Annotated in this window: 92 protein-coding genes, 1 tRNA gene and 1 riboswitch (2 of these 94 running past the window's edge); of the genes, 46 read left to right on the top strand and 47 right to left on the bottom strand. The window is 69.6% G+C overall.

The window, feature by feature from the left end:
• Positions 1-176 carry the end of a hypothetical protein gene (locus tag MFF21_RS10600; protein WP_238311115.1) on the top strand. It extends 259 nt beyond the left edge of the window, so only the last 176 of its 435 coding nucleotides appear in the window; the start codon falls outside the window, past its left edge; it ends in the stop codon at positions 174-176.
• Positions 177-414: 238 nt separating this feature from the next.
• The gene (locus MFF21_RS10595) at positions 415-969 is read left to right on the top strand and encodes a hypothetical protein (protein ID WP_238311114.1); all 555 of its coding nucleotides are present in this window, start codon (positions 415-417) and stop codon (positions 967-969) included.
• Between the two features lie 30 nt (positions 970-999).
• Here the strand turns inward: MFF21_RS10595 and MFF21_RS10590 are convergent, their stop codons facing one another.
• Positions 1,000-2,046, bottom strand: coding sequence for a polysaccharide deacetylase family protein (locus MFF21_RS10590; RefSeq protein WP_238311113.1), 1,047 nt, complete (start codon positions 2,044-2,046; stop codon positions 1,000-1,002).
• A gap of 169 nt (positions 2,047-2,215) precedes the next feature.
• Here MFF21_RS10590 and MFF21_RS10585 point away from each other — a divergent pair, with 169 nt between their 5' ends.
• Positions 2,216-3,430 (top strand): GNAT family N-acetyltransferase, encoded by a 1,215-nt coding sequence (locus tag MFF21_RS10585; protein ID WP_373324982.1) that lies wholly within the window; start codon positions 2,216-2,218, stop codon positions 3,428-3,430.
• 69 nt (positions 3,431-3,499) lie between these two features.
• Here MFF21_RS10585 and MFF21_RS10580 read toward each other — a convergent pair whose 3' ends face one another.
• Positions 3,500-5,953 carry a GumC family protein gene (locus tag MFF21_RS10580; protein WP_238311112.1) on the bottom strand — a complete coding sequence of 818 codons (2,454 nt, stop codon included), beginning with the start codon at positions 5,951-5,953 and terminating at the stop codon, positions 3,500-3,502.
• A gap of 197 nt (positions 5,954-6,150) precedes the next feature.
• Here MFF21_RS10580 and MFF21_RS10575 point away from each other — a divergent pair, with 197 nt between their 5' ends.
• From MFF21_RS10575 to MFF21_RS10565, 3 genes are all read left to right on the top strand, one after another.
• The gene (locus MFF21_RS10575; protein WP_238311111.1) at positions 6,151-6,735 is read left to right on the top strand and encodes a polysaccharide biosynthesis/export family protein; all 585 of its coding nucleotides are present in this window, start codon (positions 6,151-6,153) and stop codon (positions 6,733-6,735) included.
• 319 nt (positions 6,736-7,054) lie between these two features.
• Positions 7,055-8,278: a glycosyltransferase family 4 protein gene (locus MFF21_RS10570; RefSeq protein ID WP_238311248.1), complete on the top strand. Its 1,224-nt coding sequence runs from the start codon at positions 7,055-7,057 to the stop codon at positions 8,276-8,278.
• A 79-nt stretch (positions 8,279-8,357) separates the two neighbouring features.
• Positions 8,358-9,953, top strand: coding sequence for an undecaprenyl-phosphate glucose phosphotransferase (locus tag MFF21_RS10565; RefSeq protein ID WP_238311110.1), 1,596 nt, complete (start codon positions 8,358-8,360; stop codon positions 9,951-9,953).
• Positions 9,954-9,962: 9 nt separating this feature from the next.
• Here the strand turns inward: MFF21_RS10565 and MFF21_RS10560 are convergent, their stop codons facing one another.
• Positions 9,963-11,183, bottom strand: a complete 1,221-nt coding sequence (locus MFF21_RS10560) for a phosphopentomutase (RefSeq protein WP_238311109.1) — start codon at positions 11,181-11,183, stop codon at positions 9,963-9,965.
• A gap of 11 nt (positions 11,184-11,194) precedes the next feature.
• Positions 11,195-12,859: an ABC transporter ATP-binding protein gene (locus MFF21_RS10555; protein ID WP_238311108.1), complete on the bottom strand. Its 1,665-nt coding sequence runs from the start codon at positions 12,857-12,859 to the stop codon at positions 11,195-11,197.
• Positions 12,860-13,131: 272 nt separating this feature from the next.
• On the opposite strand from MFF21_RS10555, the gene MFF21_RS10550 reads away from it, so the two are divergent.
• The 4 genes from MFF21_RS10550 to MFF21_RS10535 all read left to right on the top strand — a co-directional run bounded on the left by MFF21_RS10550 (position 13,132) and on the right by MFF21_RS10535 (position 15,772).
• Entirely contained in the window at positions 13,132-13,338 is a 207-nt protein-coding gene (locus MFF21_RS10550) for a hypothetical protein (protein ID WP_238311107.1), read from the top strand.
• A gap of 300 nt (positions 13,339-13,638) precedes the next feature.
• A complete protein-coding gene (locus MFF21_RS10545; protein WP_238311106.1) occupies positions 13,639-15,012 on the top strand; it encodes a DUF8370 family protein in 1,374 nt (457 codons plus the stop codon).
• Positions 15,000-15,401, top strand: coding sequence for a hypothetical protein (locus tag MFF21_RS10540; protein WP_238311105.1), 402 nt, complete (start codon positions 15,000-15,002; stop codon positions 15,399-15,401). The genes MFF21_RS10545 and MFF21_RS10540 overlap by 13 nt, the downstream gene beginning before the upstream one ends.
• The gene (locus MFF21_RS10535; protein WP_238311104.1) at positions 15,401-15,772 is read left to right on the top strand and encodes a hypothetical protein; all 372 of its coding nucleotides are present in this window, start codon (positions 15,401-15,403) and stop codon (positions 15,770-15,772) included. Before MFF21_RS10540 ends, MFF21_RS10535 begins: the two co-directional genes overlap by 1 nt.
• Before the next feature lie 651 nt (positions 15,773-16,423).
• Here the strand turns inward: MFF21_RS10535 and glpX are convergent.
• Entirely contained in the window at positions 16,424-17,419 is a 996-nt protein-coding gene (gene glpX, locus MFF21_RS10530; protein WP_238311103.1) for a class II fructose-bisphosphatase, read from the bottom strand.
• A 230-nt stretch (positions 17,420-17,649) separates the two neighbouring features.
• Positions 17,650-18,972, bottom strand: coding sequence for a homoserine dehydrogenase (locus tag MFF21_RS10525; protein ID WP_238311102.1), 1,323 nt, complete (start codon positions 18,970-18,972; stop codon positions 17,650-17,652).
• A 398-nt stretch (positions 18,973-19,370) separates the two neighbouring features.
• On the opposite strand from MFF21_RS10525, the gene MFF21_RS10520 reads away from it, so the two are divergent.
• The gene (locus tag MFF21_RS10520; protein ID WP_238311101.1) at positions 19,371-20,228 is read left to right on the top strand and encodes a manganese catalase family protein; all 858 of its coding nucleotides are present in this window, start codon (positions 19,371-19,373) and stop codon (positions 20,226-20,228) included.
• Positions 20,229-20,282: 54 nt separating this feature from the next.
• Here MFF21_RS10520 and MFF21_RS10515 read toward each other — a convergent pair whose 3' ends face one another.
• On the bottom strand, positions 20,283-21,617 hold the full coding sequence (locus tag MFF21_RS10515; RefSeq protein WP_238311100.1) for a globin-coupled sensor protein: 1,335 nt from the start codon (positions 21,615-21,617) through the stop codon (positions 20,283-20,285).
• 177 nt (positions 21,618-21,794) lie between these two features.
• Positions 21,795-22,472, bottom strand: a complete 678-nt coding sequence (locus MFF21_RS10510; RefSeq protein WP_238311099.1) for a hypothetical protein — start codon at positions 22,470-22,472, stop codon at positions 21,795-21,797.
• A gap of 111 nt (positions 22,473-22,583) precedes the next feature.
• Here MFF21_RS10510 and xth point away from each other — a divergent pair, with 111 nt between their 5' ends.
• A complete protein-coding gene (xth, locus tag MFF21_RS10505; protein ID WP_238311098.1) occupies positions 22,584-23,378 on the top strand; it encodes an exodeoxyribonuclease III in 795 nt (264 codons plus the stop codon).
• Positions 23,379-23,415: 37 nt separating this feature from the next.
• Here the strand turns inward: xth and MFF21_RS10500 are convergent, their stop codons facing one another.
• Genes MFF21_RS10500 through MFF21_RS10490 form a run of 3 tightly spaced genes read right to left on the bottom strand, consistent with a single transcriptional unit; the run spans position 23,416 to position 26,563 of the window.
• Positions 23,416-24,705: a type III PLP-dependent enzyme gene (locus MFF21_RS10500; RefSeq protein WP_238311097.1), complete on the bottom strand. Its 1,290-nt coding sequence runs from the start codon at positions 24,703-24,705 to the stop codon at positions 23,416-23,418.
• Entirely contained in the window at positions 24,698-26,293 is a 1,596-nt protein-coding gene (locus MFF21_RS10495; RefSeq protein WP_238311096.1) for an AMP-binding protein, read from the bottom strand. Before MFF21_RS10495 ends, MFF21_RS10500 begins: the two co-directional genes overlap by 8 nt.
• A 6-nt stretch (positions 26,294-26,299) precedes the next feature.
• Entirely contained in the window at positions 26,300-26,563 is a 264-nt protein-coding gene (locus MFF21_RS10490; protein ID WP_238311095.1) for an acyl carrier protein, read from the bottom strand.
• A 400-nt stretch (positions 26,564-26,963) separates the two neighbouring features.
• Here MFF21_RS10490 and MFF21_RS10485 point away from each other — a divergent pair, with 400 nt between their 5' ends.
• Positions 26,964-27,548: a hypothetical protein gene (locus MFF21_RS10485; protein ID WP_238311094.1), complete on the top strand. Its 585-nt coding sequence runs from the start codon at positions 26,964-26,966 to the stop codon at positions 27,546-27,548.
• A gap of 4 nt (positions 27,549-27,552) precedes the next feature.
• On the opposite strand, the gene MFF21_RS10480 is transcribed toward MFF21_RS10485, so the two are convergent.
• Genes MFF21_RS10480 through MFF21_RS10470 form a run of 3 tightly spaced genes read right to left on the bottom strand, consistent with a single transcriptional unit; the run spans position 27,553 to position 34,252 of the window.
• Entirely contained in the window at positions 27,553-28,452 is a 900-nt protein-coding gene (locus tag MFF21_RS10480; RefSeq protein WP_238311093.1) for a transglutaminase family protein, read from the bottom strand.
• Positions 28,449-30,983, bottom strand: coding sequence for a circularly permuted type 2 ATP-grasp protein (locus tag MFF21_RS10475; RefSeq protein ID WP_238311092.1), 2,535 nt, complete (start codon positions 30,981-30,983; stop codon positions 28,449-28,451). Before MFF21_RS10475 ends, MFF21_RS10480 begins: the two co-directional genes overlap by 4 nt.
• Positions 30,980-34,252 (bottom strand): transglutaminase family protein, encoded by a 3,273-nt coding sequence (locus MFF21_RS10470; RefSeq protein ID WP_238311091.1) that lies wholly within the window; start codon positions 34,250-34,252, stop codon positions 30,980-30,982. The genes MFF21_RS10475 and MFF21_RS10470 overlap by 4 nt, the downstream gene beginning before the upstream one ends.
• Before the next feature lie 252 nt (positions 34,253-34,504).
• Between MFF21_RS10470 and MFF21_RS10465 the strand changes: the two genes are divergently transcribed.
• Entirely contained in the window at positions 34,505-35,674 is a 1,170-nt protein-coding gene (locus tag MFF21_RS10465) for a zinc-binding metallopeptidase family protein (RefSeq protein WP_238311090.1), read from the top strand.
• 15 nt (positions 35,675-35,689) lie between these two features.
• Here the strand turns inward: MFF21_RS10465 and MFF21_RS10460 are convergent, their stop codons facing one another.
• Entirely contained in the window at positions 35,690-36,394 is a 705-nt protein-coding gene (locus MFF21_RS10460) for a DUF2147 domain-containing protein (RefSeq protein WP_238311089.1), read from the bottom strand.
• Positions 36,395-36,637: 243 nt separating this feature from the next.
• A complete protein-coding gene (locus MFF21_RS10455; protein ID WP_238311088.1) occupies positions 36,638-36,847 on the bottom strand; it encodes a hypothetical protein in 210 nt (69 codons plus the stop codon).
• 446 nt (positions 36,848-37,293) lie between these two features.
• On the opposite strand from MFF21_RS10455, the gene MFF21_RS10450 reads away from it, so the two are divergent.
• Entirely contained in the window at positions 37,294-37,614 is a 321-nt protein-coding gene (locus MFF21_RS10450; RefSeq protein WP_238311087.1) for a hypothetical protein, read from the top strand.
• Positions 37,615-37,627: 13 nt separating this feature from the next.
• On the opposite strand, the gene MFF21_RS10445 is transcribed toward MFF21_RS10450, so the two are convergent.
• The gene (locus tag MFF21_RS10445; protein ID WP_238311086.1) at positions 37,628-38,620 is read right to left on the bottom strand and encodes a glucokinase; all 993 of its coding nucleotides are present in this window, start codon (positions 38,618-38,620) and stop codon (positions 37,628-37,630) included.
• Positions 38,621-38,902: 282 nt separating this feature from the next.
• On the opposite strand from MFF21_RS10445, the gene MFF21_RS10440 reads away from it, so the two are divergent.
• Positions 38,903-38,978: transfer RNA gene (locus MFF21_RS10440), tRNA-Glu, on the top strand.
• Positions 38,979-39,071: 93 nt separating this feature from the next.
• On the top strand, positions 39,072-40,838 hold the full coding sequence (locus tag MFF21_RS10435) for a site-specific integrase (RefSeq protein ID WP_238311085.1): 1,767 nt from the start codon (positions 39,072-39,074) through the stop codon (positions 40,836-40,838).
• A gap of 31 nt (positions 40,839-40,869) precedes the next feature.
• Here the strand turns inward: MFF21_RS10435 and MFF21_RS10430 are convergent, their stop codons facing one another.
• From MFF21_RS10430 to MFF21_RS10390, 9 genes are all read right to left on the bottom strand, one after another.
• Positions 40,870-41,565 carry a hypothetical protein gene (locus MFF21_RS10430; RefSeq protein ID WP_238311084.1) on the bottom strand — a complete coding sequence of 232 codons (696 nt, stop codon included), beginning with the start codon at positions 41,563-41,565 and terminating at the stop codon, positions 40,870-40,872.
• Positions 41,562-42,083, bottom strand: coding sequence for a hypothetical protein (locus MFF21_RS10425; RefSeq protein ID WP_238311083.1), 522 nt, complete (start codon positions 42,081-42,083; stop codon positions 41,562-41,564). The genes MFF21_RS10430 and MFF21_RS10425 overlap by 4 nt, the downstream gene beginning before the upstream one ends.
• Complete coding sequence (locus MFF21_RS10420; RefSeq protein ID WP_283206523.1) at positions 42,076-42,915, bottom strand: ParA family protein; 840 nt, start codon at positions 42,913-42,915, stop codon at positions 42,076-42,078. The genes MFF21_RS10425 and MFF21_RS10420 overlap by 8 nt, the downstream gene beginning before the upstream one ends.
• Before the next feature lie 296 nt (positions 42,916-43,211).
• On the bottom strand, positions 43,212-47,417 hold the full coding sequence (locus MFF21_RS10415; RefSeq protein WP_238311082.1) for a hypothetical protein: 4,206 nt from the start codon (positions 47,415-47,417) through the stop codon (positions 43,212-43,214).
• Positions 47,418-47,581: 164 nt separating this feature from the next.
• Complete coding sequence (locus tag MFF21_RS10410) at positions 47,582-47,857, bottom strand: hypothetical protein (protein ID WP_238311081.1); 276 nt, start codon at positions 47,855-47,857, stop codon at positions 47,582-47,584.
• 22 nt (positions 47,858-47,879) lie between these two features.
• On the bottom strand, positions 47,880-50,435 hold the full coding sequence (locus MFF21_RS10405; protein WP_238311080.1) for a hypothetical protein: 2,556 nt from the start codon (positions 50,433-50,435) through the stop codon (positions 47,880-47,882).
• 545 nt (positions 50,436-50,980) lie between these two features.
• The gene (locus tag MFF21_RS10400; protein ID WP_238311079.1) at positions 50,981-52,255 is read right to left on the bottom strand and encodes a hypothetical protein; all 1,275 of its coding nucleotides are present in this window, start codon (positions 52,253-52,255) and stop codon (positions 50,981-50,983) included.
• Positions 52,256-52,349: 94 nt separating this feature from the next.
• Positions 52,350-52,796 carry a hypothetical protein gene (locus tag MFF21_RS10395; protein ID WP_238311078.1) on the bottom strand — a complete coding sequence of 149 codons (447 nt, stop codon included), beginning with the start codon at positions 52,794-52,796 and terminating at the stop codon, positions 52,350-52,352.
• Positions 52,797-53,107: 311 nt separating this feature from the next.
• A complete protein-coding gene (locus MFF21_RS10390) occupies positions 53,108-53,842 on the bottom strand; it encodes a hypothetical protein (protein WP_238311077.1) in 735 nt (244 codons plus the stop codon).
• Between the two features lie 250 nt (positions 53,843-54,092).
• On the opposite strand from MFF21_RS10390, the gene MFF21_RS10385 reads away from it, so the two are divergent.
• Entirely contained in the window at positions 54,093-54,884 is a 792-nt protein-coding gene (locus tag MFF21_RS10385) for a DNA-directed RNA polymerase (RefSeq protein ID WP_238311076.1), read from the top strand.
• A 56-nt stretch (positions 54,885-54,940) separates the two neighbouring features.
• Positions 54,941-56,095 (top strand): hypothetical protein, encoded by a 1,155-nt coding sequence (locus MFF21_RS10380; RefSeq protein ID WP_238311075.1) that lies wholly within the window; start codon positions 54,941-54,943, stop codon positions 56,093-56,095.
• A 308-nt stretch (positions 56,096-56,403) separates the two neighbouring features.
• Here MFF21_RS10380 and MFF21_RS10375 read toward each other — a convergent pair whose 3' ends face one another.
• The 4 genes from MFF21_RS10375 to MFF21_RS10360 form a co-directional block, all read right to left on the bottom strand.
• Positions 56,404-57,579, bottom strand: a complete 1,176-nt coding sequence (locus MFF21_RS10375) for an AlbA family DNA-binding domain-containing protein (protein ID WP_238311074.1) — start codon at positions 57,577-57,579, stop codon at positions 56,404-56,406.
• A gap of 67 nt (positions 57,580-57,646) precedes the next feature.
• Positions 57,647-58,324, bottom strand: a complete 678-nt coding sequence (locus MFF21_RS10370) for a recombinase family protein (RefSeq protein WP_238311073.1) — start codon at positions 58,322-58,324, stop codon at positions 57,647-57,649.
• A gap of 827 nt (positions 58,325-59,151) precedes the next feature.
• Complete coding sequence (locus MFF21_RS10365; RefSeq protein ID WP_373324980.1) at positions 59,152-61,338, bottom strand: TonB-dependent siderophore receptor; 2,187 nt, start codon at positions 61,336-61,338, stop codon at positions 59,152-59,154.
• A 354-nt stretch (positions 61,339-61,692) separates the two neighbouring features.
• A complete protein-coding gene (locus tag MFF21_RS10360; protein WP_238311072.1) occupies positions 61,693-63,606 on the bottom strand; it encodes a potassium transporter Kup in 1,914 nt (637 codons plus the stop codon).
• A 392-nt stretch (positions 63,607-63,998) separates the two neighbouring features.
• On the opposite strand from MFF21_RS10360, the gene MFF21_RS10355 reads away from it, so the two are divergent.
• The 4 genes from MFF21_RS10355 (at position 63,999) to MFF21_RS10340 (ending at position 72,178) form a co-directional block, all read left to right on the top strand.
• On the top strand, positions 63,999-65,657 hold the full coding sequence (locus MFF21_RS10355) for a methyl-accepting chemotaxis protein (protein WP_238311071.1): 1,659 nt from the start codon (positions 63,999-64,001) through the stop codon (positions 65,655-65,657).
• 245 nt (positions 65,658-65,902) lie between these two features.
• Positions 65,903-67,153: an NHLP bacteriocin system secretion protein gene (locus MFF21_RS10350; protein ID WP_238311070.1), complete on the top strand. Its 1,251-nt coding sequence runs from the start codon at positions 65,903-65,905 to the stop codon at positions 67,151-67,153.
• On the top strand, positions 67,150-69,339 hold the full coding sequence (locus MFF21_RS10345; protein ID WP_238311069.1) for an NHLP family bacteriocin export ABC transporter peptidase/permease/ATPase subunit: 2,190 nt from the start codon (positions 67,150-67,152) through the stop codon (positions 69,337-69,339). The genes MFF21_RS10350 and MFF21_RS10345 overlap by 4 nt, the downstream gene beginning before the upstream one ends.
• Positions 69,329-72,178: an NHLP bacteriocin export ABC transporter permease/ATPase subunit gene (locus tag MFF21_RS10340; protein ID WP_238311068.1), complete on the top strand. Its 2,850-nt coding sequence runs from the start codon at positions 69,329-69,331 to the stop codon at positions 72,176-72,178. Before MFF21_RS10345 ends, MFF21_RS10340 begins: the two co-directional genes overlap by 11 nt.
• Positions 72,179-72,215: 37 nt before the next feature.
• Here the strand turns inward: MFF21_RS10340 and MFF21_RS10335 are convergent, their stop codons facing one another.
• From MFF21_RS10335 to MFF21_RS10325, 3 genes are all read right to left on the bottom strand, one after another.
• Entirely contained in the window at positions 72,216-72,560 is a 345-nt protein-coding gene (locus MFF21_RS10335; RefSeq protein WP_238311067.1) for a hypothetical protein, read from the bottom strand.
• A gap of 158 nt (positions 72,561-72,718) precedes the next feature.
• A complete protein-coding gene (locus MFF21_RS10330) occupies positions 72,719-73,651 on the bottom strand; it encodes a response regulator transcription factor (protein ID WP_238311066.1) in 933 nt (310 codons plus the stop codon).
• Positions 73,644-76,826 carry a hybrid sensor histidine kinase/response regulator gene (locus tag MFF21_RS10325; protein ID WP_238311245.1) on the bottom strand — a complete coding sequence of 1,061 codons (3,183 nt, stop codon included), beginning with the start codon at positions 76,824-76,826 and terminating at the stop codon, positions 73,644-73,646. Before MFF21_RS10325 ends, MFF21_RS10330 begins: the two co-directional genes overlap by 8 nt.
• Before the next feature lie 502 nt (positions 76,827-77,328).
• Here MFF21_RS10325 and urtA point away from each other — a divergent pair.
• From urtA to MFF21_RS10285, 8 genes are all read left to right on the top strand, one after another.
• Complete coding sequence (gene urtA, locus MFF21_RS10320) at positions 77,329-78,609, top strand: urea ABC transporter substrate-binding protein (RefSeq protein ID WP_238311065.1); 1,281 nt, start codon at positions 77,329-77,331, stop codon at positions 78,607-78,609.
• Between the two features lie 112 nt (positions 78,610-78,721).
• Positions 78,722-79,648, top strand: a complete 927-nt coding sequence (gene urtB, locus MFF21_RS10315) for an urea ABC transporter permease subunit UrtB (protein WP_238311064.1) — start codon at positions 78,722-78,724, stop codon at positions 79,646-79,648.
• A 14-nt stretch (positions 79,649-79,662) separates the two neighbouring features.
• Positions 79,663-80,832, top strand: coding sequence for an urea ABC transporter permease subunit UrtC (gene urtC / locus MFF21_RS10310; RefSeq protein WP_238311063.1), 1,170 nt, complete (start codon positions 79,663-79,665; stop codon positions 80,830-80,832).
• A gap of 7 nt (positions 80,833-80,839) precedes the next feature.
• Complete coding sequence (gene urtD, locus MFF21_RS10305; RefSeq protein WP_238311062.1) at positions 80,840-81,634, top strand: urea ABC transporter ATP-binding protein UrtD; 795 nt, start codon at positions 80,840-80,842, stop codon at positions 81,632-81,634.
• A 71-nt stretch (positions 81,635-81,705) separates the two neighbouring features.
• Positions 81,706-82,395 carry an urea ABC transporter ATP-binding subunit UrtE gene (gene urtE, locus MFF21_RS10300; RefSeq protein ID WP_238311244.1) on the top strand — a complete coding sequence of 230 codons (690 nt, stop codon included), beginning with the start codon at positions 81,706-81,708 and terminating at the stop codon, positions 82,393-82,395.
• A gap of 110 nt (positions 82,396-82,505) precedes the next feature.
• Complete coding sequence (fmdA, locus tag MFF21_RS10295; RefSeq protein ID WP_238311061.1) at positions 82,506-83,735, top strand: formamidase; 1,230 nt, start codon at positions 82,506-82,508, stop codon at positions 83,733-83,735.
• Between the two features lies 1 nt (position 83,736).
• Positions 83,737-84,054 carry an FmdB family zinc ribbon protein gene (locus MFF21_RS10290; protein ID WP_238311060.1) on the top strand — a complete coding sequence of 106 codons (318 nt, stop codon included), beginning with the start codon at positions 83,737-83,739 and terminating at the stop codon, positions 84,052-84,054.
• Positions 84,055-84,120: 66 nt separating this feature from the next.
• Positions 84,121-85,170, top strand: coding sequence for an aliphatic amidase (locus tag MFF21_RS10285; protein ID WP_238311059.1), 1,050 nt, complete (start codon positions 84,121-84,123; stop codon positions 85,168-85,170).
• 27 nt (positions 85,171-85,197) lie between these two features.
• Here the strand turns inward: MFF21_RS10285 and MFF21_RS10280 are convergent, their stop codons facing one another.
• From MFF21_RS10280 to MFF21_RS10255, 6 genes are all read right to left on the bottom strand, one after another.
• The gene (locus tag MFF21_RS10280; protein ID WP_238311058.1) at positions 85,198-85,545 is read right to left on the bottom strand and encodes a cupin domain-containing protein; all 348 of its coding nucleotides are present in this window, start codon (positions 85,543-85,545) and stop codon (positions 85,198-85,200) included.
• Between the two features lie 115 nt (positions 85,546-85,660).
• Positions 85,661-87,034 carry a type III glutamate--ammonia ligase gene (gene glnT / locus MFF21_RS10275; RefSeq protein WP_238311057.1) on the bottom strand — a complete coding sequence of 458 codons (1,374 nt, stop codon included), beginning with the start codon at positions 87,032-87,034 and terminating at the stop codon, positions 85,661-85,663.
• 2 nt (positions 87,035-87,036) lie between these two features.
• Positions 87,037-87,831, bottom strand: a complete 795-nt coding sequence (locus MFF21_RS10270) for a creatininase family protein (RefSeq protein WP_238311056.1) — start codon at positions 87,829-87,831, stop codon at positions 87,037-87,039.
• Positions 87,828-88,769 carry an ABC transporter ATP-binding protein gene (locus MFF21_RS10265; protein WP_238311055.1) on the bottom strand — a complete coding sequence of 314 codons (942 nt, stop codon included), beginning with the start codon at positions 88,767-88,769 and terminating at the stop codon, positions 87,828-87,830. The genes MFF21_RS10270 and MFF21_RS10265 overlap by 4 nt, the downstream gene beginning before the upstream one ends.
• Positions 88,766-89,866 (bottom strand): ABC transporter permease, encoded by a 1,101-nt coding sequence (locus MFF21_RS10260; RefSeq protein ID WP_238311054.1) that lies wholly within the window; start codon positions 89,864-89,866, stop codon positions 88,766-88,768. Before MFF21_RS10260 ends, MFF21_RS10265 begins: the two co-directional genes overlap by 4 nt.
• Before the next feature lie 7 nt (positions 89,867-89,873).
• Positions 89,874-90,887 carry an ABC transporter substrate-binding protein gene (locus MFF21_RS10255; RefSeq protein WP_308445660.1) on the bottom strand — a complete coding sequence of 338 codons (1,014 nt, stop codon included), beginning with the start codon at positions 90,885-90,887 and terminating at the stop codon, positions 89,874-89,876.
• Between the two features lie 105 nt (positions 90,888-90,992).
• Here MFF21_RS10255 and nikR point away from each other — a divergent pair, with 105 nt between their 5' ends.
• On the top strand, positions 90,993-91,496 hold the full coding sequence (gene nikR, locus MFF21_RS10250; RefSeq protein WP_238311052.1) for a nickel-responsive transcriptional regulator NikR: 504 nt from the start codon (positions 90,993-90,995) through the stop codon (positions 91,494-91,496).
• Between the two features lie 27 nt (positions 91,497-91,523).
• On the opposite strand, the gene MFF21_RS10245 is transcribed toward nikR, so the two are convergent.
• The 4 genes from MFF21_RS10245 to MFF21_RS10230 form a co-directional block, all read right to left on the bottom strand.
• Complete coding sequence (locus MFF21_RS10245) at positions 91,524-91,679, bottom strand: hypothetical protein (RefSeq protein ID WP_238311051.1); 156 nt, start codon at positions 91,677-91,679, stop codon at positions 91,524-91,526.
• A gap of 143 nt (positions 91,680-91,822) precedes the next feature.
• Positions 91,823-95,392, bottom strand: coding sequence for an urea carboxylase (gene uca, locus MFF21_RS10240; RefSeq protein ID WP_238311050.1), 3,570 nt, complete (start codon positions 95,390-95,392; stop codon positions 91,823-91,825).
• Positions 95,393-95,397: 5 nt separating this feature from the next.
• The gene (locus MFF21_RS10235) at positions 95,398-96,024 is read right to left on the bottom strand and encodes an urea amidolyase associated protein UAAP2 (RefSeq protein WP_238311049.1); all 627 of its coding nucleotides are present in this window, start codon (positions 96,022-96,024) and stop codon (positions 95,398-95,400) included.
• Between the two features lie 11 nt (positions 96,025-96,035).
• The gene (locus MFF21_RS10230) at positions 96,036-96,848 is read right to left on the bottom strand and encodes an urea amidolyase associated protein UAAP1 (RefSeq protein WP_238311048.1); all 813 of its coding nucleotides are present in this window, start codon (positions 96,846-96,848) and stop codon (positions 96,036-96,038) included.
• Between the two features lie 241 nt (positions 96,849-97,089).
• Positions 97,090-97,199: riboswitch (guanidine-I (ykkC/yxkD leader) on the bottom strand.
• A gap of 271 nt (positions 97,200-97,470) precedes the next feature.
• On the opposite strand from MFF21_RS10230, the gene MFF21_RS10225 reads away from it, so the two are divergent.
• The gene (locus MFF21_RS10225; protein WP_238311047.1) at positions 97,471-97,746 is read left to right on the top strand and encodes a DUF2312 domain-containing protein; all 276 of its coding nucleotides are present in this window, start codon (positions 97,471-97,473) and stop codon (positions 97,744-97,746) included.
• 69 nt (positions 97,747-97,815) lie between these two features.
• On the opposite strand, the gene MFF21_RS10220 is transcribed toward MFF21_RS10225, so the two are convergent.
• The 3 genes from MFF21_RS10220 to MFF21_RS10210 are packed head-to-tail and all read right to left on the bottom strand — an operon-like array spanning position 97,816 to position 100,409.
• Positions 97,816-98,880, bottom strand: a complete 1,065-nt coding sequence (locus tag MFF21_RS10220; protein ID WP_238311046.1) for a heme-dependent oxidative N-demethylase family protein — start codon at positions 98,878-98,880, stop codon at positions 97,816-97,818.
• A gap of 18 nt (positions 98,881-98,898) precedes the next feature.
• Positions 98,899-99,843, bottom strand: a complete 945-nt coding sequence (locus tag MFF21_RS10215; RefSeq protein WP_238311045.1) for a PDR/VanB family oxidoreductase — start codon at positions 99,841-99,843, stop codon at positions 98,899-98,901.
• Entirely contained in the window at positions 99,840-100,409 is a 570-nt protein-coding gene (locus MFF21_RS10210; RefSeq protein WP_238311044.1) for a dimethylamine monooxygenase subunit DmmA family protein, read from the bottom strand. The genes MFF21_RS10215 and MFF21_RS10210 overlap by 4 nt, the downstream gene beginning before the upstream one ends.
• Positions 100,410-101,208: 799 nt before the next feature.
• Between MFF21_RS10210 and MFF21_RS10205 the strand changes: the two genes are divergently transcribed.
• Entirely contained in the window at positions 101,209-102,954 is a 1,746-nt protein-coding gene (locus tag MFF21_RS10205; RefSeq protein ID WP_238311043.1) for a trimethylamine N-oxide permease, read from the top strand.
• 168 nt (positions 102,955-103,122) lie between these two features.
• Here the strand turns inward: MFF21_RS10205 and MFF21_RS10200 are convergent, their stop codons facing one another.
• A complete protein-coding gene (locus tag MFF21_RS10200) occupies positions 103,123-104,181 on the bottom strand; it encodes a helix-turn-helix transcriptional regulator (RefSeq protein WP_238311042.1) in 1,059 nt (352 codons plus the stop codon).
• 447 nt (positions 104,182-104,628) lie between these two features.
• Between MFF21_RS10200 and MFF21_RS10195 the strand changes: the two genes are divergently transcribed.
• The 12 genes from MFF21_RS10195 to MFF21_RS10140 form a co-directional block, all read left to right on the top strand.
• Positions 104,629-105,759, top strand: a complete 1,131-nt coding sequence (locus tag MFF21_RS10195) for an aminomethyl transferase family protein (RefSeq protein WP_238311041.1) — start codon at positions 104,629-104,631, stop codon at positions 105,757-105,759.
• 35 nt (positions 105,760-105,794) lie between these two features.
• Positions 105,795-107,150 (top strand): trimethylamine monooxygenase, encoded by a 1,356-nt coding sequence (locus MFF21_RS10190; protein ID WP_238311040.1) that lies wholly within the window; start codon positions 105,795-105,797, stop codon positions 107,148-107,150.
• A gap of 44 nt (positions 107,151-107,194) precedes the next feature.
• Positions 107,195-109,570, top strand: a complete 2,376-nt coding sequence (locus tag MFF21_RS10185; protein ID WP_283206522.1) for a trimethylamine N-oxide demethylase — start codon at positions 107,195-107,197, stop codon at positions 109,568-109,570.
• Positions 109,571-109,882: 312 nt separating this feature from the next.
• Positions 109,883-110,869, top strand: coding sequence for a TorF family putative porin (locus MFF21_RS10180; RefSeq protein WP_238311039.1), 987 nt, complete (start codon positions 109,883-109,885; stop codon positions 110,867-110,869).
• A gap of 196 nt (positions 110,870-111,065) precedes the next feature.
• The gene (locus MFF21_RS10175; protein ID WP_238311038.1) at positions 111,066-111,428 is read left to right on the top strand and encodes a hypothetical protein; all 363 of its coding nucleotides are present in this window, start codon (positions 111,066-111,068) and stop codon (positions 111,426-111,428) included.
• Between the two features lie 194 nt (positions 111,429-111,622).
• Complete coding sequence (locus tag MFF21_RS10170; protein WP_238311037.1) at positions 111,623-111,868, top strand: hypothetical protein; 246 nt, start codon at positions 111,623-111,625, stop codon at positions 111,866-111,868.
• Between the two features lie 306 nt (positions 111,869-112,174).
• Positions 112,175-112,468, top strand: coding sequence for a hypothetical protein (locus MFF21_RS10165; protein ID WP_238311036.1), 294 nt, complete (start codon positions 112,175-112,177; stop codon positions 112,466-112,468).
• Positions 112,469-112,471: 3 nt separating this feature from the next.
• Complete coding sequence (locus MFF21_RS10160; RefSeq protein ID WP_238311035.1) at positions 112,472-112,885, top strand: hypothetical protein; 414 nt, start codon at positions 112,472-112,474, stop codon at positions 112,883-112,885.
• Positions 112,886-112,952: 67 nt separating this feature from the next.
• On the top strand, positions 112,953-113,123 hold the full coding sequence (locus MFF21_RS10155) for a hypothetical protein (RefSeq protein WP_238311034.1): 171 nt from the start codon (positions 112,953-112,955) through the stop codon (positions 113,121-113,123).
• Positions 113,123-114,592 (top strand): APC family permease, encoded by a 1,470-nt coding sequence (locus MFF21_RS10150; RefSeq protein WP_238311033.1) that lies wholly within the window; start codon positions 113,123-113,125, stop codon positions 114,590-114,592. Before MFF21_RS10155 ends, MFF21_RS10150 begins: the two co-directional genes overlap by 1 nt.
• A 6-nt stretch (positions 114,593-114,598) precedes the next feature.
• A complete protein-coding gene (locus MFF21_RS10145; RefSeq protein ID WP_238311032.1) occupies positions 114,599-115,264 on the top strand; it encodes a hypothetical protein in 666 nt (221 codons plus the stop codon).
• Positions 115,245-115,343: the 5' end (the start) of a hypothetical protein gene (locus MFF21_RS10140; RefSeq protein ID WP_238311031.1), read on the top strand. Its footprint extends 189 nt past the window's final position; 99 of the gene's 288 nt are visible here — the first part of the coding sequence; its start codon is at positions 115,245-115,247; the stop codon falls past the right edge of the window. Before MFF21_RS10145 ends, MFF21_RS10140 begins: the two co-directional genes overlap by 20 nt.

The raw sequence follows: 115,343 nt of genomic DNA, 5'->3' as shown, positions 1-115,343 counted from the left end.
GATCCACCATCGCCGGCATCCCCGCGGTGGAGGAGCCGGTGATCGAGACCGGCCGGCGCGGCCGCCGGGGCCGTTACACCCGCCGCGGCGGGCGGCAGGTGGCGAGCTTCACCGTCGGGGGCGATGACGCCGCGGAGTCGGGTTCGGGCCGGCGCCGCTACCGCCGTCACCGCTGAGGGACGCCGCGCCGGGCCGCCGGCCCGACGCAATCGGGCCGGGTGAGATCCGCAAGGCGCCAATAAGAATTGCGTGCCGTGTCGCGCGACGAAAGTCATGGCCGCGATAAAGATCGTTCCATGACGCGGATCGTCAGAACAGCCGTTGACGTGAATCTTCGAAAAACCTAGCTCAAGGCCAAGCTTTGCCGCGGGGCGGACCGCCGCAGCGGCCGGCGCAGGCGCGAGGGCTGGGATCATGCGGATCGGGTGGGCAACGCTGTGCTGTCTCGCCATGCTGACGAGCGGCGCCGCGGCGGCGGCGGAGAAGCTGCCCTCCGGCGAGTATTTCGATTATTACGCCCAAGTGGACGATTGGGGCATTCGGCGCGTCGCATCGGACGAGGCGGGGCGCAAGGTCCTGTATTGCGAGGCGACCTGGGCCCGTGAGGGGGACTTCTACCTGTACCTCACCCTGGATGCCGGTCGGAAGCAGTTCTCCTACGGGATCCCGGTGCCCATTCCGAGCGGGCAGAAGCAGGCGACGATGCGCGTGTGGTTCGACGGCGACAAGGCGCATGCGGCGGCGGTGCAGGCCGCCTACGTCAACACCCCGATCAGCGGCGCGGGAGAGGACGGTTACCTGGTCGCCGTCGAGAACGGGGAGGCCTCGGCCACCCTCGCACGCCTCGCCAAGGCCCGGACGATCACGTTCGCCTATCCGTTCGAGGGCAGGACCCGCGTCGAGTCCTTCCCCTACAAGAGGGCGGCGAAAGCGCTCGGGAAGCTCGCCGATTGCGCGGACGGGCGCTGATCGTCCGTCACTCTGCCGCGGGGTTCCGCCCTAGCCGACATTCACCCGGCGGCCCCGGTTCCAGGCGAGGAAGGGCACGCCCGAGAGCAGGCTCGCGAGCGCGGCCTCGGTCTGGTGGAGGCCGTTGACCGAGACCCGCGGCAGGGCGTGGAGATGCCCGGCATGGGCGGCGAAGAGGTGGCCCGGTCGCGTCGTCACCGCCGTTTCGAAGCCGAGATCGCGGGCGAGGGCGAAGTCCCGCGGGCCGGCGGAGGTCGGATCGCCCACGGGGAACGAGAGGTGGCGCACCGGCCGGCCGAGTTCCGCCGCGATCCGGGCGCGGCTCTCCGCCATCTCCCGGCGGGCGGTCTCGGCCGGGTGCTTGGCGAGCATCGGATGGGTGAGCGTGTGCGCGCCGATGGTGAGTGCCGGATCGGCCGCGAGGCGGCGCAGTTCGTCCCAGCCGAGGCAGAGTTCGCGGGCGAGGGTTCCGGGCGCGAACCCCGCCTGCCGGCACAGATCGGCGATGGTGGCGCGCAGTTGTTCCTCCGGTCCCGCCCGCAGCAGGCGGTAGAGCGTGTCGAAGGCCCGCGTCTTCTCCGCGGCGTCCCGGGCCGGCAGGTCGAGGCCGGCGGCGCTCACCCGGTCGAGGGCGGCGACCGCCCGCTCCAGCTCGATCCACCAGAGCCGCCCGGTCCCGTCGGCGAAGCCCGTCGTCACGAACAGCGTCCAGGGGGCGCCGTGCCGGGCGAGCACGGGGGCGGCATGCACAACGTTGTCGCGGTAGCCGTCGTCGAAGGTCAGCACGGCGAAGGGCCGGTCGCTCCCCCCGGCCAGCCGGTCGGGCAAAGCGTCGAGGCCGATCAGGTCGAAGCCGCGGGCCTTCAGCTGCCCGAGCGTCCGGTCGAGGAAGCCGGGCGTGATCGCGAGCAGGGCGTTGGGCGCGAAGCCCCCCGGGGGCTCGGGGCGCACGTGGTGGAAGGTGAGGATCACCCCCCGGCCCTGCGCGGCGGGGGCGAGCCAGCGGTCGGCCCCGAGGGCGCGCACCGCGGCGAAGCCCGCGCGGAAGAGCCGGTGGCGGTGACGCGACGACAGCATGGCGATCCCGACTTCGATCCCGGCGCGAAGGCTTAAGCCTAGCGGGCAGGCGAAAAGCATTCGTTACCCATGCCCCGCGGAAGCCGCGGCGGGGCGGCTGCTATCAACCGCCGCTTCAGGGCCGGGCCGCTAGATCGCGGGGGGCGGGTGGGCGACCCGGAGGACGGCCATGACAGCACTCGCGACGCAACTCATGGGATCGACGACGATGCTGGAGCGCAGCGACCGCGATCTCGTGCCGGAGCTGCACCGGTCGCTCGCGAGCGTGGAGCCGGTCTGGCGCGCCCTGGAGGCGGAGGCCGCCCCCTTCGCCACCCCCTATCAGCGCTTCGACTGGGTCAGGGCCTTCGTCGAGACGGAGCTCGGCACCGATCCGCAGGCGCAGGCCGGGCGGCTGCGGGTGATCGTCCTGCGCGATGCCCGCGGGCGGGCGCGGGCGATCCTGCCGCTGACCGTCTCGCGCGCCCATGGGGTGAGCACCGCCCGCGTCGTCGGCGCCAAGCACGCCAATTTCCACATGCCGTTCTTCGCCTGCGCGGAGGCTGCCGCCCTCGTGCCGGAGAGCCTGACCGCGGCCCTGGTCGCCGCCGGCCGCGCGGGCGGCATCGACCTCTTCCTGCTCGACCACCAGCCGCGGGTGTTCGACGGCATGCCCAATCCCCTGAGCGCCGGCGGCCATCCCTGCCCCAGCGACGCCTATGGCATGCGCCTGGGCCCCGATGCGGAGGCGACGCTCAAGCGCGCCTTCAGCGGCGACGCCCGCAAGAAGCTGCGGGCCAAGGAGCGCAAGCTCGTCGAGGCGCATGGGCCGATCCTGCACCGGGTCGCGACGACGCAGGAGATGGTCGACCCCATCCTCGACGCCTTCTTCGCGCAGAAGGCGGCGCGCTTCGCCGCGATGGGGGTCCCCGATCCCTATGCCGACCCGGCGGCCCGCCGCTTCGTGCAGGCGGCGACCCGGATCGCGCCGGGGCGCGTCCCCGCGATCGAGGTCCATGCGCTGGTGGCCGAGGCCTCGGGACGGGTCTTCGCCACTTTCGGCGGGGCGGTGGACGCCCGGCGCTTCAGCGGCATCTGGACCTCGTTCGATCCCGATCCCGAGATTGGCCGGTCGAGCCCGGGCGACCTGCTTTTGTCCAAGCTGATCGGCCAGCAGACCGAGGCCGGGCGGCACGCCTTCGACCTCGGCGTGGGCGAGGCCCGCTACAAGGCCAATACCTGCGACGAGACCATCGAGCTCGTGGAGCGCATCATCCCGGTGACGCTCGCCGGCCGCGCCCATGCCTGGATCGCGCTCGGGCGGCTCGAGGCCCGGCGCCGGATCAAGCGCTCGCCCCGCCTGCTCGCCGCGGTGCAGCGCCTGCGCCGTCTCAGGACCCGCTGACGCCTCCTCGCGCTTGGCGCCCAGGAGCGAGGAGAGGCCGGCGGCCGCTGCGATCGTGCGGAAGCGGTCTCAGGCCGATCGGCGCAGGGGCAGTTCCTGCTGCGCCGTCGCCGGCTGGGAGCGGGACCGGCGCGGGGCCGGCGCCGGGATGTTGTCGCGGGCGACCAGGATCTGCCGGGCGCCGCTCTCCTCGGCGAGCCCGTAGAGGGCGACGAGGCCCGGATCGTCGGCGGCGGCGTTCGAGGCGATCACCACCGTGTCCATGCAGGCGGCCACCGCCGTGCAGAGGGCGTTTCCGGCCTGGGCGTCCGCGACGCGCAGGCGGCAGACCACCCAGTCATAGGCCTGGGCCAGGGCGTTGAAGCCGATGGCGAGGCCCTGCGGCTCCTCCACCAGCACCTGCGGGTCGAGGATGCCCCGCCCGACGACGTGGAGCCGCGAGCCGGGCAAGGCCTGGATGATGTCGCCGAACCCCGCCTCCCCCGCCACGAGATCGGTCAGGCCCGGCCGCCGCTTGCCCGCGGCCTTGCCCTCGAGATCGAGGGTCAGGGTGCTGCCGCGCTTCGCCAGGGTCCGGGACAGGACGTCGAACAGGCCGCCCTCCCGCTCCGGCTTGGTCTCGATCACGAGCAGGCAATGGCCGGCCTCGACGGCGACGCCGTCGAGGCGGGCGAGCAGGGCGTCGAGCTCGTAGGCGCTGTCCGGGGCGCTAACGTGCGGTTGTGTCTTGGCGGCGGGGGGGGGCTTGCGGGGCGGGGCCTGGGAGGTGGGCGGTGCGATCGGCAGCATCGCCGCCGCCGCCGCGACCGCCTGCGAGACGGCTTCGGAGCCTCGCGAAACGGCTTGGGAGACTTTTGCGACGGCTTCGGAGCCGGCTTCGGAGCCGTGCGAGGCGGTTTCGGCGCTGGCGGCGGTCTGCTCGGCCGCCGCGGGCATCGGTGCGAAGGCCGGCGCGAAGCCAGGGGAATCGGGCCGGCGCGTCGGCGGCAGCGGCTCCGGATAGGCCAGGCGCCCCCGGTCCGGGGCGGTCTCGTCCGCCTCCCAGGCCTCCAGATCGCTCTCCGTGAGCCGGCGCCGGCCGCCGCCGGGGCCGCCCGGCGTGGTCAGGAGATGGCGCGCCACCACGCCGCCCGCGGACAGCAGCAGGGCGAGCAGCGTCGCGAAGGCGAGGATCGGCAGCTTCTTGGGGAAGGAGGGCAGCTCCGGCACCACGGCGCGGGAGACGATGCGGGCATCGGCGGGGCTCGCATTCCCGGCGTCGCGCGCGGCGGCCTCGCGGTAGCGGGCGAGATAGGATTCGAGCTGCTCGCGCTGGACCTTGGCCTCGCGCTCCAGCGCCCGCAGCTCGACCTCGCTGCTGTTGCCCTGGGCGACCACCGTTTGCTGCCCGTCGACCGCCGCCTGCAGGCTCTCCACCCGGGCCCCGGCGATCTTGGCGTCGTTCTCCAGGGTGCGCACGATGCGCTCGGCCGCCGCCTTGATCTGCGTCTCGAGGTCGTCGAGCTGAGCCTTGAGTTCCTTGATGCGCGGATGGGCCGGCAGGAGCGTGCGCGATTCCAGGGCGAGCTGCGAGCGCAGGGTGATCCGGCTCTCGATGGTGCGCCGGATGAGCTCGTTGTTGGCCACGTCCGGGATCTCGAAGGCCCGGCCCTCCTTGATCATCTCCTTGAGCATCCTGACGCGGGCGCCGAGATCCGCCTTGATGGTGCGCGCCTGGGACAGCTGGCTCGACAGCTCGGAGAGCTGCTGGGCGCTGAGCGGCTGGGTGCCGGTGCTGCCGGCGCCGATCAGGCCATGGCTCGCCCGGTAGGATTCGACCCGCGCCTCGGCCTCGGCCACGCGCTTGCGCAGGGCCTCGACATTGGTGCCGAGCCAGGTCGAGGCGTAGCGGGCCGTGTCGACGGCGGCCGCTGCGAGGGAGGCGATGTAGACTTCGGCCACGGTGTTGGCGGCCTCGGCGGCGAGCGCCGCGTCCTTCGCCTTGAACTCGACGGCCAGGATGCGCGACTTGCCCACCGGATAGACCAGCAGGTGGTCGAGATAGGTGTCGAGGATGCGGTCCTCGGCCGCGCGCTCACTCGGGGCCGCGACGATGCCGAGCATCATCAGGAAGCTCTTGACCGGGCCCGGGCTGCTCGCCTCCGGATCGAATTCGGGATTGCCGACGAGCTTGAGCCGGCGGATCGCCTCGCGGGCGAGGTCGCGGGACATCACGACCTGCACCTGGCTCGCCACCGCCTGCTCGTCGATGGGCGTGTTCTGCTCGTTGCGCTCGGCGGCGTTGCGGGCGAAGGCCGGGTCGCGGCTCTCCAGGATCAGCTTGGCCTCGCCGGTATAGCGCGGCGACACCGTCTGCACGAACACGCCCGCCCCGAGGGCGACGGCCAGGGTGGGGACGGCGATGAAGGCCCAGCCCCGGCGCAGGACGCGGGCGAGCTGCGACAGGGCGAGCCCCTCGCCCTCCCCGCCTCGGGCGAAGGCGGGCGGCGTCGGATCGGTCGTCAGGTTGATCGAACGGGGCATGCCTGGATCTTCGACGCGGAGCGGGCAACCGGCCCGAGCAGACCGACCGGTTTGGGCCATTAGAGAGCGTTAAGGTTGACCGGCCGTTAAGGGGCGGAGGTCTCGGACGAGGCGCCCGATGCGCCGGAGCGGCCTCGGGTGAGGGTTCATTAACCATGAGCGCTTAGGTCTGGGCCCTAGACACCCTCTCCTCGGCGATGGCGATGCACAGGCGCGCTCTTCTCCTGGCCCTCACCTCGACCCTGGCGCTCGGCGGCTGCCTGCGTCCGAGCTTCCGCACGGACGAGCTGGACGCCACCGGAACCGGATCGATCGGCGCCCGCTACACCCTCGCCGCCGGCGACCGGCTGCGGGTGATCGTGTTCGGCCAGGACAATCTGTCCAACATCTACGCCGTCGATGGCGCCGGCCGCATCGCCATGCCGCTGATCGGCACGGTCGTCGTCGGCGGCCAGAGCACGGCCCAGGCGGCGCGGGCGATCGAGGCGAAGCTCGCGGCGGGTTTCGTGCGCGAGCCGCACGTTACGGTTGAGGTCGACGCCTACCGACCCTTCTACATACTGGGCGAGGTCACGACCTCCGGCCAGTACCCCTACGTCAACGGCATGACCGTCGAGACTGCGGTCGCGATCGCGCAGGGCTTCGGTCCCCGCGCCGCCCGCGACTATGCCGTGCTGACCCGTCCCGGCGCGGGGCCTGAGGGCCTCGTCAACGGTATCGTGCCGATGAGCTATCCCGTCCGCCCCGGCGACACCATCGTCATCAAGGAGCGCTTCTTCTAGGGCCAAGCTCACGGGCACTGAACCGGTTTCAGGTCGGCGCGGAGCGCTCCGGAGATCGGCGCAATTCGACGGCTGCCCTTAACGCAGCCGTCACCACGCGGGGCGAAACCAGCCCTGTCCGGCCCTCCTCTGGGGACGGTGCGACCTTGCGGCCGGTCCCCTTAACGGCTCGACCATCCTTGCCACCCAGGGTGGCTGGCGATCGAACGCCGCGATCCTGCACCGCCCCGTGAGGGGCCGGCTCAGAGATCCGCGCCGCGAACTTGCCGCCGGAGCCCTCCCCGTGGTCGCCAGTCTGAGCCCCCTCCCCGCCGCCCCGATCCATGCGGAGACTCTGTCCGGCAGCGGCGCCGCATCCGTCGAGCGTCATCGCATCCTGCACGTGTTCCGCGCGCCGGTGGGCGGCCTGTTCCGGCACGTGATGGACTTGGCTCGCTTGCAGGCGGAGGCCGGGCATGCTGTCGGCATCGTCTGCGATGCCTCGACGGGCGCCGAACGGGCGGCGCGCGCCCTCGACGAGCTCGGTCCCAGTCTCGCCCTCGGCGTGAAGCGGCTGCCGATGCGGCGCAATCCGCATGTCACCGACCTGCGAAACATGCTCGCGGTGGCGGCCCATGCCGAGGCTCTGGGCGCGACGGTGCTGCACGGCCACGGCGCCAAGGGCGGCGTCTATGCCCGGGCCTGCCCCGTCGAGCCCGGTACCCGCCCCCTGATCCGCGCCTACACGCCCCATGGCGGCAGCTACAATTACAAGCCGGGCACGCCCCTGCATAAGCTCTACATGGCCGCCGAAGGGCTGCTCGCCCGGCGCACCGACGTGTTCCTGTTCGAGAGCGAGTATGTGGCCGGGCGTCACCGCGCCTATGCCGGGGGACCCGCCCGGCTCACGCGGATCGTCCATAACGGCATCGCCGAGAGCGAGTTCGCCCCCGTCGAGCGCGCGGTCGAGCCGTACGACCTCGTCTATATCGGCGAGTTGCGCGAGGCGAAGGGCATTCCCTACCTCCTCGAGGCCGTGGCGTCCCTGCGGGCCGCCGGCCGCTCCCTCTCGCTCCTCCTGGTCGGATCCGGGCCGGACGCGGGGCTCCTCGCTGCCCAGGCGGAGCGCCTGGGGCTCGCCGACGCCGTGACCTTCGAGCCGCCCCAGCCGATCCGCCCCGTCCTGACGCGGGGCCGGGTGATGGTGGTGCCCTCGCTGGCCGAATCCCTGCCCTACGTCGTGCTGGAGGCGGCGGCCGCCTGTCAGCCGCTGGTGGCGACCCATGTCGGCGGTGTGCCGGAGATCTTCGCCGGCACCGACCATCCCCTCGTGCCCCCACGGGACTCCGCCGCGCTGGCGGTCGCCATCGATGCGATCCTGCGTCAGGCGCCGGAGGTTCGCGCCGCCGAGGCCGAGCGCCTGAGCGCTTCCGTCAGGACGCGCTTCTCGATGAAGCGGATGGGAGCGGACGTGCTCTCCGGTTACGCGGCGGCCTTCCAGGCCCGGGCCCGCGCCGTTGCCCTCCCGTCCGGGCACGCGGCCTTCGAGGCGGCGGGCCGTTAAGCGTTCCGAGAGCGACCGCTGCAATCATTGTGGTGCGGGGAGTGGGAATGAGCCCCGCCGGGTATTTTGGAAGACGGCCATGAGCGCCTTCGACGTCCGTGACCTCCTGAAAGTCGCCGGCGAGCCCGGTGCCGTCCGCGCCGATTCCGGCGTGGTGCCCCTTCCGAGGGGCGATGGGTTCGGGGAAGTCTTCTCGGAGGGGCGGGCGGGCTCCCCGCCTCCGAGCGCTGTTGCCCCCGCCGAGGCCCTGGCCCCCATGCCGAAGGGGCCCCTGCTCTCGTCCGTGGTGCTGGCCGGCATCGTGCGCGTGGCCGAACTCGCCCTCATCGCCGTGTTCGGCGCAGGCGTGAAGGTCCTCGTGCTCGGGGACGCGGTGCCGTTCGGGATAGGCTATCTCTCCGCGATCTTCGGGATCGCGCTCATCGCGGTCGGGCTGTTCCAGGCGGGCGGCCTCTACCGTCTCGGTGCTTTCCGCGGCTTCGCCAAGAGCGCGGTCAAGCTCGTCGCCGGCTGGACGCTGACCTTCCTGCTGGTCGCGGCCGCCCTGTTCCTCGCCAAGATCGCCGACCACTACTCCCGGATCTGGCTCGGCAGCTTCTATGTCTGCGGCCTCGCCCTGCTGCTCACGGGCCGGCTCGCCCTCGCCCTGTTCGTGACCGACCAGATGCGCCGGGGCCGCTTCGACCGCCGCACCGCCATCGTCGGCGGCGGCCCTGCGGCCGAGGAACTGATCCGTGCCCTCGACGCCTCGGAGGAGAGTGGCATCCGCATCGTGGGCGTGTTCGACGACCGCGGCGACAACCGTTCCTCGGATGTGGTCGCCGGATATCCCAAGCTCGGCAATGTCAGCGATCTCGTTGCCTATGCCCGCCGAGCCCGGCTCGACCTGATCGTCTTCACCCTGCCGATCTCGGCGGAGGCGCGCATCCTGCAGATGCTCGCCAAGCTCTGGGTGCTGCCGATCGACATCCGCCTCTCGGCGCATGCGACCAAGCTGCGCCTGCGTCCGCGGGCCTATTCCTATCTCGGTTCGGTGCCGCTCCTCGACGTGTTCGACAAGCCGCTGGCCGATTGGGACGTGATCGCCAAGACGGTGTTCGACCGCGTGGTCGGGCTCGCGATGCTGCTCGCGCTCTCCCCGATCATGATCGCGGTGGCGATCGCGGTGAAACTGACCTCGCGAGGGCCCGTGCTGTTCCGGCAGAAGCGCTACGGCTTCAACAACGAGCTGATCGAGGTCTTCAAGTTCCGCTCGATGTATGTCGACCAGGGCGACGCCACCGCCGCGAAGCTCGTCACCAAGGGCGACCCGCGGGTGACGCCGGTGGGGCGCTTCATCCGCAAGACCTCGCTCGACGAGTTGCCGCAGCTCTTCAACGTCATCAAGGGCAACCTGTCGCTGGTCGGTCCCCGGCCTCACGCCCTCCAGGCCAAGGCGGCCAACACCCTCTACGATCAGGTCGTGGACGGCTATTTCGCTCGCCACAAGGTCAAGCCCGGCATCACCGGCTGGGCGCAGATCAACGGATGGCGCGGCGAGACCGACACCTCGGAGAAGCTGCAGCGGCGCGTGGAGCACGACCTCTATTACATTGAGAACTGGTCGGTCGCCTTCGACCTCCAGATCCTGCTGACCACGCCCTTCGCGCTCTTCAAGACCGAGAACGCGTATTGAGGGAGCCGCTCACCACCAGGAGCGGCCCGCCGGCAGCGGCGGAATTCCCAGATGTGCCGCGACCGAGGCGCCGATATCGGCGAAGCTCTCCCGGCACCCGAGTGCGGCCGGGGCGAGGCCGGGGCCGAAGGCGAGGATCGGCACCTGCTCGCGGGTATGCTCGGTGCCGTGCCAGGTCGGGTCGTTGCCGTGATCGGCGGTGATCAGGCAGAGATCACCGTCCTGCAGGAGGGCGCGGATCTCCGGCACTCGGGCGTCGAAGGCCTCCAGGGCGGCGGCATAGCCCGGCACGTCGCGGCGATGGCCATACTCCGTGTCGAAATCCACGAGGTTGAGGAAGACGAGGCCGCCCTCCGGCAGGGCGGTGAAGGCGCCGAGCGCGGCGTCGAGACAGGCGGCGTTGCCCGCCGGCTTGATCTCCTGCCCGGTGGCGCGGTGGGCGAAGATGTCCCCGATCTTGCCGACGCTGACCACGGCCCTCCCCTCGGCGGCGAGCCGGTCGAGGAGCGTGTCGGCGGGGGGCGCGACGGAGAAGTCCTTCCGGTTCGCCGTGCGGCGGAAGCTCGCCCGGTCGCTGCCGAGGAAGGGCCGGGCGATGACGCGGCCGACGCGGTACGCGTCGCAGAGGTCCCGGGCGATGCGGCAGGTCTCGTAGAGGCGCGCGAGCCCGAAGGCGTCCTCGTGGGCGGCGATCTGGAAGACGCTGTCGGCGGAGGTGTAGCAGATCGGCTTGCCCGTCCGCAGGTGCTCCTCGCCGAAGGCCTCGATGACGGCGGTGCCCGCCGCGTGCCGGTCGCCCAGGATACCGGGCAAGCCGGCCTGTTCGACGAGGGCCGCCACCAGCTCGGGCGGGAAGGCGGGCTGTGTGTCGGGGAAATGGCCCCAATCCTCGCGCATCGGCAGACCGGTGATCTCCCAGTGGCCGGACGGCGTGTCCTTGCCGGCTGCGGTCTCGACCGCGTGGCCGTAGGCGCCCTGCACCGCGCCCGAGGGCGCGAGGCCCGGGGGGAGGCGGCCTGTGGCGCCCTCGCAGGCGAGGCCGAGGCCGAGGGCGGCCAAATTCGGCAGGCACAGGGGGCCGGCGCGCAGACCGGCCCGGTCGCCGCCGCCCACCGCGCAGCATTCGGCGATGTGGCCGACCGTGTCCGCGCCGGCATCGCCGTAGCGGGCGGCATCGGGGCCTCCGCCGATGCCGACGGAATCGAGGACGATCAAGAGAGCACGGGGCATCGTGACGGGTCTCAGGCCGGAAGCGGCTCGGCCTCGGCGAGGGCGTCCGCCTCCATCTCGAAGGCGGCGGCGAAGAGGGCACGGGTATACTCGGTCTTCGGCGCGGAAAAGATCTCCGCGGCCGGTCCTTCCTCGACGACCTTCCCGTTCTGCATCACCAGCACGTAGTTCGAGAGGGCGCGCACCACCTTCAGGTCGTGGCTGATGAAGAGATAGGCGAGGCCGCGCTCCCGCTGCAGGTCGCGCAGCAGGGTCACGATCTGGGCCTGCACCGAGCGGTCGAGCGCCGAGGTCGGCTCGTCGAGCACGACGAAGCGAGGCTCGAGCACGATGGCCCGGGCGATGGCGATGCGCTGGCGTTGGCCGCCGGAGAATTCGTGCGGGTAGCGATCCATGGCGGCCGGGTCGAGCCCCACATCCGTCAAGGCCTTGGCCACGGACGCCCGACGGGCGGCCTTGGAGCGCACCAGCCCCTGCACTTCGAGGCCCTCCGCGACGATGTCGCCCACGGACATGCGCGGCGACAGGGAGCCGTAGGGATCCTGGAAGACCACCTGCATGTGCCGGCGCAGGGGCCGCATGGCCCCGGGGCCGAGGGCCTCGATGGCCCGGCCGAGGAAGACGATCGGCCCTTCGCTGCGGGTCAGGCGCAGCAGGGCGAGGCCGAGGGTGGTCTTGCCCGAGCCGGATTCGCCGACGACCCCCACGGTCTCCCCCGCCCGCACCCGCAGGCTGACCCCGTCGACCGCCTTGACGTGGCCGGTCACCCGCCGGAGCAGCCCGGTCTTCAGGGGGAACCAGACCTTGATCGGCCCGGCCTCGACCAGCCGCTCGGCCGCCTCCGGCACCGGGTTGGCGCGGCCGGTGGGCTCGGAGGCGAGCAGGCGCTGCGTGTATTCGTGGCGCGGGTGGCCGAACACCTCGGCCACCGGGCCGGCCTCCACGATGCGCCCGCGCAGCATCACGCAGACATGGTCGGCGATGCGCCGGACGATGCCGAGATCGTGGGTGATGAACAGCATGGCCATGCCGAGCCGCTTCTGCAGGTCGGCGAGCAGCGCCAGGATCTGGGCCTGCACCGTCACGTCGAGGGCGGTGGTCGGCTCGTCGGCCACGAGCAGGTCGGGCTCGCAGGCGAGCGCCATGGCGATCATCACCCGCTGGCGCTGGCCGCCGGAGAGCTCGTGCGGATAGGCGCCGAGCCGCCGCTCGGCATCGCGGATGCCGACGAGGTCGAGCAGTTCGAGGATGCGGGCCCGGGCCTTGCGGCCGCTCAGGCCCCGATGCAGCGCCAGCACCTCGCCGATCTGCCGCTGGATCGTGTGCAGCGGGTTGAGCGAGGTCATGGGCTCCTGGAAGACCATGGTGATGTCGGCCCCGCGCACCTGCCGCAGGTCGCGTTCGGGCAGGCCGAGCAGGTCGCGGCCCTTGAACAGGATGCGCCCGCCCGGGTGATGCGCCGCCCCGTCGAGGAGCCGCAGGATCGAGAGGGCGGTGACCGACTTGCCGGAGCCGGATTCGCCCACCAGCGCCACGGTCTGCCCGGGCCGGATCGCGAAGCTGACCCGGTCGACGGCGAGGCTGTCGCCGCCGCGGGTGCGGAAGGCGACCGAAAGGTCCTCGACGGAGAGGAGGGCGTCGGCGCGCCCGGGCGCGGTGTCGGCGGAGATCGGCATCGCCCCCCTTATAGCGCGCCGCGGCCCGGGCGCGATGGGCTGCGCGGATCCGCCCGGCCGCAGCATCCCGATTCCGAAAACGCCGGCCGCCCCCTCCCGGCACGAGGCCCGCGTGGAGACGCCGGCGCGGCGGCTTTTCGAAATTCTCGAACGGTTCGATCGAATTTATTCCGCTGTTCCGGCGCGGGGGCGAGGCCCAGATACCGCTCATCGGATGACGGCCACGGCGACAGCCACCGGGCCGCACCACGACGACCAGAATGGAGCCCCTCATGACCCGCATCGCCTCCGCCGCCCTCGCCCTCTCGCTGGCCGCCGCCACCCCGGCCTTCGCCCAGAGCTACACCGCCCCGGCCGGCATCGCCGCCCAGGCCGCCGTCTCCGGCGGCACGGTCTCCGGCACCGCCGTCGCCCAGACCCAGCCGAGCCGCGACGTCACCGCCACCGGCACGGTCACCCACCGCCCGGCCCACCGCTAAGGCTCGGCACATCGCGCCCCGCGCGGGCGCACGACGAAAAATCCGGCCCCGCAGGACGTGGGGCCGGATTTTTTATGGGGTGAGGCGTGCCAGCGCGTCTAGTTTTGACCCCTTGCGGACATTCGACCTGCTTCCGCCGAACGTCTGGATCGGGTGGAAAGCCGAAGTTGGCGCCCGCCCCTCAAGCGGACGTTGAGCGGGGCCAGTCAAGCAGCTGTCGCACAGGTTCACAACCGATTGGGGAGAAATGCTTGCGGTCTGAGCATCTCGCGCCCCGCATGTGGTAGAATCGGCCCTAAGATGCTGATCAATCCACGCCTTACCGATCACTACGGGATCGCCACTCCGCAATCGACCTTGGATTTCGCGATCCCGTTTTTCAACGAGGACATCCCCCTCTACGTCGATCCGTTCCTGCTCTGGCGGTCACCGTCCCAACAGGATCAGGCACTCCACACGTCGCTGATCAACGCCTTCAATCACCTTGGCTATCTGACGAAGGCAGGGCGCCGCGAAGAAGCCCGAAGGGCCCTAATCATCTCGTCCGAGTGCGCTGAAGTCGGACTGGGGTCATCCGCGACCAGAACGGGGAAACGTATCGGACCAGCCAAAGCCGATGAAATATTAACGCTCTTCGAATCGATCCCACAGTACAACCAACGTGGCTTCCGCCACTTCGAAGAGCTCCAATTCTATGTCGATGGTATCTCTAAGGACCGCATCAGCGATTTCGCCTGCAGCTTCCTCAAATCATTCCTGATCGACTTTACTAGAGACCGTTGCCAGGAACTTGGGATTCCGCTTGTTTCACACGACGGGCTTCAGGTTTACAGCTACCGGGACCAGGAGTTCAGGACGGAGAACGGCGTTATGCTGCCATCCAACCCGGAAACCGGCATTCCGATCATGCTGGTTCCGAAACGATGGCTGCGGTTCGTCCCGTGGATATCATACGACGACTATTTCAAGAACCACTGTCCTCAGGATGATGTCGCGCACGCCGGCGAGAAGCTTGACAAAGTCAAAGTTCTGAACTTCAACCGTGAAAATTATGGGGTCATTGACGCCTATACCAAGGAGAAGGAGCGCACCTGCGATGACTGTACGTCCGATCCGCTGTTTACACAGATCCCGGTCTTATCAGCGCGGCGGAAGCTGGCGGACCTGAAAAAACTGCCAACCGGCAAGGGCGACGGCGCGGACCGGAAATACGAAGATGTGATGTGCCAGCTCCTTCCTTCAATGCTGTACCCACATCTCGACTTTGCCGCTGCCCAAAGCCGCACGGACAGCGGCGTAACGATCCGCGACCTAATTATGTACAATGGGCAGCAGGATCCGTTTCTGCGGGAAATATTCAACGACTATGGTAGCCGTCAGATCGTTTTCGAAATGAAGAATGTCGCCCAGGTTGAACGACAGCATATTGACCAGCTGAACCGATACCTCACAGACAGTCTGGGCAAATTCGGGGTTCTGGTGACACGCTCGCCTTTGAAAAAGGCTCGCATGGAGAGCACGGTGGATCTGTGGTCTGGCCAGCGTCGGAGCATTATCACGCTGACGGATGTCGATATCGAGCAGATGGTCGAAGTTTTTGAGAGTAAGCAGCGTGCGCCGCTTGATATATTGAAGCGATCTTATATAGAGTTTAGAAGAAAATGTCCGGGGTGAACATGTCGATAACACGCGAACGGATTGAGGCTCTTGAGAAGATCAGCGGTCAGATCGAGGGCCTGCATAGAGAAGTGACTGCGCTGGCGCGGAAGAGTCCGAACGACGCGGTCAATAAGTTCAAGCTTAAATTTCTGAACGGCGCATTGAGTGATGCCAATCTGGTTCTGGGGAATGCTTATAAACCTGTCGAAGGGTTCGAGCGTTTTGATGATGACGACCTGCCATCAAATAGTGATGTTACATTTATCCTAGCTCAATATCTAGAGGAACTTGAGCGATTAAGAGCTGACAATATCAAAATTGACATGGGAAGATGGGTTTATAATCTGCCGGGTAGCGAGAAAATAAGAACAGCTCCGCCCAAAAAGATAAGCGAGAAAAAATAATGCCAGCACACTTCTATACGACCAAGGATAAGGCGAATGGCTATGATGCTCTCATCGAGCCGTTCAACGGCCTCTTCAGGGAGCTGAAGGATCTCGGCAAAAAGAAACCTGACGCGGCCCTTAGTGCGGCCAAAGTCAAGATGTTGAATAGAATTCTCCAAGATGTCATCGAACTGCTGGATGGCGAGCAGGGGCACAAATATCTAGACCTGTTAGACGATGAGACGCTGCCGCAGTATAGCGATGCCGTGTTAGTGATGGCGCAATTTGAAGGGGCGCTCCAGGCATTCCATAGTCGATATCACGGGTTTCAGAGTGCTTATCACGAAAGTCGGTGGTTCATCCAAGATACTAAGGGCGCCAAAAAGTGAGGAACTGTCTCCGTATGTTAGGAACGCCCGACCCCTGATGGTCCGCAGCCGCGATGTCGGGCAATTTCAGGATTTCGCCCGCTGTGTGCTCAAGCGTGACGAAATCGGTTGCCGTAGGTCCGGTCTCGCGCCCCAATTAGCCTGTTCGCAACCGGACCTGCTGTAGTTCTGAGAAGGGTCGGGAGCGAGCGGAACGGCGATATCTGCTCCAAACCTGCGCCGCTCGGAAGCGGACCGGCAGAAAACCGCCCATTTCGGTCGTAGATCACCGTCCGCCGAACGAGCGGAAAGCGGACCTTCCGAGGGTCGGCGAAGGGTCGGGAGCGGCGGTTCAGCGCCTGTCGGGCCCAGGTCGGATCATGGCGCCTTCCTGACTCACGGCACCCAACATTCGAGCAACTGCCTTCCCCCTGAACAGACCTTCGCTGCCCTGGCAGGAGCTTCGCTCCGTTTGTCGTAACAGGGTGTCCCGCCAAGTCTCTGGCTTCTCTCCAAAGTCGGCACGCCGGCCGCCTCTTGGTTGGGGCCGACAGGAGGTGGACCAAGCCTTTCGCGAAAGCGCTTCGACTCGCCCGCGCGCTCACCGGCTTTCGTCCCTGGAAGGACGCTGCTCCGCCGCCGCCGCAGATTCCTGCGGCAGGCCGCGCCGCCCTACCCTTCCACCTCGTCCCGCAGGCGGTGCTCGCTGGCGATGCGGCGGACGGTGCCGGTGTTGGAGCGGTAGACCACGGTCTCGGTTTCGAGCCGGCCGGGGCGGAAGCGCACGCCGGCGAGCAGGGCGCCGTCGGTGACGCCGGTGGCGGCGACGATCACGTCGCCCCGGGCCATGTCGTGCATCTCGTATTTCTTGTTCGGGTCGGTGATGCCCATCTTGGCGGCGCGGGCGCGCTTGTCGGCGGAATCGAGGATCAGCCGGCCCTGCATCTGGCCGCCGATGCAGCGCAGAGCCCCGGCCGCGATCACGCCCTCGGGGGCGGCGCCGGAGCCCATATAGATGTCGACGCCGGTCTCGTCCGGCTTGGTGCAGTGGATGATCGCGGCGATGTCCCCGTCCGAGATCAGGCGGATGCCCGCCCCCGTCGCCCGCACCGCGGCGATCAGGTCGATGTGGCGCGGCCGGTCGAGGATGATCGCGGTGATCTGCGAGGGCTTCACGCCCTTGGCCTTGGCCAGCGCCGTGATGTTCTCCGCGGGGCTCGCGTCGAGATCGACCGTGCCGGGGGGATAGCCGGGGCCGATGGCGATCTTCTGCATGTAGACGTCGGGGGCCGCGAGCAGGCTGCCCTTCTCGGCGATCGCCATCACGGCGATGGCGCCCGGCATGTCCTTGGCGCAGAGGGTGGTGCCCTCCAGGGGGTCGACGGCGATGTCGACCTCGGGTCCCTCCCCCGTGCCCAGGGACTCGCCGATATAGAGCATCGGCGCCTCGTCGCGCTCGCCCTCGCCGATCACCACCGTGCCGGCGATGGGCAGCCGGCCGAGCTCGGCGCGCATGGCGTCGACGGCGGCCTGGTCGGCCTCCTTCTCCTTGCCCTGGCCGCGCAGGCGGGCGGCGGCGATGGCCGCCTGCTCGGTCACGCGCACCAGCTCCAGGGTCAGCCCGCGGGCCGTGCCGCCGCTGAAGATCCCGCTCTCGACCGCCGCCATCTCGTGTCCTTCCCTGGGCCAAGCCGCGGTTCTTCGCGCCGCGGATCCCCCGGTCTCACCGATCCTGAAGCCTTTTTCCAGGCGCGCGCCGCAGGGGCAGGATCCTGCGCGGCCCCGCGCGCCCCGGCCCGCGTCGAACGGCGTGCAGAATCAAGGGCCTGCAGCATGGGGGCGATGCCGTGGAAAAACCAGCATCCCCCGGGAGGGAAACGCCGGCCACGGCCCTCGCCTCACTCCCGCTCGATGCGGATGAGCTGGGGCGTCTCGGCCAGCAGCCCGTCGGCGGCGATGGCGTCGAGGGCGGCGCGGATGTTCCCCTCGGTCGCCGCGTAGGTGATCAGCACCAGGGGCACCGGCCGGCCGGAACGGCCATGCGGATCGCTCGAGGCGTCCTTCTCCAGGCGGCGCTGCACGATGCTCTCGATGGAGATCTCGCGCTCGGCCATGCGGGTGGCGACGCCGGCGGCCACGCCCCGGCGGTCATGCACCGTGAGGCGGACATAGTAGCCGCCCTCGTGGCGCTGCATCTCGACCCGGCGGGGCGGGGAGAGCCGGTCGACCGGCCGGCCGAAGACCGGGCGGTTCAGGCCGCTGGCCACGTCCGCGATGTCGGCGACGACGGCGGAGGCCGTGGCGTTGCCGCCGGCCCCGGGGCCGATCAGGGTCAGCTCGCCGACCGCGTCCGCATCGATGGTGACGGCGTTGGTCACGCCCATGACCTGGGCGATGGCGGAGGCCTTGGGCACCATGGTCGGGTGCACCCGCTGCTCGATGCCCGCCTCGGTGAGCTGGGCCACGCCGAGCAGCTTGATCCGGTAGCCGAGCTCGTCCGCCATGGCGAGATCGAGGGGCTGGATGGCCGAGATGCCCTCGACCGAGACGCCCTCCGCGTCGATCTCCACGCCGAAGGCGAGGCTCGTGAGGATGGAGAGCTTGTGGGCGGTGTCGAAGCCCTCGACGTCGAAGGTCGGGTCGGCCTCGGCATAGCCCAGCGCCTGCGCGTCCTTGAGGCAGGCCTCGAAGGTCAGGCCCTCGGCCTCCATGCGGCTGAGGATGTAGTTGCAGGTGCCGTTGAGGATTCCGTAGACGCGGCTGACCGCGTTGCCGGCGAGCCCCTCGCGCAGGGCCTTGATGACGGGGATGCCGCCGGCCACGGAGGCCTCGTAGGCCAGCGCCACGCCGCGCGCCTCGGCCGCCCGGGCCAGGGCGGCGCCGTGGCGGGCGAGCAGCGCCTTGTTGGCGGTGACGACGTGCTTGCCGGTGCCGATCGCCGCCTCGACCACGGCCTTGGCCGCCCCGTCCGCGCCGCCGATCAGCTCGACCACGCAATCGACCTCCGAGGCGGTGGCCAGCGCCACCGGATCGTCGAACCAGGTCAGGCCCGAGAGATCGACGCCGCGGTCGCGGTGGCGGTCGCGGGCGGAGACGGCGGTCACGCGGATCGGCGCGCCGATGGCGGCTTCGAGCGCGTCCGCCCGGCGCGCGATCATCTGGACGACGGAGGCGCCGACGGTGCCGAGGCCGGCGATGCCGAGGCGAAGGGTCTGCTTCACGGGCTCGTGCGTCATGGCTCGACCGGATGGCTCCACCGTTGAAAGGGCCGCGTCCCCGCGCATCGGCGCGGGCCGGGGCCGTTCCGAAGGTCCCTTGACGTGCCGGCGGCCTGCGAGCGGCCGCGCTCGGGAGAGCGCCGTCCTTCTGCAACGATTTGGCGGGGGGCGCAAGGAAACCGCCCCATCCCCGCCCGGAGGCGTGCCGGAGAAGCCTCTCCCATCGATGGGGCGCGACAAAGACGCGTCACATCAAAAAGCGCGCGTGGCGGCTGAACAACCTTCGGCAGAGCCGGTTTCCCGGGCACCGGCGGATGCCTCCCGAAGAGCATCCGCCAAGTTTCGCCAAGATCTGAAAAGTTCCGTCAACCCGGCGATCAACAAGCGCGAGGAACGCGACGATGTATTATTTCGACAAGCGCCTGCAATATCCTGTGAAGGTCGAGAGCCCCGATCCGGTCTTCGCGCGCATGCTTCAGCAGGCCATCGGTGGTGTCGAGGGCGAGATCCGCGTCTGCATGCAGTACTTCTTCCAGGCCTGGGGCTCGCGCGGGCCGACCACGAAATACCGCGACATGCTGCTCAACACCGCGACCGAGGAGATCGGCCATATCGAGATGCTGGCGACCGCGGTGGCGATGAATCTCGAGACGGCCCCGAGCAAGGTGCAGGAGGCCAGCGCCACGGATACGGTGGTGGGCGCGGTGATGGGCGGTGAGAACCCGCGCCATCTCATCGAGGGCATGCTGCACCGGCACATCCTCTCGACCGGCATGGCCGCCTTCCCGGCCAACAGCGAGGGCGTGCCCTTCGACATGAGCCACATCTACGCGAGCGGGAACCTCGCCGCGGACATGTATTGCAACGTCGCCGCCGAGGCGACGGGGCGCACGCTCGCGGTGCGCCTGTTCAACGCGACCAACGATGCCGGCATGCGGGACATGCTGCACTTCATGATCGCCCGGGACACGATGCACCAGGAGCAGTGGCTCGCGGTGATCGAGGAACTCGGCGGCCCTGCCGGCGCCCTGCCGATCCCGAATTCCTTCCCGCAGAGCAAGGAGCACGAGAAGTTCAACTACAACTTCTTCGCCACGGCTGCGGACGGCTCCCCGCCCCCGGAGGGCCGCTGGACCCATGGCCCCTCCCTCGACGGCAAGGGCCAGTTCAGCGTGTTCAAGAACCAGCCCATGGGCGAGGAGCCGGTGCTGGGCCCGGCCCGGCCCGACAGCGGCGCGCAATCCGAGCAGATCGCCTGAGCGGCGGGAACGAAGGGGCCGGGCGCGGGGTCTCGCTCCGTGCCTGGCCGGTCCTCAGGCCGCCCGGGCGCGGGCGAGGAAGGTATCGATGTCCTGGCGCAGGCGGGCGATCTGCTGATCGAGGGTGGCGCGGGCGGTGCCGACCTGGCCGGCGGCGTCCGTCGCCGTGCGGGTCGAGCCGCCGAGCTCCTCGATCGAGCGGGCCACCGTCTGGGTGCTGCCCGCGGTCCGCTGGATCGTCGCCGCGATCTCGCGGGTGACCGCTTCCTGCTCCTCCACCGCGGCGGCGATGGCGGTCGCGATGCCGTTCACGTCGCCGATCACCCGGGCGATCTCCTGGATGTCGCCGGCGCTCTGCTGGGTCGCCTTCTGGATCGCGGCGATGCGGCTGCCGATCTCGGTGGTGGCGCGGGCGGTCTGCTCGGCTAGGGTCTTCACCTCGCTCGCCACCACGGCGAAGCCGCGGCCGGCGGCGCCCGCCCGGGCGGCCTCGATGGTGGCGTTGAGGGCGAGCAGGTTGGTCTGGCTCGCGATCTGGCTGATCAGCTCGATCACCTGCCCGATCTGCTCGGCCTGCGCGGTCAGGCTCGAGACCGATTCCCGGGTGCGCTCGGCGGTCTCGACGGCGCGGCTCGCCACCTCGGCGGAGGCGGTCGCCTGCTGGCCGATCTCCTTGACGGAAGAGGCGAGCTCCTCGGCGGCGGCGGCGGTGGTCTGGATGTCGGCGGAGGTCTGCTCGGCCGCGCCCATCACCGCGCCGGCGAGCGCGTTGGCGTTCGCGGTGGCGCCGTCGAGGGCGTGGGCGCTGTTCGAGAGCACCCCGCTCGCCTGCTCGGAGACGCGCAGGGATTCGCCGACGGACTCGGAGAAGGTCGCCACCGCCTCCGACAGCAGGGCGCCGCGCTTCTGGCGCTCTTCCACCAGGGTTTCCTGATAGATCGAGATGGCGAAGTCCATGTCGAGCATCACCGCCTTGTTGAGCACGGCGATGCGCTCGGCCAGGGCCCGGCCGTTGAAGCGATGGCCGGCGGAGAGATGCGCGACCAGGGCGTTCAGGACGAAGGCGTAGCCGCCGATATACCAGCGCGGCTCCAGGCCGATCTTGTGGTGGACGAGGCCGATGCGGCGGATGCCGGCGACGTAATCCGCGTCGAAGTTGCCCGAGAACAGACGCTTCCAGTGGTTCGACTGCGCCGAGACGAGGCGGCTCTGGTGGTCGCCGAGCAGGGCGGCGAGCTGCGGCACGCCGCGCAGCTTCACGTAGAACTGCTCGAGGACCTGCGGCAGAGCCGGCTCGATCAGCGGCCAGAGAGCGACGAGGTCCTGCCGGGCGCGGGCATCGATGCCGAGGAACGCGAGGCGTTCCGAGATCTGAATGGTGTCCTGCACGACCGTCCTCATAAGCTTATCGAAGTTCTCATAAGGTTTCGGCAGTTAATAATCTGTTCTGGATTGTAGCGATCACAATCTGTGGTTGGCGCCTGGATGATCGGTTTCCGATCTTCCCTGCCCGTTTCGTCCTCTCGCGCAGCCAGCAGCCTCCCGCCCCCCTCGCGGTGCGACCAATCAATTTCTCGACCGAAACCTTCGGGCCGCCTGGACGAGCCAGAACAGGACTGCGGCGTTGCAGAGATGCCAGAGCGGGTGCGTCCCCGTGGGCAGCACCGGGCAGAGCGCCACATCCGTCGTCCGGAAGACGAGGGAGAGGCCGAACAGGGCGCCCGCCCCCAGAAGGGCGCGCCCGGCCCGGCGCCGCCGTTCCTCCCCCGAGGCCAGCAGCGGCGCCCCGACGCCGAACAGCGCCAGCAGGGCCGGCAGGTAATCGATCGAGCCGTTGCTGAGCGCGGCCAGGGAGCGCCCGGTCAGAGCGTCGAGGGCCGGCGTCAGACCGAAGGAGAAGGCGGCGAAGGCGAGCGTCGCCGCGAAGCCCGCGACGGGGCCGAAGCCGTGGAAGCGGCGCAGGGCCAAGAGGAAATAGGCGTAGATGAAGAGCCCGATCGGGATCACGTCGGCGAGCATCGACCAGCGGTCGGCGAAGGTGTGGAACAGGAAGGAGCCGATCCCGACCACGCCGACGAGCAGGCTCAGCGCCCGGGTCGGGGCGTCGCCCCGCGCCCGCCGCCAGGCCAGCGCCGCGGCGACGAGGAAGGCGGCGTTCGAGACCGCGTTGAGCGGCTCCGCCCAGAAGCCGGCATCCTGGCGCTCGCAATAGGCGCGCACCGGCTCGAACCAGGAAGCGTCCATGGAAGAGCCCCGCCTGTCCCGTCCTCGATCGACGCGTCGGCTTGCCAGGGCGACGCGAAGGCCCGATGACGGGGCCGCCGGCGCCCGGGGCGGGGCCACGCGGGACAGGCCATGCGGATCACCACCTGGAACGTCAACTCGATCAAGCAGCGGACCGGCCACCTCCTCGACTTCCTCGCCCAGGAGAAGCCGGACGTGGTCTGCCTGCAGGAGCTGAAATGCCAGGAGGCGGGCGTTCCCCGGGCCGAGATCGAGGCGGCGGGCTACGCCGTCGAGGCCCTGGGGCAGAAGGCCTATAACGGTGTCGCCCTGCTGGTGCGGGCGCCGCTGGCCTACGACGAGGTGCTGCGGGGCCTGCCCGGCGACCCGGACGACGAGCAGGCCCGCTACATCGAGGCGGTGGTGCAGGGCGAGGGCGTTCCCCCGGTGCGGATCGCCTCGATCTACCTGCCCAACGGCAACCCGGCCCCGGGGCCGAAATACGATTACAAGCTCGCCTTCCTGGAGCGGCTGCGGCGCCACGCCCGCGCCCGGATGGAGACAGAGGTGCCCCTGGTGCTCTCCGGCGACTTCAACGTGATCCCCGCCCCCGAGGACGCCGCCGACCCGGCCGCCTGGACGCAGGACGCGCTGTTCCTGCCCGAAACCCGCCGCGCCTTCCGGGCGCTGCTCGCGGAGGGCTTCACCGAGGCCCTGCGCGCCTGCGACCCGCGGGCGGGCCTCTACACCTTCTGGGACTACCAGGCCGGAAGCTGGCAGCGGAATCTCGGCATCCGCATCGACCACCACCTGCTCTCGCCCCAGGCTGCCGACCGCCTCGTCTCGGTCTCGGTGCAGAAAGCCCTGCGCGGCCTCGAAAAGCCCTCCGACCACGTGCCGGTGACCGTGGAACTCGCCGACGGCTGAGGCGCTCGGTCGCGCGATGGGCGCGGCCGCCCTCCCCTCAATCGCCCGCCCGCGCGCGGATCACCCGGGCCTGTCCCCCCTCCACCAGCACTTCCGCCGGGGTGGGATGGGAGAGGAAGTCGGTGGGGCTGGCGGTGAGCGCGTAGGCGCCCGATTGCAGCACGGCGACGAGGTCGCCCTCCCGCAGCTCCGGGAGCGGGGCGGCCCGGGCCAGGATATCCAGGGGCGTGCAGAGGGGGCCGGTGACGGTCCAGGGCCGGCGCGCCGCGCCTGCCCGCTCCGCGACCGGGACCAGGGGAAAGTCCCGCTTGACCACCTGGCCGAGATTGCCGGAGGCGGCGAGGTGGTGGTGCATGCCACCGTCGGTGATGGCGAAATGCTGGCCGCGCGAGGACTTGGCCGCCCGCAGGCGGGCCACGTAGAGCCCCGCCGGCCCGACGAGATAGCGCCCCGGCTCCAGCAGGATGCGGGCGCCGCCGAGCTTCATCGCGTCCCGCTCGGCCCGGAGGGCGTCGAGGCCGGCCGTGAGCTCGGCCAGGTCGAGGGGGGAATCGCCGGAGAAATAGGGGATGCCGAGGCCGCCGCCGAGATCGATCGTGTGGAGGGGGCGCCCGATCCGGCCGGCGAGGCGGGCGGCGAGACCGAGGCCGTGGCGCCACTGGGTCAGCAGCGTGGCCGCCTGGAGGGTCTGGGTGCCGGCGAAGAGATGCAGGCCCGTCAGCTCCAGGCCGGGGGCGGCCTCGACCCGGTCGATGGCCGTGTCGAGATCCTCCTCGTCGAAGCCGAAGGGCGAGGGCTTGCCGCCCATGCGCATCGCCCCGCCCTGGGCGGCGGCGTCCGGATTGACCCGGATCGCGACGCGCACTTGGCGCCCCAGCCGGGTGGCGATGGCGGAGAGGCGCTCGACCTCCTCGGCATTCTCCAGATGGATCTCGCCGATGCCCGCCGCGACCGCCCGCTCCAGCTCCGCCGCGCCCTTGCCCGGGCCGGCGAAGAGGATGTCGCTGGGGGCGACGCCGGCCTGCAACGCCGCGGCGAACTCGGCCCCGGAGGCGATCTCCGCGCCGGCCCCCTCCTCCCGGAACACGGCGATCACCGCCGGGTTCGGGTTGGCCTTTACCGAATAGACCACCTCCGCGAAGCCGCGCATGGCCATGCGCAGGGCGCGGTAGGTCGCCCGCATCAGCCCGGCATCGTAGACGAAGAGCGGCGTGCCGTGGGCCTCGGCCAGCGCCGCGACGTCGACGCCCCCCGCCCGGAGCTTGCCCTCGGCATAGGGGAAATGCGCCGCGACCAGCCGCTCGGCGAGGCTCGGCCCCTCAGGCATCGACGGGCCGGCGCTCGGCGCGGGAGGCCTCGTGGGCCGCGATCTGGGCGGCCTCGGCCTGGGTCTGGGCGGCGACGCGCTCGGCGGCGAGCCGCTTGTAGTCGACCTTGCCGTTGGGGGTGGTGGGCAGGGCGCTCACGCTCTCGATGGCCCGGGGCACGAGATGGGGCGCGAGCACCGCCCGCAGGTGCTGCATCACGTCGAGGCCGTTCCCCTCGCCCCGGCCCTCCGCCGGCACGGTGATGGCGTGGATGCGCTGGCCGAGGCCGGGATCGGGCAGGCCGATCACCGCCGCCGCGCCGAAGGCCCCGGTCTCCATCAGGGCCGCCTCGACCTCGCTGGGGCTCACGCGGAACCCCTGCGTCTTGATCATCCCGTCCTCGCGGCCGAGGAAGCGGAAATAGCCTTCCGCGTCGGCGACCACGAGGTCGCCCGAGCGGCAGACGAGGCCCGGCTCCTCGCCCGGCGGCGGGAAGGGGTCGGGCACCAGCACCCGGGCGGTGTCCTCGGGGCGGTTCCAGTAGCCCAGCGACACCGTGGGCCCGCGGTGATGCAGGATGCCGGGTTCGCCCGGGCCGGCGCGATGCCCGTCCGCGGTCAGCGCGAAGATCTCCGTCTCGGGGATGGCGCGGCCGATGGAATCGGGCCGGGCGTCGATCTCGGCCGGCGGCAGATAGGTGGAGCGGAAGGCTTCGGTGAGGCCGTACATCAGCACCACCTGGGTGTGCGGCAGGGCCGCACGCAGGCGCGCCACCGTCGCCACGGGCAGCGCCCCGCCGGAATTGGTGACGTAGCGCAGGCTCGACAGATCGGCCTTGGCGAGGCGCGGGGCGGCGCGGGTGAGCAGGGTCCAGAGCGTCGGCACTCCGGCCAGCCCGGTGATGCGGTGGGTCTCGATGGCGCGGACCACGTCGTCGCCGAGCCGCACGTTCTGCAGGACGATGCGCGCCCCCTGCTCCACGCTGGTGAGGAGCTGGTTGAGCCCGTAATCGAAGGAGAAGGGCAGCACCGAGAGGATGCGCTCCTCCGGGCCGATGCCGAGATAGGTCCGCACGATGCGGGTGCCGGCGAGCAGGTTGGCGTGGCTCAGCATCACGCCCTTGGGCAGGCCGGTGGAGCCGGAGGTGTAGAGGATGGCGGCGAGCCCCTCCGGCCCGGCCTGGGCGGGGCCGGGCGCGGGCGGCCCCCGGCGGACATCCTCGCCGACGAGGAGCGTCAGGCCGGGCAGATCGTCGAGGGCGCCCTCGAGCGCGGCATGATGGGCCGCGTCGGTGACGAGGACGCGCGCCTCGCAATCGGCCAGGATGTGGTGGACCTGGCGCGGGCGCAGGGCCGGATGGATCGGCACCACCACGCCGCCCGCCGCGCTGACGGCGAAGAGGGCGACGCATTCGGGGATGGATTTCGGCAGGAACAGGGCCACCCGGTCCCCGGGGGCGAGCCCGGCCGCGGCGAGCCGCTCGGCCAAGGCCGCCACCGCGTCGCGATAGGCCCCGTAGGTGAGTTCGCGCGCGCCCTCGACCACCGCGACGCGCTGCGCGGCGCAGGCCTCGCCTTCGAGGAGGTGGTGGAGCAGGCTCGGGGCCATGAAGGGTCAGTCGCCGGAGCGCCGGTCGTCGATGTAGAGGGCGAGGGCATCGACGCTCTCGAAATTCGACAATTCGAACGAGTCCTCGTCGATCTCGACACCGAAGCGGTCGCCGAGCTCCATCATCAGGTCGAGGATGCCGATCGAGTCGAGGGCGTCGCTGGTGACGAGGGAGGTCGAGCCCGTCACCGAACCCGGCGGCAGGGTCGGATTGCGGGCGGCGATGAAGGCGAAGATCGCCTCGCGCACCTCTGACGCCGTCTGAGCCAAGGCTCCGCGCTCCCTCGAAATCCCGCGGCCCTTCTTCGAGCGGGTCGCGCTGGGACTGGCGGATTAGGCCATCGGGCGCCGGAAATCCACCGGGGGCGAGTGGCCGCGGGCGATGCGGACTTGTCTGCCGCTTTTCTGCGCAGTCCAAAGTCCATTTTGAATACAGGGATTATCTTCGCGCAACGAGCACGTGTGCTCCTGCACACAGGGCAGATCATGGGGCGCCTATCTTCATGATCATGTCGTCAAAGCATCTTCGCCATCAGCTGTTCCGCGCGCTGCTTATTCCGCATAGTCAAGCGCGCGCAGGGATGCCGGCGGCGATCGGCCCGACCTGCGCGCTTCCGCCGCCCTGCGCCCGCCTGACCCGTCGTCTCCTCTGCCGCGGGGAGTCCGGCGCGTGAGCACTAAGCTCGATCTCACCCATCGCGACCACCGCATCATCGCGGCGGTGCTCAGGGGCCGGGCCGCCGCACAGGTCTATCGCGGCGACCGGCTCGCCACCCGGGAGCGTTTCGAGAGCGCCAGCGTCGAGGGAGCGGCCGACGCGGCCCGCGCCTGGATCGACCGCCAGAACGACCCCGCCGAGGCCCAGCGCCGGGCGCCCGAGGTCGGCACCGCCGACGAATACGTCGCTCATTTCGCCCGGAACCCGCCCGAGGGGCGGCTGCGCCGGATGCTCGTCGCCCATGCGGCCGCGCCGGAGCGCATCCTCTCCTCCGACGCCCTGGCCGAGGCCGGCGGCTGGAACAGCGTCTGCGCGGCCCATGCCCATTACGCCGCCTTCGGCGAGACCCTGGCGGAGGTCCTGAGCCTGACCCTGCCCCGGCGGGAGGACGGCGCCCCGGTGCGGATCTCGGCGGTCGCCAGCGCGATCCAGGAAGGCCCGCCCCTGCCCTCCGGCGCCTGCCACTGGCGCCTGCACGAGGAGATCGCCCAGGCCCTGGAGCGGCTGAACATCGCGCAGCGGCCGGCGCCGGCGTGAAGATTCACGCCACCAATTCGTCCTCCGGCACCACGTCCACCTCCACGCGCAGGCGCTGGGCACCGGAGGAGGAGACGATGCCGTCGATCGGGGCGACGTCGCCGTAGTCGCGGCCGCGGGCGACCACGATGTGGTCGTCGCGCACGCCGCAGGCATTGGTCGGGTCGAGGCCCATCCAGCCGAGGCCCTCCGGGCCCGGGCCGCACCAGACCGAGACCCAGGCGTGGCTGGCATCGGCCCCGCGCAGGCGCGCCGTGCCGGGCGGCGGCCGCGTGCGCAGGTAGCCGCTGACATAGGCCGCCGGCAGGCCGAGGCCGCGCAGCCCCGCGATCATCACATGGGCGAAGTCCTGGCAGACCCCGGCCCGCAGGGCGAAGGACTCGGCGAGCGGCGTGCTGACGCTGGTCGCCCGGGCGTCGAAGCGGAAATCGGCGCGGATGCGCAGCATCAGGTCGTAGGCGGCGCCGTAGAGGGGGCGGCCGGGCGTGAAGCTCGCCCGGGCATAGTCCGTCACCGCGGGGACGAGGGGCACCCGTGGGCTGGGGAACAGGTAATGGGCGGGTCCCTGCGCATCGAGGCGGGGGGCGGCGAGCGCCGCGTCGCGCACGCGCTCCCAGCTCGGGCCGGAATCCGGGTCGGGCAGGGGCGGCCGCTCCACCAGGACGCGGGAGGTGGCCTCCACCGCGAATTCCTTGTGCGGCTCGTCGATGAGGAGGGAGACCAAATCGAGCCCGAAGAAGTCGCGGCGCAGCACCCGGCTGCGCGGGACCGGGGTGATCGCGATCTCGCTCGCGAGCACGCGCTGGCCCTCCCCGTCCCGGGGCTGGAGGCGCAGGGTGCAGTGGGCGTAGCGGACCGCCTTGGCGTAGCGGTAGCTCGTCAGATGGCGCAGGGTGTAGATCACGCGAGGCCGGTCAGCTTCTCGGGCCGCAGGGCGTCGAGGCCCCGGGGGAAGTAGCGGCCGGCCACCGCATCGGCCAGCGCCTCGATCGCGCTGCCCAGCTCGGCGAGAGTCGCCCCGTCCAGCTCGCTCGCCGCCGCCGTCTCGAAGCGGGTGGCGAGCTGCAGGGCGAGCCGGCGCTGCGGCTCGATCAGCCCGTCGGCGCGCAAGGCGGGAAGCGCATCGAGATGGCGTACCACCGCCTCGATCTGGAAGGCGACCGAGCGGGGGTTGTAGGGGTCGAGCATCACCATGTCGCAGACGGCGTCGCGGGAGACCCCGGCGAGATAGCGGGCGCTGTAGGAGATCTGGGAATCGGCCAGCGCCAGCAGCACGCCGAGATCCTCGGCCCGCGCCGCCTCCCCGGCGAAGGCGAGGGCGAAGGTGCAGGTGTTGATCGCCCGCTCGATGCGCCGGCCCATGTCGAGGAAGCGCCAGCCGGCGGCGTGGTTCATGTTCTCCTGGGCGAGCCCGGACAGGGCGGCGAAGTGGCTCAGCGCCCGCTCGGCCCGGCCGAAGAGCTGGGATTCGGAGGGCTCCCAGGCCTCGCCGAAATCGAGGATGTCGCGCAGGTCCGTCAGCGCCCGCCAGGATTCGGCGGGCATGCGCTCCCGCAGGGAGGCGGCGCAGCGCCGGGCCGAGAGCAGGTGACTGAGGGCCGAGCCTCCGATCGTGCGCCCGCTCAGGGCCTCCTGCGCCAGGGCGGCGGGGGGCAAATCGGGCGCGCTCACCGATTCCCACTCGTCGAGCAGGGCGCGGATGCGCAGGGCGGTGGGCGCCCCCGACTCGCCGCAGCTGTCGCCGACCACGGCGTTGCCGAAATGGCCGAGATGGACCTGGACGAGACGGATCACCGCCTCGGCCCGCTCCAGATAGCGGCCGAACCAGAACAGGTTGTCGGCGGCCCGGGCCGGCAGGTGGCCGGCGATGCGGCGGATGCGCGGGGCGGTGGTGGCGAGGAGGGGCGGCGAATCCACGGGGGCGTCGGCCAGCACCCAGACATCGGCCGACTTGATGCCGGCGCGCATCTCGATCGGGTCGTCGCCCTCGTTCTCGGCGGTCCGGCAGAAGGCGCTCGGCATCACCCGCCAGCCCTCCGGCGTGGCGGCGGCGAAGACGCGCATCACGAAGGGACGCGGCACGAGGTGGTCCCCGTCCCAGGCCGGCATGGTGGAGAGGGGCGCGGCCTCCTCCCCGACCCAGTCGAAGGGCCGGTCGAGCAGGGCGGACAGGGCCTCGGCCCGGGCCGCCTCCAGGGCCTGCGGCGCCAGGATGGCGTCGCGCCCGGCCCCGCGCACGGGGGTGGCGGCGGGGCGCAGCGTCAGGGTGTCGAGATGGGCGCGGATATGGGCGAGGCCCTCCGGGTCGCCGCCCCACCAGGCGGGCGGGCCCGCGAGCCGCAGGTCCTCGCCGATCAGCCGCCGGGCGAGGCGCGGCAGATAGGGGGCGAGGGCGCCGGATTCGACCACGCCGGAGCCCGGCATGTTGCCGATCACCACGTCGCCCCGGCGCAGCACCTCCAGCACGCCGGGGATGCCGAGGCGGGAATCCGAGCGCAGCTCCAGCGGGTCGAGATAGTCGGCATCGATGCGCCGCCAGATCGCGTCCGCCCGCTTCAATCCGGCGACGGTGCGGACATGGACGAGCCCGTCCTGCACGATCAGGTCGTCGCCCTCCACCAGGAGGAAGCCGAGATAGCGGGCGAGCGCCGCCTGCTCGACATAGGTGCTGGAATAGGGGCCGGAGGTGAGCAGGCAGATCCGCGGGTCCGAGCGGGCGCAGGCCACGGCCAGGCTCTCGCGGAAGGCCTGGAAGAAGGCCGGCAGGCGCTCGACGAAGAGGTCGGAGAACAGGTCCGGGAAGGCGCGGCCGAGCACCATCCGGTTCTCCAGGGCATAGCCGAGGCCGGAGGGCGCCTGGGTGCGGTCGGCCAGCACGCGCCAGCGCCCGTCCGGGCCGCGGCCGACATCGGCCGCGTAGAGGCGCAGGAAGCGCCCGCCCGGGGCGGCGACCCCGTGCAGGGGCCTCAGGAATTCCGGGCTGCCCGCCACGATGGCCGCCGGCAGCAGGCCCTCGGCCACGAGCCGGCCCTCGCCGTAGATGTCGGCGACGATGCGCTCCATCAATTCGGCGCGCTGGACGATGCCGGCGGAGAGCTCCGCCCAGTCCGCGGAATCGATCACCAGCGGCATCGAGCCGAGGGGCCAGGGATGCTCGCGCTTGTCGCCATAGACCCGGTAGGAGATGCCGGCGTCGCGGATATGCCGCCCCGCCGAGAGGAAGCGGGCGGCGACCTCCCCCTCCTCCAGGGCGGCGAGCCGGGCGAGGACGCGCGGCCAGGCCCCGCGCAGGCCGCCGCCCGCGTCGAGCATCTCGTCGACGACGCCCGGACGGCGCAGATAGCCCTCCGTCCAGCGGCGCAGGCGCGCGCCCGCCTCGCCCGCGGGGTCGAAGAGCGGCGGATCCTGCAAGGCCAGCGCGTCCAGGGGGCTCATCGCGGGGCGGGCGTGCGCAGGTCGAGGGTGAGCGGGAACTCGGACGTCCGCTCCTCCGCCGGCATCGCCACCCGGCCCGGGGTGTGGCCGATCGCCTCGAAGCGGGCGAGGCGCCGGCCCTCCGCCTCGTAGGCGTTGACGGGGAAGGACTCGTAGTTGCGCCCGCCCGGATGGGCGACGTGGTAGCGGCAGCCGCCGATCGAGCGCTCGCTCCAGGTGTCGAGGATGTCGAAGGTGAGCGGCCCGTGGGCGGGGATCGTCGGGTGCAGGGAGGAGGCGGGCTGCCAGGCCTTGAAGCGCAGGCCGGCCACGGCCTCGCCGCTCGCGCCGGTGCCGGTCATCGGCAGGCGGCGGCCGTTGCAGGCGATGACGTGGCGGCCGGGCACGAAGCCCTCCACCTTGACCTGCAGCCGTTCGACCGAGGAATCGACGTAGCGCACCGTGCCCCCCGACGAGCCTTCCTCTCCCAGGACGTGCCAGGGCTCCAGCGCCTGCCGCAGCTCCAGCCCGACGCCGCCATGCTCGACACGCCCGAACACGGGGAACCGGAACTCGTGCTGCGCGGCGAAGGCGACGGGATCGAAAGCGTAGCCGCCCCGGTTCAGGTCTTCCAGCACGCTCAGGAAATCCGCCCAGAGGAAATGGGGGAGCATGAAGCGATCGTGGAGCGCCGTGCCCCAGCGGACACAGCCGCCGCTCTGCGGCTCGCGCCAGAGCCAGGCGACGAGCGCCCGCAGCAGGAGCTGCTGGGCGAGGCTCATCCGGGCATCCGGCGGCATCTCGAAGGAGCGGAACTCGAGCAGGCCGAGGCGGCCGGTCGGGCTGTCCGGGTTGTAGAGCTTGTCGATGCAGATCTCGGCCCGGTGGGTGTTGCCGGTGACGTCCGCCAGGATGTTGCGGAACAGCCGGTCGACCAGCCAGTGCGGGATGTTGGGCTGGTTCGGCCCCGGCACCTGGGCGAGGGCGATCTCCAGCTCGTAGAGGCCGTCGTGGCGGGCCTCGTCCATGCGCGGGGCCTGGCTCGTCGGGCCGACATAGAGGCCGGCGAAAAGGTAGGACAGGCTCGGATGGCGCTGCCAGTAGAGCACCAGGCTCTTGAGCAGGTCGGGCCGGCGCAGGAAGGGCGAATCGGCCGGGGTGACGCCGCCGAGCACGACGTGGTTGCCGCCCCCGGTGCCGGTGTGGCGCCCGTCGATCATGAACTTCTCGGCGCAGAGCCGGGTCTGGCGGGCTTCGCCGTAGAGGCTGGTGGTGATGTCCACCGCCTCCCGCCAGGAGGCGGCCGGGTGCACGTTGACCTCGATCACGCCGGGATCGGGGGTGACCTTGATGGTGTTGATCCGCGGGTCGTAGGGCGGCTCGTAGCCCTCGAGATGGATCGGCCGGCCGATCGCGGCCGCGGCCGCCTCGAGATGGCCGGCGAGCTCCAGATACTCGTCGACCCGCTCCAGCGGCGGCATGAACACGTGCAGCACCCCGTCCCGGGCCTCGCAGGCCAGCGCCGTGCGCACGGCCACGCCCTCGATGCCGGCGCCGTTGCCGCGGTCCGGCCCGCCCTTGCCGTCGCTGAAGCACGCCTCCGGCAGATCGCCCCGCGCCTCCAGGGGATCCTGCGCGAAGTAATAGGGATAGGAGCCCGGCGGCACGTAGGGCAGCGCGGAGAGGGGCAGGCGGAAGCCGAGGGGGGAATCGCCGGGGGTGAGGAAGGCGCCGCCGCGGCGGAAGACCCAGCGCTCGGAGATCCAGCGCCGTCCCTCGGCCACCGCGAGGCTCGCGAGCGGCAGGGCGTAGCCGACCGGGTTGCCGAGCCCCCGGCCGAAGACCCGGGCGAAGCGCGCATCGGTCTCTGCGCTGCCGCTATGGACCGCGGCGGTGGTGACGTTGACGGGAAGCTCCGCCTCCCGCGCCTCCCAATAGTCCCTGTCCTCGTAGGCCGGGAAGGCGAAGCCGGAGAGGCCGAGGCGCTTGGCGAGGGCCTCGATCAGCCGGTGCGAATCCTCGACGGTCGCCGCGCGCGGGCCGTTCTCGGCGGCGATCAGCGCGGGATCCTTCCAGATCGGCTGCCCGTCCCGCCGCCAGTACAGGGCGAAGGCCCAGCGCGGCAGGCTCTCGCCGGGATACCACTTGCCCTGGCCGTAATGCAGGAGCCCGCCCGGGGCGAAGCGATCGCGCAGGCGGCGGATCAGCTGGTCGGCGAGCCCGCGCTTGGTGGGCCCGACCGCGGCGGTGTTCCATTCCGGCGACTGGAAGTCGTCCACCGAGACGAAGGTCGGCTCGCCGCCCATGGTCAGGCGCACGTCCTGGGCGGCGAGATCGGCATCGACCCGCGCGCCGAGGGCGTCCATGGCCGTCCAGACCGCGTCGGAGAAGGGTTTGGTGATGCGCGGGGCCTCGGCGACCCGGCTCACCTTCATCTCGTAGTGGAACTCGACCTTGGCCGGTTCGGCGAGGCCGGAGATCGGCGCGGCGGAGTGGTAATGCGGCGTGGCGGCGAGCGGGATGTGCCCCTCGCCGCAGATCAGGCCGGAGGTGGCGTCGAGCCCGATCCAGCCGGCGCCGGGAAGATAGACCTCGGCCCAGGCATGCAGGTCGGTGAAGTCGGTCGTGGTGCCCGCCGGCCCGTCCACGGCGGTGGTGTCGGGCACGAGCTGGATCAGGTAGCCGGAGACGAAGCGCGCGGCGAAGCCGAGCTTGCGCAGCACCTGCACCAGCAGCCAGGCGGAATCCCGGCAGGAGCCGCTCTTGAGCGTGAGCGTCTCGGCGGGCGTCTGCACCCCCGGCTCCATGCGCACGCCGTAGGCGACCGCGTCCCGGACGCGCTGGTTGAGGGCGACCAGGAAGGGCACGGTGCGCTCTTCCTGCGGCACGGCCTCGAGGAAGGCGGCGAGCTCTGGCCCGTCCGCATCCTGAGGCGTCAGATAGGGGGTGAGCTCGCCGGCGAGTTCCTGCGCGTAGGCGAAGGGCCGGGTCTCGGCATAGGGCTCGACGAAGAAGTCGAAGGGGTTGATGACCGCGAGATCCGCGGTGAGGTCGACCTCGATGCGCAGCTCGTCGGTCTTCTCGGGAAAGACCAGGCGGGCGAGCCAGTTGCCGTTGGGATCCTGCTGCCAGTTGATGAAGTGGTTCTCCGGCCGGACCTTCAGGGCGTAGGCCGGGATCTTCGTGCGCGCATGCGGCGCCGGGCGCAGGCGGACCACCTGCGGCCCGAGGGCGATCGGCCGGTCGTAGCGGTAGTGGGTGACGTGGTGCAGGGCGGCTTGGATCGACACGGAGGCTCCCGTTGCGCTGTCCGGCGGCATGGCCGGAGGACGCCCCTCGGCGGCCCGGCCTTATACACGCGGTGCCGACCGGATGCCGCCTGACGCGTCGTCCGTGTCCGCAAGGAGCTGAGTTAGCAAGATCCGTGCATCGAGGGCAGCCGGTCCGGGGGCGGAGCGCCCGGCCGCGCACGGGAACTTCATCCCATGCCCCGTCTTTGAGGAAGACGCCCGTGGCCTGCCGGGCGCCGACAGGGCCGCCCGATGAAGATCTTCCAGTGCCAGGCCTGCGACCAGCCCGTCACCTTCGAGAGCACCGCCTGCGAGAGCTGCGAGCGGCGGCTCGGCTATGTCTGCGCGGTGCACGAGGTCTCGGCCCTGGAGCCCTGCCCCGAGGAATCGGGGGCCGGGCCGCTCTGGCACGCCTATGCCGATCCCGGGCGGAAATACCGCTTCTGTGCCAATGCCGGCCATGGCGGCTGCAACTGGCTGCTGCCCGCCGATTCCCCCGAGGCCTATTGCACCACCTGCCGGCACAACCGCGTCGTGCCCGATCTCGGCGTGCCCTGGAACCTCACCCGCTGGCGCCAGATCGAGGCGGCCAAGCACCGGCTGTTCTACACGCTGCTGCGCCTCGACCTGCCGCTGGCCAGCCGCGCCCAGTATTCCGACGGGCTCGCCTTCGACTTCCTGGTCGACCCGGCCGAGAACCAGCTCGCCGGCCCGCCGGTGCTGACCGGCCACGACAACGGGCTCATCACCCTCAACATCGCCGAGGCCGACGACGTCGAGCGCGAGCGGCGGCGGATGCTGTTCGGCGAGTATTACCGCACCCTGCTCGGCCATTTCCGGCACGAGATCGGGCATTACTTCTGGAACGTGCTGGTGCGCTACGATGCCAGCCTGCCGGCCTTCCGGGCGCTGTTCGGCGACGAGAGCCGGGATTACGGCCGCGCGCTCCAGGCCTACTACGCCGCCGGCCCGGCGCCGGACTGGGAGGAATCCTTCGTCTCGGCCTATGCCACCGCCCACCCTTGGGAGGATTTCGCCGAGACCTGGGCGCATTACCTGCACATCGTCGACACGCTGGAGACGGCGAGCGCCTTCGAGATCTGCGTGCGCCCGCGCCGGCGCGCCGACCCGGCGCCGGCCCCGATCACCATCGATTTCGATCCGTTCGAGACGGCGGATTTCGACCGGCTGATCGCGGCCTGGCTGCCGCTCACCTACGCGATGAACTCGCTCAACCGCTCCATGGGCCAGCCCGCGCTCTACCCGTTCAAGCTGACCCCGGCGGTGATCGCCAAACTCGCCTTCGTGCACGAGCGCATCTACGCCGTGCGCGGCAGCGCCCCGGCGGCCCAGGGCGATGCCGACATGCTCAAGGCGGTGATCGCGGGCCTGCGCCAGAAGGTGGCCGCCCCGGTCCTGTGAGGCGGCCGGGGCCGGCTATTCCGCGGGGGCGGCCGGCTTGGCGGGCTTCGGCGCGGCGGGCGGGGCCGAAGGCTTCGGGGCGGTGGAGCCGGTCTTGGACGCGGCGGCCGGCGCGGGGGCGGCACCCGGCGTGGCCTGGGCGGCGGCCGGCGGGACCTTCGGCGCCCATTCGGCGTCGGCACGGGGGCCGTTCGGACCGTTGGTCGGGCCGGTGAGCTGGCCGGGCAGCGTGTCGGTCACCCGCTTCCAGGTCTGCGACTGGCACAGGAAGGCGATCAGGCAGCCCTTCACGGTCAGTTCGTCCGCCTCGTCGGACCAGACGGTGACGTCGTAGAACTTGCCGTCCTCGGCATTGTAGATCTTGCCCTCGTAATGGGCGTCCTCGTTGAGCTTCAGACCGAGGATCAGCTGGTGGCCGAGGGAGGCGCGGGTGCGCTTCTTCGGGTCGGGATTGCGGAAATCGACCCGCGGCTTGCCTTCGTCGTTCAGCGGCACCTTGAGCCACACGGCGTAGCCGCAGAGGTTCTTCTCCTGCGGGCCGCATTTCTCGACGCGGATGCGCGCCTTGCCGTCCTGGGTGAGCCAGGTGCCCGAGGGATCGTGCGGTGCGGCGGCCGAGGCGGCGACCGGCGCCAGCAGGGCGATGGCGGCCGTGGCGGCGGCGCGGCGCCAGAAACGGAAAAGGCGCGTCGTCGCACCGATTCTCGATCCGAAGGTCATACAGTCTTCCTCACATCCGGTCCGGGGACCCGGCTTGTCCGCCGGTTTCAGCCCCTGGCCCTCAGGCCTTTGACCCCCGCCTTCGGATGCGAAGGTGACCGCATCATGACCGGCTTGCGGCCAAGATGGAGGAAAACGCCTGTCGCGCCGCCGGCCGGCGCGGGCCCGGGCCGACCTCCGGCGCGCATGCGAAAAGGGCCGGCGCGGCGCCGGCCCTTCCCATCGTTCGATCCTTGAGGCCGATCACTCGGCGGGGACGACGTCCGCCGCGAAGTGGCCGCACCAGTCCTGGCCGGCGACGACCGGCCAGAGGCCGTGGCCCTGCGGATCCGGCTGGCTCACCGGCGGGTTGAAGCGGCAGAGGCCCTCGTCCGTGGCGGCGGCGCCGGCATTGTTCTTGTGCTCGTCGTAGAAGCGGCAGCTCTGGCAGTTCGCGGAACCGGTGGTCGCCATGGATCTCTCTCCTGTTTCGGGCGGGCATCCGGGGAAGCCCCGTCGCTCGTTGGGTTCAGAATTAGAATAACTCCAGGCTATCGTCAATAGTTTGGAACGATTCTGATCTAGCGGCCACGCTGTCGCCGGCCCGAGGGCGGCCGGCGCTTCGCGGTCTGCGGAAGGCGGGGAGCGGTGATCCGTGCGGGGCCGCACCGGCGCCGGCGCCGGTGCGACGAAGCGCGCGAAGAGGCGATTGACAGGCGGCCGAAAGGGTTTATCCGCCGCCGGACGGTGGGCGGCCGCATTGCGCCCCGTCCGCCGCTCCAGGACCCCTTCCCCATGCCCAGCGACAGTCACAGTCGATCGACCGCGCCGTTCGTGCGCGCCGCTGTCCGCAAGGGCGCCTGACCGGGCGCGCCTCGGGCCGGCCGCGTGCGAGCGGCCGGTCGTCAGCGAGGTGCCCCATGACCCTGTTTCGATTCTCCCTGGCCGCCCTCCCCTTCGGCGGCCTCCTCTCCGATGGCTGCGGTGCGCCCGCGCTTGCCTGCGCCGCGCCCGCCCCGCTCCCGGCCGCCGAAGCCGGACCCCTGCGCCTGCGCGCCGTCTGGTCCATGGACCGGGCGACCGGACGCCTGGTCTGCCGCTGGGTGGCGGAGCCGACCGAGCCCGCCCCGCGCCAGGCCCGCTCCCCGGCGGTCGCGGACGGCCTCCGGCGCGACCACCGCCCCGCCCCGGGGACGGAGGGGACGCGCCGCACCGCCTGGCGGTTCCGTCGGGCGGCCTGAGGCCGGGGCCGGCTCAGGCCGTCCAGGTCTGCCCGTGATAGACGAAGCGCTCGCCCTCGCGCGCGAGGGCGGCGAGGCCGTTCAGGGCCGGGTCCTGCACGGTGATCACGCTCGTCGGGATGGCCTTCATCTGCGCGGCGAAGGGATGCTTCGTCTCGAAGGCCTTCCGGAACGCCCCCTCCTCCAGCACCTCGAGGAGGCGGGGGGCGATGCCGCCGCCGATATAGACGCCGCCCACCGCCAGGAAGGTGAGCGCGAGATCGCCGCAGACCCGGCCGAGCACCTTGGCGAAGAGGCGGATCGCCGCGGCGGCCTCCGCATCCGTGCCGTCGAGGCCCGTCCGGGTCACGGTCGCCGGATCGAGGGGATGCGCCTCGTGGCCGCGGACCTTGCGCAGGGCGGCGTGGAGCCGTGCCAGCCCGGCGCCCGACAGCACGGTCTCCACCGTGATGCGCCCCTCGACCCGCTCCAGCGCCGCCCAGACCTGCGCCTCCTCCGGGTCGGTCGGGCCGAGATCGGTGTGACCCGCCTCCGTCGAGACGATGGCGAGCCGGTCGGCATAGGGGACCAGGGCGGCGGCGCCGAAGCCGGTGCCGGGGCCCAGCACCAGCCGCGCGCCGTGGCCCGGCTCCGCCACGCCGCCGATCGGGGAGAGGTCGCCCGGCGCGATGCCCGCCGCGCCCGCCGCCACCGGCACGTAGTCGTTGACCACCACGACGCGGGACAGGCCGAAATCCGTCCCGATCCGCGCCCCCTCGATCACCCATTCGGCATTGGTGAGCCGCACGGCCGGCGCATCCACCCGGCCGGCGATAGCGAGGATCGCCGAGCGCGGCGCGGCCGCGCCGCCCTTCTCCAGCGCGGCACGGATCGCCGCGCTCGGATGGGGATGGCCGGCGGTGGGCTCGTGCGAGAGCACCCGGGGTTCGGCGTCCGGCGCGTCGATCAGGCCGAAGCGGGCATTCGTTCCGCCGATATCCCCCACCAGCACCGGGTATTCGAACATGCCCGCTCTCTCCTCATGGCCGGATCCGCCGGCCGCGAGGCCCGGACGGCCGCACCCGCGACGCCGCATTCCCGAGACCGGGCCCCGCACGGGACCGGCCCTCCGATGCCGAGTCTGCAAAGCCGCGCCCGATCCGCAACCCTCTTCACGGATCCGCAATCCGGGCCAGGCCGGCTCCGCCCGAAATCCCGCCGTGAGGTGCCGCGCCGACCGACCGGACAGGGCCGAAAGCCCAGTTGCCGTGGCCGCCCATGCCGATTATAGACCCCCCAGTCAGACCCCGCGCCCTTCGTCTAGCGGTCCAGGACGTCGCCCTTTCACGGCGAAAACACGGGTTCGATTCCCGTAGGGCGCGCCATTATATTCCTAAGCCATTGTCTGGCTGGAATGTCTGCTAAAATCAGTACCTTGGGCCGCCGCCGGTCATGCAATCGGGCGGTGCAAACGGGCCATGGCGCTGATGTCGTATCTCATCCGTGATGGGCTGGGCACGTACTACTTCCGCAGGGTGATCCCGGCGGAGCTGCGCCCCTTCATGCCGGCGCCGTGGACCGGCAAGGCGAACTGGAAGCTCAGCCTCAGGACCAAGGAACCGGCTGCCGCCAAGAAGGCCGGCTCCAGGATGCTGCGCGACTGCATGGCGGACTTCGAGCAGGCCGAGCGGACGAAGCGAGGGGAGATCCCTACAGCCTCGACCCGACGTGCTGCCACGATGCCCCTGCCTGAGGAGATCGAGGCGGACGTGCTGGCAGAGCTGCTGGCCGCGGATGACGCCGAGCGATCGGACGGCGATGCCCGCAGACAGCTCCAGACCGCCGCCGAGCGTTCGCAGTGGCCCGACCTGATGCCGGTCGCCTTCGGCCGCCGCGGGATGGCTGAGGACCACCACCACGTCTACGGCGGTGAGCTGGAGGAACTGGCGGCGGACTACCGCAAGGCTCTCTCCCGATCCGATCCCGGCATCGTGGACGCTGAGACCCGCGACCTCCTGCGGCGAAAACAAGCACCGATAGACCCGACCTCCGAGGCCTACCATGAGGCGTCCTTGGCGGTCCTGCGGGCCCACGTGAAGGCCTACGGGCTGATGCTTGCCCGGCAGGAGGGTGAGGTGGTCTCGACCCCGCCACCCAGCTCACAGTGCGGCCCAACGCTCACGGAGGCCTACGAGGCTTGGAAGGCAGGCAGCGGCGCACGGGGCAGCCGGAAGCCCAGCGGGCGGACCTTGCTCGAAGCCGAACGCTCTGTTCGCCTCCTCAAAGAGTGGCACGGAGACATCCGCCTGGGCGATCTCACGCGGGAGAAGGCGAGGGACTTCAGGGACGCCCTTGCCCGGGTGCCGACACGCCTCCCCGCCGAACTCCGCCGGCTGCCGATGCGGGACCTCCTGAAGCGGAACCTCAAGGGCTACCCGACCCAGCACGCCGCCACGATCAACAAGACGCTGGCCATCTTGGCTGCCATCGTGAGCCACGCTGAGGCGGCCGGCAGGCTCGACACTGTGCCGGGCTTCAAGAACCCTTTCGTGAAGGGCATCAAGTTGGTGGTGGATGCGAGGGCGGAGGAGAAGCGGCAACCCTTCAGCGCGGCCGACCTCAAGGCCATCTTCGGCACGGGGGTCTATGGGAGCGGCGAGCGGCCTCGCGGAGGGGGAGGAGAAGCGGCCTTCTGGCTCCCGCTGATGGCGCTCCTCTCCGGTGCCCGGCAAGGCGAACTGGCGCAACTCCGGGTGATGGACCTGGCGCAGGACGCTGAGACGGGCGTCTGGCATCTCGACATCGGGACGGCCGGGGGACGGAGCATCAAGACGGCCTCCTCTCGGCGGAAGGTCCCCCTGCACCCCGAACTGGAGCGGATCGGCCTGCTTCGTTACCGGCAGTCGCTGCTCGATGCCGGCTCAAAGCCCGACAGCCCGCTGTGGCCGCACGTCGAGGCCGACAACGAGGGCCGGCAGAACGGGCCTTGGTCGAAGTGGTTCAACCGATACCTGCGCGACAAGGCGGGCATCGAGGACCGGACCAAGGTGTTTCACTCGTTCAGGCACACCTTCAAGGAGCTGGCGCGGGCCGCAAAGCTGGCTGAGGACGTGCACGATGCGCTCACAGGGCACACCGGGGGAGGGGTCGGGCGGCAGTACGGCAGGTTTGGCTTGAAGGTCCTGGCGGAGGAGCTGGCGCGGATCGAGGCGCCGGACGTGGTGCGGGGCTTGCGGTGGGATTAGAGGCAAGCAGGGCTACCCTCTAGAAGGCACACTAGGGCACTAAGATCGCTGCCTTCAACGCTTTTGGAAGAGCATCAAGTATGTAATCTCGCTGAGAATGATGCACCAATCTCAGCTTACTTGCATACATAACAAACATTATCTTGTTTGTGCGCTGAGAAACATATTTTAGGCCATCGACCAAACTTTCATACTGGCTTTTGTCGAAACGCGACACGCTTTCAAGTGGCACGCGCAAGGCCAACTTAGCCTCGTCCGCTGCATGTGCGTACGAGCAAAGGTCCGAGTACATTTGAATGAGCTGGTTCAAGTCGTTTTTTACCGGCGATCCGTCGGCGCCGATTTTAGAAGATCGGACTAGCGTAATTAGCTCGTAAGTAAACTTGGCCCCCGACGTCAAGAAGCCCTGCTCATGCGCTACAGTCCGAAGTATGTTCTCGATTGAACTTCGCAGCATCATCCGTGCCGGCTTGTACATACCCAGGAGCAATAGAACTTGGCATGCGGCCAGATCAGAGAGAAGCTCTCGAAATTGCAATACTGCCTGCGCGTCAGCCACTGGCTTCTTGGGATTGGCAACTGCTTCATGCCAAATGAGGAGCGCATGAACATATTTATAAGCCTGCGCAAACGTTTGCTTGCAAGCTCCGTCAGCCAATACATCTTCGAAGGAAATACCTTCGATAAAAGCATGGATATCGGCAACGCCGTCAGACTGTGCGCTCATGTTTCCTGCGCAAGCAGATCTTGTATTACCTCATTCCAACTCATACCCTGCTGCTTTCGCGCTTTGAGAGAAGCCTTGCCGCTCTCCCCGCCGTCAACGATTTTGACAAGTGCTCGCACGAGCCGCTCGACCTGCTTGTTATCTAGTTCAACCGCACGACAAACAATGTGGCCTACCAATTCAAAGCGGGCCTTTTTATGCCACCGCGGCAAATTAATCTTGAGGGCCGTCGATGCAAATTCGGCAATATCTTCATTAGAAGGGAAAAGGCTTTCATCAATGAAAAGGCTTGGCAGCGTTCCCACCAAATAAACTATGTTTGGATTCTTAGGCGCAAGACGTTCAAACAGCTCCGGTGTTTTCGTTTGCTTTTCTGCCCGCGCGTTTTTGATTGATCGAAAATCAAGGTCGGCATGAGCGTGCAGGAGCCAAGATAGCTCTTCTAGAAACTGCTCGACCGCACGGGGATCGGAATTTCGAGCTGAGCGCCGCTTTGTAGTGTTGGCACCTTCAGACATTTCCGATCCGCTCAAGGAATTCCGCCGTGATACGCGTTAACGCGAGTTTAGCATCTTCGATGTCTGAGCCCAAAATCATGCCCTGGCGGCCCTGATTGCGAGCGATTGCCGTTCTGTGAGGCAGGTGCGCAGCAAACCGTTTACCCCGCCAAGCGTCGTTCCTATCCAGAAATTCTTTAGCTTCGCTGAAGACGCGGGTGCGCTCATCGACGCTCGTCAGCACGACCCCGAGACAGGCAATATCGTGGCCGTGGTTTTCTGAGCACCGGTTCACAACCCCTCTAAGGAGGTCGATTCCTACCCGCGACAAGGGCTCTGGCTTAACCGGCACCAAATAAGCATCAGACGCGAGAAGTGCGCTCATCATCCACGCCGAGGGGGTTGGCGGCGTGTCGATTAGGACGAAGTCATATTTGGCGGGTGCGTTGATCCTCTCCAGGAACCGTTTGAGGCGCTGCTCCCGACCTTGCCCTGCGCCCATATCAAGGCGATAGAGTTCAAGATCTCCAGGAACTAGGTCAAACCCTTTAGATGTCTGCCATGGCTCAATATCTTCAAGCCTCATGACCGGCTGAAGAGCAGATCCTCGCACGGGATTTATCTTCGTATGGGCAGTATCATCGAAAACATCAAGTATGGTCTTCCCGCCGGCGCCTCTCCTACGAACATAGTCGCCACCCGCGAGAATACATTGAGTTGCATTGAATTGCGGATCTATGTCGATCAGCAAGACCCGGGATCTGTGCCGGAGAGCAAGGCAATGAGCAAGGTTGGTCGCAAGCGTAGTCTTAGCAACGCCTCCCTTCATGTTAACCAATGATACAGTTTTCATTAAGGCCCCGCCCCCGATCCACCGGCCAATTCTAGGTTGAAGCCACTAGCCCGAGTCAAGAGGCATTAGGGGAATTCAACATGGGCGACTGGCTGCTCCTGAGGTATCTCGAAGGCCGCGCCTTCGGCTCTCAAGACCTCCTCCCTTAATGGTGGCAGAGCCTACGGCGAGAGCTGGGCGGCTGGCTCGGATGGTCGGGCCGGGGCGATAGTCCGCAAGGTGACCGGGCAGGCCGGCAGGAAGCAGCCCGCAAGCCACTCCCCGCCAGCCCGATCTATGAGGAGGCTTCCCCTGCCTCACTCCGCCGTCAGCACACCGCGCAGGTCCACTCCGAACCCGCGGCCCACCCTCTCCAGAGCCGCAGCGCCCACCTGACGGTCCGACTTCGGGGCATTCCTCGCGGCCACCGCCGCACGGCCCCTGGCGCTCGCCTGGAACATCGCCTGACGCACGTTCGGGTCCCGCATCAGCAGCTTCAGGCCCAGCTCCCGGTACCTCGCCGCGGTGCCCGTGAGCATCGCCTGCTTGGTCCCCTTGGTCGTGTGGTCTCCGGGCTCGCCATCCGGGGCATTCTGATAGGCCTTGGTCGCCATGAGCCGGCCCATCGTCTCCTTCAGGCTCGGCCCTCGCGGTGGGTGCCCGGCCAACTCCTGGAAGGCCTCGTAGGCATTCCGACCGTCCGCGGTGGTCACGTCCCGGAGGTCCACTCCGCGTTGCCGGTAGCTCGGCGGCCCGAAGGGGCCCACCCCCGCCTCATCGATCATCCGGCGCACCTCGGCATCCACCAGGCCATCCTTGCCGGTGACCCAGAGGCCCTTGTGGACGGTCAGTGGGTCTCCGAAGAGATCCCGCTTCGCCGGCAGCCGCTCGGACAGGCCCGGCACGGTGGCCATGATGCTATCCACGATGCCCCGGGTCTCGCGCATCAGCGGGTCGGGGTTGGCGAAGCGCAGGCCAGAGGCGAACGGCACGAAGTTGGCCGCCGTCTTGCCGGCCGCCTTCTGGAGCCCGCGGTCTGGGTCCACGATGGCGGTGATCGTATCGTTGAGGGCGGTGAGGTAGGTCTTCTGCCCTAGCTGCTTAACGACGCTCAAGAACACGCCGCCCAGCGCCGCGGCAGCCTTCTCTCCCGGGCCGTCCCCGTCATGATCCCGCTCCAGGATGTCAACCACGTCCGCCATGATGCCGAATGGCATGGCGACAGGATCGAAGCGGCCGAAGTTGACGTAGGTCGGCTTCCCGTCAGCGTCCGGCACCACGAAGGAGTAGGGCTGCCAGCCGGTGGCCATGAGTTCCTGCTTGAGCTTCAGATCGCTCGGCCCGCCTCCGGTGATGAAGCCAGCATGGGTGAGGAGACCCGCCACTCCGAGGAAGAGCGAGCCCATCGACATCTGGCCGATCGCTTGAGCCTGCGCCTCGGGACCCATCTCGCCCCGGAGCATCAGGCGGTATTCCTTCTGCGCCAGGTTGAGGCCCGGGGTCAGCTTCCAGCCCATCCGCAGGACGTTGGTCGGGGTGCGGATGAAGGGGACGATGATCCGCAGCGCCGCCGAGTCGCCCACGAAGCCCTGCACCCTGGCGCCGAACGTGCCGGGAAGAAGGTCTTGCTGGAAGGTCGCGATGTGCGCCTCATCGAGCGCCTTCAGGTCCACCGCCCGGCCGGCATCGTCAAAGGCTGCGTCGAGGGCCCGCCGGACGTGCTCGCTTAGGGCCGGACCTTCGAGCCCCGCCGCGATGCCGGTCCCGTGGGCATCCGCCATGACCTTGGAGCGGTAGACGGTCTGCTTGACCAGCTCATCGACCGCACCGAGGGCCCGGGTCGGGAGACCGGCCGCCTTCATGAACCCGGTATAGGCGTTGGACAGGACGTTCGGGATCGAGTCGGCCTGCTTGAAGCCCTCCGCCACCCAGTTGACCGAACGGCCCGTGGTGGCGGCGCTCAGCTCGGAAGAATGCGGCGAGAGGATGCTGTCTCCGGTCTGCCAGGTCCGCACGGCATCCCGCCAAGCCTCATGCAGCGAGCCGGCCATGAAGGCGTACTGCCGGGCGTTGGCGGCCACCCGCACCCGGTCGCCCTGGATCGCCCCGCCAATCATCCGCTCCAGAGGCCGGGCTCCGAGCATGTAGAGGTTGGTCGAGAGGTTCACGAAGTGCGTCCGCAATCCCCAGAGGAGGTTGTTGACGTAGAGGTAGCTCGCGTCGTCCCCGAGCCGCTGCCAGAAGCCCCGCCTCAGAAGCCGGTCTGCCACCCTCGGATCGCGCCCCGCCGCCTCGATGAGGTTGAGCATCTGGGCATCCGAGAGCTTCGCCATCGCGGCCACGTCCTCGGGGGTATAGGCGAACTCCGCACGCTGCCGCCGGAGGGTCCGCGCGGCGTTGGCCACCATGGCGGAACTCTCGGCCCGCGCCGTGGCCGCCACCTGGTAGTGACCTCGCAGCGCCGACATGGCCGCCGAGAGGTCCCCGCCGAACTCCTCCAGCATGCCCAGCCGGATGCGATCCGCGAGGTTCTGGGCGTCTTGGGAGGCCCGCAGGGTGATGAGGTCCGCTGCCGCCACGTCCGCCACCAGACGGTCGGCATTGCGGCCGGCGAGCTGGAGGCTGCCCATCAGGGCCTCGGGGTCGTCGCCATAGATCGCCACCCGCTGCTGGATGAGGCGGTCTTGGAGCGCATCCGAGCGGACGCCTCCGAGCCCGTCCCCGCTCTTGGCCGCCGCGATCTGCCCCGCGAACTCATCGGAGACCCGCCGGAGAACCTGGTCGAGCTGGGAGGTGCCGGGCGCCGTGCCGGGCTCGATGCTCAGCTTCTGCCAGGGGATGCCCCCTCCGTCCCCGAACTTGTAGCCGCGCTCAAGGGCTCCCTCCCAGCCACCGGGCGAGAGGAGCTGTTCCGTGTCGGCCTGCCCGTGGGCGATGAGGCGCTGGACCTGATCGTCCGTGATGGCGAGAAGCCGCGGCTTGGCGGGGAGACCCTCCGGGCCGGCGCCCTGGGTCGGGCTGTCCACCCGCTGCACCTGGGCCTGCGCCGGGTCGCCCGACTGGGTGGCTTGGGCTGCCTGCTGGCCCACGTCCTTGGGTTGGACCGGGCCGGGATCTGCCGCCGGCCGTCTGTAGGTCACCGAGCCGTCCGGGTTGGCCGTCCGGGTCCAGCCCTGGTCAGCGCTCAGCTCTTCCAGCTTGGCGCGAGCGCGGCGCTGCCACGGCGTCCCCTTGCCCTCGAACTGGTCGGGGGAGACCGTCACCGCCCTGAGCAGGGAGGCGTCGTCCGTCTCCTTCTCGACGCGGGCCATGAACTCGGCATCCCCTGCTTCCCAGGAGTGCCGCCACGTCGGCTTGGATTGGTTGATGCGGCCTTCCAGACCCGAGGTATCCAGCTCCAACCGGAAGCCGGTGTTGTGGTCCTGCCCCAGCGCCAGGTCGGGGTTGTTGGAGTAGTACCGTTCCCTTTTGCCCGCGAGGCCGGACTGCTGGCTCTGATCGTTCGGCAGCCAGTCCGCGAGGCCCTCGGCGTTCGTCTCGTGGTAGACCACGGGGGCGTGCTCCGAGAGGCGCCTCCGGTAGTTCGTCTCCGGCACCGGACCCAAGCCCGGGGGAGTCGGTGGAGCGATCACCGCCTGCTCGGGGGGCAGCCCAACCTCAGGGATCGCTACCGGTGCCGGCGCAACGGTGGCCTCGTGGGCCTCCAGGGCCTGCTCGGCGGCGTTCACGGCCTGAGGGTGCTCCAGGCGCAGCGCCTCGACCGTCTCCAGATCCCCCTTGCTGGCGGCCAGCTTGGCGTCCCTGTGGGCCACCGCATGGGCCAGCTCATCGGTGGCGGTCTTCACCTCCTCCGCGGTCCCCGTGCCGGCCCGATAGGCTTGGACCCTCGCATAGCCCTTGACGCTGAGCGTGAAGACCCCCGCCAGGGCGGCGTCCATGCCGATCGACTCCAGGGCGTTCTTCATGCGCCCGAGGGCCGCCGTATCGTCCTCGTTGCCGGAGTGGGCGAGGTAGGAGGAGACCGGGTTCTGGAGCCATGCGGGCCCCTTCAGCACCACGAGGTCCGACAGGCGGGGGCCATCGGGATCGAAGGCAACGGCTCCCACCGTGGCGGCCTTGGCGGAGCTGAGGGCGAAGGAACCCGCCTTGGTGGCCTCCAATGCCCCGACCGCGCCGCCGACTCCGGGCACCGCCTTGGCGAGGCCCACCAGCTTCCCCGCGCCGAGCATCCCCGTGGCGAACTGCGAGAGGCCCGACACGAAGCTGTTGCCGATGGACGCCTCGCCCAGCTCCCTGTCGAAGGACTCGATGCTGCGCCGGGTGTCGGACTTCTCGCTCTCCGGGGTCTTCCCGAAGATGAAGTCCTTCGTCTCGTAGAGGGACTTGGCGGCACCCGTGAGGATCGCCCCGCCGACCTGGCCCGAGGCGTCCAGCGCGTGGCCGTTGACGGTGGGTGTGGCCGGAGGGGTCGGTGCTGCGGGTTGGGCCGGAGGTTGGGCCGGAGGTGTGGCCGGAGGCGTCATGACGGGAGCCTCGGGGGCTCCGCCCAGCAGCGCATCGAACGCCGCCGGGTCCATGCTTTGAGCTGGCACCGGGCGAGCTACAGGAGCCGCCGGCTCGGCTAGCAGCGCATCGAAGGCCTCGGGCGACATGCCCGTGGATGCGGTCTGAGTGGCGCTAGTCGCGCTCACGCCGCGTCTCCCGCGAGGCTGGTGGTGCTGTTGCTCCCGGTGCGCTCGGGGAACGGGAGGACGTTGCAGCCGAAGCCGCGCCACATGTGCTCGAAGATGGCGTCCCACTGTTGGGCCCGTTCCTCCGGCGTGGCGCCCGGCTCAAGCCTATCGACGCTGGCGAAAGCCTCCGTGATGATCCGCTCGATGTTGGCCTTGGTGGCGGCTTCCCGTTGCGCTTCCTCGAAGAGGCGCACGATGCCCGCAGCCACGCCCGTCTGGTCGTTGCTCATGGTCTGATCTCCGAAGGGACTGCTAGACGTTGGTCTCGTTGTCGGGACGCTGCGGCGGGGCCATGCGGCGGCCCCTGCCGAAGAGCCGGCCGAGGAAGCCGGGGCCGTCACCACCACCACGGAGAGCCGACAGGACCGACGCGGGGCTCACCAAGCTCTTGTTCAGCCCGTCACCCGCATAGGCGGAGACCCCGGCGGGCCGCCCGTTCTGCGCCGTGACGTTCGGCAGGCTGGCCCATTCGAGGGCGAGACGATTGGCGAACGCGGCGTCTGAGATCCTACCGGCCCGCCACTCGGAGTAGCCGCGCCGCTCCAGGAGCTGGAGGGCGAGCCGGTCCTGCAAAGCGGGTGTGAAGGGCTCCGAGCCGGACAGGCCCAGTTCCTCCTTCAGGCCCCTCAGCGTGCCCGCCATGAACTGATATCGGCCGGTGGCGGAAGACTGAGTGCCCCGATTTCTTGACCACGCCATCACCTGGTCGAGCGTCATCGCCGAGAGGTCCTTGGTGGACCGCCCATTGCCGAAGAAGGCGTTATAGTTGCCCCCGCTCTCCGGCCCCGCCACGAAGTCCAGGATGCGGGCGGCCTGCGGATCGTCCCGGAGCTGAGCCGAGACGTACCCGCCGACAGGGCGCCGCTTCGTGTCACCGAGGGCATGCGCGAAGGCTGCCGCGATGGCCTGGCGGTCACCCTCGTAGTCGTCCCCGTCCGTGGTGTTGGTGGCGCTCGCGGCGGAGGCTGTCTCGATGGGCGTCCCGTCAGGGGCCCGGAGGCTGGACTGCTTGCCGGGGCCTGGGCTCGGAGCGGGAGCGGCGGGCGGCGGCTTGATGGCCCCGGCAGCCACGCCCCGGTCGTAGACCTCCTGCGCCTTGAGCATCAGGGGCTTGCGCTCCTCCGCGGCCTTCAGCTCCAGGCGGCTGCGCTGCTCCGGTGTGAGCCCGTTGAACCACGCGGAGACGGCCTCGGGCTGGGCGGCCTGAGGTGCAGGGCTGGGAGTGGCAGTGGTGGTGCTGGCCTGCGGGGCTTGCGGGGAACGGCTCTGCTCCTCCAACACGCCCGGGAGGCCGCTCGGGACCTGAACGTCACGGTTCCCGTAAGCCGGAGCGGCGGGTTGCATCGGGTTCGGCACGGCGGTGACGGCGGGATTGCCCGTGCTCTCCTCCGGCGGCTTGGCCTCGTAGGTGTTCGGCCCTTCGACCCCCTGCCGGTCGTAGCTCGGTTTGCCGATGGCGTCGGGCTGCGGGAGACGCTTCAGGAGCGCAGCGCCGAACTTCGCCACCGCCTCCTCTTGCTCGATGGCGCCTGCGTTCGGGTTCTCCGCGGACCACTGGAGGACCTGGAGCCGCAGGTCCGACATGGCCTGAAGCCCCTCCGCTGAGAAGGACCCATCATCGAAGGTCGCCGAGAGGTCCTTCTCGGTGGCGGTGCGCTTCTTGATGGTAGCCGTGAGATCCCGGAACGACTGGAGCTTGGTGACGGCATCGAGCTTGCCGCCGTGCTCCTTCATGCTCTCAGCCAGCTTCCAGGCTCGCGTCAGGTCCTCCTGGTTCTTGAAGACCCGCTCGTCCATGGCTCGCTGCACGCGCCGAAGACCACCGCCGTTGAGGATGTCGGAGGTGACCGCCAGCAGCTCCTCCGGGTCTGAGGTCTGGCCACCCTTCGCGATGGCATCCCGCCAGCGGATGACGTTGATGCGGAAGTCCGGGTCCACCTTCTCGCCACGGGCCAGCAGATCCTCCGGCACCGGGGCTCGGGGGTCTTTGGTGATGGCCTGGATGGTGTCGCGGGTGACCGTATCCTTCAGTTCCGCCTTCTCCTCCCGGCGGCGCTTCTCGTCGTCGGCAATGGACCGGCGTCCCATCGTCTCCAGCGTATCGATGGTCTTCTGCCGCTGCTCCCGGCCGTACGGTGTGTTCGACCAAGCGTAGTCCCGCCCGGGCACCTTGCGGTCCAGGAAGTCGAGGATCTTCGGGTCACGGTGCTGGATGGCCGCCGCGGTCACCCCGTCCACCACCACCTTCTGGTCGTAGTCCTGGGCGTTGGCGCCGATCTTGAGCTTGGCTTCGCGGTTGGCTTCGATCTGCCGGAAGGCCGCCTCGTAGTCCGTGCCCCGGCGGCTCGCGAGACCGGCCGTGTTGGCGGCTTCGAGCGCCTGGGAGTCCTGCGCCGCGGCGGCATCGAGCAGGCCCTGCGTGGCCGCCTTCGAGGCATCCCCGATGTGCCGGTGCAGGTAGTTCTCCGAGAGCTGGCGGACCCGGGGATTGAGACCGGCCAGGATGTCGGGATCGTCGGTCTTGATGTTCTGCCTCAGGAAGTCCGAGACGAACGTGTCGTAGGCCTGCGGATCGCTTGAGGTCTTGCCCGGCCACTGGCTGTAGGCGGCATCGAACTGCTGGAGGAGCTGCCCCCCGGCCACGTCTCCCTGGGCCTTCTTCCAGCCGCGCATGAAGGACTGGCTGTACTGAGCGGGCACCTGGCCGGACGCTACGGCCTCCGCAAAGCCCTTCTCGGTGCTGCGGTGGAAGGCAGCCTCCCCCCGGATCGCATCCGCCTCTTCGGCCTGCTTATCGCGCTGGCCCACGAGACCACCGAGGGAGCCCCCGAGGTTGGAGAGGGAGCGGGCAAGGTCTTGGAGGTTGGTGTCTCGGGACGGTTCTTGAGCCCGCACGAAGCTATCGACGGGGGCGGCTACGGGGCGAAGGGGCTCGTATCGGTCTACGGGACGGTACTGATCTCTGGGCATAGGTGATCCTGAAGAGGGCCGAGAGGGATCGCGGGCAGGACTCATCGAGCCCTCCGAAGCGGTTGCTCGGCGGTGGTGTGATTGCGGGGTACTGCGGTGAGGACGGGGGCCACTCTGCCTCCGATCCCATTTCGCTAGGGGCCGTGATGCTGGCGCGGGGTAGGCGCTCGGAGCATCACGACAGGTCTCGGCCTCATGCGCCGAGGGGATGGTGAGAGCCTGAGAGCGATGGGACAGACCACCGCGACGGTCTCACTCGGCAGGGGATCGGAGGCTTGCTCCCTCACCCTCGAACCCGGCCTCGCCACCTCAATGGGCGGCGGGATGGGATGGTTGAAACGATGACACCAAGGGCCACCAGAGGACCTTTAGGTGGCGAGTAATTAGTACAGTGACTTCAGTACGATAGGGAGGCGGTGGCCCGTCACATCCTGAGCCGCGTCTCCCATGATTGCCGCCACCCGGTCTGCCTTCGAACGGGCGACCATCAACCCATCGTGCATCGGCAGGGCCGGCACTCGTTCCTCAGCGAGGGCCAAAAGCGCCGCCACCAAGACCTGTGACTCCCGAAACATCAGGCGAAGACCGGCTCCGGTCTCGAAGATCGGGACTAGGGCGGGGTGGCCCGCGAGGATGGCTTCCCGCACTTCCGAAGCAGGAAGGCGGGCCGGAAACTCTTCCCGGGTACCCTTCGGAAATCGGGTGATCGGAGTGTTGCGGCAGAGCATGGCCAGGGTGAACTTCTTCAGACCAAGCCGCCACCGCTCTCCGGCCAGCCCGGGGACTGCCGCGTATAGGTCTCCTGATGGCGGCTCCTCTCCCACCTCGACGTAAGCCAAGCGAAGGAACATGGCCGCGAAGTCCAGGTCCGCGATGTGCTCCCCCTCAATGCGGATGGCTCGGCGCCGCGCGGACGGGAGCGATTGCCACCAGCCGCCGAATAGCCGGCCGCCGAGGTCAAACCGCTCGGTGCCTTCGGGGGCATCCGCGGGCAGGTTGAAGTAGCGGCGCAAGAGGCGGATGCTGGTGATGACGGGTGGACCATCGTCGGGCTCTAAGCCGATGTCGGCCGCCGCCAGGGCACTGTTGATCCGCAACAGCTCTGACCGAAATTGATCCGCCTCCGGGCTAGGGCCGTAGTTAATGAGTTCCCGCTCCTCCAGGTCGGCAGCGTAGTCCCTCGTCTTCCGGCTAAGATAGATGGTCTCGCGTTCGAGCACTTGGCCGAACTTCTCAGGCCCAAGGCCGAATGCCTTCAGTGTCCGGTACTCTGACAGGAAGGTGGGTGAAGCCGTCACCCTGCTTGCGGTGCCCTTCGTTTGGGACTTCTCCAGCCGGATCATGCTGACCTCTGGCGAGGCGAGCAGCCGGAGGATGCGCGGCAGCCCTTTGAAGCCCGGCCGGTCGTACCGGGTGGTCGGCTGCTTCTCCGCCCGGAGGCTGACACCGAAGCTCGGTGGCCACACACCGATGGCGGCGGAGTACGTGAAGTTGGCGGCTAGGGCCTGGATGACCGCTTGCAGGTTCTTTCGGTCAACTGCCCGCATCACGCGCTGCCGCGGAGGTGCCACCAAGTCCCAACTGGAATGCAGGTTTGCGGCGACTGTCTGCGCCAGCCTGTTGCTGCACGTCAGCCAAGGATCGAACATGTGCTCCATGCGAGCACCATCCTGCGCGTCCCGGACAAACGCCTCCATATCAGGGGGTTGTAAGGCCACCTCCGTCATCCCGCCGCTAGGGGTCTCCATCCATTCACCGCGTAGCAGCATCGCGGTCCCTCCGTGAAGTCGCTGCCTCGTGGGCCAGGGCGAGGATGGCGGGGAGGTGATAGCCGTGAACGTGTTCGCACGCCGCCTCCAGCATCCGCCCAAGATGCACCAGGGCGAGGCCGGTGCTTCGAGCGTATCGCTTATGACGGGCCGGCAGGTAATCCTCCCTGTTGCTTGCGGCCATCCGGGCGCACGCCTTCGCGGCCTGAACGCGGCGGTAGTTTTCGGTCTCGCTTCCGGCCCGGATCGGGTCCTCCTCTATGGCGCAGCACACTGCGAGGTAGTTCACGAGAAGCTTCTCCGGCGGTACCTCCCAACGGCGCATCCGAGCGAGCGCCGCCCTGGCCTTGTCGGCGGGCGCCATCCGGTACGTATCGACCACCCGGTGCACCGGGCCGGCATGTCGCAACGTTTCCTCTAGCGCGAACAAGGCGTGGACGATCCAGATGTCATGCGGGTTGGCCCGGATGAACCGGCGAGCTGCCGCCCGATAGGGCTTTAGGTCGGCCGCCGAGTACGTCTTCTTCCAGTGGCACCCGTGGCGGTTGGCTGCTTGGCAGTGATGCCGGCAGTAGACGAGTGAGACCCCCCGGCCATCGCGGGCCTGCGGAGGTCGGCCACAACCGGGGACCGGGCAGCCTCTGAAGGCTCCATCAGCCCGCATGGCGGTGCGCTCCCGAAGCTCTACCGTCGCCGGGCGCAGGCCGCGGGTCGAAGCTCCGAGAGCACGAGCGCGATTGCTCACGCGGCGCTATCCGTGCCGAGTGGAACCCGGCTCAGGAGGAAGTGAGCCACGTCCAAGAGGGAGGAGAAGTGCTCCGCCTCAATCGGACACGGCCGCATGTGCGGGTGCTCTTGGTCCAGCTCCCGCCACCTGTCCACGCTGTCCCGCTTGGCATCAGCGGTGCTGTAGAGGACCGTGGTTAGCTCGTTGGCCGGCTCCTCCTCATAGGTCCCGAGGTCCCGGCGAAGGGCACTGCGGAAGTTCTCCGGCTCCCTGGTCTTCCGACCCGGCGGCGTGTCGGCCGCGAGGCGCAGAAGGTAGACCCGGCGGAGCTGGCCGTCAGGGCGATAGCCGGTGATATAGAGGCGGACGTAGTAGTACCCGCCAGCCGGGCCGTGGTCCTCCAGCATCAAGCGCCCGCCCGGGGAGCAAAGCAGCATTACGAAGGCGACCAAGGCAGGATCGAAGTACCGGATGGTCTGCCCCTCGCCGCGGGGCTTGTTGAACGTCACTCGGATGACGGCTCGGCCATCCTCCTGGATTAGCTCAGGTTCACCCGCAAAGCCGATCCACCATTCGGCCAAAGCCTCCATCAGGAGACTGTCATCCGGTCGGTCCGTCTCCAGGCCGGTCGCGGCGAACTTGGATGCTTGGCTCAACCACTTCACGAGTCTGGTGAAGACGGCGGCCGGTGCCCGGGTGCGGCGGAAGCTTGCCGGTCCTGTGTCGAGTGTTGAGGCGTGAGGGCTCATTCGTCTCCTGGCGAAGGGGCACCAATCCCCTTTCACACCTCTAATATGCACTTCATTGCGCTAAAATCAAGCAAATCAGTGGTATGATAGTTGCGCACACGCGCATATCGCTTTAGGTATGTGCCATGGCGGGGCGGTCCTGCCGGTGGTCCCCTTCGTGGGACAGACACGTCCACATCGCTGAGCCCGACCCGCGGCCCACCCATGGCACGCCACGGCGGAGCTTTGCCGAAAGCCTGGAGCCGACCCGATGACGCGCGAGCACACCGCTTTGCCGAACGATGCCGCATGGCCCGATCCCGCCTCGCCACCCCGCCTCGTGCTGAACCGCCAGGTCTACGCGGTGGCGGGAGCGGCCAACCGGGCGGGTATCGCCGTGCCGGGGCTGCCTGAGGTCCGACACTGGAACCGCCACGTCTCGCCGCTTGGCGTGCAGCTCGCGGCCCCCGCGTTGGCAGCTCAAGGCAACGACCTGGCGCGGGGCCTCCTGCTCTTCGCAGAGCCCAAGCCCGTCCGCTCGGATGACGGCACCGCGGGCTGGCTCGGAGTCCACCTCGCCTCGTGCTTCGGCTTCGATCACCACAACGAAAGCCAACGAGCCCACTGGGCGGAGGAGCGGGCGGACCTCTGGCGCCGCATCGCGGAAGACCCGCTGGCGAGCCTGGAGTGGACCGAAGCGCCCCGCCCCTGGTCGGGTCTCGCCGCTGCCATCGAGTTCGCCGCCTGGCGGGATCACGATCGCATCGAGTTCCCCTCACGGCTGCCTATCACCCTCACCGGGGCCCAGCTCAGCAACGCCAAGAACACCGTGACGGATCTCAGCGACGTGGCGGTGCTCTCGGTCGCTGCTGCGGCGGCAGCCCATGACATCGCCTTCGTGCCCTTCGGTGGCGGCCTCTTCGCCACCCGGGCCGGAGATGCGTGGTTCCTGTTCCCAACCTGCTCAGACGCCTTCCACCTCCTTGGCCGCTACGCGCGAGCCGCGGGAACCGTCCTCCCGGCCACCGAGACGTTCGCGCCCGTCAAGCCGACCCTGATGTGAGCCCGGCTTCACCCACCATCCCGATCACACCCTGATCCAGCTTGGAGACCACCGCCATGAACCAGCACGCTGCCAACCCGACCGCCACCGCCCGCAACGAACGATCTGATGTGCGTCTCCCAGCCGCTGCGGTGCGGTCACGGCGCATCCCCGAGCGGCAGGTTGTCTGCTCTGCCTGGCACAGCCTACCGCGGGAGCTTCAAGACCAGATCGGGGAGCGGGCCGTCGCCTTCGCGTTCGATGAGTTCGTGTGCTGCGACCCGCCGATGTTGGACGGGGATCGATGCTTCACGGTTGAGGCGGTGGACGCTGCGGGCCAGCGGATCGATGGCGAGATGGCGGGTCTTACCGGGGCGGTTGCGGCGGCGTTGCCTGGCCTCTTTGGGACGGATGAGAGCGAGCCTGTCTGGTTCGACTCTCTCGGGCTGGCGCTCGAAGCCGGCGCGGCGACGGGGCGAGAATTGTGGGCGGTTGGGCTATCCCCGGTTGAGACTGCGCTGGAGCTACACACGGCTGCTTTCGGCCCCGGGCCCTCCGCTCTTCCGTCCCCGGTCCTCTGCGCCATCGCCCTTCATCGGCATGCTTGGCAAACGCTTCTGGTAAGCCACGCGGCTCGGCAAGCGGCGGGATGGACGGATCGGGAGGGCTGCATGTGGCCTGCGGCGGATGCCGAAGACGAGGCGTTCACCGACATCACGATGCTGTCCTGCGGCTCGCCTACGGATGCCCGGGCGCTGCTGGCACACTTCAATTGGTACCGGGCGGCCCGGCCGCAGCACCCGAAGCCCCCCGAGATGAGCCAGGGGGATGCAGCTATCGCGGCTGTCCGTGCGGCCGACCTCGCGCTCATGCTCGGAGAGGACGGCGCGGGGCAGGTGTCTCCTCCGGCGGGTGGTCTGGCGGCGCTGCTTGATGCCCACCGTACAGCATGGGCGGCCTATGCTGAGGCCTCGGGCTCTGAGGTGATCGACCGGGATGCCCACGAGGTGCTCGACAACGCGGCCAGTGCGGCGGCGGATGCGGTTCTCACTGCGGCGTGTAGTGACAAGGCCGAAGGGGCGACCCTGGCGCAGCACGCGGCCTGGTACTGGTCGGCGCTGGAGGCGGCTGGAAAGCGCCGTGCGGACAGCTTCGAGTACGATGCCAAGCAGCTACGAGCCCGTGCGGGCGACTGGGCGATGCTCCTCCGGGACGACGGTTGCGCGGCTTGAGGCTGATCGCAACCCAGCGCACAACTGCGGATGGCGCTAGCACAGCGAGCATACCCGATGCCATCCGCGGAGCCAGAACCCAGTCGATCCTCCAGCCACCTGGTGCTGATCCTCCTGGCTGCCCTCGGCGGTGTCGCCTACCAGTACGGCCAGCGCCAGCACGAAGTGGGCACGCTGTGCGCCGGCCTCTCCCCGTCGTCCCCGTTCCAGAACTCGGAGCAGCGGGCGCCCATGAGGCAGCTCGGGCGGTCTGCAAAGGGTGGGCGCCGAGACCGAAGCGGGTGGCGGCACAGCCCACCTGATGCCCATCAGTAACGCTCGCCCACGTACTTGCCGGCGGCGTCGAAGCTCATGGACCGCTCATAGCCGAAGGCGTTCCAGAATCGATCAAAGACCGGCCGCAAGACCTCCTCATCGGTCTGCTGCGCATCCGTGATGACGGCCTCGGGCAGCAACAGCGCGTCGGTCCGCAAGGTGCGCCGGAGCCCGAAAGGATGCCGGGAGGCCTCCAAGCGGTGGCCGCGAACGCCGATGAGCGAGAGGAAGACGTAAAGCGGCAGCTCCACACCCTTCTCCTTCAGCTTCTCGCGGTATCGACCAACCGCCTCCAGCACCTTCCACTCAACTGCGGAGGCGGGGATGAAAGGCCCGTGCTCATTGCTGTAGCCGACAGTTGAACCGCTCTCGATGATGCCTGAGCGGAACAGGAGGGCGTAGTTGAAGATCCCTTCCTCAATGTCTTCTCGCCCCGTGAACGTCGCGTAGCCCTCCAGGGTGTGCACCGTGTTCAGGCCGCCGCTGGACGATCCCACGGGGAGGATGAGGTCTCGGTACGGGTTGATCCCGATATCCCTCTCCGCCGCGAACGCCTCCAGCGGCACAACATGGAGGATGACCTTGGCGCCGCTCCTCAAACCCACCGGCCCTTCGCCAGCCTCGATGATGCCGAGCCGTTCATTCCTGAAGCGGCGGATGCCCTGGTGAAGGCCCTCGGTGGCCAGGAAGGCGGCCCGCAGCTCGCCCACGTCCATGGAGGTCTTCCCGGCATTGGTCCGGCCGTAGAAGTGCCCGTGGCCCCGGAAGGTCACCCGATGCGGTCCTAGGTAGCTCCGTGGCGCCCGGAGGATCAGGAGCCCCTTGCCGTCTGGTCCCGGCAGCCACCGCAGCTCTACGCGGGGCAGGCGCGGCTCCAGGCCGGTTCGCAGGATGCTCTCCAGGCGCAAGACCTCCGCGTCCGGGTCTGCTAGCTCGATGCCGGGCGCACCCGTGGCCTCGCCCTGAGCCTCCGTGAGGCCGAACACGATGTCACCGCCGGCCGTGTTGGCGAGGGCGGAAACGTCGGCCAGGAACTCCCGCTTATCGTCATCCTTGTTGCCCACCAGGGCTTGCTTCAGGTCCAGCGTCCGGCCTTCGCGGAGACCGCCTGCATCCACCATCGCCGCCACGTCGCTGAAGGTCAGCCCGTCGATCGGCTTCGGGAGCATGGCGTCACTTGTGCGGTAATGAGGCGAGGGAAGGAATACCGCCCCGATCCTATGGGCTGCCGGAGCCCTACGCCACCCGCGCCAGGGCCCGCTTCACCGCCGTAGCCGTCCAAGCCCCCCCGCGTGGCGTCTGGTGGCCCATCTCGTTCAGCCGCTTGGCCAGGGCGTTCAGGCTCATGATGCCCTCCGCCTGCAACCGCTCCAGGACCGGCAGCACGGCGAAGGCCTTATGATCCGCCTTGCGCTGCCTCACAGCCGTCGCCTTGGCCACGTCCTCCGCTGAGGGCGGCGCTGAGGGCCGGTAGCCTCGGTCCCCGCCGAGCTGCTTCCCGCGGCGCTTGGCAGCTGCCAGGGCGGCCTTGGTGCGCTCGGAGATCATCTTGGCTTCGTGCTCGGCCACCGCCGCGAGGATGTGAACCGTGAGCCGGTTGGCCTTCGGGAAGTCCACCGCTTCGAACTCAACGCCGCTGTCCATGAGGTTGGAGATGAAGGCCACGTTGCGGGCCAAGCGGTCCAGCTTCGCGATGAGGAGCGTGGCGCCGGTCCTGCGGCAGCGCTCGATGGCGGCCATGAGCTGAGGCCTGTCGGCCCGCTTCCCGCTCTCGACCTCGACGTAGGGCGGTTGGAGGAGGGTATCCCCCGGTCGGAGGTGGGATTGGATGGCGGTCTGCTGGGCTTCGAGGCCGAGCCCGGAGCGGCCCTGCTTGTCGGTGCTCACACGGCAGTAGGCGACATAGGTGGTCATGAGGGCGGCCCTCGGTGGCGCTCGCCCTAAGCTGAGTCCCCGATGAGCCTGTGTCAATACCCACCAACGACCGTCGATGCATTATGACACGCGGCGGAGGCCCAACCCTCGTGCCTACCCGTCACGCCTACCGACCGACAGACCACCCGCTCAACCCGCAAGCCTTCTTGAGCCTTAGGTCTGCCCTTGCGAGGCATCTGGCGGCCATCCCTGTGTCACCCCTGGCGTGCGCCTTGTCGGCAGCGGCCACATCGTAGCGCACCAAGCGGCAAGCAACGTGGGTTTGGAGGCGGCGGAGTAGGCGCAGCATCTTCAGCCTCCGGGCTCAGACGCTGGACCAAGCAAGTCTTGGGCTCGGCGGAGTGCGAGACCGCTAGTCCTCAGGTCGCACCGGGCCCTCCTCCCCCGCCGTGCAACCGCCTTGAGGGAGGCCCGGGGTGGGCATACGGGGGAAACTCTGGCTCGCCCCGCGTAGGGTCACCTCTCGCGTGTGTGACCCTCTGGGCAAAGCGAGAGGAGGGCGCCCGATGAGCTGCCTTGACCGCTGGGCCCATCAGGTCGTACAACACACGCCATCAAGGCGGCTCCAGGCCACTGATTAATAAGCAGAATTTCGCGCGGCCGAGCCCTCCCGTAGGGCGCGCCATCCTTCCCGAGCCTGATCCGGCCGGACTTTTTCTGGATTTCAGCATCTCGAAGCCTCTGCCGGGCACGCCGTCGGGCGGCGGGCTGAGGCCGTGTTCCCGGTGCGACAGGGCCGGCCGCGCGGGCCGGACCGGGGTGCCTCACGGTTTCCGGTGAGCGCACCCCGGGGGCATGACCCCGCGCTACAGCTTGGCGGTCAGGGTGGCCAGCACGGAGAGGGGGGCTCCGGGCAGGTTGTTGAACATGTTGAACGGCTGCTCGATGTAGCGCGCGTTGGTCAGGTTGCGGGCGTTGATGGCGAGGCGGTAATGCTCGTCGACATCGTAGTACAGGGCCGCATCCACGCGGGTATAGGCGCCGACCGTGTAGCTGTTGTTCAGGTCGCCGAAGCGCTTGCCCACATAGGTCACGCCGGCGCCGATCCCGAGGCCGCGCAGGGCCCCCTCCTGGATCTGGTAGGTCGTCCAGACGCTGCCGCTGAAGGTCGGGGCGGCGAGCAGCCGGTTGCCCACCGCGAAGGTCGTGTCCCGGGTGATCCGGGCATCGAGATAGCCGACGCTGCCGATCACGTTCCAGCCCGGCAGGATCTCGCCCGCGAGGTCGGCCTCCACGCCCTCGGAGCGCTGCTGGCCGGTGATGACCGAGAAGCCGGTATGGACCGGATCGTTGGCCGAGACGTTGTTGCGCGTGATCTGGAAGGCGGCCGTGGAGAGCGTGAGGGTCGGCAGGATGTCGAGGCGGCTGCCGACCTCGTACTGCTCCCCGGTCTCCGGGGGCGGGTTGACGGTGTTCAGGACGTTGTCGGTCTGCGGCTTGAACGAGGTCGAATAGCTCGCATACAGCGTCAGCGGCTCGACGGGCCGGTAGATCAGCCCGACCCGCGGCGAGGTGCCCGACAGCGCCTGCGTCGGCGGAATCGTGCGCGAGCTCAAGGTGCGGCTGAAGTAGAACTGCTCGCCGTCGTCGTAGCGGATGCCGAGCAGGAGCTGGAAGCCGGCGCCGAGCTCGATCTGGTCCTGGGCGTAGAGGCTCGCCAGCGCGTTCTTCTGCTTCAGGTCGGCCTGGAGCGCGAGGGCGCCGGGGGGGGCGCCGAAGGTCGGGTTGAGGAAGCTGACCGAGGCGACGTTGCCCTGCGTCGTGTAGGCGCGGCGATAGCCGTTGGTGTACTCGACGCCGACCAGGACCGTGTGGCGCAGGCCGAGAAGGTCGAACTTGGCGACGACCTCGCTCTGGCTGTCCACGGTCGCGTAGGTCGAGGCGACGCCGGTGTCGCGCCGCGTGACCAGGGTGTTGCGCTTGGTCAGGCCGGTGGCGCGGGTGGCCAGCAGGTCGAAGCCGCCTCCCTGCGCGCTGAGCACCTGGCGCAGGGTGATGTTCTCGTTGAGATCGTGCTCGACCCGGAGCAGCCCGAAATTGGCCGCCGCGTTGTAGCGGGAATAGGGCTCGCCGTAGTAGCGCGCGATGTTGTCCAGCGGCACGCGCCCGTTCACGGCGATCAGGCCCTCGTCGTACTGGCTGTCCACCTTCGTGAACTCGCCGACGAAGGAGACGCGGGTGTCGGGGCTGGGGCTGTAGGTGAAGGCGGGCGCCACGAAGTTGCGCGTGTTGGTCCGGTCGCCGAAGTTGCGGAAGGTCGGGTCGTCCTGAAGCGCGAAGCTCACGCGGCCGGCCAGCCCGTCGATCTCGGGGATCGCCCCCGACACCGAGCCCTGCAGGCGCCGGAAGCCGAAGCTGCCGCCCTGCAGGGTGAGGTCGGCGGAGGGGGCGAAGGTCGGGCGCCGGGTGACGATGTTGATGAGGCCGCCGGGATCGCCGCGCCCGTAGAGCACCGAGGCGGGGCCCTTCAGCACCTCGATCCGCTCGACATCGGCGAGGTCGCGGGTCACCACCGCGAAGTTGTTGGCCTGGTTCAGGAGCACGCCGTCGATGGCGTAGGTCTGGGTCTTGAAGCCGCGGATCACGAAGGTGTCGGACCGGCCCTGGATCGTGCCGGCGGGCTGCACGTTGCTCACGTTCTGCAGGGCATCCGTCAGGCGGAGGTCCTGCTGGTCGGTCAGCACCTCGCGCGGGACGACGTTGACGGATTGCGGGCTGTCGCGCAGGGGCGTGTCGGTCCGCGTCGCCGTGCCGGAGCGGGTGGCGCGATAGCCGCTCACCGGGCTGACGGCCGTTTCCTTGCCCGGGCCGTTGCCCGTGACGCTGAGTTCCGAGAGGATCGTCTCCGCCTCGCCGTCGATGCGGACGACGTCAGGCCTGGCGAGCGCGGCCTGGGGCGGCATCGCCAGGAAGCCGAAGACGGCGCTACTGGTACAGACGGATAGCAATTTATAGTTGCGCACCGATCTTTTGGCTCTGCGGACGCGTGACATGCTGGTGATTCGTTCCAGGCCGCAAACAACATGCGATCTCATCGGGCGTTATTCGGCAGCCCTGCCCTTGTCCAATGCCCTCTGCCGTGAGCGCCATGTAAAGCCGATGTTCCGGGGCGCAGTGGCAGAAAAATCACAGATTGGAATTATTTAAATGAAGGATTTTGCGTCGATTTTTGCGAAGAATGGGCCGCACTATCATACCGCTTTATTTGTCGATATCTCATGAAAATCGCTGTTGAACAGTCGCTGGCGGCCGCTCTCGACGCGTGGCGGTCGCTTCCGTGCCTGTTTCGGCCCAGATGAAGGCCGCTTCCGGCAGGCGCGTGAGGCCCCGGCAGGCCTACGCGCCGGTCAGATCTCGATCTCCGTCCCGACCTCCATGGCCCGGCGCGGCGGGATGCAGAAATAGCTCGCCGTCTCCTCCGCATTGCGCTGCATCAGGGCGAAGATCTCCTCGCGCCAGCCCGTCATGCCCGGCCGCGCGTCGGAGGCGATCACCGTCTCCCGGCCGATGCAGTAGCTGATCGCGTCGGGGTCGATTCCCGGCAGCAGGCCGGCTTCGGCCGCGCAGCGGATGCCCTCGGGCACCTGCGGCTTCTCCATGAAGCCGAAGGACAGGATCACCCGGCTCATTCGATCGGTGCTCGGCACGACCCGCGCCCGCTCGCCCGCCGGCACATAGGGCACGTCCTCGCTCCGGATCGTGACGATCAGCACCCGCTCGTAGATCGCGTGGACGTGGCGCACGAAGCTCATCAGCGGCAGGGGCACGCCCTCCTCCGCCGCGGTCAGGAAGGCCGCCGTGCCGGGCACGGTCGGCAGATGCTTGGCCTCGATCCGGGCGAGGAAGTCGGCCTCCGGCATCCGGATCTCCCGGCGCGCCGCCTCGACCAGCTGCATGCCCCGGCGCCAGGTCAGCATCAGGAAGGCGACGCCGGCCGCCAGCACCAGGGGAAACCAGCCGCCCTCGAGGAGCTTCAGGCTGTTCGCGCCGAAGAAGGTGAGATCGACCAGCAGGAAGGCGCCGTTGGTGGCCAGCACCAGGGCCGGGTTGAAGCCCCAGTGCAGGGCGACCAGGGTGGCGAGCACGGTGGTGATGACCATCAGCAGGGAGACCGCGATGCCGTAGGCGCCGGCCAGCGCGTCCGACGAGCGGAAGGCGAGCACCGCCCCGAGCGTCGCCAGGGCCAGCAGCCAGTTCACGATCGGGACGTAGATCTGGCCCTCCTCGTGGCTCGCCGTGTGGGTGATGCGCAGGCGCGGGAAGAAGCCGAGCTGGATCGCCTGCTGGGTCAGGGAGAAGGCGCCGGAGATGATCGCTTGCGAGGCGATCACGGTGGCGAGGGTCGCGAAGGCCACCAGGGGATAGTGGATCCAGGCCGGGGCGAGCTGGAAGAAGGGGTTGTCCGCGGCGGCGGGGTCCGCGAGCAGCAGCGCGCCCTGGCCGAGATAGTTCAGGGCGAGCGCCGGCAGCACGATCGTGAACCAGGCGAGCCGGATCGGCAGCCGTCCGAAATGCCCGAGATCGGCATACATCGCCTCGCCGCCGGTGACGGCGAGGAAGGCGGCGCCCAGCATGGCGAAGGCGGTGCCGGGGCCGGCCTTCACCAGGTAGCCGAGGGCATGGAGCGGGTTCAGGGCCTGCAGGATCGCCGGATCGGCCGCGATGCCGAGGAGGCCGATGGCGCCGATCACGGCGAACCAGACCAGCATGACCGGACCGAAGATGCGGCCGATGAAGCCCGTGCCCTTCCGCTGCACCGAGAACAGGCCGATGAGGATGACGAGGGTGATCGGCACCACGAAGGGCGCGAGGGCCGGGGCGTCGACCTTCAGGCCCTCCACCGCCGAGAGCACCGAGATGGCGGGCGTGATCGCCCCGTCGCCGTAGAGCAAAGCTGCGCCGACCAGCCCGACCACGAGCAGGAGCGCCTGCCGGGAGCCGGGCCGGGCGTGGCGGGCGCCGAGCAGCGCCAGCATCGCGACGATGCCGCCCTCCCCCCGGTTGTCCGCCCGCAGGATCAGGATGGCGTATTTGAGCGCCACGATCAGGACGAGCGACCACAGGATCAGGGAGACCGAGCCGAGGACGGCCTCCCGCGAGAGCGCCTCCCCGGCCCCGGCGGCCCGGACCGTCTCCTTCAGCGCGTAGAGCGGGCTCGTCCCGATATCGCCGTAGACGATGCCGAGGGCGCCCAGCGCCGTGGCGACGACGGCGGGCCGGGCCTGGGCGGCCTCCGAACGCGCGCGCGGTCCAGCATCCATGGCCTTCGCCCCTTCATGCGATCCGGACGCGGGATCGGCGGGGCAGATACAGCCGACGGCCTCCTTTCGTTCCCCCGGGCCGGTCCGCTCACGAGGTTGTCAGGACGGTGTGCCGGCGAGGGGTGTTCCGGCGACACCCTCTGGGCCGGAGTGACGATCGGCCCTCCCGCGCCTTCGGTCCCGTCAAAAGGGGGGGCGGTTCGATCAGAGAGGGCCTCGAGACGATGACTCGAAGCAGCGTCTGGCTATCCCAAGCAGGCGTCCCGCTCCATTCTGCAATTCAAAGATGAATTTATAAAAATTCACACAATTTAAAATCATTTAAACCACAAGTTAATCAATGAAATACATGATTATATGCGCATCAACGGGCGGTGATTGGAACGAAACCTATGAGAATTGGGACCAAGCTCACAGCATCTGCCGCCGTCTCCGGCGTGCTCGTCGGTGGGATGATCGTCAACCAGTGGCTGAGCAACCGCGCGGTCCTCGACGGCATCGCGGCGGTCGGGCGCGAGCAGACGATCCTGAGCGGGGTTTCGGCGGCGCAGCTCGCCTTCAGCCAGATTCTCCTGGACTACCGGACGATCGTGTCCGGCAGCGCCCAGGACGCCGCCGCCGCCCTGGCGGCCATCCGCAAGCGTGCCGAGACGGCCGCCCGCGGGCTCGACGAACCGATCCGTATCGCCCTGAAACCCGGCGTGCTTCAGGAGACGCAGGTCGCCCTGGGCGAGATCGCCCGCTCGGCCGAGGCCTTCGAGGGGGCCACGCACCGCTCCCCCGACCCGGCCGCCGCCGCCCGCGCCGATGCCAAGGTGCGCGAGGTCGCCGGCAAGGCGGAACGGGTGATCGAGGAGTCGCGCGTGAATGCCGAGCGGTTCACCCAGGCCGCCACGGAGGCGGTGTCGGACCAGACCAGCCTGGCGAGCCGGATCGGTCTCGGCTCGGGTCTGCTCGTCCTGCTGGCCATCATCGGTTCGGCGTTCTTCATGATGGGCAACGTCGCGCGGCCGATCAAGCGGATCGGCGCCATCCTGATGCAGCTCGCGGAGGGCCGCACGGACACGGAGATCCTGTTCGTGGAGCGCAAGGACGAGATCGGCGAGACCGCGCAGGCGGCGCAGATCTTCAAGGACAATCTCGTCCGGATCCGCGCCCTCGAGATCGAGGCCGAGGCCAACCGCGCCTCGGCGGAGGAGCAGCGCAAGGCGGGCATGCGGCAGATGGCCGACGGCTTCGAGGCCGCGATCGGGGCCATCGTCGGCCAGGTTTCGTCCGCCGCGACCGAGCTGCAGGCGACCGCCCAGCAGATGACGAGCACCGCCACGCACACCGCCCACCAGTCCACTACGGTGGCGGCCGCGGCGGAGGAAGCCGCCTCCAACGTCGGAACCGTGGCGACTGCCGCCGAGGAGCTCGGCAGCTCGGTGCAGGAGATCGGCCGGCAGGTGCAGGGCTCGGCCGTTCTGGCGCAGAACGCGGTCGGCGAGGCCGATCAGACCGCACGCCTCGTCCAGGCGCTGAAGACGACCTCGACGCGGATCGGCGACATGGTCGGCCTGATCTCCAACATCGCCAGCCAGACGAACCTATTGGCCCTCAACGCTACGATCGAGGCGGCCCGGGCCGGCGAGGCGGGCCGGGGCTTCGCGGTGGTGGCCGCCGAGGTCAAGGAGCTCGCCAACCAGACCGCGAAGGCGACTGAGGAGATCGCGGGCCAGATCGGCGAGATCCAGGGCGTGACCGATCAGGCGGTGGACGCGATCGGCGGGATCACCAATCGCATCCGCGAGATCGACACGGTCACCGCCTCGATCGCGGCTGCCGTGGAGCAGCAGGGCGCGGCCACGCAGGAGATCGTGCGCAACGTGGCCCAGGCCGCCAGCGGCACCGGCGAGGTGACGACCAACATCGCCGGCGTGGCCCAGGCGGTGGACGAGACGGGGGCGGCGGCCAACCAGGTGCTGTCCTCGGCCTCCGAGCTCTCGCGCCAGTCCGAGCGCCTCTCGGCCGAGGTCGCCCACTTCCTGGCCACCGTGCGCGCGGCCTGAGATCGAGGCGACCGGGCCCCTCGCCCGGCCGCCGTCTCTGCTCCTTTCGGGCACGGCGCCTCCTGGCCGCCGTGCCCGTGCCGCTGCTCCGGCCCGGGCGGTCCTCACCCGCCCCCTTCCGATGAGGACGGGGCGTTAAGTATTCGCCCGATACGGTCTGCGCTGCCGCTTCCGCGCGATGACGCCGCGCGGCCCCGCATGAAGCACGGTGACATGATCCATTTCAGGCGTTGCGGATCCGTTCGATGACGACGGCCCTCTATCGCAAGGAAGCCCTCGACAGCCTGGCCGGGCCGAACCGCCTCGACGAGATGGTGAAGGTCACCTCGCCCCTCGGCTGGGCCGCGCTCAGCGTCGCCCTCGTCATCATCGGCGGCTGCCTGGGCTGGGCCTGCTTCGGCAGCTACCGCACCACGGTGAGCGGACAGGGCCTGCTGGTCCCGGCCGGCGGGGCCTTCGTCGGCGTCTACGCCCCCAAGAGCGGCTGGATCGACAGCTACCGGCAGCGCGGCGACCGCGTGAAGAAGGGCGAGCTGATCGCCGCGCTCAGCGCGCCGGAGGACGTGGCGCGCCTGAGCGACGTCGATGCGCGGGTCACCCAGCTCAAGGCGCAGCGCATCGCCCTCGCGGCGCGGCTCGACGACCATCTCGCCAAGGAGACCATCGCCGCCCAGCGCAAGCGCGAGGCCCTGCAGGAGACCATCGCCCTGGGCCAGGCGCGGGCGAGCGCCCTGAACGAGCTCCTGCAGCAGCGCGAGTTCCTGCAATCCAAGGGACTGACGCAGTCCGAGCGGGTCATCGAGGCCCGCGAGCGCCTGTTCGCGGCCCAGGAATCGATCTCCCGGGCCCGCACGGATCTCCTGTCCCTGGATGCGACGCTCCTGTCGCTGCGCCACCAATCCGATCAGGAGCTCGCGGCCCTCGATCGGCAGGTGCGCGACGCCGAGGGCCAGCGCGATCAGCACGCCTTGAGCAAGCAGCTCGCCACCACGGTGGCGGCGCCGGCCGACGGCGTGATCACCACGAACGAGGTCAACGACCACGCGCTCGTCGCCGCCGGCCAGAAGCTGATGGTGATCGAGAAGGGCGGGCCGCGCCTGGAGGCGCTGCTCTACGTGCCCGCGGACAGCGGCAAGGAGATCCGCCGCGGCATGGAGGTGCGCCTGTCGCCCTCCGTGGCCAAGAAGGAGGAATACGGCAGCCTGCTCGGGACCGTGATCCAGGTCGATGACAGCCCGGAGAACGAGAGCGCCCTGACCTTCCGCCTCGGCAACAGCGATCTGGCGCGGCTGTTCACGCGCAAGGGACCGCCGCTGCAGCTCGTCATCAGCCTGGCCCCCGGCCCGGGCGGGCCGGAGAGCTACGCCTGGACGACCGCGCGCGGCGCGAGCGTCGAGCTGACCTCGACGACGCCGCTGACCGGCGAGGTCACGGTCCGGTCGGGCCGGCCGATCAGCCTGTTCGTGCCGGCCCTGCGCAGGTTCTTCGGGCTATGACCGCCGCCAGGCCGCTGCGCTTCCCGCGGATCCCGCGCCGGCGCGTGCCGACCATCCTGCAGATGGAGGCGGTGGAATGCGGCGCCGCCTGCCTCGCCATGGTGCTCGCCCATCACGGCAAGTGGGTGCCGCTCGAGGAATTGCGGGTGGCCTGCGGCGTCTCCCGCGACGGCAGCAAGGCCAGGAACCTGGTCCAGGCCGCGCGCCGCTACGGCCTCGAGGCCGAAGGCTGGCGCACGGAGCCCGCCCTGCTCGCGGGCAAGCCGCTGCCGGCGATCCTGTTCTGGGAATTCAACCACTTCGTCGTGCTGGAGGGCATCGGCCGCGACGTCGTCTACCTCAACGACCCGGCGACGGGCCCGCGCACGGTGACCCACGAGGCCTTCAGCCGCGCCTTCACCGGCGTGATGCTGACCATGAGCCCGGGCGCCGCCTTCGCGCCCTCGGGCCGGCGCCCCGACATCTGGCAGGCGATCCGGACCGAGCTCGCGCCCTCCTGGGGTGCGGTGGCCTTCCTCGTGCTCGCCGGCGTCGCGGCCCTGATCCCCGGCGTGTTCGTGCCGGCCGCGACCAAGATCTTCGTCGACGACATCCTCGTCCGGCATCTGACCGACTGGATCCGTCCCCTGATCCTCGGCCTGGCCTTCGCGGCCCTCCTCAGCGGGCTCCTGAGCGGGCTGCAGGGCTATTTCCTGGCGCGGCTGCAGTGGAAGCTCAGCCTGTCCCTCGGCCTGCGGCTGACCTGGCATCTCCTGCGGCTCTCGCCCGGCTTCTTCGCCCAGCGCTACGCCGGCGACGTCGTCAGCCGCCTGCACATGACGGAACGGGCCTGCGACCTCATCGGCAGCCAGGTCTCCGCCCTGCTGGTCACGGGCCTCGCGACCCTGTTCTACGGGGGGCTGATGCTGGCCTACGATCCCGTCCTGGCCGGGATCGGCTTCGCCCTGGCGCTCGCGAACATCGTCTTCACGCGCCTCGTCGCGCGGCGCCAGGAGAACGCCGCCAGGAGCGTGATGCGCGAGCAGGCCACGCTCGGCAGCCTCTCGATCAACGGCATCCAGTCCATCGAGACCCTGAAGGCCACCGCCTCCGAGGACGATTTCATGACCCGCTGGGCCAATGGACAGGCCCGGACCATGAACGCGATCCGGGAGATGCAGGTGCCGATGCAGCTCCTCGGCCTCGTCCCCCAGGCCCTCGGGGCGCTGACCATGGCGGCGATCCTCGGGATCGGCGGCCTGCGCGCCATGGACGGGCTGATCACCGTCGGGACCCTCGCGGCCTTCCAGACCGTGCTGTCGAGCTTCCTCGCCCAGGTCGGCGGCCTCGTCGGCATCGCCTCCGAGATGCGGGAGCTGCGGGTCGCGATGGAGCGGGTCGACGACGTGCTGCGCTATCCCCTCGATCGCCGCGTCGTCGCGGACGAAGGGCCCGTCGCCGCGAACGAGGCCGTGCCCACGCGCCGGCTGACCGGCGCGATCGAGATCCGGGATCTCGTCTACGGCTACAACCCCCTCGATCCCCCCCTGGTCGAAGGCTTCTCCCTCTCGGTCGCCCCGGGGGCGCGCATCGCCCTGGTCGGTCCGTCGGGCAGCGGCAAGTCGACGATCGCCCGCCTCCTCGTCGGCCTGGCCGATCCCTGGTCCGGCAGCATCGCCTTCGACGGCATCGCGGCCGACCGCGTGCCCCCCGGCATCCGCTGCGCCTCGATCGCCTATGTCGACCAGTCGATCGTGCTGATGGAAGGCAGCGTTCGCCAGAACCTGACCCTGTGGGACGAGCGCGTCGGCGAGCGGAGCCTGTTGGATGCGGCCCGCGACGCGGAGCTGCACGAGACCATCGCCGCCCGGCCCGGCGGCTACGATGCGCCCGTCAGCGAGGGGGGCGCCAACTGGTCCGGCGGTCAGGCCCAGCGCCTGGAGATCGCCCGCGCCCTGGCCCTGGAGCCCAGCATCCTCGTCCTCGACGAGGCGACCTCGGCGCTCGATGCCGTGACCGAGCAGGCCATCCTGGACAATCTGCGCCGGCGCGGCTGCACCGTTCTCCTCGTCACCCATCGTCTCAGTGCGATCCGCGACTGCGACGAGATCCTCGTCCTCGAGCGGGGCCGCGTCGTCGAGCGGGGACGGCACGAAGCCATGCGGAACGGGGCCGGAACCTACGCGGAGCTGATCCGTGCTGCATGAGCCCGCTCATCGGATCGCCGGGCAACCCGTCACCGCGGACGGGCGGTCGGCGGTCGCTCTCGAAGGGAGCGGCCTGCGCCTCGAGGAGGGCTCGGCGGTCCTCTATCTCGACCGGCCCGGTCAGGCCGGCCGCCGGCGGCTTCTCACCCTGGAGGCGGGCGACATCGCCCTTCCGCTGGAAGGGGACGAGAGCGGGCTGCGCCTGCTCGCCTTTCCGGCGGAGGGCGCCCGCCTCTCGTGCGTCGCGCCGGAGCCGTTCCTGGCGGCGCTGGAGGCGGCGGATCCCGCGGCGATCGCGGCCATGGAGCGGTGGCTCCGGCAGATCGCCCGGGTGCTGGAGACGCCGCCCGCCGGCCAGGCCGGGCTTCTCGAGGAAGGCACCGGCGCCGTCGAGCCCGATCGCGTCGCCCGCCCCGCCGAGGGCCTGCTCTGGATCGACGTGATCGAAGGTGCGGTCGCCACCGGGCTGCCGGGCGCCGATCCCTGTCGTCTCGGCGATCCGCCCGTTCCGGTCGCGGCCGCGATCGGCGGGATCACGTCGGAGCAGGGCGCGACCGTCCTCGGGCGCAGCAGCGCAGGGCTCGCCGCGGAGGGCGGGCTCGCACAGGCCTTCGCCGCGCATCAGGCGCGCCTGTCCCGAGCCTTTGCCGCGCGCCTCGCGGAGGCCGATGCCGCCGAGGCCGCCTTCATCGCGGGCAAGGCCCGCCACGACCAGGCCGTGCTCGCGGCGACGATCGAACCCCTCCTGGCGGAGAGCGGCCGGGACGCGTCCGCGGGCTCCTCCCTCGCAGGGGCCTTCCGCGCCGTCGCGGTCGCGAGCGGCGTCGCGCTTCCCTCCGGTTCCCCGCCCGCCCCCGAGGCGGAGGCGCCTCTGGAGAGCCGGATCGATTCCCTCGCCGCCTGGGCCGGCACGCGCCCCCGCCGGGTCCGTCTCACCGATGGCTGGTGGCACAAGGGCGGCCAGGCGATGCTCGGCTTCCGTGCGGATGACGGGGCGCCGGTCGCGCTGATCGCCGGGACCGGATGGCAGGGCGGCTACCGGGTCTGGTGGAACGGCGCCCGCCGCCGGGTCGACGCTCGGGTCGCGGCCGGACTCGCCGATCACGGCTACGTGCTGCAGCGCCGCCTGCCGGACGCGCCCATCGACGGGCGCGGCCTGCTGCGCTTCGCGAGCCCGTTGGCGCTGCCGCTCCTCCTCGCCGTGCTGGTCATCGGGCTGGCGAGCAGCGCCCTGAGCCTGGTGATGCCGATCGCGACGGAGATCCTGTTCGAGACCGTCATCCCCGCCTCCTCGCGTCCGGAACTGCTCCAGCTGACGGCCGGCATCGCCGCCCTCGGGCTCGGCGCCATCGTGTTCGAGCTGGTCCGCAGCTTCGTCCTCCTGCGCCTCGCCACGCTCCTGAACGTGGATCTGGAAGGGGCGGTGTGGGATCGCCTGCTGCGGCTGCCGGCCTCGTTCTTCCGAACCTACGCCGCCGGCGACCTCGCCCTGCGTGCCTCGGCGATCAACCAGATGCGGGACGCCATCAGCGGCACGGTGATCGGGACCCTGCTCTCGGCGGTCTTCTCCGTCTCGAGCCTCGCCCTGATCGTCTATTACGAGTGGCGTCTGGCCCTGGTGGCGATCGGGCTCGTGCTGATCGAGCTCACCGTCATGGTCCTCGTCAATCTGCGCGTCCTCGCCTGGAAGCGGCAGGCCCTGGCGGCGGAGGGGCGCCTGCAAGCCCTCGCGCTGCAGCTGATCCAGGGCATCGCCAAGCTGAAGGTCGCTGGGGCGGAGGCGCGGGGCTTCGCCCGCTGGGCCAGCCTCTTCATCGAGCGGCGGGGGCTGGATTTCCGCCAGCACGGGGTCGCGGCGGGCTTCTCGGCATTCGGGACCGCCTTCGGCATCGCCGGCACCGCGCTCATGATCGGCATCATCGGGCTGGGCGGCGTGGAGATCGGCCTCGGCCGCTTCATCGCCTTCAACGCCGCCTACGGGCAGTTCATGGCCGCCACCCTGTCGCTGGGCGGCGCGCTCCCCGCGCTCCTGTCCCTGCGCCCGCTCTACGAGCGCGCCGCGCCGCTGCTCCAGGCAATCCCGGAGGCTTCGGGCAGCCGCGGGGCGGCGCCGGATCTGCGCGGCGGCATCGAGATCCGCGACGTGGTGTTCCGCTATCAGGCGGAGGGGCCGCTGGTGCTGGACGGCGTCTCGCTCACCGTGCGGCCGGGGGAGTTCGTCGGCATCGTCGGGACCTCGGGCTCGGGCAAGTCGACGCTGCTGCGCCTGCTGCTCGGCTTCGAGAGCCCGGCGAGCGGCTCGATCTTCTTCGACGACCAGGACATGGCGGGCCTCGACAAGCGGAGCCTGCGCCGCCAGATGGGCGTGGTGCTCCAGGGCAGCCGCGCCAGCGGCGGCACGCTGAAGGACGCCATCCTGAGCGGCGCTCCCCTGCTGGAGGCGGATGCCTGGGAGGCCGCCCGCATGGCCGGCCTCGACGACGACATCCGGGCGATGCCGATGGGGATGCACACCTTCGTGGGCGAGGACGGCGCCCTGCTGTCCGGCGGGCAGCGCCAGCGCCTGCTGATCGCCCGGGCGATCGTGCGCCGGCCGCGCATCCTGCTCTTCGACGAGGCGACGAGCGCCCTCGACAACCGCACCCAGCAGATCGTTTCGGACGGCCTCGAACGGCTCGACGTGACCCGCATCGTCATCGCCCATCGCCTCTCGACCATCCAGAATGCCGACCGGATCTATCTGCTCGATTCCGGCCGCATCGCCGAGCAGGGCCGCTATGCCGAGTTGATGGAGAAGAACGGCCTGTTCGCCGAACTGGTGCGGCGCCAGATCACCTGACGACCGCTCCGGGTCGCCCGCCGGCGGCCTCGCCGGTCTAGATCCGCAGGCCGAGGCGCTCGCGCCGGTCGTCCTCGGCGGCGGGAATGCCTTTCAGGACGCGGTGCGGGTAGGTGTGCACGATGCGCAGCCCCTTCGGGGTCGGATCGCATCCGATGCAGACGGCATGGGTCCAGCGCGCCCAGAGATCCGTGTTCTGGCGATCGACGGATTCCTGGCGCTTCCGGGCCTGGGCCAGGACGGCCCTGATCTCCGCGGCCCGCTCGTCGCTGACGGATCTCCGTTGCTCGGGCGTCACCGATGGGGCGTCTTGCGGGTCCTGGGCGAGCGACGGGCGAGCGAAAGCAGCAAAGAACAGTACCGTGGTGATCAAAAGGCGCATCGGATGCTCCTGTTTATTCAGTGAGCATTCCCCTTCGGCGCATGCGTACGCGTATCCCGAGGAAGAAGTTTCGACCGCTGCGGGATATTCCTGATTACCCACTTGGTGGTTGGAAGTTCTTGTCGCCTGTATGCCGTCGGTCCGCGCGCGGTCCGGGCTCAGTCGCCGTCCTCGAGCTGCTTCCTGGCGATGAGCGACGCCGCGGTCCGGTTCTCGACCCCCAGCTTCGTGTAGATCCCCTCCAGATGCTTCGTCACGGTGCGCGGACTGAGGGTCAGGATCTCGCCGATGTCCCGGCTCGACTTGCCCCGCGACAGCCAGAACAGGACTTCGGCCTCGCGGCTCGTGATCGGCAGCGTCCTGCGCAGGCGCTCCGGCCCCGAGGAAGGGTTGTCCTGCGCCAGCCTGAGCAGGATCTCGTCGGCCGTGCGTCCGATGAAGCTCAGGGTGTGTCGGGCGCCCGCCGCATCCGCGAAGGGGAAGGGCGCGGCCGTGGCGCCCGCGAGGCAGCCGCGCAGCCAGGCCACGGCGCCCGGGGGCAGTCCGGGGGCGAGGTTGGGGGCGGTCCCGGGGGGCGCGTCCGCGGTCGCGAAGGCGGCGAGGACGCGTCCGGCCTGGGGCGTGGACCACAGCACGCGTCCCTCCGCCGAGACGGCGAGCAGCGTCCGGTTCAGCGTATCCAGGGCCGCCCGCGCGCTCTGGGCGAGCCGGGCCCGGGTGAGATGCACGCGGATGCGGGCCAGGAGCTCGTCGGGCGCGATCGGCTTGGTGATGTAGTCGATCCCGCCGGCATCCAGCCCCTTCACGATGTGCTCGGTCTCCGACAGGCCCGTCATGAAGATCACCGGCACGTCGGCGAGGTGCGGCTTGCGCTTGAGGCGCCGGCAGGTCTCGAACCCGTCCATCCCCGGCATCACCGCATCGAGCAGGATCACGTCGGGCGTGAGCTCGTCGACCAGGGCGAGCGCGAGGTCGCCCGCGACCGCGACCAGGACGGTGGCGCCGGTGCGCTCGATCGCCTCCGTCAGCATGCCGAGGGCGTCGGGCGAATCGTCGACGACGAGGACGATGTCGCGATGGGCCTCAGACATGGTCCGCGTCGGCCCGCTGCAGGTCGTGCAGGATCTGGAGGTAGCGGCGCAGGTCGTAGCTCTCCGTGAGGCCGCGGAGCTGCGCGACGAGCTCGGGCGGCGCGGCGCCATCATGGTCCAGCTCCGCGAGCTTCGCCGCGATGCCGCGGACATGCCCGATGCGGCCGAGGCGCAGCAGCTCGGCCACGTGCCGGGGGGCGAGGCTCGCCACCGCTTCGCGGGCCGGCCTCCGCGGCTCCGAAGCGGTGGGGGGGCGGCTTGCAGGCGCCGGGGCGGGGGCTTCGAGGCCAAGAAGGCTCGTGACCTGCTCCAGGAGGTCGCGCAGGTCGAAGGGCTTGGCGATGATCGCGTCATGGGGCGCGTCCGCCCCGCGGATCGGGCTGATCTCGTGGACATTGGCCGAGACCATGCCGATGGGGCCGCCGAAGCCGGTCTCGCGCAGGTGCTTGGCCACGGCCCAGCCCGTCATGCCCGGCATGGCGATGTCGAGGAGCAGCAGGTCGACCGTCTGGCGCTGGACCACGGCGATGCAGTCGGGGCCGGAGGCCGCCTCCAGCACGATCAGCCCGAACGGTTCGAGGATCTCGCGCATCAGGGTCCGGTGGGCGGGGTCGTCGTCGACCACGAGCACGACGCGGCGCGGTCCCGCGAAGGCCGCCGGCGAGGCCTCCGCCCCCGGAAGCGCCAGCCCGGGGCTCGCCGGGCGGGTCACCGAGGCCAGCATCAGGCGCAGGCGGAAGCAGGTGCCGCGCCCGACCTCGCTGGTGACGTCGATCTCCCCGCCCATCACCTGCGCCAGGAGCTTGGCGATGGTCAGCCCGAGGCCGGTGCCCGGGGCGTTGCGGGCCGCCGGGGTCGAGCCGCGCTCGAACGGCTCGAAGATGCGCTGCAGATCGGCCTCGGGGATGCCCGGCCCGGTATCCTGGATCGTGAACAGCGCGACCTGGTTGCGGTAGCTGAGGCCGAGGGAGACCTCGCCGCGCTCGGTGAACTTGATCGCGTTGGACAGGAGGTTGAGCAGCACCTGGCGCAGGCGCTTCTCGTCGGTGGCGACGATGGCCGGCAGGGTGTCGGGCCGCGTGAAGCGGAAGGCGAGCCCCGCCTCCTGCGCCTGCAGCCGGACCATGTCGGCGAGCTGGTCGAGGAAATCGCCCAGGCGGATCTCGTTGCGGTGGATCTGCAGACGCCCGGCCTCCATGCGGGAGATGTCGAGCAGGCCGTCGATCAGCCCCGAGAGGTGCTGGGCGCTGCGCCGGATCACCCGGATGCCGTTCAGGCGCGGGGCCGGGATGGCCGGATCGCTCTCGAGGAGCTGGGCGTAGCCGAGCACCGCCGAGAGGGGCGTGCGCAGCTCGTGGCTGATGCCGACCACGTAGCGGCTCTTGGCGAGGTTGGCGGCCTCGGCGCTCTCCTTGGCGGCCTGCAGCTTCGCGTCGGTGATCTTGTGGGCCTCGATCTCGGCCTCGTAGAGCGCGGTCTGCCGCCGCGTCTCGGCCTGGGCGACCCGCCGGCTCTCCTGGGCGAGCACGAAGAGCCAGCTGACGATGCCCAGGATCACCACCAGGATGAAGAACACGCTCAGCAGGGCCGCCCGGAGAACCTCGCCCTGCTCCGGATGGGCCAGCGTCGCGCCCGCCTGCACGATGCCGAGGATGAGGCCGGTCACCGAGACCAGCGTCAGCATCAGGGCGAGATAGCGCCCGAGCGGGGCGCCGATCCAGACCGCGGTGCGGGCGGGCAGGACGCGGCCGATCAGGTCCTGGGCCTGGGCCTCGAGCCGCCCGTGCGGCTTGCACTGGTCGCCGCAGCGGGCATCGAGGGAGCAGCAGAGGGAGCAGATCGGCGCCCCGTAGGCCGGGCAATGCGCCATGTCCTCATGCTCGAACGGCAGCTCGCAGACCCGGCAGACGATCTCGCCGGAGGACCAGCGCGTCTGGGGCGGACGGGCCAGGTAGTAGCGTCCCCCGGTCAGCCGGGCGATGGCGGGCGCGCCCATGAAGGCGCAGGCCAGGGCGAGGAGCGGGCCGAAGGGCTGGAGGGCCTGCCCGAGGACGCCCAGATGGGCGAGGCAGCCGATCGTCAGGGCCAGTATCATCGCCCCCGTGCCCACCGGGTTCACCGCGTAGAGATGGGCACGCTTGAACTCGATGCCCGGCGGCGACAGGCCGAGGGGCTTGTTGATCGCGAGGTCGGCGGCGAGCGCGCCGACCCAGGAGGCGACGACGACGGCGTAGAGCGGCAGCGTGCTGGCGATGGTCTTGTCGATGCCGAGCTCCATCAGCAGCAGGGCGATCACCACGTTGAACACCAGCCAGATCACCCGCCCGGGATGGCTGTGGGTCAGCCGCGAGAAGAAGTTCGACCAGGCGATCGAGCCTGCATAGGCGTTGGTCAGGTTGATCTTCAACTGCGAGAGCACGATGAAGACGCCGACGAGCACGAGCACCGCCGGGCGCCAGTCCGTGACGGTGCCGAAGGCCACCGCGTACATCTGGGTCGGCTCGGCCACGTGCTCGGGCGGCACCCCCTGACGCAGGGCGAGATAGGCGAGGCTGGCGCCGAGCAGGATCTTGAGCACGCCCGGCACGATCCAGCCCGCGCCCCCCGCCAGGACCGCGAACCACCAGCGCCGGTCCGGCCGGCCGCCCTCGGGGGGCGGCACGAAGCGCAGGAAGTCGACCTGCTCGCCGACCTGCGCCAGCAGCGCCAGGAGCACGCCCGTCGCGAGGCCGAAGCGCGGGACGTCGAAGCCCGCCGTCGCCTCCGGGCCGAGGCCGGGGAAGGCCGCGAGGGTCTCGAAGGGCAGCGTCCCCTTCGCCAGGATGGCCGCGACCGGAAGCAGGTTGAGGATCAGCCACAGCGGCTGCGTCCAGATCTGGAAGCGGCTGATCAGGCGGATGCCGTAGACCACGAGCGGGATGACCGCGCCTGCGCTGACGAGGTAGCCGAGGCCGAGGGGCAGCCCGCAGCAGAGCTGCAGGGCGAGCGCCATGATCGCCGCCTCGATGGCGAAGAACAGGAACGTGAAGCTCGCATAGATCAGCGAGGTGAGGGTCGAGCCGAGATAGCCGAACCCCGCTCCCCGGGTCAGCAGGTCCATGTCGACGCCGTAGCGCGCGGCGTAGACGGTGATCGGCGCGGCGGTGGCGAAGATGACGAGCGCGGTCGCCACCACCGCCGCCAGGGTGTTGGTGAAGCCGGCGGTGAGGACCAGGGTGCCGCCGATCGCCTCGAGCGCCAGGAAGGAGATCGAGCCCAGCGCCGTCAGCGCGACCTGCCCCGGCGTCCAGCGCCGCGCCTTCTTGGCGGTGAAGCGGAGGGCGTAGTCCTCGAGGGTCTCGTCGGCGACGAGCCGATTGTAATCGCGTCGAATCGGAATGATGCGCTGGCGACCAGAACTGGATTCGAGCCCCGTCGCTACAATGCCAGGTGAGGTGGCGCAGCAGGATGCGGAGGAATCGCAAGATCTGCGCGCGCGCGGCACTCCCGGAACAGCCCCCACATCGTTCCCCATCGCGGCACGGATGCTTCGCGCCGCCAGACAGCGGCCGACCCTGCCTGCACATCCCGGGCCGCGACATACGCAAAACAGCGTATATGCTGCGCTGCACCCGCGCCCCTAGCCTGACTGCGTCGCACCGGCCGCACCGTGCCGGAACCAGGGACGCGAAGGCACGATGGCAGACAAGACGGATCCGGGCCGGGATGGCGGCCTGCACTCGCCGCTGCGGCGCAAGCTGCTCATGGGCCTGGCGGGCGGCCTCGCCGCCGCCCCGGCCCTCGCCCTGATGGGGCGCAACGCCGCCGCGGCGGCACCGACCTCGGCCGTGAACACCACGGGCCTCGCCGTCACCGACAGCGAGGTGACGGTTGGCATCCTGCATTCGGTGACCGGCACGATGGCGATCTCGGAGACGGGGGCGCAGCAGGCCGAGAAGCTCGCCATCGAGCAGATCAACGCGGCCGGCGGCGTGCTCGGCCGCAAGATCAAGATCATCCAGGAGGACGGCGCCTCCGACTGGCCGACCTTCGCCGAGAAGGCCAAGAAGCTCCTCGTCAACGACAAGTGCGCGGCGGTGTTCGGCTGCTGGACCTCGGCCTCGCGCAAGGCGGTGCTGCCGGTCTTCGAGCAGTATAACGGCATGCTGTATTACCCGACCTTCTACGAGGGCCTCGAGCAGTCGAAGAACGTCATCTATACCGGCCAGGAGGCGACGCAGCAGATCCTCGCCGGGCTCGACTGGGTGCACAAGGAAAAGGGCGGCGACACCTTCTACTTCATCGGCTCGGACTACATCTGGCCCCGCACCTCGAACAAGATCGCCCGCAAGCACGTCGAGAACGTGCTCAAGGGCAAGGTCGTCGGCGAGGAATACTTCCCCCTCGGCCACACGCAGTTCAACTCGGTCATCAACAAGATCAAGCTAACGAAGCCGAAGGTGATCTTCGCCGACGTGGTCGGCGGCTCGAACGTCGCCTTCTACAAGCAGCTCAAGGCGGCCGGTATCGACCTGTCGAAGCAGGTGCTGATGACCATCTCGGTCACCGAGGACGAGATCGACGGCATCGGCGGCGAGAACATCGCCGGGGCCTATGCCTGCATGAAGTACTTCCAGTCGATCGAGAACGACAACAACAAGGCCTTCGTCGCCGCCTTCAAGAAGATGTGGGGCGAGAAGACCGTCATCGGCGACGTCACCCAGGCGGCCTATCTGGGCCCGTTCCTGTGGAAGCTCACCGTCGAGAAGGCCGGCTCCTTCGACGTCGACAAGATCGCCGCCGCCTCGGCCGATGTCGAGTTCAAGGGCGCCCCGGAAGGCTATGTGCGGATCGACCCGAACCATCACCTCTGGTCGAAGACCCGGGTCGGCCGCGCCAAGACCGACGGTCAGTTCGAGATCGTCTACACCAGCCCCGAGCTGATCAAGCCCGACCCGTTCCCGAAGGGCTACCAGTGATCGCACGCGAGCCCCCCTCCCCTCTCCGGGGGAGGGGTGTTCGGGAGATGCCGCGCGACGAAACGGAGGACGATCGCCCTCCGCCCCTGCTCACAGCGGAAGCTCGACAAGCATGTTCGGCGACTATTCCCTCGGCGATCTCGGCGCGATCTTCGCGATGCAGGGCTTCGCCGGCCTGATCCTGTTCTCGGTCTACGTGCTGATGGCGCTGGGTCTGGCGATCATCTTCGGCCAGATGGGCGTGATCAACATGGCGCACGGGGAGTTCATGATCCTCGGCGCGTACATGACCTATCTGTGCTCGTCCTTCTTCCAGGCGCATCTGCCGGTCCTGTTCCCGGCCTATTTCTTCGTCGCGATGGGCCTCGCCTTCTTGGCCTCCGGCGCCCTCGGGATGCTGGTGGAATGGGCGCTCATCCGCCACCTCTACAAGCGGCCGCTGGACACGCTGCTCGCCACCTGGGGCCTGTCGCTGATCCTCCAGCAGGCCTACCGCTCGCTGTTCGGTGCCCGCGAGGTCGGCGTCGAGCTCCCGTCCTGGCTGATCGGATCGGTGCAGGTCACCGACACGATCGAGGTGCCGATCAACGGCCTGTTCGTGATGGGCGTCACCGCGCTGATCACCCTCGGCGTCGCCCTGCTGATCTTCCGCTCGCGCTTCGGCCAGCAGATCCGGGCCGTGATGGCGAACCGCACGATGGCGGGGGCCGTCGGCATCGACACCGACCGGGTCGACCGCCTCACCTTCGGGCTCGGCTGCGGCATCGCCGGCGTCGCCGGCTCCGCCTTCACGATGATCGGCTCGACGGGACCCACCTCGGGCCAGCTCTACATCGTCGACACCTTCCTGATCGTCGTGTTCGGCGGCGCCGCGAGCCTGGTCGGCACCATCGCCTCGGCCTTCTCGATCTCGCAGACGCAATCGACGCTCGAGTTCTTCCTCTCCGGCTCGATGGCCAAGGTGCTCACCCTGCTCGCCGTCGTGGTGATCCTGATGCTGCGGCCGCAGGGCCTCTTCACCCTGAAAGTCCGGCGCTGAGGAGGCCGCCCGCGATGACGAACCCCGTCCAGAACCTGTCGAAGGCGGTGACCGTCAACGACAACCCCTTCATGAAGCCGGTCGAGTGGCTGAGCCTCCTGGTGCTCGCCGGCGTGATCCTGGTGGTGCTGCCGCTCGCCCTCGACGGCTTCCGCCTCAACCTCGTCGGCAAGTATCTCACCTACGCCTTCGTCGCCCTCGGCCTGGTCATCTGCTGGGGCTATGCCGGCATCCTCTCGCTCGGCCAGGGCGTGTTCTTCGGGCTCGGCGGCTATTGCATGGCAATGTACCTGAAGCTGGAGGCTTCGAGCGTCGCGAACACGAAGATCCAGTCGACGCCCGGCATCCCGGACTTCATGGACTGGAACCAGATCACGGCGCTGCCCTGGTTCTGGCAACCCTTCAAGAGCCTGCCGCTGACCCTGATCCTCGTGATCGCGATTCCGGTCCTGTTCGCCTTCGTGATCTCGTTCGCGATGTTCAAGCGCCGGGTCGGGGGCACCTACTTCGCCATCATCACCCAGGCCATCGCCGCCATCCTGACGATCCTGATCGTGGGCCAGCAGGGCTATACCGGCGGCATCAACGGCATCACCGACCTGCGCACCCTGCACGGCTGGGACATCCGAACGGATGCGGCGAAATTCGTGCTGTATTTCATCAACGGCGGCTTGCTGATCGCCTGCATCCTGGCCGCGCAATACGTGAAGACGTCCAAGCTCGGGCGCATCCTCGTCGCCATGCGCGACCAGGAGGACCGGGTCCGCTTCTCCGGCTACTCGGTCGCCGGGTTCAAGGTCTTCGCCTTCTGCCTGGCGGCGGCCTTCGCGGCGGTCGGCGGCGCCATGTTCACCCTGCAGGTCGGCTTCATGTCGCCCTCCTTCGTCGGCATCGTGCCCTCCATCGAGATGGTGATCTACGCCGCCGTCGGCGGCCGCCTCTCGCTCTTCGGCGCGGTCTGGGGGACGCTCTTGGTCAATTGGGCCAAGACCAGCTTCTCCGAGAGCTTCCCCGACCTCTGGCTGTTCGGCCTCGGCGCCCTGTTCATCGCCTTGGTGCTGGCCTTCCCCAACGGCCTCGCCGGCCTGTGGCGGGAGCAGGTCGAGCCCCGCCTCCTGCGCCGGGTGAAAGCCCTGCGCGCCGTGCCCCCCGGCATCGCCCCCCACGGCACCCCGGCCGAGTGAGGACCCGATGAACGCCAGCCTGCTTCCCGCGGCCCTGACCGGCGAGCCCGTGCTCGACCCCGCCGCCCCCGACTTCCTGCTCGCCGTCGAGGCGCTCACCGTCTCCTTCGACGGGTTCAAGGCGGTCAACGACGTGTCCTTCTACGTCGATCCGGACGAGATCCGGGTGATCATCGGCCCGAACGGCGCCGGCAAGACCACGGTGCTCGACCTGATCTGCGGCCGCACCCGGGCGAGCTCCGGCTCGATCAAGTACCGGGGCCAGGAGCTGACCCGGCTCTCCGAGAGCGCGATCGTGCAGGCGGGGGTCGGGCGCAAGTTCCAGACGCCCTCGATCTACGACGACCTCACCGTGTTCGAGAACCTGGAGATCTCGTTCCCCCGGGGGCGGTCGGTCTTCGGCGCCCTGACCTTCCGCCGCGACGCCGAGGTGCGCGACCGGATCCACCAGATCGCCGAGACGATCTTCCTCAAGGATCACCTCGAGGCCCGCGCCGCGTTCCTGAGCCACGGCCAGAAGCAGTGGCTCGAGATCGGCATGCTGCTGATCCAGGACCCGGAGCTGCTGATGCTCGACGAGCCGGTGGCCGGGATGAGCGTGGCCGAGCGGGTGAAGACCGCCGAGCTGCTCAACCAGATCATCAAGGGCCGCTCCGTGCTCGTCATCGAGCACGACATGAAGTTCGTCGAGGACATCGCGCACCGGGTCACGGTGCTGCACCAGGGCAGGGTTCTGTCCGAGGGCTCGATGGACCGGGTCAAGAACGACCCCAAGGTCATCGAAGTCTATCTCGGTCACTAGGGAGGGCGATCATGCTCCAGACGATGGCCGCCGCCGCTCCGCCGATCGCCCCCCTCCCCGCCCCCGGGCCGATCCTCGCCGTGGAGAGCCTGCACGCCGCCTATGGCCAGAGCGAGGTGCTGCACGGGCTCGACATCGCCGTGGCGCCCGGCGAGATCGTCGCCGTGATGGGCCGCAACGGCATGGGCAAGTCCACGCTGATGCGCACCCTCATGGGCATCGTGCCGGTGAAGTCCGGCGCGATCCGCCTCGACGGCGCGGAGATCGGCGGCCTGAAGAGCCATGCCCGGGTCGCGAAGGGCCTCGCCTACGTGCCGCAGGGCCGGATGATCTTCTCGACCATGACGGTCCAGGAGAACATCGAGACCGGGCTGACCGTGACGGGCGCCCGCAAGGTGCCGCAGGATCTCTACGCCATGTTCCCGGTGCTCCTGGAGATGCGGGGCCGGCGCGGGGGCAACCTCTCCGGCGGCCAGCAGCAGCAGCTCGCCATCGCCCGGGCGCTCGCCAGCAACCCGAAGGTGCTGCTCCTCGACGAGCCGACCGAGGGCATCCAGCCCTCGATCATCCGCGAGATGGGCCGGACGCTGCGCAAGATCCGCGACGAGCGCGGGCTCTCCATCGTCGTCTCGGAGCAGGTGCTGAGCTTCGCCCTCGACGTGGCCGACCGGGTGCTCGTCCTCGAGAACGGCCAGATCGTCCACGAGGCGCCCCGCGCCGGCATCGACGAGGCCGCGGTCGCCCGCTTCCTGTCGGTCTGAGATCCGGCAGGCGCCCCGCGGGGCGCCGACATCCCCGACTTCCACCCGGCGGCCGGTTCCACCGGACACGCGGACGGCGACGGCTACCCTGAACGCGAGAGGAGAAGGACATGCCCGAGACGCTGATCAAGGTCGATCTCACGCAATCGGCCTATGACAACGACATGGTGCACAATCGCTGGCACCCGGACATCCCGATGGTCGCCACCGTGAAGCCGGGCGCCGACTTCATCGTCGAGACCTATGACTGGACCGGCGGCTTCATCAAGAACGACGATTCCGCCGACGACGTGCGCGACATCGACCTGTCGATCGTCCACTTCCTCTCCGGCCCGATCGGCGTCGAGGGCGCCGAGCCCGGCGATCTCCTGGTGGTCGATCTCCTCGATATCGGCGCCAAGCCGGATTCCCAGTGGGGCTTCAACGGCTTCTTCTCGAAGAACAACGGCGGCGGCTTCCTGACCGAACACTTTCCCTCCGCCCAGAAGTCGATCTGGGACTTCGAGGGCCTGTTCACCAAGTCGCGCCACGTGCCCGGCGTGCGCTTCCCCGGCCTGATCCATCCCGGCCTGATCGGCTGCCTGCCCGATCCGAAGCTGCTCTCGACCTGGAACGAGCGCGAGATCGCCTTCGTCAACACCGATCCGGACCGGGTGCCGGCGCTCGGCACCGTGCCGTTCGGGCCGACCGCCCATATGGGCCGGCTCAAGGGCGAGGCGCGCGACAAGGCGGCGGGGGAAGGCGCCCGCACGGTGCCGCCCCGCGAGCATGGCGGCAATTGCGACATCAAGGATCTGTCACGCGGCTCGAAGATCTATTTCCCGGTCTACGTGCCCGGTGCCGGCCTCTCCATGGGCGACCTGCATTTCAGCCAGGGCGACGGCGAGATCACCTTCTGCGGCGCCATCGAGATGGCGGGCTGGGTCCACCTCAAGGTGGACCTGATCAAGGGCGGCATGGCCAAGTACGGGATCAAGAACCCGATCTTCAAGCCGTCGCCGATCACGCCGAAATACGACGATTACCTGATCTTCGAAGGCATCTCCGTCGACGAGTGGGGCCAACAGCACTATCTCGACGTGCACGTGGCCTATCGCCAGGCCTGTCTCAACGCGATCGAGTACCTGAAGAAGTTCGGCTATTCCGGCGCCCAGGCCTACTCGATCCTCGGCACCGCCCCGGTCCAGGGCCATATCTCGGGCGTGGTCGACATCCCGAACGCCTGCGCGACCCTCTGGATTCCGACCGGCATCTTCGATTTCGACATCAACCCGACCGCCGCGGGACCGCAAAAGTTCCTCGACGGCTCGATCCAGATGCCGCTCTCGCCGGATCTGTGAGATGCCGGTCTACGACTATGCCTGCGAGGCCTGCGGGCCCTTCACGGTCCTGCGGCCGATGGCCGAGTTCCGCGAGCCGCACGATTGCCCGGATTGCGGGGCGCAGAGCCCCCGCGCCTTCCTCCGCGCGCCCCGGCTGTCGGGCATGGATCCCGGCCTGAAGGCCGCGCATGCCACCAACGAGCGCAGCCGCCACGCGCCCCGGCGCTCGGGCGGTCACGGGGCCGGCTGCGGCTGCTGCACGCCCCGGACGGCGGCGGCCGCCCCCGCCGCGGCCAAGAGCTTCCCGAAGGCCCGGCCCTGGATGATCAGCCACTGATCGGACCGGCCTCGGGGCCTGTGCCCCGAGGCCATCCCCGTACAACATGGACAGGAGAATGATGCGATGATGCACGGCGATATCTCGTCGAGCCAGGACAGCGTCGGCGTCGCCGTCGTGAACTACAAGATGCCGCGCCTGCACACCAAGGCGGAGGTTCTCGAGAACGCGAAGAAGATCGGCGAGATGATCGTCGGGATGAAGGCCGGTCTGCCGGGCCTCGATCTCGTGATCTTCCCCGAATACTCGACCCACGGAATCATGTACGACGCGGCCGAGATGTACGAGACCGCCTCGACCATTCCCGGGGCCGAGACCGAGATCTTCGCCGCGGCCTGCCGCAAGGCCAAGGTGTGGGGCGTGTTCTCCCTCACCGGCGAGCGCCACGAGGAGCATCCGCGCAAGGCGCCCTACAACACCCTGATCCTGATGAACGACCAGGGCGAGATCGTGCAGAAGTACCGCAAGATCATGCCCTGGACGCCGATCGAAGGCTGGTATCCGGGCGACCGCACCTATGTCTCGGAGGGGCCGAAAGGGCTCAAGGTCAGCCTGATCATCTGCGACGACGGCAATTATCCCGAGATCTGGCGCGACTGCGCCATGCGCGGCGCCGAACTCATCATCCGCTGCCAGGGCTACATGTATCCGGCCAAGGAACAGCAGGTCCTGATCTCGAAGGCGATGGCCTTCGCCAACAACGTCTATGTGGCGGTGGCCAATGCCGCCGGCTTCGACGGCGTCTACACCTATTTCGGCCACTCGGCGATCGTCGGCTTCGACGGCCGGACGCTGGGCGAATGCGGCGAGGAGGAGATGGGCATCCAGTATGCCGCCCTGTCGAAATTCCTGATCCGCGACTTCCGCGCCCATGGCCAGTCGGAGAACCACCTCTTCAAGCTGCTGCACCGCGGCTATACCGGCATGATCAACTCGAAGGAGAACCGGCACGGCCTGTCCGAATGCCCCTACGACTTCTACCGGCGCTGGATCGAGGATCCCGACGGTGTCCGTGACGCGGTGCGGGCGATCACGCGCTCGAGCGTCGGCACGGAGGAATGCCCGATCGAGGGCATCCCGTTCGTCGGCCGCGGCGAGGCGCCTGCCGGCCCGTAACGGGGCCGGATCCGGGCCACCGCGGCGCTACTCGTAGAAGGCGAAGAGCTTCCGGGCCGGCTCAACGATCTCCCAGGTCCCGGTGAAGCCGGCCGGCGAGACGAAGGCGTCGCCGGCCCGGAAGGTCGTCCGCTCGCCGGCTTCGTCGGTCACGACGATCACGCCTTCGAGCAGGTGGCAGAACTCGCTCTCCGTGAAGACGACGCGCCAGGTGCCCCGTTCCGCCGACCAGGTGCCGGCGGAGAAACGGCCATCCGCGCTGGTGAAGACGAGGGTGGCGGTCTGGACGGGATCGCCGTCCAGGATGCGCTCCGGGGCCGGCCGGTAGGTCGAGGGTGTGGCGGAGGTCTTCGCGAAGGCGATGACTTTCTGCATGGAGGCAGCTCCCTGGCCTGTGGCCCGACGACGCGGAGACCGGGTCGCCGGAAGAAGGTCCGGTGTCGCGAGGACCTGGCGCCGCCGACCCGATGCGATCCGGTCGGAGACGGCTCTAGAACAGGTGGCTGTAGCGCTCGATCTCCCACGGGCTCACCGTGAGATGATAGGCGTTCCACTCCTCGCGCTTGTAGCGGATGAACTCGTCCCGCAGGCCCGTGCCCAGGGTCTTCTCGACGAGGGGATCGGCGGCGAAGGCCTCCACGGCCTCCTGCAGGGTCTGGGGCAGGAAGGCGATGCCCCGCTCCCGGCGCTGGGCCTCGCTCAGCTCGTAGAGATTGTCCTCGTTGGGCTGGCCCGGATCGATCCGCTCGCGCACCCCCTCGAGCCCCGCCGCCAGCACCAGGGCGGCGGCGAGATAGGGATTGACCGCGCCGTCCGCGTTGCGGCTCTCGCAGCGCCCGCCGCCGGCCGGCACGCGCACCGAATTGGTGCGGTTGTTCGAACCGTAGGAATTGAACACCGGCGCCCAGGAGAAGCCGGCCATCGCCCCCTGGCGCACGAGGCGCTTGTAGCTGTTCACGGTGGGCGCGAAGGCCGCGCAGAGCGCCCGGCCGTGGCGCAGCACGCCGCCGATGAAATGGTAGCCCGTCTCGGTGAGGCCGAGGCCGCGGGGGTCGTCCGCCGGCGCGCAGGCGAAGGCGTTGCGCCCGGTCTCCCGATCCGAGAGCGACATGTTGAAATGCGCGCCGTTGCCCGTGCGGTCGGCGAAGGGCTTGGGCATCATCGTCGCGATCAGCCCCTCCTCCTTCGCGTAATGCTTGGTCATCATGCGGAAGAAGGTCAGCCGGTCGCACATGGTCAGAGCGTCGGCATAGTTGAAATCGAATTCGAACTGCCCGTTCGCATCCTCGTGATCGAACGAATACAGGTCCCAGCCGAGATCGTTGATGGTGGTGGCGACCTTGTCGAGCCAGGAGAAGTTGTCGACGAAGCCGCGCACGTCGTAGCAAGGCTTCACGAGCTTGTCGTCGGGCACGGGCGTGTGGAGCGAGCCGTCCGCCGCCTGGCGCAGCAGGAAGATCTCGCACTCGATGCCGAGATTGAAGCCGAAGCCCATCGCCTCGGCCTCGGCGAGGACGTTCTTCAGGGCCACGCGGGTCGAGAGCGGGTAGGGCTTTCCCTGGAAGGTGAGGTCGGCGGGCGCCCAGGCGAGCTTGCTCTCCCAGGGCAGCTGGATCACCCGGGCGAGATCCGGGACCGAGGCGAGCTCGTCCTCGTTCGGGGCCTGGCCGAGGCCGTCGAGGGCGTAGCCGGTATAGCGCTCGGAGCCCGCGGCCATCTGCGGGAGGTGGTCGATCGGCACTACCTTCGCCTTCTGCGCGCCGTGGATGTCGACATAGGCGCCGATGACGTATTTCACGCCCCGTGCGCGCAGGTCCTCCTGCACGGCGCGGACCTGCGGATCGACGTCGCTTGCGTGGGCCATGGTCAGGCTCCTTCGGTGGGGACGGCCGGGCCGTCGTAGGAATGGGGAAGCGGAGGCGTCTCGCCGAGCCCGCGCCGCACGAGGGCGGCGAGGTCCTCGACCATCCAGGCGAAGAGCTCGGCGCCCTCCGCCGGGCTCGCCTGCGAGGGGCAGCCGGTGACGCCGTTGCGGCTCGTGCGGTTCACCGGATGGGCGAAGACGAGGCCGGCGGTGCGGTCCGGGTCGTCGGCATCCGCGATGCGCCCCGCGCGGACGAGATCCGGGGCGAGGGCCTGCATCAGCGCGGTCTCGGCCCGGTTCGCGTGCCAGTCCTCGGCATCGGCGAAATGGGCCGCGCGGACGCGCTCGCTGACGGTCGCGGTGTTGACGAGGGCCACCATCAGGTCGTCGTGGGTGGCGCGCAGCAGCTCCAGGGCGCAGCGCAGGGGGGCGACGTTGGTCACGTGCGCGTTGACCAGGAACAGGCGGCGCACGCCCGAATGGTAGGCCTGCGTCCCGATCTGCCGGACGAGCTCGGTCATCAGAAGCGGATCGAGGGCGATCGTGCCGGGCCAGCGGCGCGAATGGCCCAGCGAGCAGCCATAGGGGAGGCTCGGCAGCATCGGCACGCCGGTACGGCCCGAGACCGCCCGGCAGACGGTCTCGGCCAGCACGAAATCCATGCCGCAGCCGAGATGCGGGCCGTGCTGCTCGGTGGCGCCCACGGGCAGGAGGGCGGCGTGGGCCGCGCCTGCGAGCGCCGGCGGGATCTCCTCCCAGGTCCGCTCGGACCAGAGGACGGGCGCGCTGTCCATCATTCCACCTCGTCCCCGACGCTGGTCATGCGCGCGACCATGGCGAGGCCGCCCTCGGCGGCCTCCGGCTCGGCCTCGTCCTTGGGCGGATGGATCAGGGCGTCGAGGCGGGCGCGGGTCGCGCGGAATTCCGGCGAGAGCATCTGGCCCGGGCTGCGGGGCCGGGGCACCGGCACCTCGATCAGCTCCGCCACCTCGCCGGGATGGGCCTTCAGCACCAGGATGCGGTCGGCGAGGAAGACCGCCTCGTCGAGGTCGTGGGTGATAAAGACGATCGTGATGTCGATCTTGCGCCAGATCTCGATGAGATAAGCCTGCATCCGGGCACGCGACTGCGCGTCGAGGGCCGAGAAGGGCTCGTCCATGAGCAGGATCTGCGGGCGCATGGCGAGCGCCCGGGCGATGGCCACGCGCTGCTTCATGCCGCCCGAGAGCTGGTGCGGATAGGCCTGCGCGAACGGTTCGAGGCCGATCAGGGAGAGCCATTGCGCCGCCTCGCGCTCGGCGGCGCGGCGGGGTTCGCCGTTCTCCTCCAGGCCGAAGGCGACGTTGCGCAGCACCGTGAGCCAGGGGAACAGCGTGTAGCCCTGGAACACCATGCCCCGGTCGGCGCCCGGCCCCGAGACCGGCACGCCGCTGACGCAGACCGTGCCGCTCGTCTTGGTCTCGAGACCCGCCAGGATGCGCACGAAGGTGGACTTGCCGCAGCCGGACGGGCCGACCACGCAGAGGAACTCGCGGCGATGCGTGACGAGGTCGATGCCGCGGAGCGCCACGGTCTCGACCCCGTCCGCGTTGCGGAAGGTTTTGCCGAGATTCTCGACGCGCAGGGCCACGTCGCGGGCCTTCAGGCGGTCGAAGCGCGCCCGCACCGTCTCGCATTGCGTGCGGTAGTCGCAGGGCTCGACCGGCAGGACCAGGGGGGAGCCGGATCCGCTCATGCTTCGCCCCGCGCGTGAGGGAACAGCCTGCGGCCGATCAGGGCCAGCCCGAGATCCGTCGCCGAGCCGACGAGCCCGATGATGAGGATCGCGGCGTAGACGTTGTCGAAGTGCTGGTAGCGGGCCTGCTGGGTGATGAAGAAGGTGATGCCCGACGAGGTGCCGATCAGCTCCGCCACGATCAGGTAGGTCCAGGCCCAGCCGAGCAGGATGCGCTGGTCGCGGTAGAGCTGCGGCAGGATCGCCGGAACGATCACGCGCCGCACGAGGCGCAGGTTGCGCGAGCCCATGGTCAGCGCCGCCTCGACCAGGAGCGGGTCGACCCGGCGTGTCGTGTTGGCGATGACCAGCACCTGCTGGAAGAAGGTGCCGATCACGATGATCGCGATCTTCGGGCCGTCGTAGATGCCCAGGATCGCCACCATCAGCGCGCCGAAGGCGGGGGCCGGCATGTAGCGCACGAACTCGATGACGGGCTCGGTCAGCCGCGCCAGGGTCGGCTGCGCCCCGCAGAGGACACCGAGGGGAAGGCCGACGACGGAGGAGATCAGGAAGCCCCAGAAGATGATCTGGATCGAGTGCCACAGGCTCGCCGGCAGCCAGATCGCGTCCCGCTGCGGCGGGGGCGCCGTCAGCGAGGTCCAGAGCGCGACGGCTACCTCGTGCGGGGCGGGCAGGTAGACGGGGTTGGCCGGCGTCCCGCGCGGGGCCGCCGTGCCGGCCGCGCCCGCCGCGGCCACCTCCTCGGCGAAGGCGGCCTTGGGCACCCGCATGCCCGGCTCCATCCAGGCCACCTCGCCGGGATCGCTCACGGCGACGAAGGGGTGCCATAGGAACGGCAGGTAGGAGACCGCCGCCCAGGCTCCGAGGGGCAGCAGGAACGAGAGCAGGGCCAGGACGAGGCGCCGGCGCGGGCGCAGCGGCCGCGCCACGCCGATCCAGGAGCTGCGCGCCCGTGCCCCCGCATGGGCGGGGCGCCGGTGCGGTGCGGCGGCCGGGGCCGCGGCCTCGCCCCCGCCGCCCGGCGGCGGAGCGGCCACGCCCGCGGGGCCGGGGGCCGGCCGGTCCGCTCGCGGGGTCAGGCGCAGCGCGCTCACGGCCGCCTCACTTGCCGTCGGTCAGGGCGGGGTCGATGCTCGCCTTCACGTCCTGCGGGGTCTTGTAGACCTCGTACTTGACGTTGAAGGCGTCCGCATGCCGGCTCGATCCGTAGAGGGAGCCGAAGCCCTCGGCCTCCGCCATCACCTTGCGGCCCTCGGCGAGCGGCAGCAGCTTGGTGCCCTTGAGGAAGCGGGTGAAGGTGCCCGGGTCGACGCCGACCTTGGCGGCCATGATCGCGACCGCGTCTCCTTGCGTCTTCGGGTCCTCGATATAGGCGACGACCTTGTCCCAGAGGCCGACGAGCTTGATCCACTCGGCGCGCCGGGCGGCGAGGCTCGCCGGGCTCACCGTCACCACGTCGTAGATCAGGCCCGGGGCGTTGGCCGAGGTGTAGAGGGGCCGGGCGCCGGCCGCGCCCTTCATCGCCTGGCCGGCGATGGGCTGCCACGCGCCGACCGCGGCCACGTCCCCGGAGGCGAGGACCTGCGGCGTCTCGTTGGTCTTGGCGTTGACGAGGGTGACGTCGGTCTCCTTCATTCCCGCCTTGGTCAGGCCGTCGATGAGGAGCAGGTGCTCGACGAGGCCGACCTCGAGCCCGACCTTCTTGCCCTTCAGGTCGGCCAGGGACTTCACGCCCGGCTTGCCGACGATCATGTCGTTGCCGTTCGAGTAGTCGGTGAGCATGATCATGACGTTGCGGGCGCCGTTGCCGCTCATGACCAGCGCGTCGCCGTTCGTGCAGGTCACCGCATCGAGCTTGCCGGCCGAGAAGGCATCCATCGAGGCCGAGTAGTCGAACCACTCGAACCGCGCGTCGATGCCCGCTTCCTTCAACCAGCCCTTGTCGATGGCGACCTGCCATGCCACCCAGCCCGGCCAGTCGCTGTAGCCGATGCGAAGCGGCTCGGCGGCCTGCACGGAAGCACCGGCTGCGAACACACCGAACGCGATCGTTGTCGCGGCCAGTCCTCGACGGAACCAGCCCATGGCGCCACACGCAGATCTGAGAAGTCGCATCCCACGTCTCCCAAGGCAGCGGTAACACGATTCTCAAATATCGTAATACCGCAATTCGGCGTAACAATTTCCGTGCCAGGATGGGCTGCGGGGCGGGGAAGAGCGATGTCAGAAAAGCTGCCGAGCGACGGCGACCGACCGGCCCTCGAGGGAACGGAGCCCCGGCGGGGCCAGGTCAGCCGGATCAGCCTTTCGATCCCGGAGGAGCTGCTGCGGGAGCTCGACACCATGGTCGACGAGCGCGGTTTCGCCAGCCGATCACAGGCGGTCGCGACGCTGCTGCACCGGTCCCTGGTCGAGCACCGCAACGAGGTCGGCAACCGGGTGATGGTCGGGACGATCACGCTGTTCTACGGCCATCAGCCGCACGGCCTGCAGCAGCGGCTGGCCGAGCTTCAGCGCCGCCACATCGCGGAGGTGATCTCGTCCCTCCACGTCCACCTGATGAACAACCAGACTCTCGAGGTCATCCTCGTGCAGGGGCCCGCCCCCAAACTCAAGGCGATCGCCGATCAGATGATCACCGAGCGGGGCGTCATCTCGGGCCGCCTCGATCTGGCCGCGGCCCTGATCCCGCAGCTGCATCCCTTCTCCGACGAGGCGGGGTGACCGGCGGCGGTGCGGGGCGGGAGAGGGCTACGCCCCCCACCCCGTCAGCCACAGCGCCGCGCCCAGGATCAGGAGCGCGAGGGCGCCGCACAGGCGCGCGTAGAGGAGGCCGACGAGCCGGTCGTCGGTCGGCATCCGCCAGTTCCGCATCCTGGCGAGCGCCTGCGTGTTGACCCGTGCCATCGTGCGCAAGATGCACCTCGCAGGGAGGGGCCGGTCCCCTCGGGGACCGGCAGCCTGTCGGGACCCGGGCGCGTCGCGCCCGTTCACCGGAACCGCGCCTGCAAGTTCCCGGCCGATGTCGGCCGCAGGGGCGGCCGCCGGCGTCACGCCTCCTCGATCACCGCCACGAGGTCGCCCGCCCGCAGGGTGCGGCCGGGCTGGGCCCGGACCGCGCGGACGCGGCCGGAAGCGGGGGCGTTGACGTCGATCTCCATCTTCATCGCCTCGAGGATCGCGATGGTCTGGCCGGCCTCGACCCGGTCGCCTTCGGCGATCAGCACCTTCCAGACATTGCCCGGCACGGTGGTCGGGGCGCCGAGGCAGCCCGGTGGGATCTCGGCCGCTTCCAGGGGGCCGCCCTCGTCGGCCACGAAGCTGTCGAGGCCGTTGGCCTTCCAGCGCTCGCGCTCGGCTTCGAAGGCGGCTTGGCGGCGGGCGGTGAAGGCTTCGATCGCCTCGGCCTCGGCCGCCAGCGCCGCCCGATGCGCGGCGTAGGAGAAGGTGCCCTCCTCGATGCGCAGGGGATAGGCGCCGTGGGGGAAGGCGGCCCGGGCCTCCAGCAGCTCCTGCGCCGAGACCGGGAAGAAGCGGATCCGGTCGAAGGGGCGCAGCAGCCAGGGATGGCCGGGCACGAAGTCGCGGGTGGTCCGCCAGGTGTTCCAGACCTGGATCGTGCGCCCGAAGAGCTGGTACCCGCCCGGCCCCTCCATGCCGTAGATGCACATGTAGGCGCCCCCGATCCCGACCGCGTTCTCGGGCGTCCAGGTGCGGGCGGGATTGTATTTGGTGGTCACCAGCCGGTGGCGCGGATCGACCGGCGTCGCCACCGGCGCGCCGAGATAGACGTCGCCGAGCCCCATCACGAGATACTGCGCGTCGAACACGATCGCGCGCACGGCATCCGCGTCGGGCAGGCCGTTGATGCGCCGGATGAACTCGATGTTCGAGGGGCACCAGGGCGCGTTCGGCCGCACCAGCTCCTGGTACTTGCGCATGGCGAGGGCGGCCTGCGGATCGTCCCAGGAGAGCGGCAGGTGGACGGTCCGGCTCGGGACGCTGATCGCCTCCGCCGGCGGCAGGCTCGCCTCGATCTCGCGCAGCAGGCCGAGGAGGCGCGCCCGCGGCACCCGGGTGCCGTCGTAGTGGATCTGGAGCGAGCGGATGCCGGGGGTGAGGTCGATGAGCCCCGGCAGTCCTGCGGCGGCCTCGGCGAGCCGGTGCACCCGCAGGCGCAGGCCGAGATCGAGGCTCATCGGCCCGTACTCGACGAGCAGGTTGTCGTCGCCCTGGCGGCGATAGACCACCGGCACCGGCCCGGCCTCGTCCCGGGCGAGGATGGCCGAGCCGATCTCCGGCGCCGGGCGATGCACCGCGGGAGCGGCCAGCGTCTCGGCCAGGGTCGGGCCGGCGACGGGATCCTCCGGCCGCGCCGCGGGCCGGAACCGCACCGTGTCGCCCGGCCGCAGCTGGCCGAGCTTCCAGAGCTCGTCGCGGGCCACGACGGCGGGGCAGACGAAGCCGCCGAGGCTCGGGCCGTCCGGGCCGAGCAGGATCGGCATGTCGCCGGTGAAGTCGATGGCGCCGACCGCGTAGGCGTTGTCGTGCAGGTTCGAGGGGTGCAGGCCCGCCTCGCCGCCATCGGGGCGGGCCCAGCGCGGCGTCGGCCCGATCAGGCGCACGCCGGTGCGGGCGGAGTTGAAATGCACCTCGTAGGCAGCCGAGAACAGGTCGGCGATGTCGGCGTCCCGGAAGAAGTCCGGCGCGCCGTGCGGGCCGTAGACGACGCCGATCTCCCAGTCGTGGGTCAGCGGCGCCGGCCCGGGCGGCGCAGGGGACGGCGCAGGGGACGGCGAAGGGGCGGGCGCGTCGGCGAGATGCAGGGTCTCGCCGGCCTTGAGCACCCCCGTGGCGTGCCCGCCGAAGGCCCCGAGCGCGAAGGTCGCCCGCGAGCCGAGCACCACCGGCGCGGCGAAGCCCCCGCGCACGGCGAGATAGGCCCGCTGCCCCGGCCCGGCGATCGCGCCGATGGCGAGACTCTGGCCGGCGGCCACGGCGAAGGCTTCCCCGTGCGGGCGCGGGGCGCCGTCGAGGGTCAGGGCCATGGCGGCCCCGGCGAGCGCCACCACCGCGTCGGTGTGGAAGCGCAGCGTCGGGCCGGAGACGGTGAGTTCGAGGGCGCAGGTCTCGCCCGGATTGCCGACGAGGGCGTTGGCCCGGGCGAAGGAGCGGGCATCCATCGGCCCGCTCGGCGGCACGCCGACATGCCAGAGGCCGAGCCGGCCGGGCAGCTCCTGGAGGCTCGATTGCGGCCCCGGCTGCAGCACCGCGACGCCCCGGGGCGCATAGGCCAGGTCGCGCAGCGCCGTGGTGGCGACGCGCCCGCTCGCCAGCATCTCGGACCCGGCGATGGTGCGCAGGTAGTCGAGATTGGTCTCGATGCCGGACACCGCGGTCTCGGCGAGCGCCGCGCGCAGGGCCGCGATCGCCGCCGGGCGGTCGGCGCCCGTGACGATGATCTTGGCGAGCATCGGGTCGTAATAGGGCGTCACCTCGGTGCCGGTGGCGATCCAGCCGTCGATGCGCGCCCCGGCCGGGAAGCGCACCTCGGTGAGCAGGCCCGCGCTCGGCGCGAACTGGGCGTGCGGGATCTCGGCATAGAGCCGCGCCTCGATCGCGGCGCCGCGGGGGGCCGGCGGGCCGGCCGGCCCGATCGGATCCTCGCCGGCCGCCTGGCGGATCATCCATTCGACGAGATCGACGCCGAACACCGCCTCGGTGACCGGGTGCTCGACCTGCAGGCGGGTATTGACCTCGAGGAAGGAGAAATCCTCGCGCTGCGGATCGTAGATGAACTCGACGGTGCCGGCGGAGGCGTAGGCCACGCTCTCCCCGAGGGTCACCGCCGCGGCGTGCAGGCGGGCGCGCACCGCCTCGGACAGGCCGGGGGCCGGCGTCTCCTCGATCACCTTCTGGTTCCGGCGCTGCAGCGAGCAGTCGCGCTCGCCGAGCGCCACGACCCGGCCGCGCCCGTCGCCGAAGATCTGCACCTCGACATGGCGCGCCTCGGCCACGAAGCGCTCGAGATAGACGCGGGCGTCGCCGAAGCTCGCCTGGGCGGTGCGCTCCACCGCCGCGAAGCGCTCGGCCAGCTCCGCGGGCGCGGCGCAGAGATGCATGCCGATGCCGCCGCCGCCCGCCGTGCTCTTGAGCATCACCGGATAGCCGATCGCCTCCGCCGCGCGCAGCGCGCTCTCGACATCCGGCAGCAGGTCGGTGCCGGGCAGGAGCGGCACGCCGCTCGCCCGGGCCAGTTCCCGCGCCGTGTGCTTGAGGCCGAAGGCGCGCAGATGCTCCGGCCGCGGGCCGATGAAGGCGATGCCCTCCGCCGCGAGCCGCTCGGCGAAGGCCGCGTTCTCCGACAGGAAGCCGTAGCCGGGATGCACGGCCTCCGCCCCCGTCGCCCGGCAGGCGGCTAGCACCGCCTCGACGTCGAGATAGCTCTGGGCGGCGGGCGCGGGGCCGAGGCGCACGGCCTCGTCCGCCTCCAGCACGCCGGGGGTGAAGCGGTCGGCATCCGAGTAGACGGCGACCGAGGCGATGCCCATGCGCCGGAGCGTGCGCACGACGCGGCGGGCGATCTCGCCGCGATTGGCGACCAGGACCTTGCGGAACATGCGCCTCAGGCCCCGTCCCGGATGGTCACGCGGATCGGCGTCGGGTTGAAGCCGTTGCAGGGATTGTTGATCTGCGGGCAGTTCGAGATCACGCAGATCACGTCCATCTCCGCCCGCAGCTCGACATGGTCGCCCGGCTTCGAGACGCCGTCGGCGATGGCGAGCGTGCCGTCCTGCTCGATCGGCACGTTCATGAAGAAGTTGATGTTCGGCACGATGTCGCGCTTCGACAGGCCGTATTTCGCGACCTCCAGGGCGAAGTTCTCGCGGCAGGCATGCAGGTACTTGGTCGCGTGGCCGAAGCGCACCGTGTTGCTCTCGCAGGAGCAGGCGCCGGCGGAGGTGTCGTGGCGGCCGCAGCTGTCGGCGGTCACCGTCAGCATCACCCGGCCCTCGTTGGAGATCACCCGCGTGCCGGTGGTGACGTAGGCGGAGCCCTGCATCCGCAGGGTGTCCTGCGCGGAGTAGCGCTCGCCCATGTCGTCGGCCCGGTAGAACAGGGTGTCGACGGCCTGGCAGCCCTCGCTATCGGTGATGCGCAGGGTCTGGCCGCGGCGCACGAGGCCCGACCAGGGCGCCTCGGCGGGCACAAGTTCGTCGCGCAGGATGGCGCCGGTGCTGGTCTCGGTCATGGGGGCCTCCCTCACAGGCACGCGGCGGCGTTGTTCTCGAAGCCGCGCACGGCCTCGAGGGTGGCGGTGCGGCAGAGATCGTCCGCCTGCGGCGCGGGGGCGCGGAAGCGCGTCGCCGCGACGGGAGGGGGGGCGTAGTCCGGGGCCGGATCGAGGGGATGGGGGCAGTTCGACAGGGCGACGAGGAGGTCCATCTCGGCGCGCAGGTCGACGAAGTCGCCCCCGCGGCGGCCGGCGGCGTTCCAGGCGAAGCGGCCCTCCGCGCCCACCTGAACGGGGGCGAAGAAGGAGAGGCAGGGGGGCAGGTCGCGCCGGTCGAGCCCGTGCTTCAGGGCGGCGAGCAGGAGGTTGTCGCGGGTGTTGCGGTGCGGCCCGCCGGGATAGCGCCCCGCGTTCGAGGCGGCGGTGGAGCCGCCGGTCAGGGCGTCGTGGGCGCCGCAGGAATCCTCGATCAGGGAGAGCATCACCCGGCCCATGTCCGAGAACAGGACCCGGCCCTTGCCCAGGGCCGCGGTCCACTGGATCTTGACCGTGTCGGCGTAGTTCAGGCGCTCGCTGGGATCCCGCGCGCTCCAGGCCACCAGGGCGACGCTGGACGGCCCTTCCTCCAGGGCGATCCGCAGGCCCTCGCCGGCCTTCAGCGGCGTGGCCCAGTACCAGCCGCCGGGGATGACCTCGCGGTGGATCACCGCCTCCGCCGCGAGCGGGGGCGCCCCGCGCGGGCTCGGCGGCGGCAGGGTCCGCGCCGTGTGGCCCTGGGCCGCCTGCTTCAGGGCCTCGTAGCGCCGGCGGTTCTCGGCGATCGTCGCCTCTGTCCGGGACATGTCCGTCTCCTTCGGGATCGGCCGGGTCGTCCCGGTCTCACGGAGCCCGTCGAGGCCGGGTCGTCCCGGCGGGGCGGATCGGGGGAGGTTGCGCGCCGGCGCTCACGACGCGCGTGAGCGCGCGCCGCGGGGCGGCGGGCGCTTCGGGACGGGCGGTGTGTGGATCGGGCGAGTCATCTGATCCCTTCCATCCGAGAAAGGGATTGCGCACGACCTTCGCTCGCCATCCCTGGCCAGTGAGGTCTCCCGGGCTTTTGTCCCGCCGTGCATCCGGGCGGATGTCTCCCGCGCCGGAGACCGCTCTCGGACCAGACGCATCGGTGCGATGCCGGAACCCTAGCGGTCAACTCGGCAAGAATTTTATCGAGGCGGCACGGCGACGGTCAATCCGAGATCAGGACCGGATTGCGCAAATTGAATCGTGCTCGTGATGCGTTTTTAATCCGAATGTTGCTTGAAGAGGCAGTTTGTCCGCTATCCTCGACGCCTCGGATTCGTCCCGGCGCCGGCCAGGGCGTGGCGCATGCCAGGGCGATTCTCCGTGGCCGCGCGCATCCGGGCCTTAACCCTCCGCTTACCGTGGCCGCCGAGGGTGGGCGCCTCAGGTGAGCACGAGGAAGGCATGACCGAGACCACGGACACGGTAGGCGTCGCGGGCGCGCGCATCCGCTCCATCATCGAGCGGGTCGAGCAGGTCGAGGAGGAGATCAAGGCCCTGATGGAGGGCAAGAAGGAGATCTTCGCCGAGGCCAAGGGCGAGGGGCTCGACGTGAAGGTGCTCAAGGAGATCCTGAAGCTGCGCAAGCAGGACAAGGACGAGCGCGACGAGCAGGAGAGCCTGCTCGAGGTCTATCTGCGCGCCATGGACGCGCCCTCGCCCGTCGCCAAGGCGGCGTGAAGCCGGCGGGCTGGCGGGAAGGCCAGCCCGTGCGGAACCTCCCGGTGGCGCCGCCGCCGGGACCGGCGGTCAGGCCGGCGGCAGGACCGTCTGGTCCGGCTGGATGCCGAGCGAGAGCTCGGCCCCGTCGTCCTGCGGCGCGAGGCGCGCGAGGATGGTCTCGCGGTAGCGGGTGAGGCCCTTGTACTCCGCGAGCTCGGGCGGCAGCGTCGTCAGCACCCGGTTCAGGCGCTTGCGCCACTTCTCCACGCGCTCGATGTCCTTGAGGCTGAGCAGGTAGCAGCGGATGCCGAACAGGATCGCGTTGGAGCGCGGCAGCCGGAACAGGGTCTGCAATTCGACCCGCAGATGCACCTTCTCAGCGACGTTCTCCGGCGTCACCGTGGTCCGGTCCGGCCCCCAATCGGGATAGTTCTCCGGCGAGGTGTCGAGGCGGGGATTGATGGTCATGGTCCAGTTCAGGCGCCGGACCGGATGGCCGTATTGCAGGCGCAGCAGGAAGCGCAGCGCCCGGTCGAACACGCCGATGTCGTGGGCGAGCGGCACCGGCCCGTGCCATTCGTGGAAGGACATGCCGATGTCGAAATCGAGGGACCAGTCGGCCTGGGTCGTCACCATGCCGCCATCGACGAAGAGATTGTCGTCGCGCTGATCCTGCAGGGTGAAGTCGCCCTGGGCCTGGCGGGTGATGTATTCGAAGGGCTCGCAGGGCAGCGTCTCCGGCTTGCCGAAGACGAAGCTCTGATCGATGCCGAGGGGCCGGTTGATCCAGCGCCAGGTGTCGCCGTCCTTCTCCAAGCTGAAATGCTCGGGATAGTCCGCCGCGAGGCTCTCCATCAGCAGTTCGAGCGTGTCCCATTGCGCCGGCATCATGTGCGGCAGCACCTGGCAGCGGCCGGGATCGTCGGCGAGCACCAGGGCGCGCTCCTGGCACTCGGCGATGTAATGCTCGTCGATGTCGAAGGGGTGGGCGAAGGCCGGGGTCGGGCCGCCGCGGGTATGGGGCTCGATATTGACCGAGTACATGTAGCGGTCCTCCCCGAACGGGAAGGGAAAGCGCAGTACGCCCGCGTCGCTGTTGACGTAGGAGAAGCTCTCGCGGAACCGCTCGTCCTTGCGGAACTGAATGCCCATCGGGGTCCCTCCTTGATCTTACAGGTCGAGCACGAGCGCGTCGGAGCGGGCCCGTGACACACAGGTCGCGATCAGCTTGCCGTCGGCCCGCTCCGCCTCGGTGAGGACGTGGTCGCGATGCTCCACCGCGCCGTCGATCACGCCCGTGAGGCAGACGCCGCAGGCGCCGCCGCGGCACAGGCAGGGCGCCTCGACCCCCGCCGCCTCCAGGGCTTCGAGCAGGCTCTGCGTCTCGGAGACGGCGATGCTGCGCCCCGAGCGGGCGAGCCTGACGGTGAAGGGCTTGCCGCCCTCGGCCCCGCCGAAGCTCTCCTTGTGGATGGAATGGCTCGGCCAGCCGAGATCGAGCGCCGCCTGCTCGACCGCTGCCATCAGGCGCTCCGGGCCGCAGGTATAGACATGCGTGCCCAGCGGCTGGTCGGCGAGGATCTCGGCGACCGAGCGCCGGGAGGCGCTGCCATGGATGGTGACGGCGCCGCCCGCTTCCGCGAGCAGCTGCCCGAAGGTCTCCGTCTCCGCGTCGGTGCAGTATTGATGCAGCTCGAAGGCCGCGCCCCGGGCGCGCAGGACCGGCAGGAAGGACAGGAAAGGCGTGAGCCCGATGCCGCCGCCGATCAGGATGTGGCGGCGGGCCAGGCTGGCGATGGGGAACAGGCTCGCCGGCGCCCCGATCTCGACGCGGTCGCCAATGCGAAGATGGTCGTGCAGGAAATGCGAGCCGCCCCGCGACGCCTCCACCCGGCGCACGATGATCGCGTAGGCGTCGCGCGCCTCCGGCGGCGTGACCAGGGAATAGGCGTTCTTCCAGACGCGCTCGGGCCCGCGCAGGGTCACGAGGATATGCGCCCCCGGCGCGGCGGTCGGGAAGGATCCCCGCTCCGGCTCGAAGCGGAAGCGCTTCAGGGTCGGGCTCAAGGACTCGATGCCGGCCACGCGGGCCGGGAGGGTGCCGTCGAGGATCATGGATAGGCCCGTTCCGCCTGCGGGACGTCGCCCGGTTGCTCCGCGTCGACCTTGACGCCCTGGAAGGCCGAGAGCCGGCGCGAGAAGTGGTCGCGTACGAACAGATTCGCGCCGCAGCCGGCGCAGCGCACGATCGTGGTGGTGACGCCCTCGTTGAAGGTCTTGCAATGGACGCACTGGACCCGGCGGGCCAGGGTGCCGGACTGCTTCAGGAAGACCTCCTGCCGGCCGAGGCCATGGGCCTGGGCGATCCCGAACACGTCCCAGAGGAAATCCTCCGGGCCCTCGGCATAGAGGCGCAGGCCCATCCGTTCGGAGGCGAGGCGCCGGCCCAGGGTCTCCATGAGCTGGCGGGCGGAGCGGAAGCGGCGCTCCCCCTCCCCCTGCGGGCGTTCGAGGGTGCCCTCCGCGCTCGCCGGCGCGACGGTCCAGCTCTCGAGGGGACCGTCCGCCAGGGCGGGAGGCGGCGGCTCCGATCCGGCGGAGACGTAGAGATGGCGCCGCCCGGACGAGTCGCGGCGCAGGGCGGCATAGATCGGTCGGCTCTTGATGCCCTGATCGGTCATCGTCACCTCGGGAGGAAAGGGTGTGCATCGGCCCGGCATCGGCGCCGGAGCTTGGGCGGGCCTCGGGCGGATCCTGTCGCGTCCCGCAGGCCGAATTCTCGATGAGAACGATACTTTCTCATCAAGAATAACATTGTCAATCGGGGCGTGTGCGGGATCTGGAGGACGTGGCGAATCTCCCCCGTTGCGGCGGCCTCGCTCGCGGGCGTCGCCAACATCCTGATGAAAAAGGGGAAATCTCAAAGTCGGCCGGATTCGCCGGCGCGCCGGCCCACGATGCCGGGCATGACTCGGTGCCACGCTCCCGCCGCAGAGCGCCCGCTTGACGGGCATAATGCACTAAAATTCTTCATTGTGATCAAAATCACGGCATAATTCGAGCATTGCCGGTTTGGCGAGCAGGATTCTGCTTGACAGCCCATCCCCCCAGGGAAATGAATATTCTCATCGAGAACCGAGGCGGGATGCGCCCCGTCGCGGTCCGAGCGTCCGGAATGAAGGGCCGCCGACGCACGGATTGTCTCTGTCTGAGGCGATATCTCGTCGATCTTCGATTCTGAGCCATGCTCAGCAGCCAATACGAAGTGAAGCGGCCCCATGCGATCGAATCTCCATAGCACAACCGCCTGAAGGCGGAGACGAGACAGGAATGACGTCCCGCCGCGTTCCGCGGACGGACGCGATGTGCCTGTTTTTCCGTGGCCGAACCGGCCGCGTGATCTCGAATGAGCGGATTCGGATCTTTGTTTTCCCGAATCGAACGGCATCACCCCGCAAATCCTGTTTGGGAGATCTCACGATGAGTGTCGGAATCAGTTCGACGACGCCGGTCTCGCCGGCCGTCCCCATCGCCACCGGCGTGGACCAGGGCCAGCTTCACCGCAGCATCAACTGGACGGGCGCCTTCTGGGTCGCGAGCGGCGTGCCGGCCCTGGTGCTGTTCTCGGTGGGCGGCATCGCCGGCAATACCGGCAAGCTCGCCTTCGTGATCTGGACGCTGTCCATGCTGATGGGCTTCATCCAGTCCTTCAGCTACGCCGAGATCGCGGGCCTGTTCCCGAACAAGTCCGGCGGCGCCTCGGTCTATGGCGCGGCCGCCTGGGTGCGCTACTCGAAGCTGATCGCGCCGCTCTCGGTCTGGTGCAACTGGTTCGCCTGGAGCCCGGTGCTCTCCCTCGGCTGCTCGATCGCCGCCTCCTACATCATCAACGCGCTCGCGCCGGCGCCCACGGCGACCTCGCCGGCCGTGGTGCAGTGGCTCGCCGCCCACGGCGCCGCCCTCCAGGGCACGGAGGCGGAAAAGCTCGCCGCGGCGGTGGCGGCAGTCTCGCCGACCTTGCGGACCTGGACCCTGTTCTCGACCGCCCTCGGGCCGGTCTCGTTCTCGCTCAACGCCGCCTTCTTCATCGGCGCGGTGCTGATGCTCGCGGTCTTCGCCGTGCAGCACCGGGGCATCCTCGGCACGGCCAACGTGCAGAAGTGGATCGGCCTGCTCGTCATCGTGCCGATGTTCATCGTCGGCGTGGTGCCCCTGCTCCTGCACGGGGTGAACTGGGGCAACTTCACGCCGCTGGTGCCGCTCGCCGCCCCCGCCGCGCCGGAGCCCGGCGCCTGGAACATCACCGGCTGGACGCTGGTGCTGGGCGGCATGTTCATCGCCGCCTGGTCGACCTACGGCTTCGAGACTGCGATCTGCTACACCAGCGAGTTCAAGGATCCGAGCCGCGACACCTTCAAGGCGATCTTCTATTCGGGCCTGCTCTGCCTCGCTTTGTTCACCCTGGTGCCCTTCACCTTCCAGAGCATGCTCGGCGTCGAGGGCATGCTGGAGCCCTCCGTGGTCGACGGCTCGGGCGTCGCGGCGGCCCTCGCCCACATGGTCGGCGGCGGCCCGGTGATCGAGAGCGTCCTGGTGATGCTGATGATCCTCGCCCTGATCCTGTGCATCATGACCGCGATGGCCGGCTCCTCGCGCACGCTCTACCAGGGCTCGGTCGATGGCTGGCTGCCGCGCTATCTCAGCCATGCCAATGCGCACGGCGCCCCGACGGCGGCGATGTGGACCGATCTCGGCGTGAACCTGCTGGTGCTGGCGATCGCCTGCGCCGACGCGACGAGCTTCTTCTTCATCCTCGCCGTGTCGAATTGCGGCTACATCATCTTCAACTTCCTCAACCTGAACGCGGCCTGGATCCACCGCATCGACTCGGCCCGCGTGCCGCGTCCCTACCGGGCGCCGACCTTCGTGCTGGTGCTGGGCGGCCTCTTCGCCTTCGTGAACGTGGTCTTCATGGGCGCGGGCGCGAAGGTGTGGAACCCGGTCGCCCTCTGGGCGGGGCTGATCACCGCGGCCCTGATCATCCCGGTCTTCCTGTTCCGCCACTATGTGCAGGACGGCGGCAAGTTCCCGCACGAGACCTTCGAGGACCTTCATGTCGGTCCGGAGGGCGCCGTCAGCGCCAAGCGGGCCGGGATCCTGCCCTACCTCACCCTCGTCGCCGGCGTGGCGGTGCTGCTGATCTCGAACTGGTTCTTCACGCTCTGAGACCGGCTTGATCCCGAGAACGGCCCGGCGCGGGGACACCCGCGCCGGGTTTTTGTGCTTTGTCAGGCGGGGCGGCCGGAAGACGGCGCGGGAAGCCTCCCCCTCTCCCGGCCTGCGGGGCGAGGGGCGCCCCGGCACCGACGCGCCCGACCGCTCAGGCCGCGGGAATCAGGTCGAGGGGAAGAACGGGCTGAACTTCTTCACGAGGTCGCGCTCCGAGGAGACCTCGGCTTTGCGGTAGATGCGCAGCTTGCAGTTCTTGATCGTGCCCTTGCTGATCGCCAGGGCCTGCGCGATCTGCCCCGTGGCCTGCCCCTTCATCGTCAGGCTGAGGATGTCGCGCTCCCGCGGGGTGAGCGCCTGCAGGATCTGGGCGGCGGCCCGGTAATCCACCGAATCCTCCTGCGCCGCGGCGCGGGCCTCCAGGGTGAAGATCCGGCCGCCGGGCGCCAGGGGGAAGTCTCGGTCGAAGGGCTCGGTCTTCAGGACGTAGTCCCGCCCCTGCAGCGTCGTCAGGCCCTCCGCGCTGCCGAAGGCGGCGATCAGGGGCAGGATCGAGGCATCCGCCGCCACCGCCTCGCGCCAGGAGGCGTTCGAGAACACCTCCACGGCGTGCCGGTCGCGGATCAGGGTCGGGCGGCTGACGAGGCCGCCGCTGGCCGCCCCGCTCGTGTAGCGCAGGTGGTTGAAGAGCTGCCCGAGATGGCTGCGGTGATAGCCCTCCAGCGCCGGGAAGATCAGCTTGGCCCGCTCGATATCCGCCTTCGAGAAGCTGCCCCGCTCGCGCTCCAGGAACAGGCCGAAGCAGCAATGCCCGACGGTGGAGAAGAACATCCCGATCTCATCGGCGATCTTGGCCGTCGGTGTGAAGATCTGCTTGTAGAGAATCGCTTCCGGGCCCTCCGCGGCGATCTCCGAGAGGGTGAGCACCCCCGGCTGCCCCGTGCGGCGCCAGCGGGCGGAGAATGGATCGAGATACTGCCCCTTCTCGTCGTAGAAGGCGACGATCTCGTCCGGCACGCCCGCGGTGTAGAGCACGTCGGGGGGCGCGACCCGCGAATAGCGGATGATCCAGCTCGAATCGTGCCGGATGCAGAGCCCGGCCAGATGCAGCAACTTGCGATGGAAGCTGTCCGTCCCGATCGAGGCGGCGACCTCGCCGAGCTGCGCGAACCATTCGCCGTCGGTCAGCCGGACGGGGTCGACGCTGCGCGGAGCCTCGCTCACGCGGGGGGCGATCCGCCGAGGCTTGTCATCGGGCTCGAAGCCGAACGTCGCGGAAGGCGAAGGCAGCAAGGGAAAAGGCCTCTATTCGCACGTCCTGATTGTCGCCGACCGAACAACTTTCTGTGCTGACGGCGCCGGACGCAAGGATCTTCCGTAGGCAAGGATCGTGCGGGGACCGTGCTTTCCCCTCCTGTCGCGATGATCTCCGCCCCCGGGCCGGGCCGATGGTGCCAACAGTCACCATTGCTCCGCCGTTCCGGCGAGGTCTAAAAATTTTCCCGACAAGAAAGATGTCCGGCGAGGAGGGCGCAATCCCCTCGCCGGCCGGCACGCCCGGCGGCCCTTCATCAGCCGGGCCGCGTGCCGGCCGCCTGATGACCCGACGCTGCGCGGGCCAATCCCCCGTGTCCGGTCGAGACCACCTCCGCGAGAGAAGGGGCAGACGACATGAGCTACAAAGATTTCCCCCGCCAATCCGCCCTCAACGAGCGCCACCTCGCGCTGGGCTCGAAGCTGGACGCGGAATGGAACGGGATGCCGATCCCGCAGACCTATTCCACCGATCCCTACGAGGAGACCACCATCGTCCGGTCCAGGGCCGGTTTGTTCGACGTGACCGGCCTGCGCCTCATCGACGTCTCCGGCCCCGATGCCGAGGCGATGCTCAACGCCATGCTGACGAGCGACGTCTCCACGCTGAAGCCGGGCGAATCGGCGATCAGCAACATCGTCGACGACGAGGGCTCGCTGATCGACGACGTGCTCGTCTACCGCGACGGGCCCCAGGCCTTCCGCCTCTCCCATGGCGGCGGCAGCCTGGAGGACGCGCTGCCGCTCTTCACCGAGGGGCGCAACGTCACGGTGGCCAAGGACGACGACGTCCACATCCTCTCGCTCCAGGGTCCCCTCGCCCTCGACATCCTGAAGCCGCACACGCCCCTCGACCTGGCCGGGCTGAAATACTTCCGGCACGCCCGCACGACGCTGTTCGGCTACGACGTGTCGCTGGCCCGGGGCGGCTATTCCGCCGAGCGCGGCTACGAGGTGTTCTGCGCGGCCAAGGACGCGGTCGCGATCTGGGACGCGATCCTGGCGGCCGGCAAGCCCTTCGGCATCTGCGCCGCCTCCTGGGCCTGCCTCGACATCGTGCGGGTCGAGGGCGCGCTGCTGTTCTTCCCCTTCGACATGCCGCTGCCCGACACCACCCCCTGGGAGGTCGGCGCCGATTGGACGGTCGATCTGAGCAAGCCGGATTTCCGCGGCAAGGCCGCCCTGGAGCGCCGCCGCAACGCGATCCGCTTCCGCCAGGTCGGGCTCGAGGTTCTCGACGACGAGGCGGTGCCTCCCGGCTCCCGGATCTTCCACGAAGGCCGCGAGGTCGGCACGCTCAACAGCTCGACCTATAGCCGCCACCTGATGAAGTCCCTCGGCCTGGCGCATCTGCCGCCGGAGCTCGCGGCCCTCGGCACCGCCGTCGAGATCCGCACGGACAAGGGCAATCTCGCCGCCAACGTGGTGCGCACGCCCTTCTACGACCCGATGCGCCTGCGCACGCACCCGCTCGACGAGCGCGCCTGACCCGATCCTTCAGCCGATTTCCGAGGGAACTCACTATGACCAAGCGTGTCGCCATCATCGGCGCCGGCCCGAGCGGTCTGGCGCAGCTGCGGGCCTTCGAGGCCGCGCGCCGGGCCGGCGCCGAGGTGCCCGAGCTCGTCTGCTACGAGAAGCAGTCGAACTGGGGCGGTTTGTGGAACTACACCTGGCGCACCGGTCTCGACGAGAACGGTGAGCCGGTCCACGGCAGCATGTACCGTTACCTCTGGTCGAACGGCCCGAAGGAATGCCTGGAATTCGCCGATTACTCCTTCGAGGAGCATTTCGGCCGGCCGATTCCCTCCTACCCGCCCCGGGCCGTGCTGCACGACTACATCGCCGGCCGGGTCGAGCGCAGCGACGTGCGCAAGTATATCCGCTTCTGCACCCCGGTGCGCTGGGTCTCCTATTCCGAGGAGACCGGCACGTTCACCGTGACGGCCAAGGATCTGATCAAGGACGAGCACCAGACGGAAGAGTTCGACCACGTGGTCGTCGCCAACGGCCACTTCTCGGTGCCCAACGTCCCGCATTTCGAGGGCATCGAGCAGTTCCCGGGCCGGGTCATGCACGCCCACGATTTCCGCGTGGCGGACGAGTTCGCCGGCAAGCGCATCCTGATGGTGGGCTCGAGCTACTCGGCCGAGGATATCGGCACGCAGTGCATCAAGTACGGCGCCAAGGGCATCGTGTTCAGCTACCGCACCAAGCCGATGGGCTTCGACTGGCCCGCCGGCTTCGAGGAGCGGCCGCTGCTGACCAAGTTCACCGGCAAGGTCGCCCATTTCAAGGACGGCTCCTCGGCCGAGGTCGACGCGGTGATCTTCTGCACCGGCTACCAGCACAGCTACCCGTTCCTGCCGGATTCCCTGCGGCTCAAGACCAAGAACTGCCTCTACCCGGCCGGTCTCTACAAGGGCATCTTCTGGCAGGACAATCCGAAGCTGATCTATCTCGGCATGCAGGACCAGTATTACACCTTCAACATGTTCGATGCGCAGGCGTGGTACGCCCGCGACGTGATCATGGGCAAGCTGGCGCTGCCGAGCCGCGAGGAACAGGCCGCCGACATCGCCAAGTGGCTGGCCGACCAGGACACCCTGACCAACCCCTTCGAGGCGATCGACTTCCAGACCGAGTACGTCCGCGAGCTGCTGGCCGCGACCGACTACCCGCATCTCGACGTCGACAAGGTGGCGGCCCTGTTCAAGGAATGGGAGCACCACAAGATGGAAGGCATCCTGACCTATCGCGACCGGTCCTATCCCTCGACCATCACCGGCACGATGTCGCCCGGCCATCACACCACCTGGATGAAGGCCCTGGACGATTCGCTCCCCGCCTTCATGGGCCTGCCCCAGGCGGCCGAGTAGGCCCGGTCCCGTCCGCGAACCGATCCCGAGGAACGAGGGATGCCATGAACCAGATCTGGTTTCAGCCTGCCCTGCAGCCGGGGGGCGGCGCGACGCTGCCGCCCCGGGAGCGCTCGATCCGTGTGCCGGGGGGCCGGTGCTGCGTCTTCGCGGTCTCGGCCGGTGACGCCTTACGCGTCGTCGACCCGGAGGGGCTGCAGGGGGGGCTGCTCTACGCCCTGCCCGGCACCTTCGAGGCGGGATCGGCCGGGCCGCCGCCGGCGCTCGCCGCCCTGCTCGAGGACGGCCTCGGCGCGGCCGCGGCGGCGCGGTCCGCCCTGGACGCGGGCGGGATCGGTCCCTCGGACCTCGCCGGTCTCGTGATCCTCGACGGGGAGCATGCGGCCGGCGCCGCCTGGGAGGGCGTCGCCGCGCAAGCCTCGTTCTGCGTTCTGGTCGCCCCGGGCGCGCCGATGGCGCCCGAGGCGCAGAATCCGCCGACCGAGCTGCGGCTGGTGATCCGGCCCGCCGCCTCGATCGTCGGGCAGGCGCCCCCTCCCCTCGCCCCGCCGCTGCAGGATCTGCGCGTCGACGCGGCGACGGCCCGCGCCTTCACGGTGAAGGCCGGACAATACATCCAGATCATCGACGTGGACGGGCGCCAATGCGCCGACTTCCTGGCCTTCGATGCCGCCGAACTGGCGCAGGGCCGCGAATGCGGGCTCGACGCCACCACGACGCATACGCTGATGGGCACGTCCTCGCCGAAGCCGGGCCTGCACGCCAAGTATTTCGACGCGCGGATGGTGCCCCTCGTCGAGGTGGTGCAGGACACGGTCGGGCGCCACGACACCTTCATGCTCGCCTGCTCGGCGAAATACTATGAAGACATGGGCTATCCCGGCCATTCCAACTGCACCGACAATTTCAACGCGGTGCTGGCGCCGCACGGCATCGCGTCGCGCAAGGGCTGGCCGGCGATCAACTTCTTCTACAACACGATTCCCGGCGCGAACGACCGGATCGACATGGACGAGCCCTGGTCGCGGCCGGGCGACTACGTGCTCCTGCGAGCGCTGACCGATCTCGTCTGCGCCGCCTCCTCCTGCGCCGACGACATCGACCCGGCCAATGGCTGGTTCCCGACCGACATCCATGTGCGCGTCTACGACGCCGCCTGTGCCTTTCCCCGTGGGATGAGCCACCGCATGACGCCCGATTCCGAGCCGCGCCTGACCCGCGAGACGGGTTTCCACCCCCGTACCTCGTCCCTCACCCGCAAGATGGAGGATTATCGCGGCTTCTGGCTGCAGAGCTGCTTCTCCTCTGCCGGACCGATCGCCGAATACTGGGCTTGCCGCGAGCGCGCGGTGGTGCTGGACCTCTCGGCCCTGCGCAAGTTCGAGGTGATCGGCCCGGATGCCGAGGCGCTGATGCAGCTCGCGCTCACCCGCGACGTGCGCAAGCTCGCGGTCGGCCAGATCGTCTATGCGGCGATGTGCTACGAACATGGCGGCATGATCGACGACGGCACGCTGTTCCGTCTCGGCCCGACCAACTTCCGCTGGATTTGCGGCGACGAGTATTGCGGCCTGTGGCTGCGCCAGCTCGCCGAGCGGAACGGCTTCAAGGTCTGGGTCAAGGAATCGACCGACCAGCTCCACAACCTCTCCGTCCAGGGGCCCCGGGCCCGGGGCATCCTCGCGCCCCTCCTGGTGACGCCGCCGCATCAGCCGAGCCTGTCGGAGCTGAAATGGTTCCGCTTCACCGTCGGCCGCCTCGCCGGCGTGCCGGTGGTGGTCTCGCGCACGGGCTATACCGGCGAGCTCGGCTACGAGGTCTGGTGCCATCCCTCCCAGGCGGTCGCGGTCTGGGACGCGATCATGGAGGCGGGGGCGCCGCACGGCCTCACCCCGGCGGGCCTCGCCGCCCTCGACATGCTGCGCATCGAGGCGGGCCTCGTCTTCGCGGATTACGAGTTCTGCGACCAGACCGACCCGTTCGAGGCGGGCATTGGCTTCGCCGTGGCGACGGCGAAGGCCGATCCCTATATCGGCAAGGAGGCCCTGGAGCGCCGCCGGGCGGCGCCGCATCGCCGCCTCGTCGGCCTCGACGTCGCCGGCAACGAGGCGGTCGGCCATGGCGACCCGGTCTATGTCGGGCGCGGGCAGGTCGGCGTGATCACCAGCGCCCTGAAGTCGCCGATCCTGCGCAAGACCATCGCCCTCGCCCGGCTCGACGTCAGTGCCGCGGAGGACGGGACGGCGGTGGAGATCGGCAAGCTCGACGGCCACCAGAAGCGGCTCGCGGCGACCGTCGTGCCCTTCCCGCATTACGACCCCAAGAAGACCCGGGTGCGGGCCGAGGCGGACACGGCCGCGCCCCCGCCGCCCCCGGCCTCGGCCGCCGACACGGTGGCGACGGCGGGCATCCCCGCCTGAACCCCGACCTCTGACCCGACGCGAATCGTCGGGGCTTGTCCCGATCGGAATTTGAGACCCGCCAGCCTGGAGCGATCAGGCTGGCGGGCATTCCGTCTTGGCTAATCCCGGCAGTGATGAGCAAAACCCGGGACGTTGCAAAGTTGTGACACCGCGCTTCCAAAGCGCCTCAGCAAACAAAAGCGCGGCATTTGCCTTCATTTTATCCTTGAGATGATTGTTTGCCTTCTGAGAAAATCGTTTTAGCAGCAGTGACAGGTCGGCCGGGGTCGATCGAGGGGCTGCACTGATCTTTGCGCCGGAGTTGCCCTTATGAAGAGACAATCCTTCACCCGTGCTCTGGTCGCGGCCGGGACACTTCTCTGCGCCCAGGCCGAGGCGGCCGATCTCGCCGCCCCGAAGGAGATGCCGGCCGAGGCGAAGGCGGCCGACAACCTGATCGGCTTCTCGTTCTTCTCGCGTTACGCCACGGACTACAATTTCCGCGGCGTGTCGCAGTCCAATCTGCAGGGCAGCTATCAGACCTATTTCGAGGTCAACTTCTTCAATAACTTCTTCTACACGGCCTTCGCGACGCTCCAGACGCGCCTGCCGACCCAGCCGGACTTCGAGTTCGACCTGATGGCCGGCATCCGGCCGACCTGGGACAAGTTCACCTTCGACCTCGGCATCCTCTACTACTTCTACCCGAACGAGAAGCGGATCTACGGCTTCGACGCCGTCAACAATCCCTTCCCGATCACGCAGGCGAATTCCGACTTCTACGAAGGGGCGGCCAAGGTCCTCTACCAGGCGACGGACGCCCTGGTGCTCGGCGCGAACGTCTACCACACGCCGAACTTCTTCGGCACGCATGCGGTCGGCACCTACGCCTCGGGCACAGCGGCCTACACCCTGCCCGCCTCCCTGTTCTCGTTCCTGCCCGAGGCCTATGCCGGCGGCTTCTCGATCTCGGGCGAGCTCGGCTACTTCACCCTCGGCGCCGCGCGGACCTCGGCGACCGGCCCGTTCAACCCGGTCACCGGCCGCTTCCCCTCGGTCAACCTGTCGAGCTACCTCTACGGCAACGTCGGCATCTCCTATGCCTACAAGAACCTGCTGCTCGACGTGCGCTACCACGACACCGACCTGACGCCGTCCGAGTGCTTCACCTTCACCGGCGATTACCGCGGCTTCCTGAACGGCGGCACCTCTCGCTGGTGCGGCTCGGCCTTCATCGGCACCATCACCTGGCAGGCCTCGACCGCGGCCCCGGGCGTCTATGCGGAGCCGGGCGGCATCCTGGATTTCTTCAAGTAAGCCTGCGGTTCTTCCGTCGAACATCGGTTCGGGCCGGCTCTTCGGAGCCGGCCTTTTCTGTATGCACGCAGACGCGCGGCCCTCGCCCGGCGTCGGCGGCGCCCGTCTCCGGTGACAGGCGCGGATTTCCACGGCACGGATCGCCGCCTGCGGGGTTGCCCCGTACCGCCCTGCCCGCTCCGGAGGCCGCTCGACCGTGTCCCTCGAAACCCTGCTCAAGGAGGCCGCCGCCCGCGGCCGCCGCCACGCCGAAGCCTTCGACGGCGGATCGAAGGAGGCCCTGCCCTGGAAGGTCATCGAGGCCTTCGACGCCGAGATCCGCGGCCATGTCGAGCGGGACCGCCGGATCGAGGACGAGCGCGACCGGGTGCTGATCGCCGCGGTGAAGCTCGCCGAGACGCCCATGGACGACGAGGAGGCGGTCGCGGTGGCGCGGCGCCATCTCGTCCGCGCCCTCGATTATCTGGAGGAGGCGGTGCTCCGCTTCGGCCGGGTCAACCGGCAGGCCGCCGCGCGGGGCCACGGGGAGGTTGGTTCCTCCGTCGCCTCCGGCCGCTGAGCGGGCGGTCCCGGACGATGCGGGCCGATTGTCGCCCGGGGCAAGCGCGCCTGCCTCGACTCGCCCCGCCCCGCCATGGCATCGCCAGCACAGGATCACCGTCTCGCGTGACGCTCCCGCCGCTCCACCGGGGCCGAGGGAAGCACCCCCCTTCGGGCGCCGCGCGAGGCGCAGAAGGACCACCGGAGGAAACCATGCAGCGTCTGGCCGAGCTCAAGTCGGATCCCGCCTTTCGTCAGGCCGTCCTGGCCGTGAAGGGGGCGGCCAGCACCCTCAGCGGGCGCGCCATGACCCAGGAGGAGGCGGAATTGCTGGTGAGCTTCGCCCTGGCGACCTTCGCCAATGCGGGCGGCCTCTCGGAGCCGAGCCTCAGCCGCATCGCCCGCTTCGCCGGCCAAGTCCCGCTCGACGAGAGCGTGGAAGGCCTGATGAAGCATTGAATCCGGTCGCGGCGGCTCGCCGCGATCCGCTTCCGGCACGATGCGCGGGAGAGCGAGGCCTCCCGCCGCGAAAGATGTCCCAAGACCGCGCGCCGCCTCCAGGCGGGGTCTTCTCGAAAGGACGTGGTTGAGGGCGCCGGTCCCGTCCCTGGATCGGCATGATTTCTTCGGGAAGAAGAAAAATTCTGCAACATTGCTGCGCCGCAGCGACGTTTCCTGCTTGACGCACGTTCGGCGTGGCAGGATATTTCCTTCCAAGAACGGGAAATTCCCGTGAAGAATGGTCTCCTTGGGAGGAGAGATGCCATGCAGGATCCCCGGGTCTCTGCCATGTTCGGCCGCGACCGCGCGGCGGCCCTCCTCGCCGTCGTCATCGTCTGGCTGGTCTACGCCTTCACCTTCTGGACCATGCGGCAGGCCTTCGCGGATTCGCACGTCACCGCGCTGATGGTCGTGCTCGGGATCTGCGTCGTCCTGCTCAATACCGCCGCGATCGTGGCGATGATCCGCCACTACAGCGAGGACCGGGCCGCGATCTACGGCATGGACCTCTACTATCTCGATCGCCTGCGGGCCCTGCGCCGCAACCGGGGAGCCTGAGCCATGGCCTTGCAGACGGGATCCCGCAAACCCTACGAGCCGCCGGTGCAGTCGGTCGCCGGCCAGATCTTCGACGCCGTGCTGATGCTGGTGCTGGTCTTCATCACCCTCTACCTGCCCCTGCTCCTGAAGCTCGCGGGCGGGGGCACCACCACCACCGAATATCCCAACGCGACCTGGGAGAGCCTGGGCCAGAACCCGACCATGGCGGCGCAGTGGGAGAAGCTCGGCTTCGCCCCCGAGAAGGCCGCCGCCATCGTCGGCACGCGCTTCGACTACGCCTTCAACTGGGGCGCCGTGGCGCTCACCGCGATCATCATCGTCGGCTACTTCGTCTTCATGTTCCGCTACTCCGACCGGGAGTACCGCGAGGTGATCGCCGAGCATTTCGACGGCGAGGGGCGCCCGCGCCCCTGACGCGGCGGCGCCCGCGCGTCCGCGTCACGATCCATCCCCCTTCGTCCTCAAGCCGGGGAAGCCTGTCATGGTGGCCATCATGAACTGGGGCGCCTGGGCGCTCGCGACCGTCCTCGCCCTCTGGATGGGGTTCGATCTCCTGCGCACCAACCGAACGTATGACGAGACCTACCTGCTCTCCTCGGAGGAGGGCGAGATCGTGGATTCCGAGGTCGGCGAAACCGCAGCGAGGTCGTGATGCCCGTGACGCAATCCCTGCCCACGTCTTCCCTGTCCCCCTCCCCCGCCGCGCCGGTGCCCCTCGCGGGCGCCCCCGCCGCGGCGCCCGCCGCCGGGGCGGACACGCGGATCGCCCTGCTCCGGGTGCTCGGGCCGGGCCATGTCTGGGCGCTCGGCGTCGGCATCGTGCTCGTCGGCGAGTTCATGGGCTGGAACTTCGCGGTCGGCAAAGGCGGGCCCGTGGCCGCCCTCGCCGCCTGCTGGCTCGCCGGCATCCTCTATACCTGCGTCGCGATGATCGATTCCGAGATCACCTCGACGGTCGCCGCCGCGGGCGGGCAATACGCCCAGGCCAAGCACATCATCGGGCCGCTCGCGGCCTTCAATGTCGGCCTCTACCTCGTCATGGCCTACACCATGCTCGAGGTCTCCAACGCGATCGTGGCCGGCGACCTGATCGAGGCCTTCGCCCAGAGCCTCGGCCTGGAGGGCGCGATCGACAAGCGCGCCTTCATGGTGCTCACCGTGGTGGCGCTGGCCTTCCTCAACTATCGCGGCGTGCTCGCCACCCTGACGCTGAACCTCGTCATCACCGCGGCGGCCTTCGCCGCGATCGTGGTGCTGTTCGTGGCGTCCCAGCCCTGGGCGCCCGGCGCCGTGCTCCAGCACAAGGGGCTGCTCGTCGATCTGCCCTACGGCTCGCTCGGCATCCTCGCGGCCATGCATTTCGGCCTGTGGTTCTATCTCGGCATCGAGGGCACGACCCAGGCCGCGGAGGAAGTGCGCTCCCCCGCCCGAGCCCTGCCGCTCGGCACCATGACCGGCATGATGACCCTGCTGATCGCGGCGACCCTGACCTGGTACGTCTCGACCGGCCTGATGCCCTGGGAATATCTCGGCCAGGCGGTGACGCCGCTCTACGACGCGGCCCGGCTCACCGGCAGCCGCTGGCTGGAGGCCTTCCTCTTCCTCGGCACGCTCTTCGCCACGGTGGCCTCGGCCAATGGCTGCATCAACGACGCCTCCCGCGCCTGGTTCGCCATGGGCCGAGACCGCTACATGCCGGTCTGGTTCGGCGCCGTGCACCCGACCTACCGCACGCCCTACCGCGCGATCGTGTTCTTCGTGCCGATCGCGATCCTGTTCGCCGTCTCGACGCCGCTCGACCAGACCATCACCTTCTCGATCCTGTCGGGCCTGCTCGGCTACACGCTGATGGCGCTCTCGATCATGCTGTTCCGCCGGAAATGGCCGCTGGGCTCGATCCAGCGCGGCTACGTGCACCCGCTGCACCCGCTGCCGGCGATCCTGCTGCTCCTGCTCTGCGTGGTGACCTATCTCGCGGTCTTCCTCGGCTACGGCACGCAGCTCGTCGCGATGATGGCCTTCTACATCACCGCCTCCGCCTGGTTCGTGCTGCACCGCTACAAGTATGTCCGCCGGGGCGACCAGTTCACGATGCCCTGGCCCAAGCCCCGGGGCTATTGAGGCGCCATGCTCGCCGCCCTCGCCGGCCTGATCGCCCTCGCCGCCGCCGGGTTCTGCTGGTCGCAGAACCGGGCGGCGGCCGCCTGGCGGGCGGGGCTGCTGTCGGACGGGACGCGCCTCCTGCGCGCCGCGCGCCTCGGTCGCGACCGGGCCGGCTTCGCCACCCTCGAAGGCCGCTTCGGGGCCTTCGAGGCGCGCCTGCGGCTGATCCCGGAGGCGCTGGTCTTCCGCCGCCTGCCCCAGCTCTGGCTCTCGGTGACCCTGCGGGCGCCGCTGCCGGCAGGCATGACCCTCGACGTCCTGCGCCGGCCGGCGGGCGCCGAGTTCTACGCCCCCGACGACCTCCCGACCCGCTTTCCCGCGCCGCCGGGCTGGCCCGCTGACACCCTGGTGCGCGGTACGCGGGGTGCCGAGGCGCTGCTCGCCCGGGCCGCGCCGGCCCTGGACACGATCCTGGCCGATCCGCGGGTGAAGGAGGTGCTGCTGACGCCGAAGGGCCTGCGCCTCGTGCTCCAGGCGAGCGAGGGGACCCGCGGGGCCTATCTGCTCCTGCGCGGCAGCCGCTTCCCTCTGGAGCGGATCCCGCCCGAGACCCTGCGCCTCGGGCTGGAGGCGGCGCGCGACCTCGCCCTCGTCCTCTCGGAGCCGCCCGATGCCCGTCTCGCCGCCTGACCCGCGCAGGGTCCTGCTCGTCGCCGCGCTCCTGCCCGGGATGGGCCATGTCTGGGCGGGCCGCGCCGCCCGGGGCCTG

The sequence above is a fragment of the Methylobacterium organophilum genome, assembly GCF_022179465.1.
GTDB lineage: Bacteria > Pseudomonadota > Alphaproteobacteria > Rhizobiales > Beijerinckiaceae > Methylobacterium > Methylobacterium organophilum.
Note: the sequence above shows the minus strand (reverse complement) of the source record. Positions and strands in the feature narration are given on the sequence as shown.

What these genes read in the sequence shown, in the direction of transcription:
- MFF21_RS10595 (WP_238311114.1), top strand. Translation starts at nt 415, where the DNA reads ATGCGGATCGGGTGGGCAACGCTGTGCTGTCTCGCCATGCTGACGAGC.
- MFF21_RS10590 (WP_238311113.1), bottom strand. Translation starts at nt 2,046, where the DNA reads ATGCTGTCGTCGCGTCACCGCCACCGGCTCTTCCGCGCGGGCTTCGCC.
- MFF21_RS10585 (WP_373324982.1), top strand. Translation starts at nt 2,216, where the DNA reads ATGACAGCACTCGCGACGCAACTCATGGGATCGACGACGATGCTGGAG.
- MFF21_RS10580 (WP_238311112.1), bottom strand. Translation starts at nt 5,953, where the DNA reads ATGCCCCGTTCGATCAACCTGACGACCGATCCGACGCCGCCCGCCTTC.
- MFF21_RS10575 (WP_238311111.1), top strand. Translation starts at nt 6,151, where the DNA reads ATGGCGATGCACAGGCGCGCTCTTCTCCTGGCCCTCACCTCGACCCTG.
- MFF21_RS10565 (WP_238311110.1), top strand. Translation starts at nt 8,358, where the DNA reads ATGAGCGCCTTCGACGTCCGTGACCTCCTGAAAGTCGCCGGCGAGCCC.
- MFF21_RS10560 (WP_238311109.1), bottom strand. Translation starts at nt 11,183, where the DNA reads ATGCCCCGTGCTCTCTTGATCGTCCTCGATTCCGTCGGCATCGGCGGA.
- MFF21_RS10555 (WP_238311108.1), bottom strand. Translation starts at nt 12,859, where the DNA reads ATGCCGATCTCCGCCGACACCGCGCCCGGGCGCGCCGACGCCCTCCTC.
- MFF21_RS10550 (WP_238311107.1), top strand. Translation starts at nt 13,132, where the DNA reads ATGACCCGCATCGCCTCCGCCGCCCTCGCCCTCTCGCTGGCCGCCGCC.
- MFF21_RS10545 (WP_238311106.1), top strand. Translation starts at nt 13,639, where the DNA reads ATGCTGATCAATCCACGCCTTACCGATCACTACGGGATCGCCACTCCG.
- MFF21_RS10540 (WP_238311105.1), top strand. Translation starts at nt 15,000, where the DNA reads ATGTCCGGGGTGAACATGTCGATAACACGCGAACGGATTGAGGCTCTT.
- MFF21_RS10535 (WP_238311104.1), top strand. Translation starts at nt 15,401, where the DNA reads ATGCCAGCACACTTCTATACGACCAAGGATAAGGCGAATGGCTATGAT.
- glpX (WP_238311103.1), bottom strand. Translation starts at nt 17,419, where the DNA reads ATGGCGGCGGTCGAGAGCGGGATCTTCAGCGGCGGCACGGCCCGCGGG.
- MFF21_RS10520 (WP_238311101.1), top strand. Translation starts at nt 19,371, where the DNA reads ATGTATTATTTCGACAAGCGCCTGCAATATCCTGTGAAGGTCGAGAGC.
- MFF21_RS10510 (WP_238311099.1), bottom strand. Translation starts at nt 22,472, where the DNA reads ATGGACGCTTCCTGGTTCGAGCCGGTGCGCGCCTATTGCGAGCGCCAG.
- xth (WP_238311098.1), top strand. Translation starts at nt 22,584, where the DNA reads ATGCGGATCACCACCTGGAACGTCAACTCGATCAAGCAGCGGACCGGC.
- MFF21_RS10500 (WP_238311097.1), bottom strand. Translation starts at nt 24,705, where the DNA reads ATGCCTGAGGGGCCGAGCCTCGCCGAGCGGCTGGTCGCGGCGCATTTC.
- MFF21_RS10495 (WP_238311096.1), bottom strand. Translation starts at nt 26,293, where the DNA reads ATGGCCCCGAGCCTGCTCCACCACCTCCTCGAAGGCGAGGCCTGCGCC.
- MFF21_RS10475 (WP_238311092.1), bottom strand. Translation starts at nt 30,983, where the DNA reads ATGAGCCCCCTGGACGCGCTGGCCTTGCAGGATCCGCCGCTCTTCGAC.
- MFF21_RS10465 (WP_238311090.1), top strand. Translation starts at nt 34,505, where the DNA reads ATGAAGATCTTCCAGTGCCAGGCCTGCGACCAGCCCGTCACCTTCGAG.
- MFF21_RS10460 (WP_238311089.1), bottom strand. Translation starts at nt 36,394, where the DNA reads ATGACCTTCGGATCGAGAATCGGTGCGACGACGCGCCTTTTCCGTTTC.
- MFF21_RS10455 (WP_238311088.1), bottom strand. Translation starts at nt 36,847, where the DNA reads ATGGCGACCACCGGTTCCGCGAACTGCCAGAGCTGCCGCTTCTACGAC.
- MFF21_RS10450 (WP_238311087.1), top strand. Translation starts at nt 37,294, where the DNA reads ATGACCCTGTTTCGATTCTCCCTGGCCGCCCTCCCCTTCGGCGGCCTC.
- MFF21_RS10445 (WP_238311086.1), bottom strand. Translation starts at nt 38,620, where the DNA reads ATGTTCGAATACCCGGTGCTGGTGGGGGATATCGGCGGAACGAATGCC.
- MFF21_RS10435 (WP_238311085.1), top strand. Translation starts at nt 39,072, where the DNA reads ATGGCGCTGATGTCGTATCTCATCCGTGATGGGCTGGGCACGTACTAC.
- MFF21_RS10430 (WP_238311084.1), bottom strand. Translation starts at nt 41,565, where the DNA reads ATGAGCGCACAGTCTGACGGCGTTGCCGATATCCATGCTTTTATCGAA.
- MFF21_RS10425 (WP_238311083.1), bottom strand. Translation starts at nt 42,083, where the DNA reads ATGTCTGAAGGTGCCAACACTACAAAGCGGCGCTCAGCTCGAAATTCC.
- MFF21_RS10420 (WP_283206523.1), bottom strand. Translation starts at nt 42,915, where the DNA reads ATGAAAACTGTATCATTGGTTAACATGAAGGGAGGCGTTGCTAAGACT.
- MFF21_RS10415 (WP_238311082.1), bottom strand. Translation starts at nt 47,417, where the DNA reads ATGACGCCTCCGGCCACACCTCCGGCCCAACCTCCGGCCCAACCCGCA.
- MFF21_RS10410 (WP_238311081.1), bottom strand. Translation starts at nt 47,857, where the DNA reads ATGAGCAACGACCAGACGGGCGTGGCTGCGGGCATCGTGCGCCTCTTC.
- MFF21_RS10400 (WP_238311079.1), bottom strand. Translation starts at nt 52,255, where the DNA reads ATGGAGCACATGTTCGATCCTTGGCTGACGTGCAGCAACAGGCTGGCG.
- MFF21_RS10390 (WP_238311077.1), bottom strand. Translation starts at nt 53,842, where the DNA reads ATGAGCCCTCACGCCTCAACACTCGACACAGGACCGGCAAGCTTCCGC.
- MFF21_RS10385 (WP_238311076.1), top strand. Translation starts at nt 54,093, where the DNA reads ATGACGCGCGAGCACACCGCTTTGCCGAACGATGCCGCATGGCCCGAT.
- MFF21_RS10380 (WP_238311075.1), top strand. Translation starts at nt 54,941, where the DNA reads ATGAACCAGCACGCTGCCAACCCGACCGCCACCGCCCGCAACGAACGA.
- MFF21_RS10375 (WP_238311074.1), bottom strand. Translation starts at nt 57,579, where the DNA reads ATGCTCCCGAAGCCGATCGACGGGCTGACCTTCAGCGACGTGGCGGCG.
- MFF21_RS10370 (WP_238311073.1), bottom strand. Translation starts at nt 58,324, where the DNA reads ATGACCACCTATGTCGCCTACTGCCGTGTGAGCACCGACAAGCAGGGC.
- MFF21_RS10365 (WP_373324980.1), bottom strand. Translation starts at nt 61,338, where the DNA reads ATGTCACGCGTCCGCAGAGCCAAAAGATCGGTGCGCAACTATAAATTG.
- MFF21_RS10360 (WP_238311072.1), bottom strand. Translation starts at nt 63,606, where the DNA reads ATGGATGCTGGACCGCGCGCGCGTTCGGAGGCCGCCCAGGCCCGGCCC.
- MFF21_RS10355 (WP_238311071.1), top strand. Translation starts at nt 63,999, where the DNA reads ATGAGAATTGGGACCAAGCTCACAGCATCTGCCGCCGTCTCCGGCGTG.
- MFF21_RS10350 (WP_238311070.1), top strand. Translation starts at nt 65,903, where the DNA reads ATGACGACGGCCCTCTATCGCAAGGAAGCCCTCGACAGCCTGGCCGGG.
- MFF21_RS10345 (WP_238311069.1), top strand. Translation starts at nt 67,150, where the DNA reads ATGACCGCCGCCAGGCCGCTGCGCTTCCCGCGGATCCCGCGCCGGCGC.
- MFF21_RS10335 (WP_238311067.1), bottom strand. Translation starts at nt 72,560, where the DNA reads ATGCGCCTTTTGATCACCACGGTACTGTTCTTTGCTGCTTTCGCTCGC.
- MFF21_RS10330 (WP_238311066.1), bottom strand. Translation starts at nt 73,651, where the DNA reads ATGTCTGAGGCCCATCGCGACATCGTCCTCGTCGTCGACGATTCGCCC.
- urtA (WP_238311065.1), top strand. Translation starts at nt 77,329, where the DNA reads ATGGCAGACAAGACGGATCCGGGCCGGGATGGCGGCCTGCACTCGCCG.
- urtB (WP_238311064.1), top strand. Translation starts at nt 78,722, where the DNA reads ATGTTCGGCGACTATTCCCTCGGCGATCTCGGCGCGATCTTCGCGATG.
- urtC (WP_238311063.1), top strand. Translation starts at nt 79,663, where the DNA reads ATGACGAACCCCGTCCAGAACCTGTCGAAGGCGGTGACCGTCAACGAC.
- urtD (WP_238311062.1), top strand. Translation starts at nt 80,840, where the DNA reads ATGAACGCCAGCCTGCTTCCCGCGGCCCTGACCGGCGAGCCCGTGCTC.
- fmdA (WP_238311061.1), top strand. Translation starts at nt 82,506, where the DNA reads ATGCCCGAGACGCTGATCAAGGTCGATCTCACGCAATCGGCCTATGAC.
- MFF21_RS10290 (WP_238311060.1), top strand. Translation starts at nt 83,737, where the DNA reads ATGCCGGTCTACGACTATGCCTGCGAGGCCTGCGGGCCCTTCACGGTC.
- MFF21_RS10285 (WP_238311059.1), top strand. Translation starts at nt 84,121, where the DNA reads ATGATGCACGGCGATATCTCGTCGAGCCAGGACAGCGTCGGCGTCGCC.
- MFF21_RS10280 (WP_238311058.1), bottom strand. Translation starts at nt 85,545, where the DNA reads ATGCAGAAAGTCATCGCCTTCGCGAAGACCTCCGCCACACCCTCGACC.
- glnT (WP_238311057.1), bottom strand. Translation starts at nt 87,034, where the DNA reads ATGGCCCACGCAAGCGACGTCGATCCGCAGGTCCGCGCCGTGCAGGAG.
- MFF21_RS10270 (WP_238311056.1), bottom strand. Translation starts at nt 87,831, where the DNA reads ATGATGGACAGCGCGCCCGTCCTCTGGTCCGAGCGGACCTGGGAGGAG.
- MFF21_RS10265 (WP_238311055.1), bottom strand. Translation starts at nt 88,769, where the DNA reads ATGAGCGGATCCGGCTCCCCCCTGGTCCTGCCGGTCGAGCCCTGCGAC.
- MFF21_RS10255 (WP_308445660.1), bottom strand. Translation starts at nt 90,887, where the DNA reads ATGCGACTTCTCAGATCTGCGTGTGGCGCCATGGGCTGGTTCCGTCGA.
- nikR (WP_238311052.1), top strand. Translation starts at nt 90,993, where the DNA reads ATGTCAGAAAAGCTGCCGAGCGACGGCGACCGACCGGCCCTCGAGGGA.
- MFF21_RS10245 (WP_238311051.1), bottom strand. Translation starts at nt 91,679, where the DNA reads ATGGCACGGGTCAACACGCAGGCGCTCGCCAGGATGCGGAACTGGCGG.
- uca (WP_238311050.1), bottom strand. Translation starts at nt 95,392, where the DNA reads ATGTTCCGCAAGGTCCTGGTCGCCAATCGCGGCGAGATCGCCCGCCGC.
- MFF21_RS10235 (WP_238311049.1), bottom strand. Translation starts at nt 96,024, where the DNA reads ATGACCGAGACCAGCACCGGCGCCATCCTGCGCGACGAACTTGTGCCC.
- MFF21_RS10230 (WP_238311048.1), bottom strand. Translation starts at nt 96,848, where the DNA reads ATGTCCCGGACAGAGGCGACGATCGCCGAGAACCGCCGGCGCTACGAG.
- MFF21_RS10225 (WP_238311047.1), top strand. Translation starts at nt 97,471, where the DNA reads ATGACCGAGACCACGGACACGGTAGGCGTCGCGGGCGCGCGCATCCGC.
- MFF21_RS10220 (WP_238311046.1), bottom strand. Translation starts at nt 98,880, where the DNA reads ATGGGCATTCAGTTCCGCAAGGACGAGCGGTTCCGCGAGAGCTTCTCC.
- MFF21_RS10215 (WP_238311045.1), bottom strand. Translation starts at nt 99,843, where the DNA reads ATGATCCTCGACGGCACCCTCCCGGCCCGCGTGGCCGGCATCGAGTCC.
- MFF21_RS10210 (WP_238311044.1), bottom strand. Translation starts at nt 100,409, where the DNA reads ATGACCGATCAGGGCATCAAGAGCCGACCGATCTATGCCGCCCTGCGC.
- MFF21_RS10205 (WP_238311043.1), top strand. Translation starts at nt 101,209, where the DNA reads ATGAGTGTCGGAATCAGTTCGACGACGCCGGTCTCGCCGGCCGTCCCC.
- MFF21_RS10195 (WP_238311041.1), top strand. Translation starts at nt 104,629, where the DNA reads ATGAGCTACAAAGATTTCCCCCGCCAATCCGCCCTCAACGAGCGCCAC.
- MFF21_RS10190 (WP_238311040.1), top strand. Translation starts at nt 105,795, where the DNA reads ATGACCAAGCGTGTCGCCATCATCGGCGCCGGCCCGAGCGGTCTGGCG.
- MFF21_RS10185 (WP_283206522.1), top strand. Translation starts at nt 107,195, where the DNA reads ATGAACCAGATCTGGTTTCAGCCTGCCCTGCAGCCGGGGGGCGGCGCG.
- MFF21_RS10180 (WP_238311039.1), top strand. Translation starts at nt 109,883, where the DNA reads ATGAAGAGACAATCCTTCACCCGTGCTCTGGTCGCGGCCGGGACACTT.
- MFF21_RS10170 (WP_238311037.1), top strand. Translation starts at nt 111,623, where the DNA reads ATGCAGCGTCTGGCCGAGCTCAAGTCGGATCCCGCCTTTCGTCAGGCC.
- MFF21_RS10165 (WP_238311036.1), top strand. Translation starts at nt 112,175, where the DNA reads ATGCAGGATCCCCGGGTCTCTGCCATGTTCGGCCGCGACCGCGCGGCG.
- MFF21_RS10160 (WP_238311035.1), top strand. Translation starts at nt 112,472, where the DNA reads ATGGCCTTGCAGACGGGATCCCGCAAACCCTACGAGCCGCCGGTGCAG.
- MFF21_RS10155 (WP_238311034.1), top strand. Translation starts at nt 112,953, where the DNA reads ATGGTGGCCATCATGAACTGGGGCGCCTGGGCGCTCGCGACCGTCCTC.
- MFF21_RS10150 (WP_238311033.1), top strand. Translation starts at nt 113,123, where the DNA reads ATGCCCGTGACGCAATCCCTGCCCACGTCTTCCCTGTCCCCCTCCCCC.
- MFF21_RS10145 (WP_238311032.1), top strand. Translation starts at nt 114,599, where the DNA reads ATGCTCGCCGCCCTCGCCGGCCTGATCGCCCTCGCCGCCGCCGGGTTC.